The 115,343-nt window shown below is 43.4% G+C and carries 67 protein-coding genes and 3 tRNA genes (2 of these 70 only partly in view); 54 read left to right on the forward strand and 16 right to left on the reverse strand.

Features of this window, described 5'->3' with window-relative positions; all coding sequences use genetic code 11:
- The 4 genes from recG to H8B06_RS03820 all read right to left on the reverse strand — a co-directional run.
- Positions 1-1,910 carry the 5' portion of an ATP-dependent DNA helicase RecG gene (gene recG / locus H8B06_RS03805; RefSeq protein WP_190992971.1) on the reverse strand. It extends 196 nt beyond the left edge of the window, so 1,910 of the gene's 2,106 nt are visible here — the first part of the coding sequence; the start codon lies at positions 1,908-1,910; the stop codon falls past the left edge of the window.
- Positions 1,911-1,944: 34 nt separating this feature from the next.
- On the reverse strand, positions 1,945-2,361 hold the full coding sequence (locus H8B06_RS03810) for a hypothetical protein (protein ID WP_190992972.1): 417 nt from the start codon (positions 2,359-2,361) through the stop codon (positions 1,945-1,947).
- A 128-nt stretch (positions 2,362-2,489) separates the two neighbouring features.
- Entirely contained in the window at positions 2,490-3,410 is a 921-nt protein-coding gene (locus tag H8B06_RS03815; protein WP_317170844.1) for an EamA family transporter, read from the reverse strand.
- 3 nt (positions 3,411-3,413) lie between these two features.
- Positions 3,414-3,800, reverse strand: a complete 387-nt coding sequence (locus H8B06_RS03820; RefSeq protein WP_190992973.1) for a RidA family protein — start codon at positions 3,798-3,800, stop codon at positions 3,414-3,416.
- 37 nt (positions 3,801-3,837) lie between these two features.
- Here H8B06_RS03820 and H8B06_RS20575 point away from each other — a divergent pair, with 37 nt between their 5' ends.
- The 16 genes from H8B06_RS20575 to H8B06_RS03895 all read left to right on the forward strand — a co-directional run bounded on the left by H8B06_RS20575 (position 3,838) and on the right by H8B06_RS03895 (position 29,478).
- Positions 3,838-4,032 carry a hypothetical protein gene (locus tag H8B06_RS20575; RefSeq protein ID WP_223857457.1) on the forward strand — a complete coding sequence of 65 codons (195 nt, stop codon included), beginning with the start codon at positions 3,838-3,840 and terminating at the stop codon, positions 4,030-4,032.
- Between the two features lie 21 nt (positions 4,033-4,053).
- Positions 4,054-5,172: an N-acetylglucosamine-6-phosphate deacetylase gene (gene nagA / locus H8B06_RS03825; RefSeq protein WP_190992974.1), complete on the forward strand. Its 1,119-nt coding sequence runs from the start codon at positions 4,054-4,056 to the stop codon at positions 5,170-5,172.
- A gap of 62 nt (positions 5,173-5,234) precedes the next feature.
- Complete coding sequence (locus H8B06_RS03830) at positions 5,235-6,905, forward strand: glycoside hydrolase family 10 protein (protein WP_190992975.1); 1,671 nt, start codon at positions 5,235-5,237, stop codon at positions 6,903-6,905.
- A 120-nt stretch (positions 6,906-7,025) separates the two neighbouring features.
- On the forward strand, positions 7,026-8,252 hold the full coding sequence (locus H8B06_RS03835) for an exo-beta-N-acetylmuramidase NamZ family protein (RefSeq protein ID WP_190992976.1): 1,227 nt from the start codon (positions 7,026-7,028) through the stop codon (positions 8,250-8,252).
- 150 nt (positions 8,253-8,402) lie between these two features.
- Positions 8,403-11,726: a SusC/RagA family TonB-linked outer membrane protein gene (locus H8B06_RS03840; protein WP_190992977.1), complete on the forward strand. Its 3,324-nt coding sequence runs from the start codon at positions 8,403-8,405 to the stop codon at positions 11,724-11,726.
- Between the two features lie 2 nt (positions 11,727-11,728).
- Entirely contained in the window at positions 11,729-13,483 is a 1,755-nt protein-coding gene (locus H8B06_RS03845; protein ID WP_190992978.1) for a RagB/SusD family nutrient uptake outer membrane protein, read from the forward strand.
- A 234-nt stretch (positions 13,484-13,717) separates the two neighbouring features.
- Positions 13,718-17,182, forward strand: a complete 3,465-nt coding sequence (locus tag H8B06_RS03850) for a SusC/RagA family TonB-linked outer membrane protein (protein ID WP_190992979.1) — start codon at positions 13,718-13,720, stop codon at positions 17,180-17,182.
- A gap of 21 nt (positions 17,183-17,203) precedes the next feature.
- Positions 17,204-19,018, forward strand: a complete 1,815-nt coding sequence (locus H8B06_RS03855; RefSeq protein WP_190992980.1) for a RagB/SusD family nutrient uptake outer membrane protein — start codon at positions 17,204-17,206, stop codon at positions 19,016-19,018.
- Positions 19,019-19,050: 32 nt separating this feature from the next.
- Positions 19,051-20,481 (forward strand): DUF4623 domain-containing protein, encoded by a 1,431-nt coding sequence (locus H8B06_RS03860; protein WP_190992981.1) that lies wholly within the window; start codon positions 19,051-19,053, stop codon positions 20,479-20,481.
- Between the two features lie 67 nt (positions 20,482-20,548).
- Entirely contained in the window at positions 20,549-22,018 is a 1,470-nt protein-coding gene (locus H8B06_RS03865; RefSeq protein ID WP_190992982.1) for a glycoside hydrolase family 10 protein, read from the forward strand.
- An 18-nt stretch (positions 22,019-22,036) separates the two neighbouring features.
- Positions 22,037-23,902 (forward strand): outer membrane protein assembly factor BamB family protein, encoded by a 1,866-nt coding sequence (locus H8B06_RS03870; RefSeq protein ID WP_190992983.1) that lies wholly within the window; start codon positions 22,037-22,039, stop codon positions 23,900-23,902.
- A gap of 100 nt (positions 23,903-24,002) precedes the next feature.
- Positions 24,003-24,818, forward strand: a complete 816-nt coding sequence (murQ, locus tag H8B06_RS03875; RefSeq protein ID WP_190992984.1) for an N-acetylmuramic acid 6-phosphate etherase — start codon at positions 24,003-24,005, stop codon at positions 24,816-24,818.
- 16 nt (positions 24,819-24,834) lie between these two features.
- Entirely contained in the window at positions 24,835-26,325 is a 1,491-nt protein-coding gene (locus H8B06_RS03880) for a sodium:solute symporter (RefSeq protein ID WP_190992985.1), read from the forward strand.
- A 66-nt stretch (positions 26,326-26,391) separates the two neighbouring features.
- A tRNA-Val gene (locus H8B06_RS03885) sits at positions 26,392-26,466 on the forward strand.
- A 66-nt stretch (positions 26,467-26,532) separates the two neighbouring features.
- Entirely contained in the window at positions 26,533-27,348 is an 816-nt protein-coding gene (locus H8B06_RS03890) for a purine-nucleoside phosphorylase (RefSeq protein ID WP_190992986.1), read from the forward strand.
- A 129-nt stretch (positions 27,349-27,477) separates the two neighbouring features.
- Positions 27,478-29,478, forward strand: coding sequence for a putative porin (locus H8B06_RS03895; protein ID WP_190992987.1), 2,001 nt, complete (start codon positions 27,478-27,480; stop codon positions 29,476-29,478).
- Positions 29,479-29,503: 25 nt separating this feature from the next.
- Here H8B06_RS03895 and H8B06_RS03900 read toward each other — a convergent pair whose 3' ends face one another.
- The 6 genes from H8B06_RS03900 to H8B06_RS03925 form a co-directional block, all read right to left on the reverse strand.
- On the reverse strand, positions 29,504-30,637 hold the full coding sequence (locus H8B06_RS03900) for a cytochrome-c peroxidase (protein WP_190992988.1): 1,134 nt from the start codon (positions 30,635-30,637) through the stop codon (positions 29,504-29,506).
- 9 nt (positions 30,638-30,646) lie between these two features.
- Positions 30,647-31,318, reverse strand: a complete 672-nt coding sequence (locus tag H8B06_RS03905) for a hypothetical protein (protein ID WP_190992989.1) — start codon at positions 31,316-31,318, stop codon at positions 30,647-30,649.
- A gap of 52 nt (positions 31,319-31,370) precedes the next feature.
- Positions 31,371-32,747: a RagB/SusD family nutrient uptake outer membrane protein gene (locus H8B06_RS03910; RefSeq protein WP_190992990.1), complete on the reverse strand. Its 1,377-nt coding sequence runs from the start codon at positions 32,745-32,747 to the stop codon at positions 31,371-31,373.
- Between the two features lie 12 nt (positions 32,748-32,759).
- Positions 32,760-36,002 carry a SusC/RagA family TonB-linked outer membrane protein gene (locus H8B06_RS03915; protein ID WP_190992991.1) on the reverse strand — a complete coding sequence of 1,081 codons (3,243 nt, stop codon included), beginning with the start codon at positions 36,000-36,002 and terminating at the stop codon, positions 32,760-32,762.
- Positions 35,989-37,014: a FecR family protein gene (locus tag H8B06_RS03920; protein WP_190992992.1), complete on the reverse strand. Its 1,026-nt coding sequence runs from the start codon at positions 37,012-37,014 to the stop codon at positions 35,989-35,991. Before H8B06_RS03920 ends, H8B06_RS03915 begins: the two co-directional genes overlap by 14 nt.
- 64 nt (positions 37,015-37,078) lie before the next feature.
- Positions 37,079-37,606: an RNA polymerase sigma factor gene (locus H8B06_RS03925; RefSeq protein WP_190992993.1), complete on the reverse strand. Its 528-nt coding sequence runs from the start codon at positions 37,604-37,606 to the stop codon at positions 37,079-37,081.
- A gap of 191 nt (positions 37,607-37,797) precedes the next feature.
- Between H8B06_RS03925 and H8B06_RS03930 the strand changes: the two genes are divergently transcribed.
- The 19 genes from H8B06_RS03930 (at position 37,798) to H8B06_RS04020 (ending at position 65,959) form a co-directional block, all read left to right on the forward strand.
- Complete coding sequence (locus tag H8B06_RS03930) at positions 37,798-38,784, forward strand: helix-turn-helix transcriptional regulator (protein ID WP_190992994.1); 987 nt, start codon at positions 37,798-37,800, stop codon at positions 38,782-38,784.
- Between the two features lie 447 nt (positions 38,785-39,231).
- Positions 39,232-39,855, forward strand: coding sequence for a fibronectin type III domain-containing protein (locus tag H8B06_RS03935; protein ID WP_190992995.1), 624 nt, complete (start codon positions 39,232-39,234; stop codon positions 39,853-39,855).
- 99 nt (positions 39,856-39,954) lie between these two features.
- Complete coding sequence (locus tag H8B06_RS03940; protein ID WP_190992996.1) at positions 39,955-40,665, forward strand: hypothetical protein; 711 nt, start codon at positions 39,955-39,957, stop codon at positions 40,663-40,665.
- Between the two features lie 92 nt (positions 40,666-40,757).
- A tRNA-Val gene (locus H8B06_RS03945) sits at positions 40,758-40,832 on the forward strand.
- 16 nt (positions 40,833-40,848) lie between these two features.
- Positions 40,849-40,923 (forward strand) — tRNA-Val (locus H8B06_RS03950).
- Between the two features lie 264 nt (positions 40,924-41,187).
- On the forward strand, positions 41,188-41,484 hold the full coding sequence (locus H8B06_RS03955; RefSeq protein ID WP_148918666.1) for a type II toxin-antitoxin system TacA family antitoxin: 297 nt from the start codon (positions 41,188-41,190) through the stop codon (positions 41,482-41,484).
- The gene (locus tag H8B06_RS03960) at positions 41,481-41,978 is read left to right on the forward strand and encodes a GNAT family N-acetyltransferase (protein WP_190992997.1); all 498 of its coding nucleotides are present in this window, start codon (positions 41,481-41,483) and stop codon (positions 41,976-41,978) included. The genes H8B06_RS03955 and H8B06_RS03960 overlap by 4 nt, the downstream gene beginning before the upstream one ends.
- Positions 41,979-42,251: 273 nt before the next feature.
- Positions 42,252-43,274, forward strand: a complete 1,023-nt coding sequence (locus H8B06_RS03965; protein ID WP_190992998.1) for a GntR family transcriptional regulator — start codon at positions 42,252-42,254, stop codon at positions 43,272-43,274.
- Positions 43,275-43,282: 8 nt separating this feature from the next.
- Positions 43,283-44,884: a solute:sodium symporter family transporter gene (locus H8B06_RS03970; RefSeq protein ID WP_190992999.1), complete on the forward strand. Its 1,602-nt coding sequence runs from the start codon at positions 43,283-43,285 to the stop codon at positions 44,882-44,884.
- Between the two features lie 236 nt (positions 44,885-45,120).
- On the forward strand, positions 45,121-48,282 hold the full coding sequence (locus tag H8B06_RS03975; RefSeq protein WP_190993000.1) for a SusC/RagA family TonB-linked outer membrane protein: 3,162 nt from the start codon (positions 45,121-45,123) through the stop codon (positions 48,280-48,282).
- 12 nt (positions 48,283-48,294) lie between these two features.
- Positions 48,295-50,211 carry a RagB/SusD family nutrient uptake outer membrane protein gene (locus tag H8B06_RS03980; RefSeq protein ID WP_190993001.1) on the forward strand — a complete coding sequence of 639 codons (1,917 nt, stop codon included), beginning with the start codon at positions 48,295-48,297 and terminating at the stop codon, positions 50,209-50,211.
- 20 nt (positions 50,212-50,231) lie between these two features.
- Complete coding sequence (locus H8B06_RS03985; protein ID WP_190993002.1) at positions 50,232-51,476, forward strand: DUF5000 domain-containing lipoprotein; 1,245 nt, start codon at positions 50,232-50,234, stop codon at positions 51,474-51,476.
- Positions 51,477-51,527: 51 nt separating this feature from the next.
- Positions 51,528-52,763, forward strand: coding sequence for a DUF4998 domain-containing protein (locus H8B06_RS03990; protein WP_190993003.1), 1,236 nt, complete (start codon positions 51,528-51,530; stop codon positions 52,761-52,763).
- Positions 52,764-52,797: 34 nt separating this feature from the next.
- Entirely contained in the window at positions 52,798-55,089 is a 2,292-nt protein-coding gene (locus H8B06_RS03995; RefSeq protein ID WP_190993004.1) for a GH92 family glycosyl hydrolase, read from the forward strand.
- Between the two features lie 132 nt (positions 55,090-55,221).
- The gene (locus H8B06_RS04000) at positions 55,222-57,393 is read left to right on the forward strand and encodes a glycoside hydrolase family 95 protein (protein ID WP_190993005.1); all 2,172 of its coding nucleotides are present in this window, start codon (positions 55,222-55,224) and stop codon (positions 57,391-57,393) included.
- Positions 57,394-57,417: 24 nt separating this feature from the next.
- Complete coding sequence (locus H8B06_RS04005) at positions 57,418-59,748, forward strand: glycoside hydrolase family 95 protein (RefSeq protein ID WP_190993006.1); 2,331 nt, start codon at positions 57,418-57,420, stop codon at positions 59,746-59,748.
- The gene (locus H8B06_RS04010; protein WP_190993007.1) at positions 59,745-61,766 is read left to right on the forward strand and encodes an alpha-amylase family protein; all 2,022 of its coding nucleotides are present in this window, start codon (positions 59,745-59,747) and stop codon (positions 61,764-61,766) included. Before H8B06_RS04005 ends, H8B06_RS04010 begins: the two co-directional genes overlap by 4 nt.
- Before the next feature lie 29 nt (positions 61,767-61,795).
- Entirely contained in the window at positions 61,796-63,988 is a 2,193-nt protein-coding gene (locus tag H8B06_RS04015; protein ID WP_190993008.1) for an alpha-galactosidase, read from the forward strand.
- 3 nt (positions 63,989-63,991) lie between these two features.
- Entirely contained in the window at positions 63,992-65,959 is a 1,968-nt protein-coding gene (locus H8B06_RS04020) for a sialate O-acetylesterase (protein WP_190993009.1), read from the forward strand.
- Positions 65,960-65,979: 20 nt separating this feature from the next.
- On the opposite strand, the gene H8B06_RS04025 is transcribed toward H8B06_RS04020, so the two are convergent.
- A complete protein-coding gene (locus H8B06_RS04025; RefSeq protein ID WP_190993010.1) occupies positions 65,980-67,104 on the reverse strand; it encodes a tetratricopeptide repeat protein in 1,125 nt (374 codons plus the stop codon).
- 311 nt (positions 67,105-67,415) lie between these two features.
- Between H8B06_RS04025 and H8B06_RS04030 the strand changes: the two genes are divergently transcribed.
- The gene (locus H8B06_RS04030; protein WP_190993011.1) at positions 67,416-69,551 is read left to right on the forward strand and encodes a carboxy terminal-processing peptidase; all 2,136 of its coding nucleotides are present in this window, start codon (positions 67,416-67,418) and stop codon (positions 69,549-69,551) included.
- Positions 69,552-69,596: 45 nt separating this feature from the next.
- Here H8B06_RS04030 and H8B06_RS04035 read toward each other — a convergent pair whose 3' ends face one another.
- Complete coding sequence (locus H8B06_RS04035) at positions 69,597-70,193, reverse strand: ribonuclease HII (RefSeq protein ID WP_190993012.1); 597 nt, start codon at positions 70,191-70,193, stop codon at positions 69,597-69,599.
- Positions 70,194-70,442: 249 nt separating this feature from the next.
- Here H8B06_RS04035 and H8B06_RS04040 point away from each other — a divergent pair, with 249 nt between their 5' ends.
- From H8B06_RS04040 to fabD, 4 genes are read left to right on the forward strand one after another with little or no spacing between them, the layout of a single operon-like run.
- Entirely contained in the window at positions 70,443-71,174 is a 732-nt protein-coding gene (locus tag H8B06_RS04040; protein WP_190993013.1) for a hypothetical protein, read from the forward strand.
- An 18-nt stretch (positions 71,175-71,192) separates the two neighbouring features.
- Positions 71,193-74,015, forward strand: a complete 2,823-nt coding sequence (locus H8B06_RS04045) for an outer membrane beta-barrel protein (RefSeq protein WP_190993014.1) — start codon at positions 71,193-71,195, stop codon at positions 74,013-74,015.
- Between the two features lie 44 nt (positions 74,016-74,059).
- On the forward strand, positions 74,060-75,292 hold the full coding sequence (locus tag H8B06_RS04050) for a M16 family metallopeptidase (protein WP_190993015.1): 1,233 nt from the start codon (positions 74,060-74,062) through the stop codon (positions 75,290-75,292).
- Positions 75,293-75,324: 32 nt separating this feature from the next.
- Positions 75,325-76,215, forward strand: coding sequence for an ACP S-malonyltransferase (fabD, locus tag H8B06_RS04055; RefSeq protein WP_190993016.1), 891 nt, complete (start codon positions 75,325-75,327; stop codon positions 76,213-76,215).
- Positions 76,216-76,309: 94 nt separating this feature from the next.
- On the opposite strand, the gene H8B06_RS04060 is transcribed toward fabD, so the two are convergent.
- The gene (locus H8B06_RS04060; RefSeq protein ID WP_190993017.1) at positions 76,310-77,293 is read right to left on the reverse strand and encodes an aldo/keto reductase; all 984 of its coding nucleotides are present in this window, start codon (positions 77,291-77,293) and stop codon (positions 76,310-76,312) included.
- Between the two features lie 226 nt (positions 77,294-77,519).
- On the opposite strand from H8B06_RS04060, the gene H8B06_RS04065 reads away from it, so the two are divergent.
- The 7 genes from H8B06_RS04065 (at position 77,520) to H8B06_RS04095 (ending at position 93,086) form a co-directional block, all read left to right on the forward strand.
- Positions 77,520-78,566 carry a glycoside hydrolase family 18 protein gene (locus H8B06_RS04065; RefSeq protein WP_223857458.1) on the forward strand — a complete coding sequence of 349 codons (1,047 nt, stop codon included), beginning with the start codon at positions 77,520-77,522 and terminating at the stop codon, positions 78,564-78,566.
- A gap of 19 nt (positions 78,567-78,585) precedes the next feature.
- Positions 78,586-82,158 (forward strand): alginate lyase family protein, encoded by a 3,573-nt coding sequence (locus H8B06_RS20880; RefSeq protein WP_317170845.1) that lies wholly within the window; start codon positions 78,586-78,588, stop codon positions 82,156-82,158.
- 135 nt (positions 82,159-82,293) lie between these two features.
- A complete protein-coding gene (locus H8B06_RS04075; protein ID WP_223857459.1) occupies positions 82,294-85,419 on the forward strand; it encodes a SusC/RagA family TonB-linked outer membrane protein in 3,126 nt (1,041 codons plus the stop codon).
- Between the two features lie 11 nt (positions 85,420-85,430).
- Complete coding sequence (locus tag H8B06_RS04080) at positions 85,431-87,089, forward strand: RagB/SusD family nutrient uptake outer membrane protein (protein WP_190993019.1); 1,659 nt, start codon at positions 85,431-85,433, stop codon at positions 87,087-87,089.
- A 1-nt stretch (position 87,090) separates the two neighbouring features.
- Positions 87,091-87,633, forward strand: a complete 543-nt coding sequence (locus H8B06_RS04085) for a hypothetical protein (RefSeq protein WP_223857460.1) — start codon at positions 87,091-87,093, stop codon at positions 87,631-87,633.
- 1 nt (position 87,634) lies between these two features.
- Positions 87,635-88,801 carry a glycoside hydrolase family 88 protein gene (locus tag H8B06_RS04090; protein WP_190993020.1) on the forward strand — a complete coding sequence of 389 codons (1,167 nt, stop codon included), beginning with the start codon at positions 87,635-87,637 and terminating at the stop codon, positions 88,799-88,801.
- An 82-nt stretch (positions 88,802-88,883) separates the two neighbouring features.
- The gene (locus tag H8B06_RS04095) at positions 88,884-93,086 is read left to right on the forward strand and encodes a two-component regulator propeller domain-containing protein (RefSeq protein WP_190993021.1); all 4,203 of its coding nucleotides are present in this window, start codon (positions 88,884-88,886) and stop codon (positions 93,084-93,086) included.
- Positions 93,087-93,179: 93 nt separating this feature from the next.
- Here H8B06_RS04095 and H8B06_RS04100 read toward each other — a convergent pair whose 3' ends face one another.
- From H8B06_RS04100 to H8B06_RS04110, 3 genes are read right to left on the reverse strand one after another with little or no spacing between them, the layout of a single operon-like run.
- Entirely contained in the window at positions 93,180-95,243 is a 2,064-nt protein-coding gene (locus H8B06_RS04100; RefSeq protein ID WP_190993022.1) for a RagB/SusD family nutrient uptake outer membrane protein, read from the reverse strand.
- 11 nt (positions 95,244-95,254) lie between these two features.
- The gene (locus H8B06_RS04105) at positions 95,255-98,449 is read right to left on the reverse strand and encodes a SusC/RagA family TonB-linked outer membrane protein (protein WP_223857461.1); all 3,195 of its coding nucleotides are present in this window, start codon (positions 98,447-98,449) and stop codon (positions 95,255-95,257) included.
- Positions 98,450-98,466: 17 nt separating this feature from the next.
- Positions 98,467-99,879, reverse strand: coding sequence for a DUF5125 domain-containing protein (locus H8B06_RS04110; RefSeq protein ID WP_190993023.1), 1,413 nt, complete (start codon positions 99,877-99,879; stop codon positions 98,467-98,469).
- A gap of 729 nt (positions 99,880-100,608) precedes the next feature.
- On the opposite strand from H8B06_RS04110, the gene H8B06_RS04115 reads away from it, so the two are divergent.
- From H8B06_RS04115 to H8B06_RS04145, 7 genes are all read left to right on the forward strand, one after another.
- Positions 100,609-102,852: an alginate lyase family protein gene (locus H8B06_RS04115; RefSeq protein ID WP_223857462.1), complete on the forward strand. Its 2,244-nt coding sequence runs from the start codon at positions 100,609-100,611 to the stop codon at positions 102,850-102,852.
- The gene (locus H8B06_RS04120; protein WP_190993024.1) at positions 102,839-104,323 is read left to right on the forward strand and encodes a serine hydrolase domain-containing protein; all 1,485 of its coding nucleotides are present in this window, start codon (positions 102,839-102,841) and stop codon (positions 104,321-104,323) included. Before H8B06_RS04115 ends, H8B06_RS04120 begins: the two co-directional genes overlap by 14 nt.
- Before the next feature lie 12 nt (positions 104,324-104,335).
- Positions 104,336-105,202 (forward strand): polysaccharide lyase, encoded by an 867-nt coding sequence (locus tag H8B06_RS04125; RefSeq protein ID WP_190993025.1) that lies wholly within the window; start codon positions 104,336-104,338, stop codon positions 105,200-105,202.
- Between the two features lie 13 nt (positions 105,203-105,215).
- The gene (locus H8B06_RS04130; RefSeq protein ID WP_190993026.1) at positions 105,216-107,279 is read left to right on the forward strand and encodes a glycoside hydrolase family 16; all 2,064 of its coding nucleotides are present in this window, start codon (positions 105,216-105,218) and stop codon (positions 107,277-107,279) included.
- 149 nt (positions 107,280-107,428) lie between these two features.
- The gene (locus H8B06_RS04135) at positions 107,429-109,075 is read left to right on the forward strand and encodes a DUF6377 domain-containing protein (RefSeq protein WP_190993027.1); all 1,647 of its coding nucleotides are present in this window, start codon (positions 107,429-107,431) and stop codon (positions 109,073-109,075) included.
- A 79-nt stretch (positions 109,076-109,154) separates the two neighbouring features.
- Positions 109,155-113,210 (forward strand): hybrid sensor histidine kinase/response regulator transcription factor, encoded by a 4,056-nt coding sequence (locus H8B06_RS04140; protein WP_190993028.1) that lies wholly within the window; start codon positions 109,155-109,157, stop codon positions 113,208-113,210.
- A gap of 166 nt (positions 113,211-113,376) precedes the next feature.
- Positions 113,377-115,343, forward strand: partial view of a glycoside hydrolase family 31 protein gene (locus H8B06_RS04145; protein WP_190993029.1) — the 5' portion only. The gene runs 898 nt beyond the window's last position; only the first 1,967 of its 2,865 coding nucleotides appear in the window; its start codon is at positions 113,377-113,379; its stop codon lies beyond the right edge, outside the window.

Consider the following 115,343-nt stretch of genomic DNA (forward strand, 5'->3'; position numbering starts at 1 on the left):
GAAATGTCGCCCGGTCCACGGAGCTGTAAGTCGACTTCGGCAATCTCAAAGCCATCCGAAGTGCGTACCATGGTTTCCAGTCGGGTCTTCCCTTCTTTGCTCAGCTTATGTGTTGTCAACAAGATGCAGAAAGATTGCTCCGCACCCCGACCTACGCGACCACGGAGTTGATGTAGCTGCGATAATCCGAAACGCTCTGCATTTTCTATGATCATCACGGAGGCGTTCGGTACATTCACCCCGACCTCAATAACGGTCGTAGCAACCATAATTTGCGTTTCGCCTTTAACAAAGCGCTGCATCTCGAAATCCTTATCCTTGACGGGCATCTTACCATGTACGATACTGATTTTGTACTGTGGTAATGGAAACTCCCGTTGCAGGTTCTCCAAACCCGCTTCGAGGTATAGTAAATCCATTTTTTCACTTTCCTTAATTAACGGATAAACAACATAAATCTGTCGTCCTTTGGCAATTTCCTCCCGCATAAAGCCGAATACCCGCAAACGTTGATTTTCGTAGAAGTGTACCGTTTTTATAGGCTTACGTCCCGCTGGCAGTTCGTCGATAACCGAAATATCCAGATCGCCATACATGGTCATCGCCAGCGTACGCGGTATCGGGGTCGCCGTCATGACCAACATGTGTGGCGGCACAATATTCTTACGCCATAGTTTTGCGCGCTGCTCTACACCAAAACGATGTTGTTCGTCAATGACTACGAAACCGATGTTTTTAAACTTTACCTTATCTTCAATGAGTGCATGTGTTCCGATGAGGATATCCAACGTTCCCTCTTCCAGTTGTTCATGTATCAATCGTCTCTCCCTGATCGCTGTAGAGCCTGTTAACAACTTAACAGTACAAAGTTCGTCGCCCAGCAATGCACGAATTCCAGCGAAATGTTGCTGTGCCAGGATCTCGGTTGGTGCCATCATACAAGCTTGGTATCCGTTATCGATGGCGATCAGCATGGACATTAATGCCACAACCGTTTTACCGGAACCTACATCACCCTGTACAAGTCGGTTCATCTGTGCCCCCGTGTTCGTATCTTGTCGAATTTCCTTGATAACTCGTTTTTGGGCATTTGTTAGCGGAAAAGGAAGCCGCTCATTAAAAAAAGTATTGAATTTGTCACCTACTTTGTCAAAGCAATGACCTTTATATTTTTGCGTATTTAACTGCTTATTACGCAACAACCGAAGCTGAATAAAAAACAATTCCTCAAATTTCAGCCGCCGGATGGCTGCGTTTAAATCCGGCGTATTTTGGGGGAAATGGATCGCAAGCATCGCCCGGGCATAATCCATCAATTGGTGCTTTTCCAACAGATAGGAGGGGAGTGGCTCCTGCAATGTGCTGAAAACCGTTTCCAACGCCGTTTGTTGCAATCGCTGTATACCTCTGGTATCAAGATTAAATTTTTTGAGTTTTTCGGTCGATGAATATACAGGCTGCATGGTTAGGTTACCAATTTTCTTTTCCTGCACATGGAATAATTCCATCTCGGGGTGCGTGATAGAGATCTGACCGTTAAATTCGGAAGGTTTGCCATAGATGATATAAGCAGACCCTACTTTCAAGCTTTTTTTTAGCCAGGTGATGCTTTGAAACCACACCAGTTCGATGCCGCCGGTGTCGTCCCGGAATTGACCAACTAGTCTTCGTGCTCTTTTTTCTCCAATTTCCTGAATAGAAATAAGGCGTCCCAAAATCTGTGCACCGATCATATCGGGATGCAACTGACGAATTTTGTGAAACTGTGTGCGATCGATGTACCGAAAAGGGTAATGAGATAGTAAATCGCCAATAGTAAAAATCTGTAGCTCTTTTTTGAGTACGTCTGCCTTTTGCGGCCCCACACCTTTTAGGTATTCGATCGGGGTTATTACAGATAAATTAGCCATTCCTAAGAACGGCTAATTTACAAATAAATATTATTTATTTGGTTACGACTGGTGAGTTGGTTCCGATATTGAAAAACTCCGGTTTGCCATCCACACAACGAACCCCCGTAGGAGATGTTATATACATACAATCAGAAGCAACGTTATATTTCTTGTTGTATTCTCGCTCCAATTGTGTATATTTTTCAATCAAGTCCAGTAAATTGCCCGATTCATCAGCGGCCTCGGGATAAGGAATATATTCCTGCGGACCGCCGCATGCTTTGCTTCCCAATGCTTGAGGGCGCCAGTCTTCCGCATTTTCACATGGTACAGCATCTATTAAGTCTACTATTTCCTGTCGCATTTTGGCTAATCTTTCACGATCGGCCTCCTGATTACTGCCGACTTCTGATTTTTCACAAGCAAATACAATTCCGAGCGTCATTAATAACATTAAAAATCTTTTCATGGCATATAGTATTTAGTTTATCACATTATAAAAATGAACGTACATTTTATATGGAACGCTACGTTTGGTTCTGTGGTTTAATAAGTTAAACCAATTTTGTGCCATAACAGTTTGTTGTTTAGTTAGTTTTACCGCACTTTCGTTATAAATTCTTTTAATGTTTTCCAATTAAAAAGAACAATAGCAAATAAGATGAAGGCATAGGCCAGATATTTATGTGGTGCAACGGACTCCTGGAAATAGGTAATCGCCAAAGTGAATGCAATGAGTGGATTGACATAAAGAAGAACCCCCGTAGTAGAGGACGATATACGTGTTAGCGCATACATGCTGAAAAATAACGGGATGATTGTGAAAACGACGGCTATTGTCAGTATGCTAAACCAAAAAAAAGGCTCCTTAGGAACAGCATGTTGATTAATGAAAAGCTTAGGAATGACAAATAACGAACAGAGTGTTAGCTGGACGGCTAACATATTCAGCTTGTCAAACCCCTGCGAGGCGCGTTGAACGATTAAATAAAGGGCGTATAACGAAGCAATACTTATGGACCAGAGTACATCTGTAAGCGAACCGGTTGCCAATGTAATCGCGCTAATCAATGCAATGCCAAGAGCGGTCCTTTTTAAAGGTCCGAGTTGTTCTTTAAGAATGAAAAATGCCGCTATGGCGGTAATAAGCGGGCAGATGAGGTAAGCAAACGCCGCAGATTGTACGCTGATGTGATTAACGGCATAGATGTAGGTGAACCAATTTCCAAAAATCAGCACGGAAGCCGATATAGTGAGTCCAATCGTTTGGGTTTGCCGGTGGCTTGGTAACCGTTTAAAGACGGCTATATCTCGTTTTAAAAACTTGAATCGGAATAGAAAGATAAATAACCATAGTACGGTAAGTGCAGCCAGAATGCGATAGTATAAAATATCTTGTGCCGAATATTCCCTTACCCAACGTACCGGAATAGCCATAAACCCCCATATTAGGGGAGCCAAAAAAGCCGCAAGAAAATAATTCCTGCGACTTTCCGTTTTCGCTGGTTGTTGTTCCACGAGCTATGCTTTCCAGGCAATAACGGATATTTCTACGTTCACGTTTTTAGGAAGTGTCTTGACCGCTACCGTTTCACGCGCAGGCTGATTCTCGGTGAAATATTGCGAATATACCTCGTTGATGGTAGCGAAATCATCCATATTGGAGATGAAAATGCTCGCTTTTACGACATCGTTGAGCGTATACCCAGCATGTGTTAAGATAGCTTGTACATTTTTTAAAACCTGATGGGTTTCATCTGCTACACCGCTATTGATTAACTCCATCGTTTCGGGAATCAAAGGGATTTGTCCAGAAACATATAATGTGTTTCCCGCTTGAATAGCTTGATTATAAGGTCCGATAGCTGCCGGGGCCTTTTCGGTATTTAATATCTGTTTGTTTGACATGATGATAAGTTACTTTGAAAAAAATATTTTATAGATAATGGCCAAAATAAACACGGATATCGCAACGATATTCATGATGCGCATAGCTTTTCTGTTGAATCGGGATGATTCAGAAAGTTGTGGTTTCGTCTCCTTTGGCTCCATGGTGCTAATTTACAATGGAAAATCTAAAAAATCAAAAGTGGACGCATTAATCCGTTCTAAACTTTGCGTAAGTTTATATGTTCCATAACTTAGTACAAAAAATATTCAAATGAGAACAGGTAAAATTGCATTGATGAACGGCCATATTTTCAATGGAGATCATGTTTTTTCAGATCATGCCTTGGTTATGCAAGGAGAGAAGATTGTCGGAATATGTCCTGCATCTGCGGTCCCTGAAGAAGCAGAGCGGATCGATGCAAAGGGTGCTAATATCTGTCCGGGGCTTGTTGACTTACAGGTATATGGTGCCGGCGATGACCTTTTTTCAGCCGAATTGACAACGGAAAGCATTGTCCGGATTGAGCGCCGACTGCTAGCGCAAGGATGTACTTCTTTTGTCTTGACTTTAGCGACGAATACGATAGCCGTATTTAAAGAGGCTATACGCATATTTAATAACTATCAGCCTCAATCAGCTATAGGGTTGCATCTAGAAGGGCCCTTTCTCAATCCGCAAAAAAGAGGGGCGCATCCTGCGGAGCTCATTGTATCGCCATCTGTCGAACTCATTTCAGATTTATTGGAGGAAGATCGAGGTGCTGTTAAAATGATGACAATTGCTCCTGAACAAATCAATGCGGAGAGCCTGGACTTGCTTGTACAACGTTCCATATTGCTTAGTGCAGGGCATAGTGCTGCCAGTTTTGAACAGGGTATGCAGGGTTTCGATAAAGGCATAAAAGCAGCTACTCATCTATGGAATGCGATGTCATCTTTTCATCATCGTGATATTGGGCTCCCGGGAGCCGTATTTAGGCATCCCGGAGTTTCTGCATCGATTATCGTAGACGGTATACATGTGGATTTTCAAGCGGTAAAAATTGCAAAAGAGTTGATGGGAAGGCGTTTATTTCTGATTACCGATGCGGTTGCAACATGCCATAAAGGAATTTATCAGCATGTGCTCAATGACGATCATTATATCTTGCCTGACGGAACGCTGAGTGGTTCCGCACTTTCGTTACTGGGTGCCATGCGAAATTGTGTCGAATACGTAGGTATACCCTTGGAGGAGGCTGTTCGGATGGCGACCTGCTATCCGGCAAATTTAATTGGAAGATCCGATATTGGGAATCTCGATGCGGGATCACGGGCAAATGTATTGGTGTTTGATGCTGGCTTTAATGTTCATGCTGTGTATTGCCAAGGGGAAAAGGTTGTAGCTTAAATGGATCAGACTTCAATCAATTTAACATTTTCATATACATAAAAACATTAGTTTTGTACCCTATGAAATATCCATGGTTACAAAACGTAGTAATAGTTGCCTTGATTTTTTCCACAGTGTTGCTTTCTTGTGCTTCCCGCAAGAACAGGCGAGCTTCGAAGGAATTGAAGTCGCCCGCAGTAGAAATAGTAAAAGCGGAAAGTGAAGAGGCGAAGGCTATAAAAAGAGAAGAAGCAGCGGCTGCGTCGGCGGTTGAAAAATCGATTCCAGAAGAGAAACCCGTTGTCGAAGAAAAGAAACCCGTTGTGGAAGTTCCTTTACGCGTCGAATTACCCGACGTTAATCGAGAGTTTAGAGGTGCTTGGATTGCAACAGTTGCCAATATCAATTGGCCAAGTAAAGGAAATTACTCCACCGAAGCACAAAAACGAGAAGCCATACAGCTGTTGGACTTGTTAAAGGAGAATAATTTCAATGCAGTGATATTTCAAGTCAGGCCGTCAGCAGATGCCCTGTATGACAGTCCGCATGAGCCATGGTCTTATTTCTTGACAGGACAAATTGGCAAAAGCCCAAACCCTTACTATGATCCATTGACCTTTTGGGTAGAGGAAGCGCACAAACGTGGATTAGAGCTTCACGTATGGCTAAACCCTTATCGCGCGCATCATTCTACGGGTGGGGCGGTGACTAGTGAATCCATGGTGCGTAAAGCATCCGATATGGTTGTTCGACTCAAAAACGGCATGTATTGGTTTGAACCGGCTAATCCTAATACGCAAGATCATGCGGCGAGAGTAGTGCTGGATATTGTAAAACGATATGATATAGACGGCGTTCATTTTGATGATTATTTCTACCCCTATGCGAGTTATAACGGAGGGGCAGATTTTCCGGATGATGCTTCGTGGAATACCTATCGTAGAGCGGGAGGGACATTGTCGCGAGCAGACTGGCGCCGGGACAACGTGAACCGTTTTATAGAACGCGTATATAAGGAAATAAAAGCCGAAAAGAGTTTTGTAAAATTTGGGCTTAGTCCGTTTGGGATATGGAAACCTGGTTATCCATCAGGTGTAACAGGTTCTTCTCAGTACGATGAACTATATGCGGATGCCAAATTGTGGTTGAATAAAGGATGGATAGATTATTTTGCTCCCCAGTTATACTGGCCTATTGATCCGCCTCGGCAAAGTTTTACAGCCCTTTTGCGATGGTGGGAGTCGGAAAATACACACAAACGGCATCTTTGGCCAGGATTAAATACGGTAGAAGTACGAGCGCCAAACAGACCGCAGGAAATTGTCAGACAGATTGAAGAGACCCGGAAGCTGATCCCTAATAGTGTAGGCGCTATCCATTGGAGTATTGCTGGGTTAACGAACAGCCCCGGTATGGTGCAAGCCATGAAAACTGGCCCCTATAGCCACCAGGCATTAATTCCCCGATCACCTTGGTTACATGCAAATCCATTGTTGACACCCAGTTTGTTGCTGACAGAAGAAACCAGCAGCGTATTTGCAAAATGGCTGCATAAGCAGCCTGATCAAGTATTCCAATGGGTTGCCTATGCGCAATATGGCGATGTATGGGAATATGAAATATTGGATGGACAACAGACAGAAAAAAGTTATCCGAAAATAAAAAATGGAAAACCACTAAAAACGGTTGCTGTAAAAGCTATCGATCGGTTGAGCAACGAAAGCGATTATATTGCTAAAAAAGTGAAATAGACTTTATAAAACCGTATTATTAGGTTTAAAAAAGACGCTACATTATAAAAAAAGTAGCGTCTTTTTTCTTGTTTTAATTTTTCTTGTTTATGTTTGTTGTGAAATTAAAAACGCATAAATATGAAAAAATTCACCCATTTATTGCTTTTTTTAGCATTTTCTTTTGCGGCATGTGCTGATGGAAGTAAGCAAAATAGCGATAAAAACGCAGGAACCGATAAGCTTCAAATGAACGACCCAATAATTCCTGGTGCTGATCAGCTTTCTGCTTATTTGCCTTCACTAAAAGGAAAGAAAGTTGGTTTGATGGGTAATCAGACCTCTATAGTGGGAGAGGAGAAGGAGCATCTGGTAGATGTATTGTTACGGGAGAAGGTAGACTTAAGATTTGCCTTTGCACCAGAGCATGGATTTCGGGGAGATATTGAGCGTGGTGAAAAGGTGGATAATACGGTCGACAAAAAAACAGGCCTTACGTTGCACACGTTGTATGGTGAGAATGCGAAGGCAGATTCTATTGTAGGGTCGGTGGATGTTATGCTTTTCGATTTACAGGATGTAGGCGCTCGGTTTTATACGTATGTAGCCTCTATGCATCGGGTAATGCAGCTTTGTGCAAACCAAGGTAAAAAAATAATTGTGCTGGACCGACCGAATCCCAATGGGGATCAAGTGGATGGTCCGATACGAAAGGACGATAAGTTTAAAGCGAATATCAGCTATCATAAAATTGCGATGATCCATGGGCTAACGGTAGGTGAGTTGGCGAAAATGATTAATGGAGAAGGTTGGTTGGACGATGGTAAACAGTGTGATTTGGAAGTGATTCCCGTAAAGAACTGGGATCACAATATACCTTATGAGCTGCCCGTAGTTCCATCGCCTAGTTTGCCGAATTATGCCTCTGTAAGATTATACATGTCGCTCTGCCTTTTTGAGGGAACCGATATCAGTATAGGGCGTGGAACAGATTGGCCGTTTCAGGTAGTGGGTTATCCAGATCCCGTATTTGGCGAATTTACCTTTACACCGGGTACACGGCCGGGAATGGCCGCACACGTGGAGCAGCAGGATAATTTGTGCTATGGAATTGATTTGCGGAATGTGGATGCCGTCAATGAAAAATTCACGTTGAAATACTTGTTGGACTTTTATCATAAAATGCCGGATAAAAGCAAGTTTTTTGCTCGTCCGGAGTTTTTTGACAAACTCGCAGGAACCGATGAATTGCGGAAACAAATTCTTGCCGGTAAGACAGAAAATGAAATTCGTGACAGCTGGGCAGAAGAGCTAAAAGCTTACAAAGAAATGCGTGCGAAATATTTAATGTATGCTGATTTTGAGTAGAAAATCGGAAACACGCCTTGTGCGTGTTTTTTTATTCAAAAAAACCGTCGGGTATTCATAACATACGTTTTTACAAGAATTGTAAAACTAAAGCCGCAAAAATGAATCTTATTAGAAGTAATTGATACATTATAAATAAACTAACTTGCTATGCGAAAATCTTTACTATTTTCTGTTGCATTTGGGCTAACAACAGTATCGTTTGGTTCGTTGGCCTATGGGGGAGGGTACCCTATCGGCGAGGGTAAACCTCCGGTATCCGTTTCCGATATCAACATCCAAAATGCGGTTACGGGTCGGGTGACCGGTGCGGAGGGACCCCTTGCCGGTGTAACGGTAGCTGTAGTTGGCGGAACAACTTCCACCAGTACCGATGCAGAGGGGAGCTATTCTATCCAAGCACCAATGGGAGCGACATTACGCTTTACCTATTTAGGATACCACGCCAAAGATGTTGTCGTTTCTGGTAATACGCTGGATGTGAATTTGGAGGCCGAAGACACGACATTGGACGAAGTGGTCGTCGTGGGATACGGCTCGCAGCGACGTTCTAATATTACCGGAGCTGTGTCCACTGTGGATACGGAGAAGACCTTTGAAACGCGCCCGATTACCGATGTGGGGCGAGCTTTGCAAGGTGCTGTCTCCGGTTTATCCGTTTCGACGCCAAGCGGAGATTTGGGAGGCGACCCGACCATTCGGTTACGCGGTGTCAGCGGATCGTTGCAGACACAGGGCGGCGCGTCGCCATTGATACTGGTGGATGGGGTAGAAGTACCAAGTCTGTCCATGATCAACCCTACGGATATTGAAACCATGTCCGTCGTCAAAGATGCCTCGGCCGCCATTTATGGATCAAGAGCGGCATGGGGTGTTGTCTTGATCAAAACGAAATCAGGTAAAAGAAATACAAAGACATCCATCAACTATTCTAATAACATAGCCCTTCAGAAACCGACAACAACACCTGTTATTGCAGGAGGTGCAGAAGGAGCGAGAGCAGGGTTGCTCGCGCAACAGCGGACGAATCCCTCGCTAACGGGCTATAACAATTTAGGTACTCGTTACGATGACTATGCCATCGAGAAAATGGAAGAGTGGGAACGCCTATACGGAGGGCAAAATCTAGGTTTGGAGATGGTGGAAGGACGAGATTGGGAAGTGAAAGACGGATTTCTTTATTTCCACCGACCGTGGGATGCAGAAAGTATGTTTATGCGCGACTTTACACCGCAACAAAACCATAACCTGAGTATTACCGGCGGATCGGATAAAGTAAATTACAACGCCGGATTTGGATTGGTCTCCCAAACGGGTATATTGAAAGAAAACCCGGATAAATACAACCGATATAATTTTAATCTCGGCATAAATGCCGATCTCAATGACTGGCTGACAGGTTTTGCGAAAGTTTTGTATTCGGCTTCGGATGTTAGTAAGCCCTATTCCTTTAATGGCGACGTATTCGAGCCTATATTCTACATGTATCGTTGGCCGCGAAATTTTCCTTACGGAACGATCGACGGATTGCCCATGCGAAATGCGATAACAGATGTGCAGCAGGCAAACATGAATGTAAGAACGCTGAACATGACCCGTATTTCATTCGGGGGGCAGGCAACCATTATGGAGGGCCTAACCTTGGATGCCGACTACACCTATTCACAGTATCTCAACCGGTTTGATATCAATGGTGGTAGCGTAACGGGTTGGGATTTTTGGAACAAAACAGATTTTGATTATATGACGTACACCGGTGCGACGCACGACCGGGCGAGAAAAGAACGTAGCATGAGTACCCGGCATGTCGCGAATATATATGCGACCTACGATAAAAGCTTTGACGACGCACACAACTTTAAGTTTATGGCTGGGGCGAATGCCGAGCTAGCCGAATCGGACAACGTTTGGGGGCAACGGCTCGGGCTTCTTGACCAAAGTTATCCGCAGTTAGGTTTGGCCACGGGCGACCAGACGACAAGTTCGGGCGCATCGCATTGGTCTACACTCGGCTTTTTCGGGCGTATTAACTATGATTACCAAAACAAATATCTTTTCGAAGTACTGGCTCGGTATGATGGTTCCTCTCGATTCAATAAAGAAAACGTTTGGGGCTTTTTCCCGGCGATGTCTGCCGGATACGTGCTTTCTCAGGAAGAGTTTATGGACTGGACCAAACCTTATCTGGATTTCTTAAAAGTAAGAGCTTCCTGGGGTAGTGTCGGGAACCAAACGGTGCCTACTGGGCTATATCTGTCTACATTAAGCCAGGCCCCAACGAATTGGGTGATCGATGGGGTTAATCAGAATACGATGACGACGCCGACCATTGTTTCTCAAGATCTGACTTGGGAAACGGTAACAACACAAGAGATCGGAATAGATGCGGCATTTTTCCAGAATAAATTTAATGTGACGTTCAACCGTTTCAGAAGGACGATTTCGGATCTTATTACGGGGGGTGTGATATTGCCGTCTAGTTTTGGGGCACTCTCACCTTTGCGTAATTTTGGCGAGATGCAGACCAACGGTTGGGAATTGGAATTAGCTTATAATCATAGTTTCAGCAATGGTTTGAATATGCGATTGGCAGGTCAGCTGTCTGATTTCAAAGAAACGATCACCAAGTTCGATGGACAAGCTCAAGTAAATGTCAACGGTACCTCCACCAACTACGAAGGTAAGCTTATCGGCGAAATTTGGGGTTATGAGACTGATCGCCTTTTTCAAGTTGATGACTTCATTGCAAATCCAGATGGGACATATACGTTAAAAGAAGGGATTCCTTCACAGTCTTTTTATGAAACCCCAAATTTTAAATTTGGTCCGGGAGACATAAAATATAAAGATCTGAATGGAGACGGTGTGATCGGTATAGGGGATGGTACAGTGCAGAATCCCGGTGATCGAAGAATCATCGGTAATTCCAATCCAAGGTATCAGTATGGCTTCCGCGCAGATTTTGACTATAAGGGATTTGATTTAGGCTTCTTCCTGCAAGGAGTCGGCTCACGTGACATTTGGGCAGGAGGAGATTTTATCGTGCCGGGTTGGAGGCCTGCGGAAGCGTGGTATACACATCAAATGGACTATTGGACACCGGAGAATACGGGAGCGTTCTATTATCGGCCCACTGATCAGGGACAAAGTAATACCACGTTGAACCACATGCCGCAAACGAGATATCTGTTGGATATGTCTTATCTGCGGTTAAAAAATTTAACGTTTGGATATACGTTACCTTCATCGGTGATGGAAAAAGCTAAAATTTCGAAACTAAGGGTATTCTTCTCGGGCGAGAACCTGTTGGAATTTGATAATTTAGACGTTCCGGTCGATCCAGAAATAGATTACACCGTGGAAGGAAGAGATGATTCCAATGCTTTTGGTCGATCAGGCAATGATCTAAATACATTCGGTCGCTCCTACCCGTACCGCAGAACATTTTCATTAGGGCTTCAATTAACTTTTTAGAGATGAAACTACTTAAATATATAGCCATAGCAGGTATTTTATCGATGACATCCTGCTCTAAAGATTTTTTAGGCGATGATTTTCTGACCAAAGATCCGCTAGATCAATTGACGGATCCAGCATTCTGGTCGTCCGAAAACAACATCCGGACCTATACCTTTGGTTTTTATAACTCCTATTTCAAAGGATATGGCAGTGGTTTTGGTAGGGGAACTTTCTATGACGGGCAGTTTATCAACGATGATTTTATACCGATAAGCCCGAATGAAATCGTTGTGGACGAGTTTGTGATCAACGTGCCGACCTCGGGTGGAGGCTGGTCACCTACTTTGCCTGCAAGTCAAACACCAGCTGGTGTAACATCCTATTATTCCCGTATTCGAAAAGCCAATCACTTTATCAATAGTGTGCCGATTGCAGAACTCGCTGAAGAAGTTCAGAACCACTGGCTGGGTGTAGGGCGATTCTTCCGCGCTTTAGAATATGCAAATTTTGTGAATGCTTTCGGGGATGTGCCCTATATTGATCGAGTTTTAACGGAGGACGACCCCGACTTATACCGTCCACGTGACTCGCGCGTGTATGTCATGGACAAGGTATTGGAAGATTTCAGGTTTGCCGCCGAACATGTACGTGCCAGCGATGGACCGGCGCAACAAGCCGTCAACAAATATGTGGTGTTGGCCTATATGTCCCGGGTATTTCTATTTGAAGGAACCTGGTTGAAATACCATGGCGTCGATGAAGCGAAAGCAACGGAATATCTGGAGGCCGCGAAATGGGCGGCTGAGCAGGTGGTCACGAGTGGTGCTTTTTCGGTTTCCAATAACTATCGTGCTTTGTTTGCTTCGGAATCACTTAAAGGAAACTCCGAAGTTATCCTGTTTAAAGAATATGCGGAAGGCATTTTGTCGCACAGCGCGATGTCGTACAACAACCTGGAGCCGCAGGCCGGGATGTCCAAAAATGCACTAGATAGCTATCTATTGTCAGACGGACTGCCTATCGGTTTGTCGTCGCGTTACGAAAATGACCGGACGGTAGCCAATGCACTACGTGATCGTGATGGACGCTTAGTACAAACCATTGCACCGGAGCTCCGCATGATGAATGTGAGGAGCAACTTTGCCCTTTCAGGATACGCCGTACAGAAATTTCTGAACGAAAGCCTGCGGAATGAAACCGTGGGAACTGGCTCCTTGAATATTACCGACGCACCGATTATCCGTTATGGAGAAGTGCTCGTTAATTATGCGGAAGCCGTGGCCGAGTTGGGAACGCTGACACAAGGCGACCTTGATATAACGATCAACGTCCTTCGCAACAGAACCGGAGTTGGCCTGCCGAGATTAGAATTGGTAGGGAATCAACCTGCTGTAAACGGCGTTCCTTACGATGATCCGGCGCGGGATCAAACAGTGTCCAGCCTGATTTGGGAAATAAGACGCGAACGCCGGTCTGAACTGATGTTTGAAGGACTTCGGCTGAACGATTTGCGCCGATGGAAAAAGCTGGAGTATGCGGATACAGACAAAAATCCGACGAACAATAGAGGTGTTTATATCGTAAAAGCAGATTATACAGACGAACAATTGAACGGCATCACAATCGATGGTGCAAATGAAGGGTATATTATACCTTCAGCGTCTATTAAGAGGACGGTACAGGACAAGTTTTACCTCGATCCGATTCCTTTGGACCAGATTTCACTTTATGAAAGCAATGGCGTTGAGTTGAAGCAAAATCCAGAATGGTAAAGATAGTACAGGATCCAGTGTAAATACGGATTAATTTGATTTCTTAAAAAAAAACACGCGTTTATGCGTGTTTTTTTTGTTTTTGACAAAAACACTATATAAAATGCATAAAAATTTGTTTTTTAACTTTTGTTAACTATATTAGTGCAGGTTTTAGCGTTTTATGTTTTTGTTTTAATCAAAACATGCAGAATGTAACCTATTATACTAACAATCTAAATAAACTAACTAGCTATGCGAAAATCATTACTATTTTCTGTTGCTTTAGGGTTAATTGCTTCGGCGGGAACTGTGGCGGGAGCAGCATCTCCGACCGCACGCGCAGCCTCCTTGTTTCTGGATAATACAGTCCAGAACGTCATAAAGGGTAGGGTCACCGGCGCTGATGGAGCGATTGCTGGAGCTACCGTAAGTGTGGTAGAGGGGGCAACCTCTGTTTTTACGGACGACAACGGAAATTTCTCAATCAACGCGCCAATCGGTGCAACGCTACGTTTCAGCTATGTGGGGTATCAACCTAGGGACATTGTGGTGTCCAGCAATACTATTAATGTGGTACTGCAGGTGGAGGATAACCCGTTGGAAGAAGTGGTGGTGGTGGGGTACGGTCAGCAGAAGAAAGCCCATTTGACGGGTGCGGTTTCTTCCGTGGACGTGGAAAAAGCTATGGGCGGGCGACCGATTTCCGATGCCGGTCGTGGGCTACAGGGAGTTGTTCCCGGACTTTCGGTGGTTGTTCCCAGTGGTGAAGTTGGTTCCGACCCGATCATGAAAATCCGCGGGCAGGTCGGATCTCCTAACGGAGGAAGTAATCCGTTGATTTTGGTTGACAACGTAGAAGTGCCCAGCATCCAAATGATTAATCCCAGTGATATCGAAAGCATATCGGTCCTCAAAGATGCGGCTTCAGCCTCGATTTATGGAGCAAAAGCAGCATTTGGCGTCATCTTGATTACCATGAAGAAAGGTGCAAAAACCGATATGAATACCGTGACCTATTCCAATAATCTTTCTTGGCAGAAGCCCTTTAAGAATATCGAGATGGCCGGAATCGCCGGATTGGAATACACGGTCGATGCCCATGAAAACATGAACGCTGCCGGCGCAGCTGGCGGTTTTTGGCGTGTAGACCGCAACAGCCTCGAAAAAATCCGTGAATGGCAAACGAAATATGGCGGTGTCGTCGGTAATGAAGATCCGGTGGTTTACGGCAGAGACTGGTGGTGGGACGGTACGCAGAAATTCGGTTACCGAATCTATGACCCCGTGGCAGCAATGGTAAAAGATAATCCATTTTCCAATCTGCATAATCTGGGGTTGAACGGTAAAACCGGTAATACCAGCTATAATATCAACGTCGGTTATCTAGGACAGCAAGGAATGATGAAACCTGCTAATCACGACGATTTCAGGCGCTACAATGGTACACTAAATGTGTCCACTAAAGTAAATGAGGCGATCACGATGCGGGGCGGACTGATTTACTCCGATGGGACAAAGCGCTATCCAAATTCCAACAATTCGGCCGGTTTCGGTGCGGATCCTTGGTTATACCTGTACCGTTGGAGCCTATTGTTCCCGATCGGTGTGCAGCAAAATGGGCATGACATGATTGATCCAGCCTGGACGGCGAAAACATCCAAAGACGCCATTGATAATAAAAAGTATTTAAATCTCAATCTGGGAACGACCATTAATCTCACAAAGAACTGGGATATACAGGCTGATTATTCGCATAGTACTGAAAACTATGATTTTGAATCTGCAACTGTACCGCTTCAAGCTAGAACACATTGGTACGGTGTAAACGAAATGAAAGATGCTGATGGCAGGACGATCTATGTAGATGAGTCTGGAAATCCGGTCACTAATCCAGGCGATGGCATGATCGCTTATGAGTTCCCGATGACGGATTATGTGCTGCCGTCTGCCAGTTACTTTTATCAAAACTCTAATTTTCGCAGAAAACATACGCTGAATGCCTATTCTACCTATAATTTCGCGCTTCCGGAGGATCATCAGTTCAAGTTTATGGTGGGAACGAATCTAACCGCCTACAATTTCAAATCACATTGGTCTAACAAAACTGGTGTTTTTAACAGTGATAATCCGAACTTCACGTTTACCAACGGTGTAATGACGACAGGTGGAGACCGAGGATGGGACTCACAGATCGGTATGTTCGGTCGGGTAAATTATGCTTTTCGGGATAGATACCTACTGGAAGCCAATCTGCGCTATGATGCATCATCCCTATTTCCAGACTACATGCGCTGGAGTTGGTATCCCTCGTTCTCAGGTGGTTGGGTGTTGTCGCAAGAAGAGTTTATGCAATCACTTAATCCAATATTGAGTTTTGCGAAATTCAGGGCTTCCTGGGGCTCTATCGGTGATCAATCTATCAGCAACGGACTCTATATGCCGACGATGGTAGCCGGACAGTCAAACTGGCTTTCCAATGGGAATAAGGTAACTACGATTGGTACACCTCGTCTGGTGGGCAGTGGATTGACTTGGCAGCGTATTGAGCACCTGAATATAGGCGCGGATTTACGTTTTTTCAATAATAAGCTAGGAGTTACAGCAGAATGGTTCCAGCGGGCGACAAAGGACATGATTGTCGGGGGAGAGGTTCCACCTGCAACATTAGGCACAGGGGCACCATTAGGGAATTATGGTAACCTGCGTACCCGCGGCTGGGAATTGGAATTTGATTTCAATCATCGCTTTACAAACGGTATCGGGTTAAATGTCATGGCCAATATCTCGGATGCAATGACATTTACGACCAAAGGGGCGGATTGGAATACGCCTTGGGAGGACCGATCGTTGGGGACTACCTTTTCTACCGGCAGACGCTATGGCGATGTGTACGGTTTTGTGACCGACCGCTTATTTCAGGCCGAAGATTTCGTCTATGATGCAAACGGAGATTTTGTGCAGACCAATATCGTATACAATGGGACAGGAAAGATGACAAATATGTTAGCCGGCGATAATCCGGTATATCAGACTTATTTTGAGGATGGTAACCAGACCATGTTGATTAGTCCTGGCGATATCAAATTCGTGGATGTGAATGGCGATGGATATATCGATGCCGGAAAGAGTACGAATGGCGACCCCGGCGACAGAGTCGTAATCGGCAACATTACACCACGCTATCAGTATGGGTTCCGTGTCGGTGCCGACTGGCAAGGTTTTGATCTGGCGGTGTTCATGCAAGGTGTAGGGCAGCGGAAAATATGGGGAACTGGCCAATTAGCTGTTCCGGGATATTTTGCCAAAGAGGGTGCTATGCCAAAGGTAATTGCGGAAGATTACTGGCGGCCTGATCGTACGGAAGCGTTCTATCCGAGAGCCTGGAACCTCAACGGTGCTAATGAAGGATATGTGATGCGTGCACAATCCCGTTATATGCTGAATATGGCCTATTTCCGTATCAAAAATATCACTTTTGGTTATACGGTGCCGCAATCCTTTTTACAGAAAGCAAAGCTGTCCAATGTCCGGTTATTTATTTCGCTGGAAAACATGTTTACGTTCGATAAACTTCGAGGATTGCCAATCGATCCGGAAGCGATTTCCGGTGTTTCCATGCTTAAAGATGATGGTTTGAATACCTACAACTTAGGTCGGACGGGAACATCGAATCCAACGTTCAAATCGGCATCTTTCGGTGTTCAAATTGGTATTTAATGGTTTAAAATGATGAAAGTTATGAAAACGAAATATATAGTTGTATATGCTGTTCTGCTGTTATTATTCTCTAGTTGTGATAAGTTTTTAGACCGACCGCCTCTGACAGAGCTGGATGATAATACCAATGGCTGGACAAGTGAAGAGAAGATCCGTATGTATGCCGATAAATATTACGCTGATTTTTTTAATGGTTATGGTATCGCGTTCAATTACGGAACGGCTCCCATGGCGTCATCTACTAACACAGATGACGTGGTAAGTCTGGGGAATCAAGCCAATTTTACCAGATCCGTACCCAATTCGGGGATATGGAGCTACGCGAATATTCGATCTTTGAATATTATGTTGGATCGCATTGAAACCCGTATGGGTGATATCCTTAGCGAGGATGCAAAGGCACACTGGACAGCTGTCGGTAAGTTTTTCCGGGCCTTCCGTTATTGTGAACTGGTACAGAGCTATGGTGATGTGCCGTATTATGATTTTGAGCTGTTTGATGCCGATTTTGATGAACTGTACAAACCCCGGACACCGCGCAACGAAGTGATGAACCATGTTTATGACGATTGGCAATATGTGCTGGAAAATATCCGTACAAGCGATGGTGATGACCAGAAACTGAACAGGTATATCGCAGCGGGCTTCATCTCCAGGCTAGCATTAAATGAAGCCTCTTGGCAGAAGTATTATTACAACAACCCTACACAGGCAAAGAAATTCTATGAATTGGCGGTAGAAACGGCTCAAATAGATATCAGTAGTGGTAAATATGATATCGTGACCGATTATAAATCGTTATTTACGTCCAAAGATTTAAAAGGCAATAAAGATATGGTGCTATACAGAGGCTATGATGCTGCATTGGGTGTGACGCACGCTATTGCCTCTCAGTGCAACCTGTCGGAATCCACCAACAACGGACCGACGACGGATTTGCTGAAAGCCTATTTGTGTACCGATGGTCAGACATGGGGCAATTCTGCCGTAGCGAATGCGTCCGAATTTGATTTGACCAGTATGATCCAGTCGCGTGATCCTCGTTTTGAAGCCACGTTTTACAGCAAACCTAACCTGCTGAACAGGTCCGCACTGTTTTACGTGACTAAATATTTTTCCCGGGAGGCAGAAGAATCTGTTGCAACGGGCAAAGGTCTTCCTACGGAATTTACATCGAATAGGAACGAAACCGATGCACCGGTGTTGCGTTATGCAGAAGTGTTGCTGAACTGGATTGAGGCTAAAGCAGAGTTGGCTGGCATGGGTGGAGCTGCGGTGACACAAGATGATCTCGATAAATCCATCAACAAAATACGGAATCGTCCGTTGGCTGCTGAAGCGATAAGCCGAGGTGTGCAAAAACTGCCAGTATTGTCTCTCGGCGCGCTGCCGAATGACCCGGACAGGGACGTAAGCGTATCACCGTTGCTATGGGAAATACGTCGGGAGCGTCGTCTCGAATTTGTTTTTGAAACGAACCGTTTGGAAGATCTTCGCCGTTGGTCGAAGCTGGAATATATGGATAACGATCAGAATACCGACCTGTTGTCCGGCGGTTGGGTCAACTTTCCAACTGAACTTGCGGATGAGCTGGATCCAAAGAATATAGGTGTCTTGTCGGTGATAGATAAAGATGGTACGGAAACAATCTATGACGGTACCAATGATACGGATATGGAAGGGTTCTACAAACACCAGAGCAATAGACCACGTCTACCATTCCTAAACCAGGCAAATATGAATCCTTATTTAAGCCCTGTAGGTTTGGTGCAGATGGATGAATATGTGATAAGAGGATACGAACTGACACAGACGGAAGGCTGGCCACAGAACTAACAAAATAAGGTTAAACATTAAAAATATACCGCATGAAATCAGTATATAAAATAACAGCAATCGGGTCAATGTGTATCTTGTTGATGGGCATCCTGTTCTCTTGTGAGGATGATTTACCCGGCGGGATAGATACCACATCGCAGATGACCGTGCTGAAATCGATTAAAATCGTTAATGTCGGTGAGGCTGGCAATGGAGTGGTGGAGGGGACTATCAATGAGGAAACGAAAGAAGTTTCGTTCCCGAGATTGGATACGTTAACCGATTTTGAACACCTGCGTTTTGAAGCTTTACTTTCGGACGGCGCAAAACTGGATCAGGAAACGTATTCCGTTGTGTTCGAAGAAGGAAAAACGGAAAAGGTAATCGTGGTGAAAGTACAGAACGATCCCCGCTATCGCGAATACTTGGTGAAACTGCGTCTGAACGTGCCAGTATTTGGTGCAGAATTCAGCACGCCGATAATATACGATTATTCTTCAAATCCATTAGGAAATCCGATATATGCTACCTTTACGGGTCAGCTAACCCGGGGTACCGGCTTTGACGGAGAGCATGTGCTCATCGTCAGCAGATCGGCTTTCTCAGTCACCGATGCGCACCTGTTGAAAGTCAGTGATCTGAAAAATAATACCATTAACCGGATTAATCTGAATGTCGGGAATGTTGCTGCCGGTTCGCTTGTTGTTTCTGGAGGAGCGCAGATTAATGGTCATACATATGTAGCAAATATTTCTGGTGCGGCCGCTTCGCCATTGAAGATTTATCATTGGACAGATCCGACCCAATTACCGGAGGTAACGCAGATTAATATGGCTACCGTTTCGGGAGCAGGTACCAGACATGGGGACAATGTGTCATTCAATTTGGATCAGAACGGAAATGGCTATATTTTCTACATTAGTGACACCGGTCCAGTTTTACGGCTGAAAGTTTCTAATTATTCGCAGATTACAGAGCCGGCGGTACTTTCCGTCCCATTCACCTACGGACAATGGTCTTCTTATCTTCAAATAGGGAATACCGAGTCCTATCTCATTACGAGTAATACGCAGCCGGTTTCCGTGATCAGTTCGGGAGGTTCGATATCCTACTCCTTGGGAGCATCGTCTATTCCAAAAGGTTCGGATGCTCGTGTGATTGAGTTCAATGGCGAACGCTACTTGATGATGATATCTGTGGCGCGTGGCCCGGGTGATGTCTCCACGCTCTATCTATATAATATTACAAAAGGAAGCAGTGTCGCCGATGCATTGGCTAATTTTGAACAGACTGATAAGCAGCCCATATATCAGTACAACTTGTCGACGATTCCCAATGGCGCTCCGGCTTCGCAAACGGGCTTTAAAGTCGTCAAAGATGAAGAAGGGAATGATAGCGTACTGCAATTATTCGCAGGTGCTACAGACGCCGGCTTTGTGATTATAGAAGTGCCGAAAAAGCAATTGGAAGAGGAAGAATAGAAATATAGACAACGAAGCTTGCCTGCGGCAAAAGCAGATGAGCTTCGTTGTTATTAAAAATATACGAATGAAGAAGAAAAAGCTAATAAGTATTTTGTTTTTGAGCTTTGCACTGCTGTTGCATAGCTGTAACAAAGATCGTCCGGAGCCCTCAAAACCGACCCCCAAACCTGGTGATGAAGACGACAATCCGACAACGGAACTAATATTGCCAAAAAACGAAATGCGGGCAGTTTGGATTGCTACGGCATGGGGATTAGATTGGCCGATTGGTGTTTATGGAGAAGCCCAGCAGAAACAGGCTTACATTACCATGCTGGATAAATTTCAGGAACTAAAAGTAAACACCATATTCTTTCAGGTGAAAGCCATGGGCGATGCGTTTTATAATTCACCTTATGAACCTTGGGCAGCGTCTATCGCGGGTACACGCGGACAAGATCCCGGTTATGATGTCCTGAAATTTCTGATCGATGAAGCGCACAAACGCCGGATAGAATTTCATGCCTGGATGAACCCCTACCGTATCGCTACTAGGGCAAATGCCACCGCGAATTATCCGGCATTGCATAGTTCTGTCGAAGCAGACTGGGTTGTGAGCCACGAAAAAATCCAGATATATAACCCGGCTGTACCGGCAGTGCGGACACGCCTGGTGGATATTATCCGGGATATTTTGGCTAAATACGATGTTGACGGTATTCATTTTGATGATTACTTCTATCCAGATCCTACGAGTGCCGGCACAATGGTTTCGGATGCTGCCGACTATGCACAATATGGAGCGGAATACTCGTCTATAGAAGCTTTTCGCCGGGGCAATGTAGATAAGGCTATTCAGGCGGTACACGAGGCTATTGTTGCCACAAAGCCGACCGTTGTGTTTTCCGTTTCACCGGCCGCTAGCAAGAACTACAACTATAATACATTGTATGCGGATGTAGCAAAATGGTGTCAGCAAGGGTGGCTGGATCTGCTCATCCCACAGCTGTACCAAGAAATTGGAAACAGCTCAAACGACTTCAAGGCGAACCTGGCAGACTGGTCGCAGAATAGTTATGATGTAGCGTTGGTCATTGGCCACGCTATTTATAAATTCGGTGATGCTACACAATCAGCAGCTTTTCAGTCTGCCGACGAATTGGAACGGCAAGTTGAACTGAGCCGGAAAGATGCCAAAGCTGTGGGTAGTGTATTGTATAGTGCTAAGTCTGTGATGGAAAATAAAATTGGTATTACCAATAAGATAGCTTCTTTATACAGCAACCCTGCCGTGATGCCTTTTATGGGAAGGGGGGCTGCTTCAGATCCTGTGGTAGTTACCAATGTGAAGATAGAAGGCAATACATTGAAATGGGATAAAAATAATAATGAACGTTTTGTCGTTTACTATACGAACGACCTGAAGAAAACAGGTCAAGTGGTCGTTATCACTGATCAAAACAGTTTGACGCTGTCGATGAACGGTTATTATTGTGTCACCGCGTTGAATAAGGATAATAAAGAAAGCGCGGCATCTGAAACAGTGGAACATTAAGAAAGACAACATCCAACAATGAGGACGATAATCACTATGCTGGTTTGCATATTTGGGAGTGTATGCGGGCATTGCCTTGCCCAACAACCCTTCAAATTTGCCCAAGTAACCGATACCCACGTAGGTGGATCTACGGGAGCAGAAGATTTAAGACGCACCGTTCGGGATCTCAATCAGCAAAGCGATATCGATTTTGTTATCCTGTCGGGGGATGTAACCGAGTTTGGGTCCGATAAGGAACTTGCGTTGGCAAAACAGATTTTAGATAGCCTCTCTTTACCTTTATATGTATTACCCGGTAACCACGACAGCAATTGGTCAGAAAGCGGTGCGAACTCATTCCGAAAAGTATTTGGCGATGAAACGTTTTTCTTTCGTCATAAAGGCTATCTATTTATGGGAACGACATCGGGACCTAATATGCGCATGAGTCCGGGGCAAATACCGCGGGAGAATTTGGTGTGGATGGACTCCATATTTAAGGCAAATCCGGATACCGAGACCCCATTGGTCTTTATTAACCATTATCCGTTAGATTCCTCCTTGAATAACTGGTATGAAGCGATCGACCGTTTGAAACAAAGAAACGTGCAATTGGCGATGTGTGGGCATGGACATAACAACAACGTATATAACTGGGAAGGCATACCGGGCGTTATGGGACGTTCCAATTTGCGGGCAAAGGATTCCGTCGGCGGTTACAATATTATTTCTATCGAAAATGGAACGGCTACCTATAGCCTGCGTAGACCATTGTGGAAAACCGAGGCAAGCTGGACACAAGTGCCCTTGAAAAATCATCACTTTGATCAAGGGACTATTTCTTATAAACGGCCAGATTTTTCCGTAAATGATAAGTATGCAAGCCGGGTACAGGAAGTCTGGCGATTTCAAGATAATGCTGATTTGGGAGCAGGACTAGCAAGTCATCGGAATTTGATCTTGACAGGCAATACCGCCGGACAAGTTTTTGCGCTCGATGTAAACACCGGAAAGAAAGTGTGGGCGTACCAAACAGGAGGTAAGGTTTATGCTACACCAGCAGTCTGGAAAAACACCGTGGTTGTGGGCTCTTCGGATGGGACGATATACGGGCTGAACGCAAACAATGGCCAGTTACAATGGCAGATAAAAACAGAGAAAGCGGTGTTAGGTAGCGCGGTAATCGAAAAAGGGATTGCTTTTGTTGGTGGTTCTGATGGGACATTCCGCGCCATAGATGTGAGAGAAGGAAAAGTCAAATGGACATTCGATCAGCTCCAAGGATATGTTTCTGGAAAACCTACATTGTATAAAGATAACGTGGTATTTGGTGACTGGGGAAATGGGTTCTATGCATTGTCCAAGAAAACCGGCGAGTTACAGTGGTCTTGGGATAACGGGCATAAAAACCGTATGTTCTCGGCTGCGGCGTGCTATCCTGTAGCAACAAACAACCGTATTTTTATTGTCGCACCAGATCGTTATATGACTTGTTTGGACGCGGTGACGGGAGAGGAGATTTGGCGGGAAAAAAAAGACGCCATAGGTGTTCGCGAGTCCATGGGGCTTTCGGAAGATGGACGTTATGTATATGTAAAAACGATGGATGGAAACCTACTTGGTATATCCACTAAGGCGGATAGTATGGATATTGTCTGGCGTTCAACATTGCAGTTGCCCTACGAGCTAACGCCGTCTGCCATAGCAACCAACGGCCGGCAAGTGTTTGTACCAAGCCATTCGGGACTTCTTTCTGGCGTTGATGCGAAGACTGGAGAAGTTTTATGGCAGTATAAATGTTCAAATGCGATGATAAACCCTATATTTGTTTTGAGGTCTAACCAAATAGTTATCACCACGATGGATGGTATGATGATGAAATTTAACCTCGGCAAAGAATAACGCATGAAACCGGAAAATCTTTTTTTAAAGTATTTCTGCGTGTTTATGCATGTTTTAGATTAAAATTTGCATTTTTGTGTTGGAAGTAATAGAATTTTAAATGGTAAGAGTTACGGAAAAGGAGTCGAACTACCGAGACTTAGATAAAATGTCGGTCAACGAACTGTTGACCAATATGAATAAGGAGGATAAAACCGTGCCATTAGCTGTGGAGAAAGCGATTCCGCAACTGGAGGCGCTGGTGGAGGTTACCGTGGAGAAGATGAAAATGGGGGGGCGTTTATTTTATATAGGTGCCGGAACGAGTGGCCGTTTAGGTATTTTGGATGCTTCGGAATGTCCACCGACTTTTGGTGTGCCCTTTGACTGGGTCATCGGACTAATAGCCGGTGGTGATACCGCTATTCGTAAAGCTGTGGAATTCGCAGAAGATGATATGGAACAGGCCTGGAAAGATATGGAAGAGTATGATATCGATGAGAACGACGTCATCATCGGGATTGCAGCATCCGGAACTACACCCTATGTTATTGGGGGATTGAGACGAGCTAATGCGGAAGGATTGCTAACAGGATGTATCGTATGTAATAGTAATTCACCTATTGCGCAGGAAGCACAATATCCGGTAGAAGTTATAGTCGGTCCCGAATTTGTAACAGGTTCTACGCGGATGAAATCAGGTACAGCGCAAAAGCTGGTGCTCAATATGCTGAGCACTTCCGTCATGATCCAGCTCGGACGGGTAAAAGGCAATAAAATGGTCGATATGCAATTGTCGAATATAAAACTAGTTGCCCGCGGCGTGCGGATGGTTATGGAAGAGACAGGACTCGATCAAGAAGCAGCCTCGATACTGCTAGAGCGCTATGGTAATGTGCGGAAAGCTATAGAAAGTTATCAATCCTTAAAATCGTAATATTTTACTTTTAACTATGTCGCCAATTACCTTATTGATGTTCTTATTTGTATACTTCGGTATACTACTGGGCGTGTCTTATTTTACCTCCCGTAAAACTGCGGATAATGCGACGTTCTTTGTCGCAAACAAAAGTTCCAAATGGTATATGGTTGCGTTCGGGATGATTGGTGTAGCCCTGTCGGGGGTTACTTTTATCTCCGTTCCGGGAGCTGTAGGGGTTTCAAACTTTAGCTATTTTCAATTTGTTTTGGGGAACGCCCTTGGATTTCTGGTGATTGCCTACGTTTTGTTGCCACTTTATTATCGGATGAACCTCACATCCATTTATACCTATTTGGAGGAACGATTAGGGCATAAGAGCTATAAGACAGGGGCGATGATCTTCTTAGTGTCCCGAACAATCGGATCAGCCTTTCGGTTGTATTTGGTGGCTATTATTCTTCAAAAATTCATTTTTGACGCCTGGAATGTGCCTTTTGGAATTACGGTAGCCGGATGTTTATTTTTAATATGGTTATACACCAATAAAGGCGGACTGAAGACCATCATTATCACGGATATGTTCCAAACATTTTGTCTGGTACTAGCTGTTGTCTTGTCGATTTATTTTATGGCAGATGGGCTTGGTATCTCTGTTTTGGAGGCATTTGAGCGTGTGAAAGAAAGTTCTTATTCACAGATTGTGGTATGGGAAGATCTATTGGGAGATCGAAACCATTTCTGGAAACATATTGTTGGAGGAGCATTTGTAACGATTGCAATGACCGGTCTCGACCAAGATCTGATGCAGAAAAACTTGAGCATGAAGACCATTGGTGAAGCACAGAAAAACATGCTTACTTTTACGGGGATATTTGTTGTTATCAACTTATTTTTCTTGGCTGTTGGGGCATTGCTCTACATTTATGTGGCCGAAAAAGGGATTGATGTCAGCATGCTTCGTACACCAGATTATCTTTATCCCGAGATTGCACTGAACCATCTGTCTATAGCTGCGGGCGTGATCTTTATGATGGGATTGACGGCAGCGACCTTCGCGACGACCGATTCGGCACTCACGGCGTTGACGACATCGTATTGTGTGGATTTTCTCGACTTTAATAAGGCAAAGGATCCGAATGCGAAGGCCTTGGTGCGGAAGCGGAATATCGTGCATTTCGCCTTTAGCGTCGTGATGCTTGTCGTCATTCTGATATTTCGGTTGTTAAATGATGATTCGGTCGTGACGGCCATTTTTACCGCCGCAAGTTATACGTATGGGCCGCTGTTAGGTTTATTTGCCTTTGGTATATTAACACGAAAAAAGGTGAATGATCGTTTGGTGCCTTATTTCTGTATCCTTTCGCCCATTATATGGTATGTATTGAATACCTATTATATTATTCCCTATACCAGCTATCGTATTGGTTTTGAGTTGATTGTTTATAATGGGCTGACGACTTTCCTCCTGATGTGGGTGACTTCTCCGGGAAAGCTTCCGCGGGAGGAGCATAGCGTATCGTAATTCATTTTAGATAAATTTTAAATTTGATCGTACATTAACTATATTTGCAGCACGCAAGCGGCGATCGGGAAATTAGCTCAGCTGGTTTAGAGCACTACCTCGACAAGGTAGGGGTCACTGGTTCGAACCCAGTATTTCCCACAAAAAAGGAGACTTTACGAGTCTCTTTTTTCGTTTCTACAGTTTATTTTTTACTTTTAATCCAACATGTATCATTTAATAGAAGAAACCGTCGCCTCTATTCGTCGTAAAATAGGCGATTTCACACCGGAATTTGGTATTATTTTAGGCACAGGCCTGGGCAAATTGGTGGAGGAAATAGATATAGAATACAAGATGATGTATTCCAATATTCCCAATTTCCCCATATCAACGGTCGAATTTCATAGTGGAAAGCTGATTTTTGGTTTGTTGAACGGGCGCCGGGTCGTGGCCATGCAGGGACGCCTCCATTATTATGAGGGATATGATATGCAGGCGATCACGTTTCCGGTACGGGTGATGAAAGCCTTGGGTATCCAGAAGCTTTTTGTATCCAATGCCGCGGGATCGCTCAGTCCGAATATTTTGAAAGGCGACATGGGTATTATCGAGGATCATATCAATTTGCTTCCCGACAATCCGCTGCGGGGGCCAAACGACGATGATTTTGGTTCGCGTTTTCCCGACATGAATGAGCCCTATAACAAGGAAATGATTCAGCAAGCGTTGGAGATTGCCGATCGCTTCAAATACAGAGCGCATAAAGTCGTGTATGTTTCCACGCAAGGGCCGAATCTGGAAACAAAGGCCGAGTATCGTTATATGCGTATCATTGGGGGCGATATTGTCGGCATGAGTACCGTACCTGAAGTGATTGTGGCCAATCATATGGGGTTACCGGTATTTGCGATTTCGGTGGTAACCGATGAAGGATTTCATGCCGAATTAAAACCTGTTTCTTTTGCAGAGATCATACAAGTGGCTACCGAAGCAGAGCCAAAAATGACAAAGATTCTAAAAGAATTGATAGCATTGCAATAAATGCACCCATCATGGTTTATCCAAGCCGAACGTAGTGCGTTCATGAATGTTAATGAAAAACAAACATTTAATGAATAAACCATATTTTAGCCTTATTTTTGGCATAAAATTTAGAACAAATTGGTATTGATGAACAGGCACTTGAAGCAACTCCTACTTTTTTTTGTGTTTATCTTCGTAGGTACGACGTATGTTTCTGCGCAAGTGGAAGAGGAATTTAGCAGTGCCCTGGATTCGGCAAGAGCCAAAGAGGATAATAGGCAGGACTCTGTTGTTTTTACGGCAAAGTATGTGCGCTATACCACGTTGGATATGCTCAAACAGAGCACGCGTACGGTACAGATTGATACCACACACGTCAATTTCCAATACTACAATAAACAAAACGTTCCGTGGAACCCGACCATTAATTTGGGATCTTATGGTTTAGCTTCGCGAGATCTATTGTTCAATCCGAATAAGACGATTGGCTTTCAGCCTGGATTCCATGCCTTGGAAAGATATCTAATACAATCCGATTCTATCCAATATTTCCGTGCAAGAGCACGTTATTCCGAATTATATGCGGTAGGGTTCTTTTTCAATGATCAGGTTTTTCGGGCCCGACTGGCACAAAATATTAATCCGCAGCTCAATATAGGCGCTGAATACTACGCCACCAATACCGATGGTTATTATGTGAATCAGGATTATAATGATCGAAAGGCAGCGGTTTTTACCTGGTACGAATCAAAGAGTTTACGCTACAACTTGCTGATGAATTTAACGGTCAACAGTTTAAATTCTCCCGAAAATGGCTCGGTTGTAGACCGGAACGTGTACATGCAGGACGTGTTTAGAGATACCTCCAGTATGTCCAATATGGGGTATCCGGTCAGGCTGACCGGGCGACAAGCCAATCGTCCTAACCATAAATGGAAAGACAACGGTGTCTTTTTGCGACAGTCTTATTATTTGGGTAGGTTAGACACGATAAATCGGGGGACACCAGAAATGGAGATACGTCCCACCAATACCGTTGCACACAATTCCTCGCTGCGTCAGCGGAGATTTACTTTTTTTAAGAATGAAGAAGATCTGGAAGGTGCGTTCCCCTATGGTGATTTCGCACGTGTAGAAGATACCACAACCATTACGAACATTACCAACGAATTTACCTATAGTTTTTATTTACGGGGTAAGGGTGTGTTTAAAAATGAAGCCAAACTGGATCTGGGCTTTCAGAACGACCTGATCTGGTATAAGGATAGTCTGACGAACGAATTCTTCCAAAACAGTATGCTAAAGGGTACGCTAGGTTATCAATTTAGCGACCGTGTTCAGTTACAGGGAAATGTAAACCAGATTGTTGTAGGGCGTCATGCAGGAGACTTTCTGTATGAAGCGAACGCCGATATTTTGTTGAGCGAAAATGCGGGTAGGGTGCGGATCGGTGCGTATTCGCAAAATAAATCACCGGAAATGGTATTTAATCTGATGAACTACACGTATCATCAGTGGGATCATAGTTGGGAAAAAACGAAGACACAGAACCTTTCTTTCGCGTATACCAACAATAAAATCGGATTTTCAGGTAAAGCGGAATACTTTTTAATGGATAAGTATCTCTATTTTCGCGAAATCGATAACCCAGATAATGATGAGTTATATATGCGGCAGATCACCCCGGAGCAATCCGGCAATATGAATTTATTGAAAGTCTCCGTCAGTCAGAAATTTCGTTTGGGGCGTTTCCATTTTGATAATATGGGTGTATACCAGAAAACGGACGCTCAAAATATATTGGCCGTCCCCGAGCTGTATACTTGGCATAGCTTTTACTACGCCAATAAATTATACAACGTGATGGATTTCCGATTGGGAACGGATGTGCGCTTCAATACGCCGTTCCGTTCGCCTTCCTACGCCATTAACGTTGGGCAATTTTACAACGATAATGTGGGGATAGAATACTCCACCTATCCGATCGTGGATTTATGGTTTACCGGTAATATAGACCGCGTGAATTTATTTATCTCCTATAATTTTGTTAATCAGTTTGTTTATCCGAAAGGGTACTATACCGTGCGGCGTTATCCTATGCAGGACGCGAACCTACGGTTCGGCGTGTCCTGGAAGTTTTATGATTAGGCGGGCTACGCCACGCGCTACCGTCTTAGGGTAGCTTAGGGCTGTTTACCCTAGCCTGTACACCACTGCTGATTGCGCCCAGAAAGCTAATAATGGCGTGAACTTCATCATCACTTAGTTCTAGCTTCCGTAACAATGGGGATGGAATAGGTACTTTTGTAGAATCTATTTGAACATGCCGCTGTATAGGCGCTGGATTCCCTAAATTATAGTACACCACAACATCAAACAACGTCGGGAAATTACCGTGATGCATCCAGGGGCCGGTCAAGGTGATGTTCCGCAACGAAGGCGTACGAAAAGCCCCAACATCGATCTGTTTGCCGCTAATATGGTAATGGCCTAGATCTTCTTGACGGCTGCCGTATAAGGCCTGCCCGTCGTTATGAAAGAGATTGTCCGAAAATAAGGGTGTGTTATGGCAATTGATGCATCGAGCTTTTGTGCGGAAGAGGTGCATTCCCCAGATTTCCTGGTCGCTTAATGCTTTTTCGTCCCCCTTGACAAATCGGTCAAATCTGCTCGGCAGACTCTTAATTCCCCTTTCAAACGTCGCGATGGCGTATTGTATACGTTCCAGATTGACCGTTCCATCGCCAAAGGCAGCCTCAAAATAGGGCGCATAGCCCGCGATCTCCGAAATGTGCTGTACGACGATGTCCAGCGGATTGTTCATCTCTACACTGTCTATCAACGGGAAATCCACCTGCTCTTCCAGCGATTTTGCCCGGCCATCCCAAAAGAAAGATGTAAAATACCCCATATTATATAAACTCATGGCATTTCTTTTCCCGACCTTTCGGTCATGTCCGTGCGAAAGACTTTTGCCATCCCCCCATCCGAGCTGCGGATCATGGCAACTTGCGCAGGCAATTTGTTTACTGGCGGATAAGCGGGGATCGAAAAATAGCATCTTCCCCAACGCGGCTTTTTCGGTGCTGAAGGGATTATATTCCGGGTAAGACACCGGGGGGAGAGCGCCGATATCTTCAAAATTGGGTGCAACGGTTGAATCAATATTGGCTTTGGGCCATTGCATAACATCTCCAGAAGCGTATAGACGGCGTAAAATAGCTATATCAGGAATTTCCTTTTCCTGGACGAAACCGACCAGAAAAAGGAAAATTCCCAATGAGGTAAGGACAGCTGTTTTCTTCATTAAAAAAAACTAAAAGATAAGCGCCTCTTTACTGATCTTATATTGACGCACAACATCCTCTTGTCCGCCTATCTCGCGCTCATCAAAATGAACCTCGAGGTCAATAACACCGGTTTTCAGGTCATAAGTTCCTGTACCGCTGATACCAATTTCAAAGAAATCAACCAATCCTGATTTTCTGATTTTAACTTTTTGGCTGACCACTTCGACCTCCCCTTTAGCATAAGTCAGGTCGTTGTCCTCTTCCTTACCGATCAATTCCGAGCTTTCGTCGGGTACAAAGCCCAAAACCTTCTCCACATTGATGCCGGCCGTCTTGACGTTAGTGGAGCCGATATGTTCGGCATACAAGGTCACCATATGGAATAAGTTGACCCCGCTGTCTTCCACATACGGTTGGGTATAGCCGATGTATGTCGGGCTGCTTTCGGAAATGGTCGAGAAATGTGCGCCAATCCGTTTGCTCCATGCAGCTGTCTCGGTGTCATACCGATAGACGTACGGTTGGTAATACGCTTCATCCTCGTGGAAATACGCGATGGTGCGGGTAATGGCAAGCTCCTTAGGAAGGGTCTCTTCTTCCGGTTCCGGTTCTGGCTCCGGTTGCGGCTCCTCCGAGCTTTTGCTACAGGAAAGTAGGAATAAAACGATCAAGACGAATAATGTACTTTGTGTTTTCATTTTTTGGATAATATAAAATATGTGATAAATAATGTGTAATAAACGTTTATTGTTAATAACCGGGATTTTGCTCCATATGGTTATTGCTGTTTACGGATTGCTGAGGAATGGGCAAGACGAATCTGTCTGAAGGGTAGCTCATATTACAATTTGTGCCCTCACAATCGCTCCGCTCTACCGATAAGCCGCGCCGCATCAGATCAAAAAATAGAAATCCCTCGAGGCAGAGCTCCCGCCGGCGTTCGTTCAGTATTTCATCGATCAGCGCTTGTTTGTTCTGCGTCGCCAAAGGTTCCAGCTCCGGGTCTGCACGTAATCGGATCCGGTTCAGGTCCGCAAGAGCTTCCGCTGTTTTCCCCATTTCTGCCAAAGCCTCGGCACGGATCAGGTACATTTCAGATAACCGGATGATTTTGACACTCGTGGCCTCGAAATTATAGGAATTATATTTAAAGGTGCCACCGGCGGATCGAATATCATGCTCGCTAAATAGTTCGAGCAGGTCTTGGGATGGCGCAAACTGGAAATAAGAATTGGCACTCTCGTTAACATAATAATTCCCGAGTGAGGTTCCGCCGTGACCGGTAGGCAGGGCAACCTCCAGGATGGTTTCTTTCGCTGCTGCCGTTTTCCACGAAGGGAGGTATTCCTCCCGGCTATACAAGGTGAAGTTTTCGGCGATCACTTGGCTACTATAGAGGGAAGCCCCTTCCCAGTCCTGTTTATGTAGGCACAGCCGTGCATACAATGCCTTTAACGCTGAAGTATTCATATATTGAACGCGGTTGCCCGTAAATACCCGTTTGCTGTCGGCAAATAAATCGGTTGCCATCTGTAGGTCGGACGCGATCTGGTCGTACACCTCGGCTACCGTGGCCCGCCTGCGTTGTGCATTTCCGACAAGAATAGGTTCATTGGCAAGGACAACCCCCAGATGGCTGGCGTCTGGCGTATAGCGGTAGGGTTGGGCAAAAAGCTGCACCAGATCCAAATGGATCAATGCCCGTATACCATAAGCCTGCGCCAGAATATCGTTGCGCTCGGCCACTGTTCCGTCTGCCAGATCGGGTACACGCGTCAGGATATTGTTGATGTTGTTCAACATACTATAGAGGTGCGAATAGGTGTTATTCATACTACTGCTATCGGCAGCAGCACTGAAATGGAAGAGATCCAGCAGACTTGTTCGCGTAGGATAGGCATGCCGCAGGTTTCCGCCCGTAAGCTCGGGGTAAACCATCCGTGGACCATTAAAATAGCTCGTGCTGAACATATCCAGATAAACGCCGGTAAGAGCTGCCTTTGCACCGGGCAGATCGGCGAAAATTTCCTCTATCGAAACCTTATTCTCCGGCTCTTTGTCCAGAAACTTATCGCAGCTGAGCGATAACAGGGAAACGACTAGAATAATAATGAATTTTATCTTCATGGTTTAAGACATTTAAAGGGTCATTTGTACGCCTACGGAAAAATTCCGTGTTTCGGGATAATTAAAACGAAGTTCGCGGATGCCATTTCTGCCTTCCGGACTCTTATCCTTATACCAATAAAGGAGGTTGTTGACATTGAAACTGGCCGATAGATTGGGCAGTCGCAGGCGTTGTGCCAGCTCCTTGTTCAGCGTGTAACTGAACGATAGGTTGGACAGTTTGATATGGGTCATATCATAGAGATACCGGGACGAATTGGTAATGGCCGAAGGCGGAAGCCTACTTAGTTTTGGTACGCTGGTGATATCGCCGGGTTTCTGCCAGCGATCCAATATATTAACAGCCATATTGGAGTGATCTAGATTTAAGCCATCCTGAAGACGGGTGGTTGCTACAAGACGATCGCCGCCAAACTGATATTGGATGTTGAAGGATAGCGTCATGTTTTTCCAGGATAACGTGTTGACCACCCCACCTTGGATAGCCGGTAGGGAGTTTCCCAATGGAACATAGGCGCTGGTACGTAAGGCGCGGATGCCGACCCGGTTTACCGTTTCCCCCGAGGGCGTGTAAAAGAGTTCCTCTCCGGTATCCGGATCTACACCTGCCCATCGTACACCCCAGATGGTATTGGTGCTATAGCCTACCCGATGTGCATTTCCTACCTCATCTGTATTCGTTCCTGCATATTGGTCAGCGAGCGGGTTGTTGAAGGAAAGCACTTTATTTTTGTTCCAGCCGGCGATAAAGGAAGAACGCCAAGTGACTGGCTTTTCTTTAAACCAATCCACCGCCAGGCTGAGGTCCATACCCCGGTTTCGCATATTGCCTGTGTTGACAGGAATACTGCCGTAGCCTGTCTCTAACGGGATCCTAACCTGTGCAATTAAGTCACGGACATCATTTTGATAAAATTCCGCCGTGAAATGAAGCCGGTCTAATACAGATATATCGACGCCGATATTTGTTTTGTAATTGGTTTCCCAGCCTAAATCCGGATTGGGTGCTGCTAGAGAAGACGGGCGGGCACCCACTTGTCCGAGATAATCACTGCCGATATCGTACATTCCACGGGAGGCATATGATCCGATGCGGGAGTTTCCGGTGCTACCGAAACTCGTCCGCAGGCGTAAAAAGTCGATGATATCGGATTCGGCAAGAAAATCTTCATTGGAGATATTCCAGCCTAGACCCACCGCAACGTTGACGGCCATTTGTTTGTCGCCACCAAAAAGAGAAGATTGATCCGCGCGTCCACTTAACGTGACGTAATATTTACTTCGGAAATCATAGTTCATCTGCGTATAGTAAGATACCGTTGCATCAGAAATCTTAGACGATGCTGACAACTTATTGGTTGCCAGGCTCAACTCACGGATTTTATCGTACGAAAAGCCGCTCCCGCTTCCGAAAAGCAGGGAAGAATATTGATCGCGTAATTCCGTTCCGAGAATAACGAGCATCTTATGGTCGTCGGAGAAGTTTGGCCGATAACCAACCTGTAGGAAAGAGGTGTAGTTGTAATTCTGTCGGTTGTAGATACGGAGTCGTCCACCAATCGTATTCGTTGGGGGAACCTGCCCTGATTGGTAAATCTCCTGTTTGGACTGAAAGATATTACCACCCAACGCACTTCGTATATACAACGAAGGCGTAATATCATACTGCAGGTCGAAATGGGCGTTGGCCGTGAAGGTCTGGCTCTCGTCACTGTTGTAAGCGAGGACGGCTAATGGATTAGGGGTATTACTGAATGTCGCGAAACTACCATCCACATTATAAGGCGCTATATTCGGTGGGATATAGGCGTTGTTCGCAAAATTATCGAGCCCTTTCCGTTGCATGAAAGTAGGCGTGAACGTGCTGGTCAGACGAAGTTTTTCGGATATTTTGTTTTGGTACCGGAACTGCCCGGTGTACTGCTTCAGGCCATTTCCCGGACTGGCATTTTGCTGGTCGCGGTAACCTACGGAGAGAAAGTAGTTGTTGCCCTCCTTACCACCGGAAACCGAGGCATGTATGTTGGTGTAATTGGCATTCCGGGATGTCAAGGCAAACCAATCCGTATCGATCGTGCTGCTTCCGGCGAGATTTTTTGCTGTGCTCTCCGACATGCCTCCGTTCATATAGGTTTCTTTGAGTACTTCATAATACTCGGGCCCGGATAACAATTGAATGCGATTGATAAAAGTCGATACACCGGCATGGAAGGAGGCTTGCACCCGTGGAGAACCGCTTCTGCCCGATTTTGTCGTGATCAATATAACGCCGTTGGCCGCGTTGGCACCATAAATCGTCGTTGCAGCGGCATCTTTCAGGACCGTAACCGATTCAATGTCCATTGGGTTTATTCCCGCTAGTGGATTTAGCAGGGTTTCCTGATTGAAATTGGAGCCGGCATCACCCTTTTCCTGCTCTTGCATCGGAACACCGTCAATGACAAATAAGGGTTGGGAGGACGTCGTCCGGGAGGAAGCACTCATAGCAGATAATGTCCCCTGGCCACGGATGTTTATCTTGACGGGCGTGCCTAACGCGGTGTTTGTCTCCACGTATAAGCCCGGAACAAGTCCTTCCAGCATTTTGTCAATACTTTCCAGCGGTCGGCTTGTCTGCAGTTCCTTTGCGTTGAGGGAAAAGACACTCCCCACGGTTTCTTCGCGTAGCTTAGGGCCTTCATAGGTATTGGTAATGATGACTTCTTCCATGCTTTGGTCTGCGGATGTCATCCATACTTCCTGATAGGTAGTGTTGACAATAATTTCAGCCCGGTTATAACCGACATAGCTGATCTGCATTTTTTCGCCGATGTACGTATCCGGCACGTAAAAGGTGTATTCTCCTTGCTGGTTCGACCGGAACTGTGTTTTTCCCGATTGTAGGTAGATTGTTGCTCCGCGCAGTACGGATCCGGATAACGAATCCCTTACGACACCAGCTACCCGGATGGTTCTGTCGGCCTTGGTAACGGCAATGACTTTCCGGCCCATTTTACGAAAATTAAGCTGGTGGTTCAACGTAAGGTACTGCAGGTGGTCGTCCAGCGTGGTTATATTTTTTGGTAACTGTATATATTGCTCCGGCTGGATGGCGTTATCATAAGAAAAAGAAACCTGAAAGCGTTGTTCCAGCGTGGAAAGTGCTGAACGTAACGTAACCTTTTGTGCCTCCTGGGCAAAGAGAGCAGGGGATATGCAAAGCATAAGCAGGAATAGAACGGAACCCCAAATCCGTTGATAACTAATAGAGTACATAGTGGTTGTCTGCTGTTTTTCTGTATTTTTTACCTTTGATATGGCAAATGGTGTTTAGGACATCTTCTGCTGTCATGTTTTCATACCGCCCTGTTAACTCCCAGTTTTGGACAGTGCCTTCATGACCCAGTATGATGCCGTAATAGCGTTTGAATTTGAGCTGTACTTCTTCAAAATCAGCCTTGTCGAAGGCGAGCACGCCTTTTGCAAAATCGGAGCTGTATAGGTTCGAAAAAGAAGATACGGTAATTTTTCCCGAACGATGGACAATGGCTTTATCCCCCGGGGAGAGTATGGTGCGATCTGCCGAATGTGGATGGGATAGGCTGATTTTTCCGGAAAATAAGCTGATTTGATGCTGGGCATCCCCTTTTTCTTCCACCAGGAAGTTTGTTCCCAATACCTGGATATCGGTAAACGCGGTACGCACCGTGAAAAGGCGCTCTATGTTACGTTGGATGGCGAAATGCCCTTCTCCTTGGAGTTCCACGACCACCGAATCTTTTCGGAATACCTGTGGGTACCGAAGCGTGCTGCCTCCTGCCAGGACAACCGAACTGCCGTCCGGGAAGTTGATTTTTTTAAGTTTACCGAATTCTACATGGACCTCCTGCCATGCAGAAACCTGTTTTTGGGCAGCTATATCGTTATCTGTACCTACGCCGTCAACGGATTTTATCGTATAGGCAATAAAAAATCCCAAGACCAAAATGATAGAAGCGGCGGCAGTCCAGCTCCACCAGCGATAACGGAATCTGGTTGTTTTGGTCGATACCGTGTGGTACAGCGATTGCTTAAACCTATGCTGTTCTTCTAAAAATTCTGCCTCAGGCAAATGGACACGAAAGCCATCCAACATCCGGATAGCTTCTTCTATCTTTTCGATTTGATCAGGGTTTTCGCGGCTAAATTCTGACCAATAGCGAATTGCCGAAGGATCCGTTTTCTCATAAAAAGCAAGGAAGCTGTCATCGCAGATCAGCTCTTCTACTGTGCATTGTTTTTTATCCATTTATAGGCGTATATCACGATGTGTAATTTGTTCTTTATTCTATAGAGGGGAGGAACAACCGTTTTTACCGATTATTTTTTACTTTTTTTTTCAGGACTTTCAAAGCCTCGGAAACGAGGTTATAGATGGTGCGGACGTTGTTCTGGGTTCGATCGGCTATTTCGTCATACGATAGCTTGTCAAAATAACGTAGTTGGATGGCTTGCTTTTGTTTGGGTGTGAGCTGCTCCATCCCGAGAAGGAGTTGTTGCCATGTTTCCCGGGCTAACTCCGCACGGATCATGATATCTTCTTGTGAGTCTGCAGACGCTTCCAGGTGGGGAGCTATCGGGAATATAGTTTGACGGTCTTTCTTTTCGTTCAGTATGCGGCGTAACCAGGTGAAAAGATAGGGTTTGACAGATGATACCTGGGGGAGGCGATCCCGCTTTTCCCAAATAGAAAGGAAAAGGTACTGTATACCGTCTTTTACTGCTTCACGTGGATGCCCTAACATCACGCCGTAAGCAAATAAATCGTGGTAAGTACTTGCATATAAGCTCTCCAAGGCATCGGGAGAGCCGGTTAATACTCCTTTCCAATCGTCCAACATACTATAAATTCCGGCAAAGCTACGTATAGTTTAGAATGATTCCAAATTGTTTGCAACAACTACATACACGAATGATATTTTCCTAGACCAACTTTGTGGAAGGAACTCGCGGAAGTTTGATGATGAAGTAGCTGTTTTTCTTTTTGTCGAAATGTTGTATCTTTAGGAACGAAACCAACATAGATACTAACATGCTCCAATCTAATTTCTTCTGTTTTCAACAGCGTGCTGTCCCGTCGACAAGAACCATTGAGGGCGGATACCTTTCTTTTTTGCCTTTAAACCACCATTATCGTGTAGGTAATAACCTAGAAGCCATTTTTATGGAACTGGAAGAATGTATTCTTCTGGAATTAAAGGGAACTATTGATCCGAATGGATTTCGCATTGACCCGGCTATGGGCGAGATTAGTTTCTGGCAATTGTACCAGTTTATGAATACATCCCAGCTTTATTTACCCCACAGCCTGCCTTTGAGCGATAACCGTTGTATCTCATTTTCTACAGCGGCACAAAAAGTTCCGTTATTGCTGAATCAGGGAAAGCAATGGGCTGTTCTCATCGGCTATAAAACTGATACCGTAGCCGATTTGCTCAAAGAGTTTCCGATGTTGGCGAGCTTAGCCTACGGGAACGAATCGCCTAAAACCAACGCTTATTGGGAACCGGATATCAGTATCAACCATAGTCTACGGGATGCGTGGAATCGTCTCTGCAGACCGGAATATCTTCCTTTCCGTGGTAAGGGCGAACTCTTGTTGGACGTTTGTCGGTTGCTGGAAGAATACTGCCGGCAATTGGATCGTCAGGCAGACCAAAACGAACGAAGCCGGCTGGCGTTGTACCATAAGGCATTGGCCTATATCAATGACAACATATTGGATTCCATTAATAAGGAAACGGTTGTTAAAGGGTTGGGAGTGAATGCTCGGACGTTGGAGCGCGCATTTCAAGATAGACCGGTTAAGATAGCGGAGTATATCCAACGGATAAAACTTAATCATGCAAAAAGCCTATTATACGAAGGTGAGATGACCCTGGACCAGGTTTCTAACCTGTTGAACTATCCAAACCGGAAATACTTTAGCCGGGAATTTAAAAAATATTTTTTCCAAACCCCGAGTTCCTTTCAGAAAGAAATGGGTGAATTTCGGAAAGGTAACGAAGAAGAGGAATAAGTGCGCGTAATGGAACTTGTTTTACGGGGAATATATGTTATGTTGGCGCATCATAGCTATATTCCTGTATTTTAATCTTATTTATCGTGCAATAGCGTTGTTTTCTGGGAGAAAGTAGTTTTTTAGGGAGCGAGAAGTTTTGTTGGCGCATGACGTTTGTATTGTTGGAATACGATATGGTTTTGGGAATTTAGGCTTTTATTTCGGTGAAATAAGAAGATTTTCTGGGAAAAAGTAATTTTTTTGGTTGGATAAAATGTGCATTTCCAAGCTGTAAACGCATAAAATAACTGTTTTTGATGGGATAGGGGGTCAAATTGCGACAAAATTTTCAGCAAATCGCGATGAAAATGTCGCAATTTGACCCCCTGTTTCGTGACCCTCTATGTTATGTTTGTATCGTTGATCAACAAAAGGTTTAATTTTTAATACCCAAAAAAAACTATCATGAGTAAAGTAACATTAAAAACTGGGGGAACCAGTAACGGAGAAGCACAGTTTGTTAGATTCGTTGAAAACATCATTGTTAAATTAACAGAAAATGCAGATTTGTTTACGGACGCAGATCCGAGTATTGCCGATCTGGAACAGGCACTGGCTAAAGTCAAGCAGGCGCAGGCTGATGCAGCCTATCGGGACAAGCGTTTTGTCGTGCTCAAAAACCAGGCTTTTGCGGCGTTGAAGGCGATGGTTTATCATCTGTCGCTCTATGTAGAGCGTCAGGCAAATGGCGATGCAGCGGTCATTTTAGCAGCAGGTTTTAACCCGTCTGCACGAGGTGGCATCGGCATAGAGCCGGCACCACGACCGAAATTCCTATCGGTAGAGGTCAATGCCCGTATACCGGGGATAACCACGCTGAAGACGAGTTATTGGAAGGGTAACGTGGCCTATCGGTTTGAATACCGAAAGAAAAACAGCGACGTCGACTGGACAGTGGTCACAAGTACCCGATCTAATGTCACGATCACGGGACTGGAATCGGTACAGGAATATGAGTTCCGGGTCGCTTATGTCGGAAGGCATCCACAGATCACGTATAGCGATGTTGTGAGTTCGTACGTGTTTTAAACGTTAATCGTGTAATTTTGGCTATCCCCGCATCACGGAATATGATGCCCTCTTCGGAGTGGGATAGCCACTTTTTAAAAAAATAAATAGACAAAATATATGAAGACGATCGTTCGCCCACATCCACTAAAAGATATTATCCTGGAATTTGATGAATCCAAGGAGCAGCCAGACTACGAAAAAGAAGCTTTAGAACGTTACTACATGGCGCATGATGTGGTGTGGGATTTGAGACAACGGCTGGAATATTTGGCAAAAGGTCTGTTGGCTATACAGGAGCATACGCGTGAAAGCGAGATGGAAGCCCTCCGCTTGGATCAAAGCCTGGTCTTTGTGGAAGATAGCCTGGGCTTGTCTGACGGCAAGAACCTGCCGGAAATAAAGGATGAATTTACCATTGATGTGACCGGTTTATTTCAGGATTTGGAAGAGCACAATAGAGCGGTGCAGGATTTATATGTGCTCGTGGATGATATGACTCAACGCTACAACTATGAAATAGATCTGATTGATCCGGCCGACGAGTACCAAGAACATTGGCCGGTACATGGTCGGCATTTCGGCATATTCGACGAGGTGTATCCGCGTTATGAGGAGCTCTCGGTCAATATCGTTTCCCTGGACGATGATGAACAAACCTTTTTGGAGATTTACGGGGAGATGTTTGAGGTGTACCGGGAGAACTTAGATTTTGCGGAGAAAGTCTTTGAGGCTTATCGACGGTTGATCGAACTGGTTGACCCGATATATAAACGGGCATCGATTGCGATGGTGATCATGAATCAGAAGATGGGAAACCTTCCTAATTAAGGGGTTGCTCTTTCGCGCTTAAAAAAATCAAAAAATAATTTTGCAAATCAGATTTTACCCCTATATTTGCACACGCAATAACCGAAAGGCTTGGAGAATTAGCTCAGCTGGTTCAGAGCACCTGCCTTACAAGCAGGGGGTCACTGGTTCGAACCCAGTATTCTCCACATCATATAGAACCTTGGGAGATTAGCTCAGCTGGTTCAGAGCACCTGCCTTACAAGCAGGGGGTCACTGGTTCGAACCCAGTATCTCCCACAACACAAAAAAGTCCTTTTTTGATAGAAAAAAGGGCTTTTTTTATGCAGTATCACATAACCAACGTCCATTCAATTTCCTGTTTGTGTTCTGGAATTCTGTTCCATTGTTCCGAAATTTCGTCAAAATAAGTTCGTCTGTTAAAACTATACTAAAGAAGAACGATTGTAATCAATAAAATGCTGGGAAATAAAAAATGATACAAAAAGTGTTTTTGTCGTACGGAATATTTCCGTATATTTGCATCAATAAATTTATTTTATTATGGAGAAGCAATTGACATTATCAAAAAAAGCAAGATTTGATGCTAAGATCCCAAAGGTTCAGAAGGAGCTTTTTGAACATGCTGCCAGTTTGGGAGGGTTTCGTACCCTTACAGATTTTGTAATCAATGCTGTACAGGAGAAAGCGACTGCCATTATTCAAGAACATAATACCATTCTTGCATCTGAAAAAGACCGTGAAATATTTTTTAACGCTTTAACCAACCCTGTAGGTCCAAACAAAAGATTGCAGGATGCAGCAGAGCAATATAAAAAATTCATACAAGAGAATAAATGAGCATCAGAATAGAGCCACTTAACTCCTCCTTAAACAAGAAGGCCTTTAATTGTGGTAAGGAAATGCTCGACAACTATTTTCATTTTCAGGCTAGCCAGGATGTCAAACGCAAATTATGCGTTGTGTTTGCCATGTTTGAAGATACGACTGTGAAAGGTTATTATACGCTTTCAAATGCTTCCATTCCGGCAGAGATGATGCCCGAATCCATCAAAAAAAAGATGCCTAAATCCTATGAGGCACTTCCTGTAACCTTACTCGGCAGACTAGCCATTGATACAAAATTTAAAGGTCAAGGTTTGGGTAGCATTATATTAATTGATGCACTTAAGCGGAGTTATGATGCCAGCAAAAGTTTGGGATCCATAGGAGTCGTCGTTGACCCATTAGATAGCGACGCCGTTGCATTCTATAACAAATTTGGTTTTATTCTTTTGCCCGATAGTGGGAAGATGTTTTTGCCGATGGCAGATATCGCTCGGCTGGGATTTTAATTCTTTACACCTTATCTTTTCAAATTTGTATATGGTAGGTGTTATTGACCATAACAAAGATGCAATACCATGGGCTTGTAATAGGATATCCGGTGCTTTTTCCTTTTATAAATCTTCTTAGAAGATAAGAATATTAGACCCCAATGTTGTACCTTTATCGATTATTCTTAGTCCAAATGCAAATTTATGGTTATTGACACCGAGAAAATGGAATTGATTGCGATTCCTTTTTTACGACATAAGGTGTGACAGCTTGACGACATATCAATATATATGGAAGAATGTACTATATTTAATGAGATAAAGAAATTAGCACAATTTGCGCACTACTCCAAACGTGAACAAATCGTTCAAGGCGTAATTAACGCCTTAGAACAAAATCTTATTCGACGGGGGGATACGATGCCTTCTGTCAATAAAATGATTCAAAAACTGGGATTTGCCCGACAAACTATTGTCAATGCCTATCAAGAACTTATCGAAAGAGGTATCTTGGAATCCAAAAACCGTCTGGGATATTTCGTCGCCTCGGATGAGAGCCACCAACAATTGAAAGTTTGTTTGATCATTTATGCCTTCGATACTTTCCAGGAAACTTTTTATGAGACTTTTCGGAAGAGTTTGGGAGAGCATGTAAAAGTAGATGTGTTTTTTCATCATAACAATTTTGAGGTTTTTCAGCAAACCATCAATACGGTAAATGCTAAATACGGTGTATATGTTGTCGCGCCTATAGAGCGTCCGGAAACAGCTCCATTGCTGGAACAGCTCCCTCCGCAGAAAACCTTAATTGTAGACAGACACATTTCGTTGGATCCCTCTTACTCCTATATTGCACAGGAATTCAAGAACTCTTCTTATCAGGTGTTTGTCAGTTTGCTGGACGATATCCGACGATTTGATGAATTTATTTTCTTATTCAAGCCTTTTTCTGCTGAACCCAATGATGTGCTGCTTTCTTTCCAACAGTTTATAGCAGATTACCAAGTCAACGGGGTAATTAAAAACGAATATGAATCCGGAAGTATAGAAAAGAATAAAGTATATTTCACGATCCATAACCTGGAACTGTGGGAGATGTTGAAAGACGTTAAAAATAAAGGGTTTAAGTTAGGTGTTGACGTAGGGATACTTTCCCATAATGATGACCATGTGAAGGAAATCATTTTTGATGGAATAACTACTTTTTCCATCGATTTTGCTGAAATGGGTGTATTAGCGGCCGAATTCGTCAAACACAGAAAACCCATTAAGTATATCATGCCTACAAAGCTGTTTAAACGAAATTCGCTTTAGCTTGCATCATGTTAGCTCTTTCTGCCATAAGTTTCATTTTTTTCATTCTGGCGGCGTTAATCTTATCCATTTACCTCAGTCGGAAAAGAAAAGGAAGTCAGACTGTCGCCGGGTTCTTTTTAGCTAACCGTGCAAATGGGTTTATTTTAGTAGGCGCGTCGTTGTATTTGAGCAACTTAAGTGCTAACCAACTGATTGGAGAGAACGAATCCGTATACATCAACAATATGTCTGTTATCGGATGGGGTGTTTCTTCTGTTTTTGCCATGTTGCTCGTGGCAGAATACTTTATTCCTATTTATCTAAAATCAGGCATCAATACGGTTCCGGAATTTTTAGAAAAACGCTATGACAGCGGCACGAAGAATTTGGTCTCGCTTGTTTTTCTATTGGGATATCTACTGAATTTGCTCCCCACGACACTTTATGGAGGCGCTCTTGCTCTTGATAGCCTCTTCGACATTTCTGGATATATCCAGATAGATTACTGGCAAACGATTTGGATATTGGTTTGGTTTATCGGTTTGGTTGGGGTTATTTTTACCGTTCTCGGCGGATTAAGTGCCATTACGATATCCGACACCATATTGAGCGTCGGGCTGCTGATCCTCATGGTAGCTATTCCGTACTTTGGACTTAAATATCTGGGAGAGGATTCGGTATATCAAGGTCTTAAAACCGTGCTATCAAACAAAAAAGAACATCTCAATGCTATTGGTGGGCCACAAGATGCTATTCCTTTCTCTGCACTATTTACGGGTGTATTTATTGCCAACCTTTATTATTGGGGAATGGAGCAATATATTGTCCAGCAAATTATTGCCGGAAAGAGCCTTGCGGAGAGCCAAAAAGGGGTAGCTTTAACCTGTTTCTTGAAATTGCTCAGCCCATTATTGATTAATATCCCAGGATTAATTGCGGTTAATTTATATGTTGACTTACCGCACACGGCGAGTGTATTTCCGTTATTGGCTAGAGATGTATTACCTGCGGCAATGAGTGGATTGACGGCCGCGATATTGCTAGGGGCAGCCATTAATACATTCAATGTAGGATTGAACGGTGCGAGTTCACTGTTTATTTTTAATATTTACAAACCTATTTTCGCCAAAAAGCATAAAGAAGAGGTGTCGGAAAAACGAATATTGAGGACCGGTAAACTGTTCCAGATTGGGATATCACTTTTTGCGATGAGCATCGCCCCGTTTATCATTTACAGTGACAAAGGCTTCTATTTTTATATCCAGAAAGTTAGTGGCATATTCAGTGTACCCATTTTTACGATTCTATTCCTAGGTTTTTTCAAGACTAAGATTCCGCCCATTGCCGCAAAAGCAGGTATTTTCTTTTATATTGTCTGCTACATTTTTACCCAGTTTATTTTAAATACTTCTCTTCATTTCCTGCATTGGATGGGTATTTTGTTCGTGGCTACAGCCCTTCTTATGTTTGTCATCGGACGGCTTTATCCCATGGCACAGCCGTTTCAACTTATACAAGAGAATAAAGTAGAAATAGTGCCTTGGAGAAATCGGGGCTACTATTACGTACTGCTCCTTGGTTTAATGATCTTGGTGTATTGGATATTTTCTCCATTAGGCATTGCATAAACACGGTCTGTTTCATTCAAATTAATTTTTGAAATTTTTTTTAACAAATTATTTGTCCAATAAATGTATTTGTATTACCTTTGACATAGTATAGTATAGAACAGATGATTAATTGTCTATATTTTACAGTATTATAAACAGTATTATTATAAACCTATAGTTACTAATTAATAATTATTATGAATAATGGAAATACTCATTTTTTAATCAGCGGGTTAAAACTGTGTTTATTCCTGATGTGTTTAGCCACGATGGAGGGCGTTTTTGCTCAAGAACAAACCAAAACTATTGCGGGGACGGTAACCGACTCGTTAGGGGTAGGATTGCCAGGTATCAGTATTTCTGCGCAGGACAATCCTAGGATTGGGACGCGGACGGACGTAAACGGGAAATATGTATTAGACGTTCGAGCAGGAACCATTCTCCGTTTTTCAAATGTCGGTTTTGTAGATCGTTTGGTTACTGTACAGGCAGATCAAGACATCGTTAACGTGATGTTGGAGGAATCGAATACCGGCATCGATGAAGTCGTGGTCACGGCATTAGGACAACGACAACGGAGGGAAGCTATTGTCGGATCCGTAAGTACAGTTCAACCCGGTAATCTCAAAATTCCGGCCAGTAACTTGACGAATGCCCTTGCGGGGCAAGTCGCGGGTGTCATAGGCTATCAACGTAGTGGTCAGCCAGGACAAGACAATTCTAACTTTTTTATTCGCGGAGTAACAACTTTCGGTTATAAGAAAGATCCATTGATTCTAATTGATAATGTGGAGATGGGTGCGTCTGACCTCGCTCGTTTACAGGTAGATGATATTGAAAGTTTTTCGATCCTAAAAGATGCCAGTGCTACCGCTTTATATGGTGCAAGGGGGGGGAATGGTGTAATACTTATTAGTACCAAATCCGGAAAGGAGGGTACTGCACGCATTGGAGTTAGGTTAGAACAATCAAGCTCCCGGTCAGCATTTATGCCAAAAGTTGCGGATCCAATTACCTATATGCGTCTCTATAATCAGGCCTCTATAGGTAGAGAACCGCTTAACGGCGAACCTTTTAGTGAGAATAAAATTTACGAAACACAAGCGACCTTGGACGGAGCGCCTGGAAGCAATCCATATGTATATCCTGCTGTAGATTGGCTGGGCCTTCTATTTAAAGATGCAACCTCTACCCAACGTGCAAATCTGAATGTAAGCGGTGGTGGCGGAGTTGCCCGTTATTACGTGGCAGCATCTTATAACTTAGACAATGGAATTATGCGGCAGGATTCTAGAAATGTCGGCCAGACCAATGTAAAGTTCCAGAATTACCAATTGCGTGCAAATGTCAATATCGATCTTTCAAAAAATACAGAATTGGTGGTGCGTCTATCGGGCAATTTTAATGATTACCATGGACCGCGCGCAGCGGATGGTGGATTTTCAACGGATCTTTATAATGTTGCCATCCATACAAGTCCCGTTTTATTCCCTGCTTATTATGAACCGGATGAGGCAAATAAGGATGTGCAACATATCCTTTTTGGAAACGTTGGCGGTACCGGAAACAACAGTATCCTTTATAATAACCCCTATGCACAACTTTTAATGGGACATAAAAATTCCGTAGAGTCGCGATTGTCTGCGCAACTTGAATTGAATCAGAAATTAAATTTTCTGACGCAGGGCTTGAATTTCAGAAGTATATTTAATACAAATCGTTATGCTTATTTTGACTCGCAACGCCAGTATTCTCCTTATTATTACAACGTAGGTTCATACGACAAGCCTAGTGACACATACGTATTGAATTGGCTTAATTCATACCCAACTGGCAATAATGTGGCCCGAGAATATCTGGACTACAATCCAGGTCGTTCGGATCAGAACTCTTTCTTTTATTTCCAGGCCAGTTTAGATTACAATAGAAGCTTTGATAAAAACAATATCAGTGCTACGTTAATTGGTACGGCACAGGAAAACCGCTACTCTAACGCCAACAGCTTGTTTAATTCACTTCCCTATAGAAATATGGGTTTGGCAGGCCGTCTAACCTATAACTACGACAACCGATATTTTATCGAAACAAACTTTGGTTATAATGGCTCAGAGCGTTTTTCGAGAAACAATCGTTTCGGTTTTTTCCCGACCATCGGAGCCTCATGGGTGATCTCCAATGAAGATTTTTGGTCGCCCATCGCAGAAGTCGTAAACAAAATGAAGTTGCGTGCCAGCTACGGATTGGTAGGTAATGATGCGATCAGCGATCGACGATTTTTCTATCTTTCTGATGTGAATCTTAATGGCGGAGGTAACTATGCCAGCTTTGGTACGAACAACTATACAAGGAATGGCGTGTTTATTAACAATTATGAAAATTTAGATGTCACTTGGGAAACATCACGACAGGCAAATTTTGGTGTAGAATTTTCATTATTTAACAGGCTAGATGTAATTGCTGAATATTATAACAATTTTAAATATAACATATTAATGAATCGTGCTTCGGTTCCCAGTACATTGGGGTTGGAGTCTGGTATTTCTGCAAACTTAGGTGAGGTTCGTTCACAAGGTGTAGATCTTTCCTTGGATTATCGACACAATTTTGGAAATGGTTTCTCTGCGGCAGTTCGGTCAAACTTTACTTTTGCTAACAATAAATATGTCAAGTATGAAGAACCAGAATGGCCATTTTCTTACCAACGCTTAACGGGTCAAGGTCTTGGTCGTCGGGTAGGTTACATCGCTGAGCGTCTTTTTGTTGATGATGAAGAAGCTAGAAACTCGCCACAACAAATCTTTTCTACAAATGGATATGCACCTAGAGGAGGTGACATCAAGTACCGTGATCTGAACGGCGACGGCAGGATAGACGGTGACGATAGAACATCCATCGGTTTTTCGCAGGATCCCGAGATCGTTTATGGATTTGGGCTATCGACGAGCTATAAGAATTTTGATCTTTCTGGTTTTTTTCAAGGACAGGCACGAGCTTCTTTCTTTATGGATCCTGAACGTGTGAGTCCATTTGTTCCGAGCCCCGATCCATATATAGGCGGCCATACACAACTGCTTGAAGCTTTTGCAAATGACCACTGGTCAGAAGAAAATCAAAACTTATACGCTACCTATCCAAGGATGTCCGTGACGCACGCACAACTGGAAAATAATAGGCAGATAAGTACGTGGTGGATGCGTGATGGACGTTTTATACGATTGAAATCTTTAGAATTTGGGTACACCTTAAACCCAAATTTTAGTCGACGTCTGTATTTGAGTAACGCGCGTATATATCTCAATGGATTAAACCTCTTTACGTGGGCGCCTTTTAAAATATGGGATCCGGAATTGGGAGGACAGGGGTTCAATTATCCAATTCAAAAAGTGTTTAATGTCGGTGTAAATGTTACATTTTAATTACGTAATAAAATGAAAAAATTAGTCGTAAAAATCGGCGTGTTTTGCTGTGTGTTGAATATGTTATCCTGCAATGATTTTTTAGCGGTGACACCTGACAACGTGGGCACAATAGACCACGCCTTTCGCAATAGAAATGAAGCGGAAAATTACCTTTTTTCGTGTTACGCATATCTCCAGCGGGCCGCAAATCTGGCAACCGATCCGGCTTTTACTACATCTGGAGAACTAATCTACCCAAATAATCTGATTGACTATTTAGGTTTTAATAGGGGGGGATTCAATGTGCTTAGAGGATTTCAATCTGCAGCTAGTCCCGCTCTAAATACTTGGAACGGAGAAAACGGCAGCTATAACTTCTTCCGTTCCATCCGTCTCTGTAACAATCTGATGGACAATATCGATAAACCCATAGACTTAACTGAAGCGGAAAAGCGACGCTGGATAGCAGAAGCCAAATTCTTAAAGGCCTATTATCATTTCTATTTAATGCGTATGTATGGCCCCATACCGTTAATGAAAGAAAATCTTCCGATTAATAGTACAACTGAAGAAGTTCGTGTCTATCGCAATTCAGTCGACGAAGTAGTCGAATATATTGTAGAGCTTTTGGAAGAAGCCATTCCTGATTTACCCGAATCTATTCAGAACATCAATAGTGAATTGGGAAGGGCAACTAAAGTAATTGCATTGGGATTAAAAGCAGATGTGTTAATGACGGCAGCTAGTCCGCTTTTCAATGGAAATCCAGATTATGCACAAATAACGGATAACACAGGGAAATTCCTCTTTTCACAAGTATTTGACAATGAAAAATGGAAGATTGCAGCAGACGCTTGTTTGGCTGCAATACAGGAAAGCGAACAGCTACAACTGCGGTTATATACATTTGTTAATCCGCCTAATATTGGGACGTTATCCGATTCGTTACGTACCGTATTGAGTATACAAAATTCTGTGACAGAACGCTGGGATCAGAACCCGGAATTTATTTGGCCGAACGCACCTAGCTCTGGATACCAAGGTTTTGCTACGCCCCGCTTGACGGCTTTAGCGGTTAATAACGCGTGGTCTAATCCAGGAACGTTCTCTGCACCGATTAGTATGCAGGAATTGTTTTATTCAGATAAGGGTGTTCCTATTAACGAAGATAGAACTTGGGACTATGGTGGAAGGTACAGTCTCAAAACTGCTGAGGCAGAAGATCGATTCTTCGTTAAGGAAGGGTATACGACAGTTAAAGCACATTTTGGACGGGAAGCTAGATTTTATGCAAGCCTCGCCTTTGATGGAGGTGTCTGGTTTGGCAATGACGTATACAATCAGGAAAATGCTTATTTCGTGCAAGCCCGCGGAACCGCTGCATTTGCCGGGCCAAAAGATATGGTTCGTTTAAATATAACGGGATATTGGCCAAAAAAATTGGTGCATTACCAATCGGTTTACGACGATGGTTTTAGACAGGTTGAATTCCATTTACCCATTATCCGTCTGGCTGGACTTTATTTGTGGTATGCGGAAGCGCTGAATGAGTATTATGGTCCCACTAACGAGGAAATATTCCTCTATTTGGATGCGGTAAGAGAGCGTGCCGGATTAGAAGGGGTAAGGGAAGCTTGGACAAAATATTCTCGAATTCCTAATAAACCCAATACTAAGGAAGGTTTGAGAAGTATCATTCATCAAGAACGTCGTATTGAGCTTTGTTTCGAAGCTCGTGCAGGTTGGGATTTAAGGCGCTGGAAAGAAATGCAAGAGGCTCTTAGTGAACCTTTTCAGGGATGGAGCATTTATCAAGGTCAAGCGGAAAATTATTATAGGCCAGTTACCCAGTTTATGCCAATTTTTGGGCTGAAAGATTATTTATGGCCCATTAAAAGCTATGATTTAATACAAAATCCTAATCTTGTACAAAACCCATATTGGTAGGACTTAAAAACTTAAAAGAAATGGAATTTATATTATATAATAAAATAAAAAGCATTTATCTGCTTGCTTTCATCTGTTTAATCAATTTTCAGGGGTGCGAAGAAATAACAAATTACAACGAGATTATTTCAGCTGATAAGACGAAACCAGAGAACGTAAAGGATGTACGTGTTGAAAATTTTAACGGAGGCAGTCGTATTCTTTATACGTTGCCAAATTCTGATAATATCCTGTATGTTCAGGCAAAATATACCATTCGAGATGGCGTTAACAGAGAGACAAAATCAAGTTATTATACCGATACTGTTATCGTAGACGGTTTTGCCGAAAGTAAAGAATATGACGTAACCCTCACGGTAGTATCGCGCGCCAACGTATCTTCAGATCCTCTTACCGTAAAAGTACATCCCGATGAACCTTATTATAAATTAATAAAAAGAGAACTTACAACACGCGAAGACTTCGGGGGGATAAATATTCGGACGCTTAATCCCGACAGGCAGTCTATCGGCATTATATTGCTGGCGTTGGATTCTAACACAAATTCGCTGGCGATAAATGATCAGCATTTTAGCAAAGACGATATTATATCTTACTCCGTTAGGGGCCTTTCAGCAACTCCAAAAAGTTTGGGGGTTTATGTACAAGATAGATTTGGCAACCGTTCTGATACGACCTTACTTACGATAACCCCATTGCCAGAATTCTTGATGGATAAGTCAAAGTTCTTTACCTATCGCCTAGCTTCTGACGCAGATCTTTACACCGATGGAGGCTGGAATGTAGACCGGCTGTGGGATAATAATACCGGTGAACCCGGATGGCATACGGAAGCATCGGCCAAAGGAATGCCTATTTTGGTGACCTTTGGTATGGGGGTAAAAGCTAAGCTAAGCAGGTTCGTCCTATGGAATAGACCAGGACAATATTCATATAGCCATGGTAATCCGAGAATATTTTCTTTGTGGGGTTCGGATAAAGATTCGCCTCAGGATATTAAGTTGCCCATATCGGCTCCAGAAGGAGCGCAAGTAGGCGATTGGATCAATTTAGGGAACTTTAATTATCCCAATCCACCATCGGGCGCAGCGCCGACAGCTGTAACTGATTCGGACCGAGCTTTCGTAGCAGCAGGAGTAAATTTTGATGTGCCGATTTCAAGTCCTGCAATTCGTTATCTGAGATTGAATATTGCTGAAACGTGGTCTGGAGGCGAATTTGCTCATAGCCAGGAGATTTCAGTATATGGCACGGTTGAACAATAAAAGCACAGAAGTGGATGTAAGAATAACGGTATGTTAATAAAATTTAAAAACATGAAATGCAAAACTAATATAGTTCGGTTACTGACGTTGCTGCTAGTGTTATACACATTGTCCTGTGATAATAAAGATACCGATTTTAGAGACTTTTTCGGGGATAAGGAAATTGTTTATCCTGGAGTCGCAACAAAAATCATCAGCAAGAGCGGGAAAAACCGAGTCGCTATTGAATTTACACCAAGTCCCGATCCGTCGATTACTAAATATTTGGTTTTTTGGAACAATAAGAGAGATTCTTTGGTTTTTCCTGCAGTCGAACCAGATGCCGAAAACCGGATGACCTTATATGTTCCCAATTTGGACGAGTATACCTATTCATTTATGATTTACTCTGTTGATGATAAAGGTAATCGGTCAATACCGCTTGAAATCAATAATGTTAAAGTATTCGGAGGAATATATGAGAGAGGTTTGCTTAACCGTGCCTATAATGTAGATAATCCGTACACGTATGATTATGAAAACCATTTGGTTACTTTGAATTTTTTGCCTACGGACACCTTGGATGGTTTTAATGTAGGAACGATGATACGTTATCAGACAAACCAGGGACACACAATAGAAAAAGAACTGTCTTCTAATCAGAACAATATTGTATTACCTGATTTTAAGCATGGCACAGAAATAACTTATCGTTCTTCTTATATTCCTGAAAGAAATGCGCTGGATACTTTCGCTGTTGTAGAATATGATACTTATGCCGCGATATACGCCTTATTTGAATGTGATAAAAGCATTTTTGCAGAAGTAAATTTACCTTTTGATGTGGGAATCTATAACGGCGATCAATGTCCAGTAAGCAAGTTATGGGATGGAAGTGTCGGACCGCAAGGCTATCCTAATATTTTTCACTCTGCTGACGGAAGTAAAATGCCGCAGGCTATCACCCTGGATCTAGGTAGAGTGTATACCAATCTTGCAGTGCTGGAAGAAACAGGAAGAGATTGTTGTGGTAATCCACTGCGCTTTGAGGTATGGGGAATCGATGATATTACCGACGCAGCCCCCACAGTTGATCCCGCTGATGCGGCGTGGGCGCAACAATCTATAGACAAAGGCTGGACACTACTGAGGGACGTGATCCGTACAGATAATGGCAGTGCTGCCATGCGGTTTGATCTGATGGAGAATCCTCCGCCTGTACGCTATATTCGTATTCGAATTAAACAGGTAGATGGTGGTGGAAATACCAGCAATATGAGTGAACTGACATTTTGGAATAAGGAATAGAAGCAGATAATAATTTTTGAACATTAACATGATAATGAGAATCAGTTTAGTTTTAATTTGTATAGGATGGTTGGTAATCGTAAAGGCGTATGGCCAACAAGAAAAAGAGGTGCGTTTGACATCCTATGTTAATCCTTTTATTGGTACTGGGCCTGTCGACGGTAATAGTCTTTCAGGTAATAATTATCCTGGCGCAACTGTTCCATTTGGTATGGTGCAGCTGAGTCCTGATACGAAAGATATCCCCGATTGGAATGCGGCGTCAGGGTATGACTATAACGACCCTACGATTGCCGGATTCAGTCATACACATCTGAGTGGTACAGGCGTTGCGGAATTCTTTGATCTACTTGTCATGCCAATGACAGGAGAGCGACATACCCAAGCAGGTGATGTAAATGATTCATCAACAGGATATCGTTCGAAATTCTCGCATGATAAAGAACAGGCAAAGCCGGGATATTATAAAGTTCAGCTTTTGGATTATGATATTACTGCCGAATTAACGGCAACGACACGGGCTGGTTTTCATCGATATACCTTTCCGGAACAGACACATGAAGGGTATATCTTGCTAGATCTCAATCACACCCTTAATAAAGGCGCATGGGGTACCAAAATTATCCAGTCACAGATTCGTGTGTTAAATGACCATACTATTGAGGGATTTAGAGTACTAACTGGCTGGGCGAAGATGAGAAAGGTCTATTTTCGGGCTGAGTTCTCTAAGCCTATTGTTAGGAATCTAATCATAGATGGTGAATATGAATATGAGAACGAACGTGTCGTAAACGGGAATAATTTACGTGCCATATTTGATTTTGACGTAACGGATGGGCAACCGGTACTAATGAAAATTGGTTTATCTCCCGTCAGTACAGCTAACGCACAGGAAAACCTGAGTTCCGAGATAGCAGATTGGAATTTTGATGGCATCGTAGCCGCGGCGGATGCACTTTGGGAAAAAGAATTACGCAAAATTGTGGTCGAAGGATCTGAAAAAAAGAAAACGGTATTCTATACGAGTCTTTATCATGCTTTTCTTCAGCCAAATTTGATGTCAGATGCAAACGGTGATTACGTAGCAACCGATTATGTAACCAGAAATAATAAGGAAGCTCCGTTTTATTCTACGTTTTCGCTATGGGACACCTATAGAGCAGCGCATCCTCTTTACACCATCGTGCAGCAGAGACGAAGTACTGATTTCGTAAATAGTTTGCTGTCTCAGTATGATGCTTATGGTTATCTGCCTATTTGGCAATTGTGGGGTCAGGAGAACTATTGCATGATCGGTAATCATGCTATACCGGTTATAGTCGATGCAATCTTTAAAGGTCTACCAGGTATTGATATTGAAAGAGCTTATGAGGCGGTTAAAAATTCTTCGGTGACTACACACTTAAATTCACCATTTAAGTTATGGGACCAATACCAATATATGCCAGAAGATTTACAGACGCAATCGGTGTCAATTACATTGGAAATGGCATATGACGACTGGTGTGTGGCACAGTTAGCAAAGAAATTGGGAAAGACGTCAGATTATGAATATTTTACGAAACGTTCCTTATATTATAAAAATATCTATGATACAAAAAGTGCCTTTTTTAGAGGAAAGAACTCCGATGGAAAATGGCTTGAGCCTTTTGATCCACTTGAATATGGAGCAAATGGAGGAAACCCCTTTACGGAAGGCAATGCCTGGCAATATTTTTGGTATGTGCCGCATGACATTGAAGGGTTAATTGAATTAACAGGAGGGAAAAGCAACTTTAGCCAAAAATTAGATACCTTTTTTACGTTGGAGACAGCAGCCGATGCGACTAATCATAACGCCTCTGGGTTTATAGGCCAATATGCGCATGGTAATGAACCTAGTCATCATGTAAGTTATCTGTATAATTATGTTGGGCAACCATGGAAGACGCAACATTATGTTTCGGAGATTGTAAATCGCTTGTATACTGATAATCATGCTGGCTATCCCGGAAATGAAGATTGTGGACAGATGTCCTCCTGGTACGTGTTCAGTGCATTAGGTTTCTATCCAGTGAATCCCGCGGATGGCGTTTACGCCATCGGATCTCCCTTTTTTAGCGAGGCAACAATACAGTTGGAGAATGGAAATAGATTCCGTATTAAAACTAAGAAAAAGTCTGAGGAAGATATTTATATTCAGTCTGCGAAATTGAATGGTAAACCACTTAATGTTCCTTTTTTAAAGCATGAGAATATCATAAAAGGAGGCGAACTTGAATTTATATTAGGGAAATCCCCCAATAAGAAATGGGGTACTTCACCTATAACAAGAAGTTTATATTAAAATTTAAAAAAATAACTTTTTACGTGTTTTTTGGATGAGGAATAGTACAGCGCAGTATACTTTAACGCCATTGGGAAACACTTATAAATTTAAAGTAATTATTTTGAACAAATACTAGAGCGTTCGTATATCATGAAAATAAAAAAAATAGCTATCCTTTTAATTTTTTTGTGGACCTGCACGACAACTGCACAACCTTTTAATGCATTAACACTTTGGGATGACAAACCTGCTAAGGATTGGATGACACAATATTATCCTATCGGTAACGGACGATTAGGTGCCATGTTATCTGGTGGAGTGACGCAAGACCATATTCAATTTAATGAACAATCTTTATGGACAGGCGACGAACAGGAAACAGGTGCCTATCAAGCTTTTGGTGATGTTTTTATAGATTTTGATGAACAATCTTCCGACGGGCAAGGTTACCGACGATCATTGAACCTTCGGGAGGCAAGTCACCATGTAAAATACCAGTCGAATGGCCAGACCTTTCAACGCTGCGGTTTTGCTAATCATCCTGATAATGTATTGGTGTTCACGTATAAAGCTAATGCCAAAGGCGCCTATTCCGGACGCATCCGATTAATCGATGCCCACGGAGCTATCATCTCAGGCGATCACGATGCATTACACTTTAGCGGCCAGTTGGAAAATAAGCTCCGCTACGGAGCCTCGTTAAAAATAAAGCATGTCGGTGGAACGGTCGGGTTTCAAAAAGACGAAAATAACACGGTGAGTCTGGAATTTAAAGCTGTAGATTCCTTCACACTCTATCTCGTTGCGGCCACTGATTATAGTCCATTACGAAGTAACAATTGGAGAGCTGGAGATCCAGTTATCAAAAATAAACGAACACTGGATAACATCCTTAAAAAATCGGATGAACAGCTTTTTAAAGCGCATGTAGCGGATTATCAAGCCCTTTTTAACCGGTTTAGTCTATCTATTGGCAAACGGAACAAGAAAAATAATATCAAAACCACCGTACAACGCATTATCGACTATAAAAAGGAGACCGACCCAAGTTTAGAGACACTGCTCCTACAATATGGGCGATACTTATTGATCAGCTCATCCAGAAAAGGCGGACTACCGGCCAACTTACAGGGTTTATGGAACAATAGTAATACACCACCATGGCGATCGGATTATCATTCCAACATCAATGTACAAATGAATTACTGGCCGGCAGAAGTAAGCAACCTTGCTGAATGTCACGTTCCTTATCTGGAGTATATCCAATCCATGCGCGAAGTAAAGAAACAAAATACACAGGTGGAATTCCCAGGTGTACGGGGTTGGACAGTGCGCACCGAAAATAACATTTTTGGCGGAGAAAGCTTTAGTTGGAACGCCCCAGGCAGTGCATGGTTTGCACAGGCGCTATGGGAACACTATGCTTTTAATCAGAATAAGGATTATCTTAAAAATTTTGCGTATCCCATCCTAAAAGAAATTTGCGAATTCTGGGACGACCACCTCAAGCGTCGTGACGACGGTACGGTAGTAGCTCCCAATGGTTGGTCGCCAGAGCATGGTCCTACGGAAGATGGCGTGAGCCACGATCAGCAAATTATCTATGACTTATTCACCAATTATGTAGAGGCTTGCGATTCTTTACGGATTGATCCCGAATATCGAAACCACATTGCAACGCTACGAGATCAGCTATTGAAGCCTAAGATCGGCAGATGGGGGCAATTGCAGGAGTGGGAAACAGACCGCGACGATCCGGAAGATAAGCATAGACATGTATCCCACCTTTTTGCACTACATCCCGGAAGACAGATTTCGGTTAACAATACACCTGAGCTTGCAGAGGCCGCCCGCGTCAGCCTTACGGCAAGAGGCGATGAGTCTACCGGCTGGTCCATGGCTTGGAAAATGAATTTTTGGGCAAGGCTTCAAGATGGTAACCATGCATACACCATTCTACATAACTTTATTACGTTGGCTGCTAGCGAAGGTGTCGATTATGATAGCGGAGGAGGTGTATATGAAAATTTGCTTTGTGCACATCCGCCTTTCCAGATCGATGGCAACTTGGGTTACGTGGCAGGCGTGTGTGAAATGCTGGTACAAAGTCAAGAAGGCTTTATCGATCTTCTTCCTGCCGTTCCCGATCAATGGAAATCCGAGGGAAAAGTATCCGGTCTCCGGGCTCGTGGTGATATCACTGTGGATATGACATGGAAAGATGGAAAAGTCGTGTCCTACCGATTGACTTCTTCCAACAAAAAGAACGTAAAGATCAAAATCAATGGCCATTTTAAAGACGTGATTGTTAGCCAACTGTAGTTTTTTATATTTAGTATATCTCATATGACCTGTAATCGTAACCTCTATTTATTTTCTGCATTATGCCTGTTTGTTTTACCACTTCACGCTCAACAGCATTTAAAATTGTGGTATCATGAACCTGCCGAAACTTGGGAAGAAACGCTACCTCTTGGAAACGGGCGCCTTGGCATGACGCCAGACGGAAATGCAACGCATGAAACGATTGTCTTAAACGATATTACGTTGTGGTCTGGCGCTGTACAGGATGCCAATAACTACGATGCCCATAAAAGTTTGCCAAAAATCCGACAATTGATACTGGAAGGAAAAAACGATGAAGCACAAGATCTGGTGAATACCAATTTTGTATGTTTAGGGCCGGGATCCGGTGGCGCGCAATGGGGTAAGTTCCAAACTTTAGGAAGCCTTCATCTGGATCAGTATTATGGCGAAAATACCGCAATAGAAATCAAGAATTACAAACGTACACTGGATTTGCAGGAAGCTATCGCAACATCGAGTTATACAGTAAACGACGTTCATTATCAAAAAGAGTATTTTTCCAGTTTTGATGATGACGTGAATGTGATTCGTTTAACTGCTGACCAACCACGGATGTTAAACCTACAGATCGCCCTACGCAGGCCTGAAAAGTTTACGGTAAAAACGACCGATCAGGAATTGTTTATGTATGGACAGCTGGATAATGGAACCGATGGAAAGGGGATGCAGTATGAAGCAAGAGTTCGTGTCCAATTAAAGGATGGTATGCTCGCTAACACGGACACCTCGCTGGTGATCCAAAATGCATCCGAGGTCATACTATTTCTCGCTGCTGCTACCGACTTCCGACAACGTGACCACAAACGAGAAGTACGCGAAGTACTTGACGCGGCCTATCAGAAACCCTATGCGCTGCAAAAGAAAAAACATACGCAAAACTTCAGCAAATTATTTGGACGGGTGAAGCTGGATTTAGGGAAAGGAAGAGAAACGGAATGGTCTACCCGTCAACGATTGGATAATTATTATGAGGGTTATGCAGATGATGTATCCTTACCTGCATTATTTTTTCAGTTTGGGCGATACTTGAGCATCAGCAGTACACGCATTGGATTATTACCGCCAAATTTACAAGGGCTCTGGGCTAAGGAGATCAATACACCCTGGAATGGGGACTATCATCTCGATGTAAATGTCCAGATGAATCACTGGCCATTGGGTGTGGCGAATCTATCCGAGTTGAATTTGCCGTTGGTCGATCTGGTGAAAGGGTTAGTTGAGCCGGGTAAAAAAACAGCCAAAGCATATTATAATGCTCAAGGGTGGATTGCGCATGTGATCACTAATGTATGGGGCTTTACCGAGCCAGGAGAGAGTGCCAACTGGGGGGCATCTAATGCGGGTTCGGGCTGGCTGTGCAATAACTTATGGGAACATTACGAATATACCCAAGATATGGATTATCTAAAAGATATCTATCCGGTACTCAAAGGATCAGCTTTATTCTACAACGATGCCCTCGTGAAGGATCCAAAAACGGGATGGGTGGTCACTTCGCCATCGGTATCCCCGGAAAATTCATTTTATTTACCGAACGGTAATCAAGCTAGTATCTCTATGGGGCCAACGATTGATAACCAGATTGTCCGTGAATTATTCAGCAATGTCATCACAGCATCGAAACTGCTGGGCATTGATCATGATTTTAGAAGCGTATTGGAAGAAAAATTACCGATGGTCCCACCCCCGGGCGTCGTGAGTAAAGATGGTCGGATCCAAGAATGGCTTGAAGACTATAAGGAGGTAGATCCAGAACATCGGCATATTTCGCATTTATATGGGTTATACCCGGCAGCATTGATTACACCGTATAAAACACCGGAACTGGCTGAGGCATCTAAAAAGACACTCGAGGTACGCGGTGATGATGGGCCGAGCTGGGCAATTGCCTATAAGCAGTTGTTTTGGGCGCGACTGCATGATGGAAACCGTGCCTTCAAGCTCTTTAAAGAAATATTAAAGCCCACCCTGCGTACCGATATTAATTACGGTGCCGGAGGCGGGGTATATTATAATATGTTCGCTGCCGGCCCTCCTTTTCAAATCGATGGAAACTTTGGTGCGACAGCAGGGATTGGTGAAATGTTGCTACAGAGCCATGACGGCTTTATTGATCTGCTGCCGGCATTACCCGATGCATGGAAAAGTTATGGAAACGTACAGGGTCTAAAAGCTAAGGGAAATGTAACGGTCGACCTGAAATGGAAGAACGGAAAGGTCGTGCACTATAAACTTCGATCTCCTGATACCAAGACCGTGCAGGTAAAGGTGAATGGTAAATTAAAGAAAATAAAAACACAGAAAATATGATGAAAAAAAACGTATGGTTTATCTTCCTAGTCGTTTTAGCTGGTTTACAAACCGCCTATGCAATCGACATTCCCTTCGGTAATGGAGGAAAGGTCCTTTACGATATGAAAACCGGAACCTTTGACATACTGTCCCTAGAGGGGGTATGGCTAAAAAGAGGATTTTCAACGGCGAAAAATGGCGAGGCCTTCTTAAACACCAAGCAATATACACAACGGGAATATACGAAAGGCTCTTTTGAAGATGGGTATGGAGTAGGAACGAAACACACCATCACGTCTAGCCAGCGGGGTCTTCCAGATTTCAAGCAGATATTTTACACCTATGACGGCAAAGACTATATCGTCGTGGAAGTGGAAATCTATGATAAAACGCGTAAGTTGATCACGAATGGCTTCGTTCCTATCGAGGGAACCCTTGTCCCCGATCATACAGACCAATTACAATCTCTTTTTGCGCCGTTCGACAACGATACGTTCATCAGTTATGATAGTAAATCTTTAAAAGATACAGACGAGTTATACAGTGCCGAAGTAGGCGTTTTGTACCATGAACAAAACCGTTTGGGACATATCATTGGATCTATTGATCAGCAAATTTGGAAAACCGGTGTCCGTACCGTCAAAAATCAGGATCAATCGATAACGGTACAGGCGCTCGTTGGCTTTACCGCCAAAGATATTAATCGGGACGATATGCCGCACGGCTCGCTGGAAGGGAATAGCATTCATTCTGCAAAGGTGATGGTAGGCCAGTTCTCGGATTGGCGCACAGGTATGGATACGTATGCCGCACACATCCAAGCACTCCAACGTCGTGTCGTGCATGAATGGAAAGAGCATACGCCGGTAGCATGGAACAGCTGGGGTGCTATGCAGCAAGACATCAATTACGACAGACTTCTGAAAGTAACTGATTTTTTTGCGCACGACGTCCAGCAGTTGGCATCGGGACAATCTATTTATATCGATTTGGATTCTTATTGGGATAATATGTTGAAAGGGGGATTAGAAGGTGATTATTCCCAGTTAAAGAAATTTGCCGACTACGTGAAATCCAAAGGACTAAAACCGGGAGCCTATTGGGCACCATTTGTAGATTGGGGTTTTGACGGGGGGGCAAATCGCCGTGTGGAGGGAACCAACTATACCTATGGCGATATCTGGACAAAGGTAAAAAATGGTTATCATGATCTGGATGGAACCCGAGCTCTGGACCCTACCCACCCCGGGACACAGCAACGTTTAGCCCTTGTCATCGGCAAACTCAAAGAATGCGGTTTTGACATGATTAAAATTGACTTTTTAGGGCACGCGGCGATTGAATCTACAAAATTTGCTGACCCTATGGTAAAGACCGGTATGCAAGCCTACCATCGGGGAATGGAATATCTGGTAGAACAGTTGGATGACCAAATGTTAATTTATGCTGCTATTTCGCCAAACATCGCTACAGCACCTTACGTACATATGCGCCGCATCGCTTGCGATGCTTTCAGCTCCATTAAGGACACCCGTTATACACTCAATGCATTAACGTTTGGTTGGTGGCAAACCCATCTCTATGATTATATGGATGCTGATCATATCGTCTTCAAAAACGCAAGCGAATCGGAAAATACAGCTCGATTCCTATCCTCAGTTATTACAGGAAGTGTCGTTTTAGGCGATGACTTTTCCCAACCCGGCAGATGGCATAAAACGACACAACAGCTTTTTGAAAATCATCAGATCTGGCAAGTTATAGAAGACGGAAAATCGTTTATACCGGTGGAAACTGACCAATATGTTTCCCGAATTTTTGTAAAACAGAGTGACTCAGAGGCCTATATTGCACTATTTAATTATGACGAAGAGGAATTGCATTTGACCTTATCAAACGAAAAACTTGGCTTTGATAACAACACAAGATACAAAATGATTAATCTAACGGACAACAGTATACATTATTTGTCGCCCGAAAAACCTATTCGTTTAGAAGCTAAACATGCAAAACTATTTAAAATACAGAAAATCTAATTCTAACTATTAACAACAACATGCAATCCATGCTACAGAAATTTTTTACCGTAAGTGCCGTATTTCTTTTTATTGCCAGCTACCTACCCTTATGTGCACAGGAACAGCGCATCCCAATTGAAACACAATCCAACGCGTTGGTGCTACATAATGATAGCACCAATAATCTTACCGTTATCTACTATGGAAAGAAACTATCCGATGAAAGGGAATATGTATTGGTACCCGCTTCTTACAAGCAATCCGAAGATTATACGGGTTTATCCAATTCTGCCTACACCTCTTCGGGATCGAAAAACATCCTGGAACCAGCTATTAGCGTCGTCCATGCTGATGGAAATAAATCGTTGGACCTCCGATATGTAACGCATAAACTAGATCAGATAGAAGATAATGTTTCGCTGTTAGAAGTGGAATTGAAGGATCCTGTGTATGACTTTACCGTCCGCTTGTTTTATAAATCCTATTTTGCAGAGGATGTCATAGAGCAGTGGTCCGTGATCGAACACAACGAAAAGGGAACCGTGCTCCTCGAAAAGTTTGCTTCCGCAAACTTGACCCTGAAATCGAACAGTTACTGGCTGCGCCAATATCATGGCGACTGGGCTAAAGAAATGCAACCGGAAGATTCCAAAATTACACATGGAATTAAGACGATAGACAGTAAATTGGGAACACGTGCGAACTTGTTTCAACCCTCCTCTTTTATGGTCTCTCTGGATAAGCCCGCACTAGAAGATGAGGGAACGGTATTGTTTGGCACATTGGGGTATAGCGGTAATTTCAAAGTCGATATGGAGTTGGATTATCTAAATAACCTACGCATCATCGCGGGCATAAATAACTATGCTTCCAATTATACGCTAAAACCCCAAGAGAAATTCACTACACCAAAATTCATCTATACGCTTTCCACTACCGGTAAAGGAAAGGCATCACGCAATTTGCATAACTGGGCGAGAAAATATAAACTATTGGATGGTCAAGGCGACCGACTAACGTTGCTTAATAACTGGGAGGCAACTTATTTTGATTTCAATGAAAGCAAGCTGAAGGAATTGCTTAAAGATACCAAGAAGTTAGGTGTCGATCTTTTCCTGCTAGATGATGGTTGGTTTGCCAATAAATATCCTCGAAATAATGACGACACGGGGCTTGGTGACTGGCAAGTAAATAAGAAAAAACTACCGAACGGAATTACTTCTTTGGTAAAAGAAGCCGCTCGGCAAGATGTAAAATTTGGTATCTGGGTAGAACCAGAGATGGTCAGTCCAAAATCAGAACTCTATGAGCAACATCCGGACTGGGTCATTAAACAATCCGCGCGAGCAGAACATTATTTTAGAAATCAATTGGTATTAGATTTATCCAATCCTGCCGTTCAAGATTTTGTATTTAGTGTTCTTGATGAACTGTTTATCGAAAATCCGGAATTGGCCTACATCAAATGGGATTGCAATGCCATTATTTATAACGCATATTCTGCGCATTTGAAAAATCAGGAGCATTTCTATATCGAATATATGCGGGGTCTCTATCATGTATTGGAGCGTATCCGTGCCAAGTATCCAAAAGTTCCGATGATGCTCTGCTCCGGTGGTGGTGGTCGTGTAGACTATGCTGCTTTACAATATTTTACCGAGTTTTGGCCATCAGATAACACGGACCCGATGGAACGGATCTTTATGCAATACGAATATTCTTATTTCTATCCGGCTATCAGTACAGCAAACCATGTTACAGATTGGGGGAAGCAGCCAATCAAATTCAGAACAGATGTAGCTATGATGGGGAAGCTAGGTTTTGATATTGTGGTCAGTGAACTGAATGAAAAAGATCTTAAGTTCTGTCAGGATGCCGTCCAGGTATATAATAATATGAAGGACATTATATGGCATGGTGATCAATATCGTTTGGCAGATCCGAGGGAAGGAAATTTCGCGGCCATTCAGTATATAGATACCAATCGATCTGCAGGCGTTATTTTTAACTATCTAGTAAATAACCGATACGATCAGGGCAGTCATTTCCCTGTACTTTTGAAGGGATTAGACGTGAATAAAAAATATAAAATAACAGAAATCAATCTGTATCCTGGAACATCTTCATCCATAAATAATAAACAGGTATATTCGGGGGAATTCTTAATGAAGATCGGTATTAATCCTGATTTACACAAAGATCGCACGAGCGTAATATTGGAAATTAAAGCTATCGACTAAAAAATGACAAAAAAGATTATAAGCATCGCTTCGCTTCTGTTGGTTATTCTCTTTGTGGAAGCAGAGGTGAAATTGCCAGCCGTATTTAGTGACAATATGGTCTTACAACAAAAAAGTAAGGTCAAAATATGGGGCACTTCTTCCAATCAGGAGGTGGTCACCGTAAGCCCTTCGTGGAGCAAGAAGAAATACGTAGTGCCTGTGCAGGACGATGGACATTGGTCTGCAGATGTCTCCACTCCTTCTTTTGGCGGTCCCTATGATATACAGATCGATGACGGACAACAATTGGTTTTGAAAAACATATTGATTGGTGAGGTATGGGTTTGTTCAGGTCAATCCAACATGGAGATGCCCTTAGCGGGCTGGGGAAATATCAACAACTTTAAGGAAGAGATTGCAGCGGCAAATTTTCCAGACATCCGCTTTCTACAGGTACAACAGAAAACCAGTAACCGACCTCTGCAGAATGTGGAGGTCCAATACGGCGGCTGGGTAGCAGTTACACCTCAAACGATTGCTGAATTTTCTGCTACTGCCTACTTTTTTGCGCGCGAATTGTATGAAAAGACCGGTATACCGATAGGATTAATACATACCTCTTGGGGAGGTACGGTAGCCGAGGCATGGACAAGTACAGAAACGCTGAACAAAATTCCGGATTTCCAATCGGCCATACAACGGGTAACGAGTGCCGATGCGCAAGCGGAATACGAGCAAGAATTATACGCCTGGAACCAAATTATGGCTCGACATGATGAAGGACAACAAGATGGGAAATTTGGTTGGCTCTCCCACAAAACAGCAGATAGCGACTGGCCTGTCATGCAATTACCCACGCTTTGGGACACAGACATTTTACCGAATTTTGATGGTGTAGTATATTTCCGAAAAGAAATACAACTACCAAAACACTGGATAGGAGAAAAACTTTCTCTTCAATTGGGAATGGTCGATGACGAGGATGTTACCTATTGGAATGGGAAACAGGTGGGTGCCACACAAGGTTATAACCAAAATAGAGTATATGAAATACCCGCTTCATTGGTGCAGTCTACCGATGTAACCATAGCCGTCAGAGTCTTCGATGGCGGTGGTGGTGGTGGAATATATGGCGAGGCCGCACAGTTCAATTTAGTGGGGCCGAATGGCGAATATCTTTCCCTGGCATCCGATTGGAAATATAAAATCGGTGTAGACTTAGCGAAATTACCCCAGATGCCTGCCTCCAATGAAGGACCAAATCGTCCTACAGTGCTATACAATGCCATGATACATCCATTTACGCCTTTTAAAATACGTGGTGCAATATGGTATCAGGGAGAGAGCAACGCGGATCGAGCCCATCAATACCGTAAGCTATTTCCAGATTTGATTCGGGATTGGCGTACGCACTGGAATCAAGGAGATTTTCCTTTCTATTATGTACAATTGGCGAATTTTATGCGCAAAGAACCTCAACCGATAGCTTCAGCATGGGCCGAATTGCGGGATGCGCAAAAGGGTGCGCTACAATTGCCCAATACGGGTATGGCCGTTATCGCTGATATCGGCGACGCAGACGATATACATCCTAAAAACAAACAGGAAGTAGGGAGACGTCTGGCACTTATCGCATTGAAAAAGACGTATAAAAAAACGATTGTTTTTTCGGGACCTATCCTTCGGTCTTTTGTGGAAAAAGACGGAGAGATTCATCTTACATTCGATCCGGTAGGCAAGCGCTTAATCAACCGAAATGATGAGCCTCGATTAACAGGCTTTACTATCGCTGGTGAAGATCAGGTGTTTTACAACGCTGAGGCAGTACTGCGTAGGGATAAAGTTATCGTAAAAGCATCACAGGTTAGCAAACCTGTTGCGGTTCGATACGGCTGGACAAATAATCCCGATTTGTCTCTGTATAACGATGCAGGTTTGCCTGCCTCGCCATTTAAAACGGATAATTGGAAAGATAGTACGGACAGGTAGGTCGTCGATTACTCACCCTTTTATCTAGGTATTTCTCCAAAGATTTCCGTCCGTAAATCCTGATAGTTATGCAAAGTGGATTCGGCATTATTGAAATCCCGTTGCGTCATATATATCTGCCCCAGCTTGTCTGCAATAGCCAGCTGGAGCAGTTTATTATCCGCTGATTTAGCCAGTTCGTCTGCTTGAAGAAATTCCTTTTTTGCAACATTATAATTCTTTTGGACAAATTTGGAGGACGCGAGCATATATTCGATTTCCGCAAGCTCTCCGCTGAAGTTTTTGCTATTTGCCAGATCGCGTGCCTGAATCAGAAACCACTGGGCTTCCGTATGTTTATTTTGTAATTGGTAAATCCGGGCTAAGGTTTGCCAAGCGATGATTTTTTGTTCATAGGCTTTCGCTCGGTTTAGCAATGGAATAGCCTTACGGATGATATTGTTTTCTGCAGAACGGTAATCTTTGTCGTGCGCTTGGATAAGCGCTATTTTCAGAAGAGAGTTAGCCTGATCGACAATACTCTTCTGCTGCACAGCTGTTTTATAGTAAGCTTCTTGAAAAGAACCTGCCTGTTGAATATTCCTATCGTATAAATAAATGTTGGCCAGATTATATTGAATAACAGCCACATCGGAGGTGTTTGCTGTTTTCTGTGCATGTTGAAGGGCACTTTGCAGCAAGCCTAGCGTTTGGGCGATAGTTCCTTCTTTTAAGGATAACGATGCATAAGTATGTAGTAAGCCGTAGGCTGCGTTATAATTGCCACGCTCAACTTCCCGTTCTACCAATTCATTCCACGCCAAAGCAGTATTGGGTATAGGCGACAGTAAGTGCTGCACGTTCATTTCAGCGCGCGTGGTTTTAAAATCCACAATCAATTCTTGAAAATCAAGTGCTCTATCGATGCTGTCTTGAAAGGCTGTTTTTTCGTTGTAGGAATCCGTCAGTAACTCCTCACGAGTCCGTGGAGCTGGAAGTACGTATACCCGCGGGCCCATCCCGTCAAAATCAGTATCATACTTATTAACATAGCCTGCGGGATCCAACGCGACGTCGGCCTCCTGTGCTTGGATATGGGGTACGCTCAGTCCGAAAGCGAATAGCCCTGATGTAATATAAAAAAGACTCTTTTTATCGAGTGTCATACGCGTTCCTTTCCTGTTTTATCAAAAGTAGCGTCTAAATCGCATATTCACAAATTGTTCTATTTTCTCTTCTTTCACAGACCCAACACTTAACATTTAATGTCGCATCAAAATTATTACACAATATCTCGCCGTTTATTCAGTTATTTACAGGTGTATGATTGTTTGGCGGAAGTAACTTCTTGCGTTAATTTTTGCGACCTTGTTATTTTGTGCTTTGTTTTCAGTATTTTTATGGCAAACAAAATTTTATTGCAAGTTTTGAATACTGAAAAGGATTATTGCAAATGCATTTAAAAAAAATAGCTTATATGTTTAAGAATATTGTATTTGGTCTGGCTTTAATTTCATTTATCGCATGTGGATCAAAACCTAGGGTGAGTTTGGATGAAGAGGCGTTACAGTTAAAACCTTCGGCACAGCATGAAGTTATTGCTGCCGAGGTAGCCAATCTGTTGGAAAACTATAGCTATAAAAAGGTTCCGATGACGGATTCCTTGTCACGGATCGTTTTTGCCAATTTGTTAAAGTCGATGGATCAAGGGCGTAATTACCTGCTACAGTCTGATATTGATGATTTCAAGCAATTTGAAAATACCATTAGCCAAGACTTTAGAAAAGGCGACTTATCTGCCCCATTCTATATTTTCAATCTATATTCACAGCGTTATTTGGAGGCGATGGAATACGCGCTGACACAAGTAGATGTGCCGCATGATTTTGATACGGATGAAAATTATGTGGCTTATCGGGAGAAACTTCCTTATTTCAAGGACGAGACGGAACTGAAAGACCAATGGCGTAAGCGCGTGAAATATGACCTGTTGAATTTACGGTTGACCAGTACAGATAAAGATTCTGTGGATGTAGAAAAACACAAAGAGACATTACGCAAGCGGTATAAAAATTTGGTCAGTCAGGCAAAACAAACCAATTCCAATGACGCATTTCAGCTCGTTATGACGGCGTTGACAGATGCTGTTGATCCGCATACGACCTACTATAACCCGTCGTTCGCGCAAGCATTTAACGAAAGTATGTCCAATACATTTGAAGGTATCGGTGCACGTTTATCTATGGAGAATGAGATGGTTACCATCAAAGAAATTATTGCAGGAGGACCTGCTTTTAAAGATAAAAGCTTAAACGTAGATGATAGAATTATCGGTGTAGCACAGGGAGAAGGTGAGTTTGAAGATATTATCGGCTGGCGTTTAGATGCGGCAGTAGCTAAAATTAAAGGACCAAAGAATACGGTCGTGCGGCTGAAAGTTATTCCCGCTGGACAAGAGCTTACTGCACAGCCAAAAGTGGTCGCACTGAAGAGGGACAAAATTGTTATTGAAGAAGAATCTGCGCAGAAAGAAATAAAGCAAGTTAAGGGAGACGATGGTAAAACCTATAAAATAGGGCTTATCAAGTTGCCTAAATTCTATATTGAATTTGAAGCTTATCGTCGAGGTGATCCGAATTACAAGAGTACAACGCGAGATGTTCGTCTGATTTTGGATACGCTGCGTCAAGAAAATGTAGATGCAGTTGTATTAGATTTGAGAAACAACGGTGGCGGTTCCTTGCAGGAAGCTATTGAATTGACCGGACTGTTTATTGACAAAGGGCCGGTTGTTCAAGTACGTGACGTACGTAATCGAGTAGATGTCGAAAGTGATAAAGATGCGGGAGTGGCTTGGGATGGCCCGTTTGGGGTACTGATTAATCGTTTTTCGGCATCGGCTTCCGAGATTTTCGCCGGCGCTATTCAAGACTACGGCAGGGGAGTGGTGCTGGGAACGCAGTCGTATGGAAAAGGAACCGTACAATCGGCTATTGATATGTCACGTTTTATAAGCGCAACCAATAAATTGTTGTTAAAAGCCAAAGGATTAGACAAAGATCCGGATACACCGAATGGCGCTCCAGAGTTCGGTCAGATCAATATCACCATGGGTAAATTTTACCGTGTAACGGGAAGTAGCACGCAACATAAGGGCGTGGTGCCGGATATTACGTTTCCGACACAGTATACGGCAGAGAAATTTGGGGAAAGCTCGGAGCCTTCGGCGCTGCCGTGGGATCAAATCAAGTCATCTAGCTTTACGGCTGTGGCGGATCTGACGAATTTAAAAGATCAGTTGAAAGAAATTCACGAATCGCGGATGGAAAAATCTCCCGAGTATGCCTATCTGCTGGAAGATATCGAAGAATTCCAGAAGCTAGATTCTATTCAAGAGATTAGCTTAAATCAAAATAAGTTAAAAGAGGAGCGGGCGGAGACCAGAGAGAAAAATAGGGCGCGTATTAACAAAGGATTAGAACTGCGTGGCCTGCCTTTATGGAAAGAAGGGGAGCCACAGCCAAAAACGGATTTTGATTTTATCTTAGACGAAAGTCTGTCGGTGATGACCGATTATATACGGCTTGGACAGACTAAGTTGGCAAAGAAATAAAATTTAATAGAGACGCTAAACGGCGTCTCTACTTGTTTTATATCATCAAAACAACTTCAATTGGGGGTCAGTAATCCGAAATGATTTTCTATGGTGTGGGCTGATACCATATTGTAGGATTGCATTTCGGTGCTTAATCGTCGGATACCCTTTATTGGAAAGCCAATCATAATAGGGGAATTCACTTGCCAGATTATGCATGTATTCGTCCCGATAGGTCTTTGCCAAAATCGATGCAGCAGCGATAGATAGGTATTTTCCATCTCCCTTTACAATACACTGATGGGGGATGTCTTGATATGTGCTGAATCTATTGCCATCTACAATAATATAAGCCGCCTTTGTTTTCAGCTGATCCAACGCACGGTGCATCGCCAAATAAGAAGCATTTAAAATATTGATATGGTCGATTTCTTCTGCGGAGACACTCGCTACCGCGAAATCTAAAGCTTCTTCCTCAATAATGGGACGCAAAGCCATCCTTTTCTTTTCCGAAAGTTGCTTGGAGTCATTAAGCAGTACATTGCAGTAATCCGGTGGAAAGATAACGGCAGCAGCAAATACGGGACCCGCTAAGCACCCTCTTCCCGCTTCATCACAACCCGCTTCCACAAAATCTTGCTGAAAAGTTGATAATAACATTTTGCTAAAATACGAAACCGAGATGTAAATAAGCATTAACACACAAAGAAATGATTATCTGCGATGAGCTCAGCTCGCAAGCTCGGTTATTTACTTGAGCTCTCATCGGCCATAAAAAAGAAATAAATAGAGGAAAAGAGCGGGACTGTATGTAACATGTGTGTGATATTCGATAAAAAAGCATTTCTTCTTTTTACTTTGCCGTGATATAGGAGTCTATAGGTAAAGCATTAACGTAGCAAAGTAATCATGAAGAACAACGTCCTTCTGGGTATATTATTTATAATGGCAACGATTCCATCTTTTGCACAAAAAAAACAAAAGATAGTGATTCAGTCCTTATCGGATGTAACGGTCAATGCAGATTTAGCAGAATGGGATACGTTAAACAACGTTGCAGAAGAAGGCTCGTGGTTCTATCAGCTAGCACAGGATGCCTCCAACCTCTACGTTGCCATTCGTATAGAAAACCCGATGATACAGCATTTGGCAGCCAGAAACGGTATTTTGCTGACTGTTCAATCTACTAAAAAAAACAAAGACGATATTCAATTTCTATTTCCTTATCCTGATAGCGAGGTGAAGCGTGCGATGACGGGAGAAGATCATGATTCTGATGGGGCTTATAAAGCCGGGTTGATCAACCGGTCGCGAGGATATTTTGTCTACGGATTCCCGACGGTGCCGAACGGATTACTGTCTTTACAAAATGGTTACGGATTGCAAGCGAAGGCTCGCATAGATGATGGGAAGTTGTATTATGAAGCGGTTTTACCAAAATCATTGCTGGATTATACTATTCCTGTCACAACGTTCAAGCTAAGCATTTATGATGGTTTTACATCATTAATTTCGTCCAGGAAAGTGACAGCTAGCCGCTCAAGTGGGATGTACGGCCCTTATCGGGGAAGACCTGCACCTCGGTCTAAGTCTAAAGATCAACTAACACTAACCGTACTTTTAGAGGCAACATTAGATTAGCATACGATTTAAAAATATATGAAAAGTTTTTTGACAATAATTTGTGGTTTGGCGGGTTGGTTATTCGCTTTCAATGCTGTAGCACAAACAGGTAAAACGGTGCAGGGCATGTTACGGGACAATGAGTCTAGGGTGGTAGCTGGGGCTTCTGTGCAATTGGAAGGCGATATGGATACATTGGGAACGAGTGCCTCTCCAGCGGGTATATTTACATTTAAGAATGTGAGATCGGAAACCTTTACCATCAAAGTGAGTAGTTTAGGCTTTGAACCTTTTGCCCGACAGTTTAGCTTTTCACCAGGGCAGGATAAAATGGTGATCCCATCGTTTCAACTACAAGGAATAGCGAATATGTTGGAAGAAGTGGTGGTGGATGGCGTTATTACGGTGCAGGTGAAAGGAGATACGGTCGAATATGCTACAAAGGACTTGAAACTACGGGAAGGTGCGTTAGCAGAGGATGCCTTAAAAAGATTACAGGGAGTGGAAGTAGATAAGGATGGGAATGTAACAGCGCAAGGCGAACAGATTACCCGTGTCCGTATTAATGGTAAAGACTTTTTTGGTGGCGATGTGAAAACGGCTACGCAAAACCTCCCCGCCAATATCATTGAAAAGATGCAGGTGATCGATGATTATGGAGATATGGCAAACTTGACAGGTAATAGAACCGGAGATTCGGAAAAGGTTTTAAATATTCAGATCGATCCGGAATATAATAAAGGGCAGATGTCTACCGTGCGCGTAGGTTATGGAACGGAAGAAAGATTCCAGACCACGGGTATGTGGATGGGCTTGACGGATAAAACACAGGTCTCTGTATTGGGAAACTTGAATAATATGAATGCCAACTTATTCGACTTTAATACCATGGGAGGCGGTGCACGTCAACGTATGGGCGGCGGCGGTGGCCGCGGAGGCGGAGGCGCATGGGGTGGTTCCGATGGTATCACCAAGGTAGGATCAATTGGTTTGAATGTCCGTCATGATTTTAGTGATAAGTTGAAGGTGTATGGTTCGTATTCGTTTGGTAGGGATGATAATAATACACAAACACAATCATTTACCGAATATATTGGGCAGAATATGGGCGTCGATAGTGATCAGGATAATAACAGCATCCGTACGAATCATCGTATGGAAGCCAATGTGGAATGGAATATTTCAGAAAAAGACTATTTGAAATTGACACCACAATTTGGCTTTAATAAGAATGATGCGGATAATCTCGATAATTCTATATTTTATTTGGACAATGTGCTGGACTATACACAAGTGCAGACCCAATTGAACGGCAGCAATGCGCCACGCTACGGGATCAGTGGATTATACAACAGACGGTTGAACGACAAGGGAAGAAATTTCTTTATCAATTTTAATTACGACAATGCTGTTACAGAAAACGATTATAACCAGATTTTGGATCGCCTTATCTATGATCCGAACAACCAGAATCAAACGATAGGGGAGATCTATGAACAAACTATACGGGAAGCGCAAAACAAAAGTTGGAATGCCGGAACATCTGTTTCTTACACGGAACCTCTTGGAGAAAATAGTCGGATGGAACTGACATACGACTTTAATATAAACGATTATGATAATTTCGACAGGCAAAATGGATTTGATAGAGCCGGCAATCCTGTAGCTAACGGGGTAGATGCTGCGGCCGTGCTGAACTATTCATATGATTATGACTACGCATTTACTTCCCACCGGATGGGGGCAAACTATTCATATGACAACGATAAAATTAAGTATAGTATAGGGGCTGCGGTACAGCCTACTGTTTTGAGTGGAAACGCATATAATGCATCGGAATCTGCCGTTATTAGCCGGAATAACTTTAATGTCATTCCGATTGCTCGCTTTGAATATCGATTTTCTAGACAATCCAATATTACATTTAATTATTCTGCTCGAGCTTCTGAACCGGGGGTTTCGCAGATATTGCCTTTCGAAGTGAGTACAAACCGTACGAGTACGACGATTGGGAATCCTAATCTCGACCCTGAATTTCAACACAGTGGACGAATTCGTTTCCGTAGTGGCGATTTCCAAAAAGGAAAGACATTTTTTGCCACCGTTAACGCGAATTTGACCAATGACAAAATCGTTTCTTTTAATAAGCGCTATCCTGTTGAGGGAGATGGTATTTACCAGGAAGTACGTTACTTAAACGAATCCGAGCCTGTTTATTCCGTTAATTCATTTTACCATCTGGGACGTTCGCTGAAAGATAAGACATATAATATTATGTATATGGGTAGTGTCAATTATAATAAGAATATCGCCTATATAGCAGAAGATCCAGATGCATTGGAAGGGAATAAGAACGTAACCAATAACACGGTTTTGATGCAAGGATTGTTCTTTCGGTATACACCATCAGAGAATCTGGAAATTAATCCGGGGGCACGATATTCCTATAATATCACTAAATCTTCTTTGCCTCAGTATTCGCAAGGAAATGTGTCATCGTTTTCGCCAACGTTGATCGGTTCTGTAAATATTACGCCGACAACTATTTTCGGGGCAGATGTTTCCAAGACATTTAATAAAGGCTACCGAGCAACGGAAAATCCATTCATTATCAATACCTATATTGAACAACGTATGTTGAAAGGACAGCGAGGCACGATACGGTTACAGGCTTTTGACTTATTAGATCAGCAGATCAATATCAATAGAACGGTTGGCGATATACTAACAGACTCTCGTACTAATCGTTTAGGAAGATATTTTATGTTAACCTTTACCTTTAGGTTTCAGAAATTTTCGGGCATGAATCCTTTTCAGGAAGAAAGTGGACCAGGGGGGATGAGACGGCCAAGGATGTAAATGTCCTTTTTTATTTCTACTTTTGTGGTTTGACTTTGATAAATATGGAATATGAAATTATCCGCTTGGATAACGGTATCCGTGCGGTATTTCACCGTCAGACTTCTCCTATTACCCACACGTGTTTGGTTGTAAATGCTGGTTCTCGCGATGAAGAAGAAGGCAAATATGGTGTAGCACATTTTATCGAGCATTTGCTGTTCAAGCAAACGGAACGACGGTCTATGCAACAGATCCTTAATCATTTGGAAGCTGTCGGGGGAGACTTAAATGCATACACCACGAAAGAATATACGTGTGTACACGCTTCCATTCTCAAACCACACTTACATAAAGCGTTGGATCTATTTGAGGACATTATCTTCCATTCTACGTTTCCGGCGGATGAAATGGAAAAGGAAAAAGGGGTTATCGTAGACGAAATGGCATCTTATCGGGATAATCCCGAAGAATCGATTATGGATGACTACGAGGACCTGATTTTTAAACGTTCGGGATTAGGACACAACATTCTAGGTTTAGAAAAGGATCTTCTAGCGTTTACAAAAGCGGATGTTCAGCAATTTATCCATCAAAACTATCAAACCAACGATATCGTTATTGGTATTACGGGTGATTATACGTTAAAAACGGTAGAGAAGATGTTAATACGCTACTTTGAACCGGTCAAGGAGAATAAGCTAGTACGCTCTCGTCAGGAGGCATCATTTGTGAACGGATCGGAACACATCGAACTAAAGAAGCCTATCAATCAGGTGCATTTTATGTTGGGAGCACCAGCGTATAGTATTCATGACGATCGGAAAACAGACTTGCTGCTACTTAACAACATGTTGGGAGGCTTTGGTATGACGTCGATACTCAATCTTGCTGTGCGGGAAAAATATGGAATTGCGTATACCATCGAGTCCAATTATACGCTGTTTACGGATACGGGATTGTTTACTATTTATCTCGGCACGGATGAAGAAAAGATCAAGCGGGCAAAAAAGATTGTGTTTCGCGAATTGGATAAATTGAAAACTAAAGAGGTCTCCGAAAGTCAATTGCAAAAAGCAAAAAATAAGTTTAAAGGACAAATTGCGCTCGCGGAGGAGAATAGAATGAGTATGATTATAGCCGAGGCAAAAAATGTCATGGATTATGATCGGGTTATAACATTGCAGGAAGTCTTTGAAAAGATAGATGCGGTATCTGCGAGTGACTTATTATCGATTTCGCAGGATGTTTTTGATGATAAAAGGCTAACCTCTTTGGCCTTTATTCCGGAAACCTAGATAAAACGAAAGAATTATAGAAAAATAAATATATGAAGACAGCTTATATTTTTCCAGGTCAAGGTGCTCAGTTCGTAGGAATGGGGCAGGATTTATACAATCTTAATGAAGAGACGAAGACTCTTTTTGAACAAGCAAATGATATTTTGGGTTTCCGTATTACCGATATTATGTTTTCGGGAACGGATGACGATTTGAAACAGACAAAAGTAACACAACCAGCTATTTTTCTACACTCGGTGATCTTGGCAAAAGCTTTAGGCGATAGTTTTCAACCGGCGATGGTAGCAGGACATTCGTTAGGTGAATTCTCCGCGTTGGTAGCAGCAGGTGCGTTATCTTTTGAAGATGGTCTCAAATTGGTAGCGAAGCGTGCCAACGCGATGCAGAAAGCATGCGAAGCACAACCGTCGACAATGGCAGCGATTTTAGGGTTAGACGATGAAACGGTAGAGAAAATTTGTGCGCAAGTAGAAGACGTGGTGGTAGCGGCAAATTACAATTGTCCCGGACAATTGGTTATTTCTGGCACAATAGAGGGGGTAGATAAAGCCTGTGTTTTGTTGACGGAAGCTGGCGCTAAACGTGCCTTAAAGTTAAATGTCGGAGGGGCATTCCATTCTCCTTTGATGGAGCCCGCTAAAGTGGAATTGCAGGAGGCGATTGAAGAAACGGAAATCAAATCACCTATTTGTCCTATTGTTCAAAATGTGGATGCCAAACCTTATACCGATCCGGCACAAATCAAAGCAAATCTAATCGCACAATTAACTGGAGCTGTTCGTTGGACACAAACGGTACAACAAATGTTGGCGGATGGGATAGAAGCGTTTGTAGAAGTTGGCCCCGGAAACGTCCTTCAAGGTTTGGTTAAAAAGGTAGATCGTTCGGTACAAACTTCGGCAGCAGCGATCAGTGAATAGGAATGCTGGTAACAACTGCTAGAATAGCGCAAAAAAGCCACTTCTTGTGGCTTTTTGTTTGAAATAATGTCGCTTTAGAGCGACGCATTGCATATTAATACTTCCCCCGGATTTCTTGACGAATCCGCCCGGTATAGAGTCTTTTAAGCTTTTGGAGGGTATCCTCATCTAGATCCGGTTGTTTTGCGGCTGCGATATTCGACTGTACCTGTTCCACTTTGCTTGCTCCGGGAATGACGGTTGTGATTGCTGGATGCTGCAATATCCACTTGATACTTTGTTGTGCCAAATTTCCGTCAGGGAGGATGCGCTTGATTTCCTCCAATAATTCGATGCCGTTTTCAAACGCAATCCCGCTAAAGGTTTCGCCTACATTAAAAGCATTGCCGTTGGCGTTATAATGGCGGTGATCGTTATTGTCAAAGGTTGTCGACTGGTTGAATTTTCCACTAAGGAGACCACTCGCCAAGGGTATCCGGGCGATAAGCGCTGTACCTTGCGCGCTGGCTTTGTCAAAAAAATCATCTGCTAGATGCTGACGGAACAGATTGAATATAATCTGTAGAGCAGCCACGTCCTGATGCTCGAGACAGATAAGCGCTTCTTCAACCGTCTCGACACTGACACCGAAATGTTGGATAAGACCCTCTTCTTGTATACGGCGAAGGTGGTCAAAAACCTCTCCTTTACGAAGAACTTCAGTCGGAATGCAGTGTAGCTGCTCCAGATACAGTTGGTCCAATCCAAGATGTGTCAGCGAATCCTCTACATGTCGTCGTATAGCGTCATAACTGAAGTTTTGTGGCCATCCGTTTGGTGCGTCGTCCCGCCTGCCCAATTTCGTTGCGACATAAACCTTCTTGTCGGTCTGTTTTAGGAATTTTCCAATCAGACGTTCGCTGGTTCCCATGCCATAAACGTCGGCTGTATCGATAAAATTACCGCCTGCTTCTACATAAGTGTTCAGGATGTCCAATGCATTGGCTTCGTCTATTTGCCCCCAATCGGCGCTCCCCAACTGCCAAGTTCCCAATCCTATTGCTGCAATTTGGTCACCTTTAAAAATTCTATAATTCATTTCTTTTCTCTGTTAAATGCCAATTCTATTTTCCTGCGATGTTGTTCAGAACTATCATAGAATAATGTAATGCCTTTTAGGCAAGTTCGAATATAGGGGATTTTAAGAAATTCTTCGCCTCCTACGCCAAATTATACACCTTTTTGAACAATAACTCCTCCTGTGAGAGGCGTCATTATACGCATCTTGCGCTTAATAAACTGAAAAGTTAAATAAATCTATAATCATGCTATATGTAATGGTGTCTTGTAAACGAAGACCTGTTTTTCGTTTTTTCTGCGTTTTGCTGTTCGTGTTAGTCTTATGGCTTCCACAACCTACTTTGGCCTTAAAAAAGCCGAACAAAGTTATCATAGCCTATGTGACATCTTGGACTTCCGTCACGCCTGACCCTACGTATATTACGCACGTCAACTATGCCTTTGGACACGTCAACGATAGCTTTAATGGGGTCAAGGTCGATAATCCGGATCGTTTACAGGCCTTGGTAGCACTTAAAAAAGAGCACCCGCACCTAAATGTTCTGTTGTCTATAGGCGGCTGGGGAAGCGGTCGATTCAGTGAGATGGCGAGATCTGCCGTCAGTCGTGAGGAATTTGCCAAAGATTGTCTGCGTATCGTGGAACAATTCAAACTGGATGGTATTGATATCGATTGGGAATATCCTACCAGTTCCGTAGGAGGAATTTCCTCCTCTCCTGCCGATACAGAGAACTTTACTTTATTGATGTGTGCTATCCGAAAAGCTATCGGAAAAGAGAAATTATTGACCCTCGCTTCTGTGGCAAATGGGAAGTATATTGACTTCGGAGATATCGTCCATACGATCGATTTTGTTAACATCATGACCTACGATTCGGGAAACCCACCGTATCACCATGCCAGCTTATACCGTTCACCGTTGTCAGGAGGGACTACCTGTGAAGAGGCGGTAGCAGCACATGTTAATGCAGGTATGCCTATAGAAAAGCTTGTTTTGGGAATTCCATTCTATGGACGGGGAAATAAAAAAGAGGTGAAAAATTTCATCGATTATAAAGACCTATTGAAATTGGAGGGATTCGAAAAAAAATGGGACGACGAAGCGAAAGCCAATTACATGATAAATAAGGATGGGGAATTTGTTCTGACCTATGAAACGCCTGAATCCATCGCGTTTAAATGTGTTTATGTGCGCGATCAAGGGCTGTTGGGTGCAATGTATTGGGAATATGCCGGCGACACGTCGGAAGGAATACTGCGCCAGGCAGTGTATAATGGGATTATGAAATAGAAAATAAGACGAGATGATTATGGTTAGAAAATTCTTATGGTTATTTGTTTTAATTGGGATGGTGCTGGGATTAAAGGTGGTTGCGCAAGAGAAGCATCGCCTATTGCATGGATGGGAGTTTGTCCAAGGGGATTTGGGTGACGTTTGGGAGGGCGTGCGACCAGTAGCTAATGGCGCACCGGAAACCTTACCTATTTGGGAAAACGTAGTACTGCCACACAGTTATAATGCGACAGATGCGGTGCATCCCGAAGAAAATTATTATCAAGGTCCGGCCTGGTATAGAACATATTTGGATATCGAAAATCCTTATATCGGCGGTAGGACTATCTTGCATTTTGAAGGTGCCGGACAGAAGAGCGAGGTGTATGTTTACCAAGAAAAAGTAGGGGAGCATGTTGGCGGATATGATGAATGGTATGTCGATATTACCGATGCAGTGAAACGTTTCTATAAAAACAACGCAATGAAGCGTTTCAAAGGGCGTGTTCCAATCTTGATCCGTACAGATAATTCGCGGGATGTGGAGATGATTCCCTCGGATTTGTCTGATTTTAATGTCTATGGTGGTTTATATCGTTATGTTAACCTATGCTACGTGCCGACACTTTCCACCCGTCATCTTTTTGCTGATGCGAAGTTGAATGATAACGGTAAGGAAGGAATGGTCACTTTGCGGGCGCAATTTTGGAATCCAAACGGCATATCCTCTGCCGACGTGCATACCACTATCAAAGACCAATCCGGAAAAATAGTCGCTCAGCGGCATACTACGGTGAAATTGCAGCCAACATCAGCGATACAGGCGCTGGGCGATATCGGGGTGCCAAGACCCAATATCTGGTCGCCCGATGCGCCCTTTCTATATACCGTAGAAGTTGCGGTGATTCATGGCGCTGATACGGCCGTGACTGCCGAGCGCATTGGATTCCGAAGTTTTGAGTTTGTACGATCAGGACCATTTAAATTAAATGGAAAGCGGTTATTATTACGTGGTACCCACCGGCATGAAGATCATGCCGGCGTAGGGCCGGCGATGACCGAAGAGCAGATATGGGAGGAAATGCGGATGATGAAGGATATGGGGGTCAATTTTATCCGTTTAGGTCATTATCAGCAATCGCGTATTGTCCTGGATGCCTGCGATTCGCTGGGTATTTTGGTCTGGGAAGAGATTCCGTGGTGCCGTGGGGGATTAGGGGGGGCTGTCTATCAGCAACAGGCGAAAAGGATGTTGACGAATATGATTCAGCAACATTTTAACCATCCATCCATTATCATCTGGGGCTTAGGTAATGAGAATGACTGGCCGGGCGATTTTGATGAGTTTGACCAAGAGAAAATAAGGGCATTTATGAAAGAATTACACGACTTGTCGCATCAGCTGGACGATAGCCGTAAAACGGCTATTCGACGGTGCGACTTCTGTAAGGATATTGTAGATGTGTATTCACCGTCAATATGGGCTGGTTGGTATCGTGGTGTATATACCGATTATAAAACGGCGAGTAGGAATGAATTTGAAAGGATAGATCATTTTCTGCATGTGGAATGGGGAGGTGACAGTCATGCCGGTCGACATTCGGAAACACCAGATGCTGGGTTATCCGAAGTGATGGGTAGTACTACTGCTGATGAACGCGCAGGTGATGCATCCTTGTATGGCGGACCGTCGCGGGTTTCGAAGGACGGCGATTGGAGCGAAAGTTATATGGTGAACTTGATAGATTGGCACTTGAAAGAACAGGAAACCATGCCTTGGCTCACCGGTACAGCTTATTGGCCTTTCAAAGACTTCTCTACCCCGATACGTCCTGAAAATCCTGTTCCTTATATGAATCAAAAGGGCGTCGTGGCGCGTGATTTTAAGAAGAAAGAATCCTACTATGTCTTTCAATCCTACTGGGCAGAGAAGCCGATGATTCATATCTATGGACACAGCTGGCCGGTTCGCTGGGGCGATGAGGGACAAGAGCGGATGATAAAAGTCTATTCCAACTGCCAAGAGGTAGAATTGTTCCTTAATGGAGAAAGCTTGGGTAAACGAAAACGCGACAGCCAGGATTTCCCAGCAGCAGGTTTACGCTGGATGGTGAAATTTAAAACTGGTGAAAATAAGCTGGAAGCGATTGGGTATAAAAACGGACAGACCATCCATGACATGCTGGTACAGGAATATCAGATTGAACGTTGGGGCAAGCCAGTGCGGGTCGCACTAGAGGTCTTGGAAGAACAGGAGGATACCCTTTTGCTAAAGGCACAGCTCTTTGATGAAAATGGTGTGCGCTGTCTCGATGCAAGTAACTATATTAACTTCGAGGCGGTAGGCGAAGGGAAACTGTTAGTGGATCAGGGAACGTCTGATGGCAGCCGACGTCTGCAAGCCTATAACGGGAGGGCTATCGTACGCTTAGTACGTGCAGGAAAGAACGTGGTGGTCACGGCTCATGCTGATAGCTTGAATACCTTTATATTGGATCTGTCGCGGACAGTCGCCGATGTAAAAGTACAGGTGTCAAAGCGCATCAAAGTACACGTATTAAAGGCGGCGGAAGAAGCGCTAAGCTTATCGCCGTTAACGATTACCAGCAGCGTTTGTCCGCGCAGCGCTGGTGGAAAGCATGACTTTTACTCGGAAGGGGATTATTGGTGGCCTGATCCGAAGAATCCTGAAGGACCTTACATCCGGAAAGATGGTTTGAGCAATCCCGACAATTTTGTAGATCACCGAAATCTTGTTATGCGCCTGGGGGACATCCTCGGAACTTTGGTTTCGGCTTGGGAACTAACCCGCGACGTACGCTATTTAGACGCCTCTTTGAAACATGTGGAAGCTTGGTTTATCAATTCAGAAACAAGGATGAACCCTGCCATGGAATATGCACAGGCTATAAAAGGGATAGCCACTGGACGTGGCATCGGTATTATTGATGGTATTCACCTCGTTGAAGTGGCGCGTGCACTGCAAGTGTTACATGATGCACACAAGCTTCCATTAGAAATCTATACGGGTACGAAATCTTGGTTCTCAGCCTACTTAGGCTGGATTACCACACATCCTTATGGCTTACAGGAAAGAGATACAAAAAATAACCATGCCGCCTGCTGGGTGCTGCAGGTAGCTGCTTTTGCACAGTACGTCGGTGATGAAGGTCTTCTCGATTTTGCAGCTGTGCGGTATAAAACGGTTTTATTACCTGATCAGATGGCAGATAATGGAAGTTTTCCGCTCGAATTAGAACGAACCAAACCCTATGGTTATTCCTTGTTTAACCTTGATGTATTTTCGGGTATAAATTATATTTTAAAAGAGCACGAACCTAACCTGCCTTCCGTACATATCGGCGAGAAAAGTTTGAAAAAGGGTATACAGTTTATGGTCCCCTATGTAGAGGACAAAACCTTGTGGCACTATGGCGAGGACGTGATGTACTGGAATAATTGGCCCATTGCACATCCGTTTCTGCTTTTAGGGTGCGTAATGTTCGAGCAGCCACAGTGGCTGCATCTATGGGGACGACTACCCTTAGACTACAGTGAGCAAGAAGTAAGACGTAACTCCCCAATTCGTCATCCCTTACTGTGGATGTAACAAAACAACGATGGAGAGCGATTTATCCACTTAAATAAACAATTTCTCTCCTCCAAAGTAAGTAGGAAAGTGGAATTTTGAATGGAGATAGACCTCAAATTAGGGACGTAGAAGTCCAAGTTAAACCAACATGTTATGATAAAAATTTTAAATCGAATGAGCAGACAATTGCTAATAATGAGCTATCTGCTTTTAACATTAAATCTTATTTTCGCGCAATCAGCGCAAACCATACGGGGAGAAGTCCGTTTTGAGAATGGAACACCAGCCTCCAACGTCACGGTTAAAATCAAAGATCGTTCGCAGACAGTAGTCACGGATGAGCGTGGTGTTTACGAAATTCAAGCGGGGGAATCAGCAATATTATTATTCAGTTTGGTAGGATTCCAAACACAGGAGGTGTCGGTGGGCGCACGAACCACGGTCAATGTGGTAATGCAGGATCAAGACGCTCTGGAAGAAGTTGTGGTCGTTGGATATGGTACCCAAAAGAAGGTAAACCTCAGTGGCGCAGTCTCACAAATTGGTGGTGACGAGCTTGTTGACAGGCCGGTGGCCAACTTGACAGGTGCCTTACAAGGCACATTGCCGGGGGTCGCCGTAACGCGTGGGAGTGGTAAACCGGGAAACGAAGGTTATGGCATTCGTATTCGGGGGTTCAGTTCTGCGAATGCCATGTCGGCATTGGTACTTGTGGATGGTATACAAATGGATCTGAACCTGATTAATCCGGAAGATGTCGAATCTATATCTGTATTGAAAGATGCATCAGCATCGGCTATATATGGTGCGAGAGCAGCTGGGGGTGTTATTCTGGTGACGACAAAAAAAGGAAAACAAGGCAAGCCCGTTATCAATTACAATAACTATTATGGTGTAAACGTGGCCGCTCGCAGACCAGAACGTTTAAACTCTTGGGATGAACAGATTCTAATTAATGAGTCTCGGCTAAATGCGACTGGAAATCCGGAATTTACCGAAGAGCAAATAGAATGGTTGAAAAATCCAAATTTCTCCGTCCGTCCCAATCCAACGCAGGATAGGTGGGAATACTTCGGAAATAATAATTGGGTAACCGAAGGGATGAATAAATATAGTGGGATGCATAATCATAATGTATCTGTCAGCGGTGGAGGAGAAAAAACTGTTTATAATATCTCAACCGGTTATTATCGTCGTGACGGAGTATTACGATACGGGCCGGATGATAATTCCCGTTATACACTACGTACCAACCTCAGCACCGAAGTTAACAAATACATCAACTTGGATATTTCCGCTAATTACGTAGGATCTGAAGTGAATGAAAATGCATACGGTACGGATCAGATTATCAATCGTTTGTATCGAAGCCGTACGCGCCAAAGTTTATATGTCCCGGAGGAAGATGTGACAGGGCAACCCTATAACGGAGATTTGCAGATAAATGCCGTGGATATTCAAAAAAACGGCGGCGAGTGGAGACGTTTATACGAGTCTTTTACGGGTCGGGCTAATTTGAAAATTAAGGACCTGTTGAAGGGTTTAACGGTAGATTTGAGTGGATCGCGTAATCAGGATTATTTTTCGTCTGTTCGTAACCGGCGTACCTTGATGTGGTACGGACGTTCTACAAATACCACACGCTTCTCTATCCATAATCCAAACAGTACGGAAAATACAAAAAATAGGGGCTATCTCAATAACCTCCAAGCGGTAGCTACCTATAATTTCGATGTGTTAGACGACCACCATTTTACTCTCTTGGGTGGAACTTCTTATGAGGAATACCGTAAGGACGAACTTACGGCCGGAGCGCAGTCTATGATCACCAACGACTTTTTTAGCTTGAACTACGGTGATCCGTTAACCAAGACCAATGGTGATTTGGTCGAGACATGGGCAATTGCGTCGTATTTCGGTCGTTTGAATTATAATTTTCAAGAGAAATACTTGTTTGAAGCTTCCGTCCGCTATGACGGTAGTTCGCGTCTGGCTCCCGAAAATAGATGGAAGTTATTTCCGTCTTTTTCAGCCGCATGGCGTTTGGATCAGGAAGATTTTTTGCGTGATAATGGTATTTTTGATCAGCTGAAATTGCGGGGTTCCTGGGGTCAATTGGGAAATGGCTCCTCTTTAGGGTTTTACGACTATATTCCGCTATTAACGAGTGGATTGAATGTGCCGACAAGCGAAGAAGATCGATTGGTGTTTAACAACTTACGGACACAGTTTTTGTACCAAAGAGAGTTAGCTTCTGCACAGAAAACATGGGAAGTTGTTGAGCAAAGTAACGTTGGTTTGGACATGACATTCCTAGAGAACCGATTGTCATTTACTGGAGATTACTACGTCAAGCGTAATAAAAATATGCTAGCAACATTAAATTTACCTTCTATTATCGGAATTAATGTGCCCCGTTTTAATGTTGGGGAGCTGAAAAGTTGGGGCTGGGAGTTTGACCTGAAATGGCGTGATAAAGTAAACGATTTCAGCTATTCTATCGGACTCAACCTATCGGATAATCAAAATGAACTGGTGAAGTTTGATGGTCGAAATATCATCAACGAGGGACATGTAGATCTACTGGAAGGGTATCCGATGAATACAGTGTGGGGGTATAAGACAGACGGTTACTTCCAGACCCAAGAGGAATATGATCAATATAAACAAATGGTGTCTACACCTTTTTTTCCGAACAATGCGGGGGCAGGAGATGTTAAATACCTGGATTTAAATGGAGATGGGGTAATTACCGCTGGTGGGGGTACACCAGAGGAGCCTGGAGATTTGATAAACTATGGAACGACTAACGGACGTTATTTTTATGGACTCAATTTAGACTTTCAATGGAAGGGCTTCGACGCCAGCATCTTTTTTCAAGGGGTCGCTAAACGTGTATTCTTGATCAATGAAGGTACACTGTCGCCTATGCTGGGTACGGCGGATTTACCATGGACCATTCATATGGACCGCTGGACACCAGATAATCCAGAGGCTTTTTTCCCTCGAATGTACCAAACAAGTGCGCATAATTACCGACCATCGGATAGATATATTCAGAATGGTGCTTATGTTCGTCTTAAAAATCTGCAGCTAGGGTATACAGTTCCTCTTCGTACACCTGCTATCCGAAAGCTTCGAGTATTTTTCTCTGGACAAGATTTGTGGGAATACACGGATGTGTTGAATGTATTCGACCCTGAAGTTCCGAACAATGTGTCGGCGACGACCTATCCGTTCTTCCGCTCTATTTCTTTTGGTCTAAACGTAACCTTTTAAAAGACAAAACTATGAAAGTAATAAACATCTCTATAAAAGCAGTTATGCTAGCTACGTTAATTATCTTTTCGGGTAGTTGTAGCTTAGATCGTTTCCCTGAAACGGAGTTTTCCGATCAGGATTTTTGGAACACGGAGAACGATCTTAAATTTGCAGCCAACCGTTTGTATCAGCAATTGGATGGGGTGCAGTTGGATTCCCGCGCGGACGACAATGTGAATCAAACGGTAAACCTGACGAGCAATGGCGCCCGGAGTATTCCGAGCGAAAGCGAAGATTGGTCCAATCCTTATGACGTCATTTTCACGGCAAACAATATACTGGAGAAAGGGGGGCGTGCATCAATTACTGATGAAGTAAGAAACCGATATTTGGCTGAGGCACGTTTCTTTAGAGCGTACGCTTATCTCCAATTAGTGCAGCGATATGGAGATGTACCGCTTGTGACGACGACACTGGATATAGATTCGGAAGAGTTGGAGATGCCGCGTACATCCAAAGCCGAGGTGGCAACAAAAATTTATGAAGACCTAGATTTTGCAGCAATCTGGTTGCCTGATTTTGGGGCATTGCCTTCTGCCGATTATGGTCGCGTAACGAAGAGCTCGGCGCAGGCGCTGAAAGCAAGGGTCGGATTATTTCTCGGCACATTTGGCAAATATCATGGTGAAAGCGGTTACGAAGAGCACTTACAGCAGGCGGTAGAAGCGGCATTATTCGTGATGAACCAAGGCCACGCGCTGTTTGCAGATTATGGGAAGTTATTTGTGAATGAGGGTGATGGGCCGGCAAATAAAGAGAATATTTTTGTTAAAACTTATGGCGAGAATTCATCAAATCTGATTCTTGGACATAATTACTCGCGCGATTTGGAGAACGGACGTGTGGCCGTTACGCGCAACTTGATTCGTCAATACTTGTATGAAGACGGACTTCCGGCGTATAATGAGCGTAATGAACTGAAAGTGAATAGATCATCATTCTATGTACAAGAGGGAGATGAGGAAAGTTATAATAGTATATTCGATCACCGTGATCCCCGTTTAAGCTATACGCTTTTCCGCGCGGGCGAGCAGGCGTATAAAGGGCCATGGGTACCGACTACAACTTTAGGCTCTCGCACAGGATATGCAACGAAAAAAGGATTTAGTGCAGAAGATTGGCAAATTAATAGTGCTGGAACGACGGATAAAATTCTGATCCGTTATGGGGAAGTCTTATTAATATATGCCGAGGCAAAATATGAGTTGGACGGTGCGATATCCGATAGTGATCTTAACCGTACCATCAATGCGTTGCGGAGCCGGGTGGGAATGAACGTAGAATTGACAAATGCGTTTGTGGTCGACCACAAACTGGATATGTTGGAAGAGATACGTCGCGAGCGCACTGTAGAACTTGCCTTAGAGGGTTTTAGGTATACAGATATTATACGTTGGAAGTTAGCGGAAATCGTTTTAACGCAGCATATACTGGGTGCGAAATACAATCAAACAGATTGGGAAGGTGCGGACGTTTCCAATTTAAATTTGAATGCCGATGAGATTGTGGTAGTCGAAGCGGCTTCTACACGACGCTTTGATGCTACAAAAGATTATCTTTATCCTGTACCGCTGAACGAAATCTCACTAAGTGGTGGAAATGTTATACAAAACCCTAATTGGAAATAATATGAAGACGATAATAAATAAAGTAATACTGGACCGTTTTGTTTTCACGGCTTGTATATTGATAATGCTTTTTGTTGGTTGTGAGGATCGGAACTATCCCGCAGGCTTATCGGAATATGAACACCATTATTATATTGTTTATGTTCCGAACAATAACAGTATGGTGACGGTGAGTAGAGAGCGGACGACGCTATTGGAACTACCGGTACAGTTCTATTCAGAATTTGAGCGTGATTATAATGCGGTCGCGAATTATGAAGTCAGCACGGGAGATTTAGCTGAAACTGCAGTTCCTGCAGTCCGGGGAGAAGACTTTGAAATCGTCGACCAAACCGGACAAGTGCTTAATCCTGTGGATGGGAAATATCAAATGATCTTTCCCAACGCCAAGAAGGCACAAGCTAAGATTTATGTCAAGCTTTTAAATAATGCAGCGGCTACTGGAAGGCGGTCTGTTAATATTAATTTGGTGGATAATATCCAGGAGCAGTTCCGTGTCGATATTTTTTCTACCGCATTTAGACGTACTATTCAAATCGATTAATATGAACAGGTATATATGGTGTCTTGTATTTGTCTGCTATACTATATCGGGATGGGGACAATCGCTGCAGGATGAGAAGATCGTAGCAGATGCGACGGAGCAGCTCCGCTATTTGGTAGAATATACGGAACAATTGGTGCAAGATTCTACACGGGTCTCACCACGCACGTTGGAAAACGGTGAACTGGAATTGGTGCGGAGGGGCGACTGGACCAGTGGTTTTTATCCGGGCATCTTATGGCAAATGTTTGACTTAACGAGGGACGAACAGTGGAAAGATTGGGCACAAACGGCTACGGCGAGAATAGAAAGAGAAAAAGAGAATGGACGAACGCATGATATGGGCTTTAAGGTGTATAATAGCTTTGGTAAAGGTTATCAGTTGACAGGTGATAGTCATTATCGAGAGGTCATTGTGCATGCCGCGAAGACACTATCTTCGCGATTCAATCCCACCGTAGGCTGTATCCGTTCTTGGGATCATAATGCGGATAAATGGCAGTTTCCGGTGATCATTGATAATATGTTGAACTTAGAACTGTTGTTTGCAACGACGAAGCTAACAGGGGATTCGACCTATTATCAGATGGCCGTATCACATGCCGGCAAAACCCTTGAAAATCATTTTCGAAAAGATGGAGGCAGTTATCATGTTGTTGATTACGATCCTAAGACGGGTGAGGTGAAGCATCGGCACACTCATCAAGGCCATGCGCATGAGTCGACTTGGGCTCGTGGGCAAGCTTGGGCAATATATGGTTTTACCATGTGTTATCGTGAAACTGGAGAAGAACGCTTTTTGAAGAAAGCGTTGGCTCTTTTTTCTTGGTTGTCAGAAAGGCTACCGGAAGATGGTGTAGCCTATTGGGATTTTGATGTGCCTACTATTCCTAAGGAGCCGCGAGATGCGTCTGCGGCCGCTGTTATGGCATCCGCATTATACGAACTGGATTATCTGGTTCCCCATAAACCTGCATTGCGGGAATTAGCCGATCGTATCATGACTTCTTTGACAGATAGCTATCGAAACGAAAAGGGAACTAGTAGTGGGTTTCTTCTGGGACATAGTACAGGATCCAAACCGCATCATTCAGAAGTGGATGTACCGTTGATCTATGCCGACTATTATTATTTAGAAGCACTGTTGCGTAAAAATGGAAAATTTTGAGTAATTTAACGCCTTGGCGTTATCCTGCCATGAGCTAACGATGAAGATAATCCTGAAAATACTGCTGTTATGCCTCGGTTTGATGAGTAAGTTTTTACTTGCACAGCCTTTTGCTGATCAAGTAAAGTTTGTTCATGTTTCGACAAAAGATGGGCTGTCCCAGAGTACCATTTTTGCAATAACGCAGGATCATCTGGACCTCATGTGGATTGGAACACGGGACGGGTTAAACAGATATGACGCTCATCGGTTTGTTACATATAGAAATGTACTTTCTGATAGTACTTCATTGTCCGATAATTATGTAACAGCTGTTTATGAGGACAGTGATAATAGGCTTTGGATAGGTACAGGACAAGGTATTAATTTGTATGATCGGAAATCTGATCGATTTGTGCGAGTGCCGCTTGTCGGGGGAGGAGCGCCCCAACCCTTTATCTACGCTATCGATCAGGACCGTAATGGTAATGTCTGGTTTTGTTCCAGTGCAGGCTTGTTTTTATTAAAATCCAACCCAGAAAATCAACTACAATGTTTCCTGATCTTCAATGGTAGAAACATTGCTGGGCAAACTTTTCCTCCAGGATCGGGAAACGTCCAGCAGATTTATCAGGATAGCCGAGGCCGACATTGGCTGAGCACGACAAACGGCGTATATGTATTCGAAGGACTTTCTAGACAGTCAAATCCCAAACTTATCTATAATATCCAGCAGCGGAATGGAATATTAAACAGTGCTGATGTCCGTTTTGTCTACGAGATGAAACCTGGAATATTTTGGATGGGCACAAAAGAAGGAGGAATTAATGTGTATGAGGAGGAGAAAGATACGTTTTGTTACATCACAAATGACGGGCTTGCGGGAAACCGGCAGATTACATTGAGTAGTAACGACGTGCGGAGTTTAGTTCGCGATAGGCAAGGTGGATACTGGATCGGAACGATCAATGGATTAAACTATTACGATGAAAAGCTCGGTTTTGTTACCTTCTTTAAAAATGAGCATGATACGTATTCATTAGCAGATAATTCAATCCGTCCTATCTTTCAGGATCGACGAGGCTCGATATGGGTAGGGACATATTACGGCGGAATTAGTATTTTCGATCGGGATCTGGCAAAATTCCGACATTATGGGAAAAACGGACAAGATGACCATTTGTCTTACAGTGTTGTGAGTGGTATTGTACAGGATCGTCAAGGTGGATTTTGGATTGGCTATGAAGGTGGTGGGTTGGATTACATGACGATTGACAGACGGGTGAAACGACATTATAAACATAAACGAGAAGACCAGCGCTCCTTGACGAATAACCATGTGAAACATATTTATCTGGATAGCGAGGATAATCTATGGGTGGGAACGTACACCGGTGGTTTAAATTTGCTCAAGAAAGACGCGCAGGGCTTTGTGCATTATAAACATGATCCAGACGATATATCCTCCTTATCTAATAATAACGTTTATTCAATTACGGAGGATAAATCAGGAAATCTCTGGATAGGAACTTATGGTGGCGGATTGAACGTAAAGAAAGCGGGAACGGAAGGGTATTTTGAAAGTTATCGATCTACCGGTAAGGAGCAATATCGCTTAGGTTCTGATCTGATTAGAATCGTTTATCTAGACAGCCGCGAAAACTTATGGGTAGGAACGGAAGATGGATTATATGTCAAATGGGCAGGAACAGATCGTTTTGACGTCTTTCATCCCCAAGCGGATAATCCCCATAGCATCAGCGGAAATGTTATATTGAGTGTCTATGAAGATGAAAAGGGGAGGCTATGGATAGGCACATCTATGGACGGTTTGAATGAATTTCGATATGCCACGAAAGATTTCAGAAGAATAGGAACCGCGAACGGGCTTCCGGGAAATAATGTCGTTGGAATAGCGGAAGAAGAAGGTATATTATGGTTGAGTACGAACAACGGTATTTGTGCTTTCGATCCGTCGACAGACGAGATTGTATCGTATAATTTAAAGGATGGACTGCACGGAAATGAATTCTCTGTTGGAGCAGTATGCCATAGTCGGGAAGGTGAGCTTTTGTTGGGCGGTACACATGGGATTACGGCTTTTTACCCAGGTAAAATCTCCCGTAGTCGTTTTCGCCCCAAAATGATTTTTTCTGAAGTGCGGGTACACAATAAAGTGCTGCTCCCTGAAAGTAGTCAGCTATCGAATCAGCATATTTCGATGGCAAAAGAAGTTCTATTATCACATCGGGATAACAATGTGAGTATAGACTTTGCCACACTCAATTATATTACGCCAGAGAAGAACAAATATGCTTATCGGTTGGACGGACTGGAAGAGGATTGGAATTATGTGAATGTGCCAACAGCTACGTATACAAACTTGCATCCGGGAACATACGTTCTAGAGGTGAAGGGAACGACAAATGACGGTGTGTGGTCGGAAGAGGTCGGAAAACTCCGACTCGTTGTTTTGCCGCCTTGGTGGGCTACGTGGTGGGCATATACGGCCTATATTGGAACCTTTTTGGTACTGCTGCTTATGGTTTGGCGGTTTTTCCATACCCGGAGAGAACTGAAGTATCAGTTGCGTTTAAAACAACTAGAGGCCGCCAACGAGAAAAAGATGGCGAATATAAAAGCAAATTTTTATACCCACATATCTCACGAATTGAGGACGCCTTTAACATTGATTCTAGGACCGGTGCATCAAATGCTTTCGGAAACGCCAGAAAATGATTCCCGTCGGTCAACGTTACAAGTGGTACGGCAAAACGCGCAGCGGCTCTTGCGTTTGGTCAACGAGCTGTTGGACAGCCGTAAAAATGAATTGAATCTGGTACGGTTAAATGTTGGTGAATATCCGTTACTTGATCTTGTTCAAGAGGTGTTAGCTTCTTTTCAGGAAGAGATTCGAGCGAAGCGTGTTGCTATCGAATTGAAGTATAATGAGCCGGTTCCGGTTGTTTGGCTGGACTATACGCAAATGGAAAAAGTCTTCTTTAATCTCTTGGGTAATGCATTGCGCTTCGTGCCACAAGGAGGCCGGATTTGGATCCATCTATCGGTGGCAGCCGAAATATCAGGAAAAGGAATTGTACGTGTGGAGATTGGCGACAATGGCCCAGGCATTATGGAAGAAGACTTGCCTTTTATTTTTGAGCTCTTTTACCAAAGTAAAAGCTCATTAGCGACTAAGAATCGGTATGGTAGCGGCTTAGGCCTGGCACTCACACGAGATATCATCCACCTACACGGTGGAAAAATTAAGGCGAGGAGCCAGCACGAGGAATCAGCAACGGAATCATTTACGGTCTTTACAGTAGAGATACCTGTTGGAAAGATACATTTCGATGGCGATAAAGTTGATTTTATCGATACGGTGAAGAAGGAAGCCAATATGGAGCTGCCGGAAAAGGCTCCTATGGATTTTCTGACCAATGGAATAGTAACTGACGAGCCGAGTGTTGAAAAAGAAACAGCTCCGGCATTGGTACTTGTGGTAGACGATAACGAAGATATTCTGCAATTCTTGCAACAGGAACTGGCCAAGGAATACAAGGTCGTCACTGCGTGTGACGGCGAACAAGCTTGGGATATTGTACGTGAGAGACTACCTGATGTGGTGATCTCCGACGTCATGATGCCTAACATGGATGGTGCTTGTCTGACGAATTTGATAAAGAGCAACGAAATGACAGCTCACATTCCAGTCATACTGCTCACGGCATTGAGCTCGGAGGAGGATATGCTAGTAGGAATGGGCGCTGGATCGGATGACTACCTAACCAAACCTATACACCTGGACTTATTGATGATCAAAATCCAAAACATTCTCTATACGAAGAAGAGTGCTAGGCGTTGGTTTATCCGTAAATATATGCTAGCTACGGAGGATAAAAGGAGTGAGAAGCCAAATGAAGAACAGTTGTTCTTAAATCGCATTATCAACATTATTGAAAGTCGGTTGTCTAGTGAAGATCTCAATGTAATGCAATTGTCGTCTGAGTTGGGTATGAGTAGACCTGTACTGTATAAAAAGATTAAACAACTTACAGGGATGAGTATCATAGAACTGATCAATATGCTACGTTTGAGGCGGGCGACAGAGCTTTTCGATCGCGAATCATTAGGAATAAGTGACATTGCTTACCAAGTAGGTTATTCGGATCCGAAATGGTTTAGTAAAACCTTTAAATCGTATTATGGTATTACGCCGAAGAGATTTGCGGAAATGGCGCCGGCGGAAAAAGCGCGGATTATCGACGAACACAACCTATTTCATATTTTTCATAACCGTAACTAGAGAAATTATCTAGATGGAGTCTGTAAATTATAAAATAAATAAGCCTCGAAGCAATCGCTTCGAGGCTTTTACATAAAACTAATAAAGATAGTGCTACTCTGCAGCAACGACTGCAGGCCATAGTGGATTCTGAACGAGTAGCTGGCCTTTACTTTTGTTGATCTCGTTTTGGGGAACAGGATACCAATAATACTGCTTCAACCAACGACGCTCTTCCAGGCGGGTACGACGATAATAGGAATCTGACGAACCGAGATCACGTATCGGGGTTGTTTCATTACCGATAGTCATGGGGACGTTGTCGAATCCGTTCATATTCATGCCGTGCATACGCGTAATATCACCGTCTACGCCGCCCTTTTCCGGCTGATTGGAAATCTCTGGATCAGCGATCATCCAACGACGTATATCAAACCACCGCTGTCCTTCGCCGACCAGCTCCGCACGTCTTTCCTGTACAATGGCCTTAAACTGCGCTTCTTTGTTTCCGATGACCCCGGTTTTTGATCCGTTTATTTGCATCTCCTGATAACCGGGTATGCCCGCTCGCTCCCTTACTCTATCAATATATTCGATGATTCGGGCATCTCCCGGATTAGTTTCGTTCAATACCTCCGCATAATATAGATAGAAGTCTGCCAGACGTAATAATATCGAAGGTCTTGACCAGGAAGTATATACCGTGTAGTTCGTTCCGTTTACCGTGATAGATGTCCGTCCTTGGGCAATGCGCCGATGCTTGAATTTGTAGAATAAGTAACCCGCGCGAGGCCAGTTTTCACCACCGGAAATACCAGAAGGTTTCCCACGTCCGTACCATTGACGGTAAACCCCGTTAGGATTATTGTGCTCATTAGCGTGGATATGCCAGCTTTTGCCGTTGTATCCTACAGCAGCATAGAGCCGCGGTTCCCGGTTGGCATACATATTGAAAACATTAGCATCCGCATGATTGTTGACATGGGTCGGATTATTAACGGTCGTAAAACCATCTTCGCGGTAACCCGACCCGTTGTCATAAATCGACAGTCCATTGTTCATAAAGAATGCATCGACCGACTCCTGGGAGATACCGATATTCGCAAAGTTGGTTGGGTTTGCATATAAATCTACTGGATTGGAACGACGTTCCTGTGCGTTGGGATTACTGTATTCATTATATGCTGTCGCCCAGATGATCTCGTCATTGTATTTCTGGAATACCTCATAAACGGATTCGTGCGGATTGATGTCGCGGACACCCGGATTACCCGGATCCTCGGGATAATATTCGATGTGCAATTTATGGCCAAGACCATGTGCATAATCGAGGAACTCCTCTAAGCGGATTTTAGCCGTCTGCCATTTTTCCGGATTATAATCCGGAAACAAACGCGTGCCGTCTGTATTCGTGACGGCTAGGCTTTCTTGGAAACCACCGTTGAATAATTTGGAGGCGGCATAGGTCCACAGTTTGGCACGTAAAGCGTAGGCCAACACCAGGGTGGGGCGTACCATTTCTCCGGTGTTATAGGTAGCATTTGCTCCTTTGATGGTACTTGGTAGATTACCTGCCGAGATCACCTCGGCTAACAAGCCGTCAATATAATTGATAACATCGTTCATAGGAGCACGTGCATAATCGATACCTTGATCTTCAGGATCGGCAAGCTCGGTCACAAGCGGTACCGGACCGTACAACTCCAGTAGAGTAAAATAAGAATACGCGAGCAGGAACCGGGCTTCGTCTTTCATACGGGCCAGCTCATCTTCCGGAAGGGAGGTGCTTCCTGAACCAGCAATAGGTTGTGCTCTTTCCAGAAAAATTAATGCCTGACGAATATAGGTGTATTGCGTAGCCCAACGGTGAAAACCGGCATTACCGGCAGTATAGCCAGATACCATAATGTTGCGGGCAAAGTTACAGGCTAGCTCGCCTGAAATAGCTGACCAGGGGTTACTCATCGCATCAGCTGTTGAGGCATTTTTAGAATATTCGATGATACAATTGAAGATGTTGCCATGCCAACGTTTGGCATAGGCAGCATTCTCGAAAACTTCGTCGATTGTCAGATTTTCTGTCAACTCGGAAGCGACGTCCAGATATTTTTTACAAGACGTAGAGAGGGTTGCAGTGGCAACCGCTGTGCAAATAACAATCTTTTTTATTATGTTCATAATGCTCTGTTTTAAAAAGTTACGTTCAAGCCAAATGTCCAGGTAGAACTGATCGGATAGCGGGCTCCCGAACGGGCGGTCACTTCCGGATCCCAGAACTTAACTTTATCCCAGGTATGTAAGTTCTCGCCTTGTGCATACAGCCGTATACTGCTTAGATGCATCCGCTCCACCCAATCCGATTTGAAGGTATAGCCAAATTCAATGTTTTTCAGACGTATATAGGAAGCATCGCGATACCACCAAGTACTGGTGCGCGTATTGTTTCCGTTATTTGCTGTCCTCAGCCTCGGAAACAGAACGTCCTGGTTATAGGGATCCGTGGCTGTCCAACGGTTCATCGCTTCGTCACGTAATGCCGCATCAGTAATAGAGCGTTGGAAAGGATAGAAGTTTTCCGTTTTGCCTAACAGGTTGGTAGAAAACTGCCCTGCTCCCTGAAAGAATAAGCCTGCGCTAAATCCGCGCCATTCAGCGGCCAATCCAAAGCCATAAACAATGCCGGGTGTGATATTGGAAAAGAACCCATGTGTGTACGTTTGATCGTAGTTGTCAATCTGTCCGTCTCCGTTTAAATCGGCATAACGGATATCGCCTGGTGCCACAGCAAAACCGGGGTCGGGGAGTTCAGGCCTGAGCTGGTAGTTCTGTGCTCCAGTAGACGGGTTTTGCGTAATGAGAAAGTCATCCGGGGTGTATAGGCCTTCTGCCAAGTAAATGAAAGGCTGTCCGATACTTTGTCCGGTGTAAGCTTGATAGTGAAAAGGTTGCGGGACCTCGTCGTATTCGAGGATCTTGTTTCGCGTAAAGGTATAGTTCAGCCGTCCGCTGAGAGTAAGCTCGTTAATGCGTTGTGTGCCTGTTACGTTCATATCGAAGCCTCTGTTTTGTGTCCGCCCGAAATTCTGCATAGGGCTAACGCGGAGACCTGCTGCGGTAGGTAGTGTATTGCGACGCATTAGGATATCATGACGTTCGTTAAAGAAGAAGTCTACCGTGGCATCAATCCGGTTGTTAAATAAACCCACGTCGATACCGGCGTTAAATTTGTTTTCCTCTTCCCATTTCAATAAGGGCGTGGCATAGTCCATTTCGACAATACCTGCGCCTGGGCTGCCGGAACCTTGTCCGTTATTGGATACACCAGCACCGCCGGTCCAGGCGAAATTATAGCCGGAACTGCTTTCGTTTAGCTGTTCGCGGTAGGGGAAGCGTGAAAGATCGTTGGCCAGCACATCGTTGCCCGTCTTTCCGTAGGACGCCCGGAATTTAAGTTTGTTCACGGTTTGTTCCAATGGTGCCCAAAAATCTTCACGACTGAGCCACCAGGCAACACCGACGGAAGGGAAAACGCCCCAACGGTATCCTGCCGCAAAATTTTCACTCCCTGTCATCCCCATGCTGGCTTCCAGCAAGTATTTTCCGTCGTAACCATACGTACCACGCGCCACCATACTTTGCTTACGATAAGGCAACATTTCGATGCCATTGTTCCTGTTTTGGAATTGTCTTTCCTTTTGATAATAGAGTACCATCCCGGTCACATCATGCTTATCAAACGTACGTTTATAATCTAGGGCCGTTTCCAGGTATATATTACGTTCACCGGAGCTGCCTGCGGCAAACGGATTGGAGAGGGCTGCGCCTCCCCGTATTTGCCGAAGTACCAGATTCCCTTCTGCATCACGAGAGTCCGCGAAATAAGAAATAGCCTCTTTCGTCCGGTTTGTTCTTCCTTGCGAAAGGTTGTCAAATCCTACGATGCCGCGCCAGGATAGCCCGGGCGTAAAGTAATCAAGCTGTTGGGCTAAATGGATCTTGGACTGTAATGTAACTTCCTGATTCCGGCTATAACCCATATTGTTGAGTAAGTTGTAGGGATTGGCGCGTTCGGCAGTACCTACTGAACCCGCGGAATACACGGGGTGTTCGGAAAAACTTCCGTCTGAATACATCATCGGGAACAGATATCGTGGCGCTAAGGAAATGATACTCCACAGTTGATCTGCCGTCTGTATTGGCGCATTTTGTTTCACGAAGAAACCAGAGAGATCTACAGACAATTTGGTTGTTGATGTTAAATCCATATCAATATTGGAGCGTAGGTTGAAACGCTCGTATTTCAGATTGGCATTATAATCCTCAACGGTATTGCTATTATATAGTCCATCTTCTGTATAGTAAGCACCCGAGGTGAAAAATCGCATGCGATCTCCCCCGCCACGAAAATTGATCGTATAGCGGGACACATTGGTGTTTGGTTTCAACAATGTAAGCCAGTCCGTATTCGGATACAGATCTGGGTCTGCCCCGGTCAGATACTTTTCTAAAGTGATATCATCGTATGTCGGTAGCCAGCCTGCTGTCGGATTGCCGTCTTCATTCCAGGTGGCTTCGTTATAGAGGCTTAGGGTTCTGTAAGCATCTAAAGAGATAGGCAGACGGAGGGGTGTCCGTACAGAATGCCGCGCATCCAGGGAGATGGTTGTTTTCTGGGGTGTTCCGCGCTTGGTGGTGACCAATACAACTCCGTTGGCACCTTCCGCACCATAAACGGCGGTGGCGGCGGCATCTTTGAGTACCGAAAAGCTCTCAATATCTTCCACGGGAATATTGTTCATGTCGCTTTGGCTGCGCGGTATGCCGTCGATGATGATCAAAGGATTGGTCCCGCCCGCAAAAGAACTCACGCCACGAATCCAGAAATTGGAATCATCGTATCCTGGCTCACCGGAAGGCTGTATGGCCACAATCCCGGGCAACTGCCCCGCAATAGAGTTGGAAAGTCCTCGTCCAGTTACCGCAAGCTCTTTAGCCGTAACCGTACTGATCGAAGCGACTACACTCTCCTTTTTTTGTTGTCCGAAGCCTATAACCACAACTTCATCGATGTCTTCTGCACTTTCAGTCAACCGAATGTTGACGGTAGTTTCATCGTCTTTGAGCACATGCTCTTCCGTAACGTAGCCCACAAAGGCAAATGTTAGTTTAGCACCCGGTGTAGCGAGGGCCCTATACCGGCCCAGATTGTCTGTATTTGTTGTTTGTGTGGTTTCGCCTATTACCGTTACCGTAACACCGACAACTGGGTTTCCTTGTCCATCCGTCACAAGACCGGATATGGTTTTCTGTTGCGCTAGCAAGTTACAAGGCAGTAAGCTTAGCACGAACAGAAATAAGATATATATTTTTTCTTTCATCTTCATGATAGCATGATTTTGGTTTATTGAACGCTGATTGATACGGCTACCGGAGAAACATTCGTGTTTAAGGTAAAGACGAATGTTCTTACGCCGAGATTTCGGTTACTTCCCGTGACAATCATATTGCCATTACTTTGATTGTTGCCACTGTGAAGCATGAAACGGTCTGAGCCACCGTCAGGTGTCAGGGACATGCCAGCACCATAGAGTGTTTGTACCAGCGCCATAGGTAATACATTATCTAACGAACGGCTGTTCTGGTAAAAGGAGAAACCAGCGGTACTGCCGGATGAATTGCTCTGGAACAGATTTATGCCTGTCCTGAGCTTGAGCTCATAGATGCCATCGCCCATTGGAGCCATGGCGAAGTTGTGGTTCGGATTCCATAATGCTGGATTGCTAGTCATCGACGGTATGCCCAAGCGTGCGTCCGGTATCGAACCACCCTGATCGCCGATACCACCGTTCACCCAGATCCCACCGGTCTTGGTGACGGGGTCAAAGTCCGCAAGTGCCTCGCCGCTCATAGGTTCTATCTTGAAATATTTAAGATTTTGATCAGCGGTGATGCGGTATTTTCCCGTGATAGCCCGGAAAGTATAGGTGCCCCCGTTATCATCGAGGAAGGTCGGATCGATCCACCAGTCGCCAATATCTAATATCCCATCGAATGCTATCGTTTGACCTTGAGTAAGTTCTGTTTCAATGGTGGTCAGATTGTTTTCATAAGCGGGGAACTCCATGCCCCCGAACGATGGCGTAAGAAAGGGGCGCCCCACAAAACTGCGTATGTCGAAAGATACCGTATAGGGTGTGCCAGGGTCTCTGGCAATCTGAAACGGAATGGAATCTTGGTCTGTCGCATAAGCACTGATATTGGTGCCTCCGAATAGCATAATATTCCCGTTCTCGCCATAGGCCGGTGCCTCAATGAGTGCATTCAGCTTGGTGACGGGAAAATTATCGGTCACAGCATAGAGGTACTCTTCGCCGGAAACCGGTTCCATACGGTAATTTCCATACGCTGTTTTCAGCGTAAGGTAAGGGAATTTCGGACGATTTACCTGGATGGGGATGAGTGTTGTGGCATAGTTGAAATTTTTATTCCTGACCATTAGCTGTATTTCTGCAGAGCCGTTTTCAATATCCTTTACAAAAGGTACGGGTAATTTTCTTTGGTAAGTCCCTCCCTGATTAATGGGAATGATACTTTCTGCAATCAGCTCATCGTTACGATAAAATGATGCCTTAATTTGGTTTAGAGGATGTTGTCCGTCGACCGTGATATTAACGGGAATGCTATCGCCCATATAGGCAACGTCAACGATCTGATACGATGTGAGGCTGGGGGTGTCTATCTGGGTCTCTTCCTTACAGGAATAAAACCCTAAAATTATCCCCAACATCAGCAAAAGGTTGTTTTTCCTTTTCATATGACATTTGTTTATAAGATTAGTTGTTTTTTAGGTTTCTACTTCGGTTGAAAGCTGCGACAATATAATATCTTGCTTTCTTTTTGTGATGATAGTATGCGTTAAGTCATAGCAATAGCTGATTAGAAGTTTACATTAATTTTTTGGTTACTTGATAGTTGTAGCTAGCTGTATTTATCACCTCGTCATAACCGACGCAATGACAACGATACAAAACTAGAGAATTAGGAAATGTAAAAACAGCGTGTAGGAGAAAAGTGAGATTTGATTAGCCGTTATTAAGTAGTAACATTCTTTTTCACAGTTCTTTATGTGTTTAGTCGGTTCGGGAAAAAGTGGAGGGCAGATCGATTTGTCCACCTTTTAGATCGAATTGACACCAACGTGAAAATAGAGGGTGTATAAGGAACTTCCGGGTATTTAGGCTACTTTTTTAAGAATTTGTTTTTTTACAATAGGCTTATATATAGATTGTTGTGATTAGATGTTTTGTCGTTTGTTCTCATTTTTTTTTCAAGGTCAAATTTCATGTGTTCTTAAAGGATAAATTTGTTTGTATCAGGTTACACAGTGTTGTGTCGCCTCAACCTTATAAGAAACCCAAATATGATACGCAAAATTTTTATGCAACCTCTATGTTTTTTTTGTTTTTATAGATGTATTCTCATCTTGTTATTATCCGTGTTGACGCTGAACGTGAAAGGACAATGGTTATGGGAGGTTACTCACATGCACACGATAAAAGAACAGTTGACTTCCCTAAGCTATAACGCGGCTTATCAAAGGCTGTTACAACAAGCGGACCGAGCAATGGTTAAACCAATTTATTCCGTAACACAAAAAGAAGGAATAGCACCTAGTGGTAACCGACATGATTATGTTAGTCTGAGCCGCTATTGGTGGCCTAATCCCAAAACAGCGAATAAGTTGCCCTATATTTATAAGGATGGTCGGTCGAATCCTGAGTTGGAACAATATGATCGTAATAGATTGGGCGACATGTGTGCTGCGGTAAATACATTATCGCTGGCTTATTTTTATAGTGGAGAGGAAAAATATGCCGAAAAGGCTGTAATGCATATACGGGGTTGGTTTATGGACGTCGATACCCGGATGAATCCAAATTTGAATTATTCCCAATTTATTCCGGGGAGGAACGGTTCGAAAGGTCGGCCTGAAGGACTTATCGATAGCTACTCATTTGTAAGTATGCTTAGCAGTATACAGCTGCTTCAGGGATCGCGGAGTTATACAAAACAAGATGAAATAGGATTGAAGCAATGGTTTAAGGAATTTGCACAATGGCTTCAGACGAGTGAGCAGGGGCGGGCAGAAAATGTGGCTAAAAATAACCATGCTACGGCTTACGATGTCCAGTTGGCAACCTATCTGTTGTTTGCCGGAGATGTAGAAGCTGCGCAGAAAATTATTCACGATTTTCCGAAGAAGCGAATCTTTGCACAGATAGAGCCGGATGGAAAACAACCCCATGAGCTATGGCGTACGCTCGCTTACCATTACTCACAATATAACCTAAGCCATATGTTGGATTTGTGTGCTACCGCAAAATCCTTGGGTATTGACCTGCTCAACCAGGAATCTGCAGACGGCAGGTCGATCAGCGTAGCGATGGACTACTTGGTAAGCTTTTTGGGAAAAGACGTGGACAGCTGGCCCTATAAACAGATCAGTGGTTGGGAACAAAAACAGCGAGACGTATGTGCGGATCTGATTCGTGTATTGACGTTGGATACTTCCAAAACGCACTATCGGGAAGTATACCGCCAATATGCGGAAGAGGATATTACTGACCGTCAGCGTCTGTTGTATGGTGCGGAAGATATGGTTACTGATTTTTTATCTTTTGCTTCCTCTCAGTTACAATATGCCATGGAACGCACAGACAGTGTTTATAGCGCTTCCGATAATAAGCGAGCGATCATACCGCGATCGGTGGACAAACAAGGGAAATTAGTGCTGGTAGGTCCGCGGGATTGGTGCTCGGGTTTTTTTCCCGGGACTTTATGGTTCATGTATAAGCTTACAGGCGATACGAAGTGGCAAAAGGATGCAGATCGTTATACGCGATTTTTGGAAGGAGAAAAAGATGATCGTACTTCACACGATGTAGGGTTTAAGATAAACTGTTCGTATGGCAATGGTTATTTTCTGACCAGAGATCCAGATTATCGAACTACTATGTTACAAGCTGCAGCTACGCTCTCTAAAAGATATCATAAGCAAGTTGGCGCAATACGTTCTTGGGACTTTAATCGGGACATATGGCAATTTCCGGTTATTATCGATAACATGATGAACCTCGAGCTCTTGTTTGAAGTAGCAAGACTCTCAGGTAATGAACACTACTATCAAATAGCAGATGCACACGCCAGTACAACCTTAGCACATCATTTTCGACCCGATTATTCGTCGTATCATGTCGTAGATTACGATACTATTAGCACTGCGATAAGACAAAAACACACGCATCAGGGGTTTGCGGATGAATCTGCTTGGGCGCGAGGTCAGGCCTGGGCGCTCTACGGCTATACGATGTCTTACCGCTATACACGGAACACAGACTATTTAGAACAGGCGGAAGGGATAGCAGGTTTTATATTTAACAACAAGAATTTACCCGATGATCTGATTCCATATTGGGATTACGATGATCCGACTATTCCTAACGCTCCCCGAGATGCCTCGGCAGCTTGCATCACGGCATCCGCACTATATGAACTCGCGTCTTATAGTATAACGCATCGTCGCAAATATACTGGCTGGGCAGACCTAATATTAACTAATCTTATGCGAAAATACCGCGCTAAGCAAGGTGGAGATGAAGGTTTTTTATTGTTACATTCTACGGGGCATTATCCCCACGATAGTGAAATAGATGTACCCATTAGTTATGCCGATTATTATTTTATGGAAGCATTAGCCCGTAGAAAGGATTTGTATGCAAATCAGTAGTGCATTTTTTTTGACGATAGGGTTATTGCTGGCCGCCTGTAGACCATCTCCGCACCAAGATATAGATTTTTCTACATTCCGTAAGCACAGCCTGGACACCTTTATGCACGAAATTTGTAAGCAATACCGTATTCCCGGGATGACGTATGTTGTGATACATGGTGACTCGTTGCACAGTAACGCGGTGGGTATAAAAAACGCAAAGCAGGATGCGATGACTATACATACGCCGATTAACGCAGGAGCACTCTCCGAGCCGTTGCTAGCCTATATCGTGCTCGCCTTGGAGCGATCGGGGAATCTCAATTTGACAAACAAGATAATCGATTATCTTCCTTATTTTAAAATGGGAGGAAATGGCTATCGAAATATTACCATAGAGCATTTGTTAACACATACCTCTGGCATCGATGATTATGCGCTATTCTATGATACGCCTCGATCTGATTCGATAGCGCTAGAGATCACGACCAGAAGTATAGCGACACAATTGCCGAGATGGGAAATGCCTTATATAGAGATTCTCCGTTCGGCATATAACTATGATATTCTGGCCGATTTGTTGGAAAAATCAATCGGCAAGCCCTTTGAAGGAGAAATGCAGGAGCGAATGTTTCAACCTCTAGGTATGTTACACAGTAGCTTTACTAAGCCCGACGATGTTGCACAGCCCTTCGTGACTGAAAACTATCTAGATTATCGTTTTGTCCCCAGCGACAGCTACCCCTATACCCGAGCACATAGTGGGAGCCGAGGGTTACATACTTCAGCGCATGATATGGGACGTTGGATGTTTCACATATTACATAACGATAGATTTGCCAACCGTTTTCTGCAAGTGCGATATAGAAGTGCAAAAGAGAGGGGGATAGGTTATGGCTGGGATATCGTTACCGATGAAAACGGGATCGATAATTATTTTAAGACAACGGAATCTGGGGGTTTTAGCAATCAGATGCTCGTAATCCCGGCTAAAAATATCGGTGTTCTCATCATGAGCAATATGAGTGGTGATTTTAACCCATCGAAAATAGCCAATATGGTAGCTTGCTGGCTAGATGGCCGAACAGCATTGCATCTGCGGATACCTATCCATATTCCTATGGGAATAAAACTAAAGGAAACCGGACGGATCGAAGATGCGCTGCAGATATATGACGACTGTAAAGAAAAGCAATCAAAAGTTTATGATTTTTCCGAAAAATCATTGTTGCTGCTGGGCCAGAACGTGCTGAAGTATGAAAATAATGCTGCACTGGCTATTGATCTGTTCAAATTTTGTACAGCTATGCACCCTCATTCGGCTATGGCTTACCTTAACCTGGCGGAAGCTTATTTGTATGATAAGCAACTGGATGCGTGTCGGCAACAGATAGCAAAGGCCAATAAGGCTATCGGACAAGCTGCCAACAGTGAACATTTTGTGCGTTATCTGGAGGAAAGAATGGAAATTTTAGAAGAAATAAAGTGAAAAATTATAGAGATGAAAAAGAACGATAGAAACAGGTTTTATACTATAATGTTGGTATTGTCTGTTGTTTTTGCCGGATGTGGTAAAGATAGTGGGGACAACTCCTTTGTGCCCGATCATGATATTAAAAAACCCTCGGATAATGCCGACAATCCGGATAGCAGGACGGTGGATTTCAATAGACTGGACGGTGCCTATACAAAGGAACACGCGATCATGGATTTTGGTGCAGATATCGTTATGACCTGGAGGAATATGGATATTATTAGTAATCAGGCGAGAGTGCGCTTGCCGGCAAATACACTGTCACAAGGTAATATTGTGAATATCGATATACCTGACGGCACGGAGTATGAGCTCTCGTTCAAGGTGCGTTTTGGGGCAGGTTTCGATTGGAGCCGTGGCGGAAAAGTAGGGTTCGGATTTCATATAGGGAATGGTTATACCGGCTGTAATAAAGCGGATAACGGGTTAGGGGGTACGGCACGACTGATGTGGTACAATGCAGTCGGAACAAAAACAAACAGAGTGACCACAGGAACCTACTTCCGACCCTATGTATATTATAGGGATATGCCTGAAAATTGCGGAAACTCTTTTGGCCGGCAAAGTAAACAACTGGCCGCGGATACATGGTATACGGTTAAGATTAAGGTGAAAAGTAATACAGGGTCTAATACCGATGGGTTGGTATCGTACGAAGTGGATGGTGAGAATCTGTTGACGCAGACATTACGCTGGACCACTAACGACAATTACGCAAAGATCAAATATATAACCTTTCATTCCTTTAGGGGAGGAAGTCAGGAGTATTGGCAATCGACAACAGATGGATATATTTATTACGATGATCTGGTATATACGCGCATAGCGAATTAAAGAAAAAAAATAGATGGAAAATATAATATACGAAATGATACACAAATGGTGGAAGTTAGGGATATATATAACTGCCTTTAGCTTGAATAGTCATGCACAAGAAGGAAGTGTACGCTTTGAGAATAATAATTTGGAACTGGACTTTAGTCGAGTGGTATCTGGAGAAAAGTATGACGGACCATATACGATAAAAAAAGCAAAAGGTCGTTTCGGAGAATATAAGACCATTGGAAAAATATCGACAACCTCTTTTGTAGATAAGGATGTGGAGGGAAATGCTTACGACTACTATTATACTATCGTAAGAGAAGATAGTTCGGTGGCGCTTCTAGGGTTAGAAATCGACCTGTTTGGCGAATATACCTTTATCTATAGCCCGACCGATAATAAATTGCAGGTAGGACAGGAAATCAATAATGTGCATGATCATATGTTCGGACAAGAGTTTAGCCCGTACCGTTATGCTGTTTTATTTAAACCGGGCGACTATAGAGACGCAGGTTTATTAAATATCCCATTTTATGTACAAATTGCTGGTTTGGGGAAGATACCTTATGATGTGCAGCTTTCGAATATACATACACCTCCTCATTTACCTAATGGGAATGGAACTTGTACTTTTTGGCGCTCGGCGGAGAACTTTTCTGTTATTGGACCAGAGAACTATATGGAGGAAGAAACGTTTAAGTGGGCTGTCTCACAAGCGGCTCCGTTACGACGGATCTATTCAACACGTGTTGTGCGCCACCAATGGGGTAATGGCTGGGTGAGTGGAGGCTATACTGCAGATTGTTATTTCGAAAGTGCAGCTGGATCCCGACATCAACAACAGTGGTATACACGTAATTCGCATCTCAACAAAGGTCGGGGTGATTTTGAGGAAATAAAATATAACTATTGTTTTCAGGGGGTCTCTCTTGGACCAACGGTAGATCGGGGCGGCTATCAGAACAATTGGGACGGTGGAGGGAATGTGACCGTTATTCCGACAACACCTGTTATTCGTGAAAAACCATTTTTGTTTATCGACACCGACGGCCGGTATAAGGTGTTTCGACCTGCACTGCAACATAACAGCGTAGGAGTGTCCTATACCAGAAAAGATATGGGTGAAGGGGAGTTGTTTGATGTATTGGACGACTTCTTTGTCGTAAAACCTGGAGTGGATGTGCAAACAATCAATCATCAATTGCAAAAAGGAAAACATATTCTTTTTACGCCCGGTATGTACGAGCTCGAAGCACCCATACAGGTAAATCGTCCCAATACGATCCTTTTAGGGCTTGGATTAGCCACCTTGATTCCTGCCGAAACAAATACAGTCTCTGCGATCGTTATTGGTGATGTAGATGGGGTAACCGTCGCATCATTGATGTTTGATGCGCATTATAGCTCGCATAGCTTGCTTCAGGTAGGATATACAAAAACAACTGTCAGACATAAAGAGAATCCGGTTGTACTAGCGGATTTGTTTTTCCGGATTGGAGGTTTCCGCGCAGGGAAGGTGCATGTGGACCAGACGGTTATTATTAATAGCAATGATGTGATTGGTGATCATTTTTGGATATGGCGCGCTGATCATGGCGTGAAAGGTAGCGTAGGTTGGTATATCAACACGACAGCAAACGGATTGGTCGTACATGGAGATCATGTTACAATGTATGCGCTGTTTAATGAGCATTTTCAGGAATACCAAACGTTATGGAATGGAGAGTTTGGACGTACTTATTTTTTTCAGTGTGAAACACCGTACGATGCACCAAATCAAGATGCTTATAGGAGTGAAGAAGGAACGAAAGAGGGATATGCGGCTTATAAAGTTGCTGATGATGTCAACTATCATGAAGCCTACGCTTTTGGAATATACGATGTGCTGATCAACGAGATTGCGATAGAAAGTTCGGTGGAAGTACCAAAAGGGAAATCCAGTATTGTACTTCGGCATATTTGTAACAACAGCTTGTCTAATGGACCAAAACGTGGGTTTAGATATGTCATCAATCGTATACGGAAGAGTACGTTTGACACTTGGCGGGATAATCGGACTTTTGTTGTTGATTTTAAATCTAGTGATTGAAAAGCTAATACTTTGCAGCAATTGGTGTTTTCTCTTTGGCCGTAGTAGATGTCTATAGGATTAAAAAAATAGCTATATTTAGTTGCTCAAATAAATCGTATGCATGTCTCCGCATTAAGCGGAACGCGTGTTGTAAGATGACTAACTAAATGAAAAAAAATATCTTAACAATCGTGTCTTTGAACATTGCTGTTGTGTTTGGAAATAACGAGCTGGATTCGACATTAAACGTGCTCGATAGTGAGATAAAGCAGGCAGCTGTTTATTTCGACGCGAAAGAACGAAGGATAGAAACGCTAAGAGTACAGCGGAACGAATTAAGTCGTATTCCAGAACAGACCTATCTATTAAACGCGGAACTGTACAATGAATACAAGGATTATATCTCCGATTCCGCAGTACATTATTTGAATCTGAATTTAGATATTGCTCGTATATTAGACGATTCAGGGAAAATTTACGAAACTCGTATTGCATTAGCTTATCTTTTTGTACGACTGGGAATGTATAAAGAAGCATCCGACTTGTTGGAAAGGGTGGATAGGTCTTCTCTTGATAAACGCCAACTTCCAAATTATTATATTGCGTATCGCGAACTCTATTTGGGCTTAGGACAATATAGCCAGAATACGATAGGACGTAGTCAATATTGGGCACAAGCAAAAATGTTCAATGATAGTGTGCGGAACACCATGCCGGAAACTTCAGAAGAATACCTACAGATTCTGGAAAAATCATTACGGTTAGATAGTGCCTATCAAGAGGCTCTTTTAATTAATAATCAACGATTGAAACTAGTAACATCGGCTATGCCTGGCTATGCTTTAGTGACGTTCCACCGCTCCTTGCTTTATCGTAAGATGGGGGATATAGAAAACGAAAAGAAATACCTTACGCTTTCGGCTATCTCTGATATACGACTCGCAATAAGAGATAATGCTTCTATCCCCATATTGGCCAACCTCCTAATGGAGGAAGGGGATATCAACCGTGCTTATTTGTATATCCGTTCGTCACTAGATAACATACAAAAATATAATACACGTATCCGGAGTTCTGAAATCTTGAATATCCAGATGATTATAGACGAAGAATATAAGCGTAGGAATGAAGAGAAAAGTCTTCAGCTAAAGAGTTTGTTAGTAGTTGCCTGTTTATTGTCTGTGCTGTTAATCATGTCTGTTATATATCTGTATAAATATCTAAGAAGATACAGACAATCCGCGCGGAAATTAAAAGAAAGTAATGAGGAATTAGCGTCTTTTAATCAAAAGCTTCGGGAGATGAATAGAGAGCTAAAGAGCAGTAATCTGGAAGTTGCCGAAGCGAATCATATAAAGGAAGAATATATTGCTTATTTCCTCAATGTGTGTTCAAAATATATCATCAAGTTGGATGACTACCGAAAAATGGTTCGTAAGAAGTTATTAGGAAGAAATTATGAAGAGCTATATAAGATAACACAGGATAACACTTTGGTGGAAGACGAAATGCGAGATCTGTTCGCCAACTTCGATACCATGTTTATCAATTTGTTTCCAGATTTTTTAAAGGAGTTTAACGCACTGTTGATGGATGACGAACAGATTTCTGTTAAAAAGGGAGAAGTATTGAATACAGAGTTGCGCATTTACGCCCTCATACGACTCGGTATTACAGACAGCTCAAAAATAGCTGATTTTCTAGGATATTCCGTAAATACAATATATAACTATCGTACAAAAATGAAAAATAAATCTAAAGTATCCCGCGAGGAATTTGAACTCTTTGTCAAGAAAATAGATGCTTTCAATTAAGGAGAATTTATACGAGCTCTGCTTGTTTCGTAGCACAGATTGACTATCTTTAGCGTTCTAAAGTTATCGAAGCGTACCAATGATAAGCAGAATAACATTTTTTTATGTTTCGCTGTGCCTGTGCTTTTATTGTTATGGACAGGAGACGGTTAACTTTAAGCACCTGACTGTAGGCGAAGGCCTGGTAAGCAATCATATTAATACCATCCTAAAAGATGAAGTTGGATTTTTATGGTTTGGCACCAATACAGGGCTAAGCCGTTACGATGGATATCGTTTTAAATCCTACTCCAATAAACCGAACGATGTATCTTCCTTGATCAATAATGCGATTATCGATTTGTTCATTGGCTTTGATCAAAAGCTTTGGGTAAGAACGAATAAGGGTAACTGTATATATGAACATACCAATGACTCTTTTAGCTGGAACGTCGATAGCATACTGGTTGATAAAAGGTTTGTGGCCGGCGATGTTCGTAAGATAATTATTGCGGAAAGGAGTTCTTATGTGCTGTATGAAAACGGTGATTTGTATTATTCAAGGGAAAGCCGGGGGAAGCAGGAGGTCGCACGTTGTGAAGCTGATATGTCGGGTAAGATTACGGATATCCGTTTAGACTCCATTCGCCACGTATTGTTGTTGGTATCGGATCACGGCGAAGTTATGTCCCTGGATACCCAAAATTTGCAACCTCAACAGCATATCACATTTACGTTTGAACGTTTGGTGGAAAAGCCGAATTTTCAGCTATTTATAGACGATTTTTCTGGTGTTTGGGTGTACGCCAAAAATTTTCCTTTCGGTACACTGTATTATAAAACGTTAAGTTCAAAAGCTGCGGTTTTCAGACAGTTAGAAGGAACGTATCCCGTCAATAATAATACGATCAGCAACATACAGCAGTTGGATCACACGGTTTGGCTTGCAACGGATCATGGAGGCATCAACGTATTCGACCTCCACACCGAAAAAGTTGAATATCTCGTTCATGATCGAGCCAATATATCCTCACTTCCCTACAATAGTACGACAGCGATGTACAAGGATAACGACGGTATCATGTGGGTAGGGACATACAAGGGAGGGGTTAGTTACTATCATCCTGATTTAAATTATTTTAGTCTGTACCAACATCAGGCAGGTTATCCAGAGAGTTTACCTTTCAATGATATCAATTGTTTTGTCGAAGATAAAAAGGGTATAATCTGGATCGGAACAAATGGTGGTGGACTGTTGCGGTTTGATCCGAAAGGTCAGACTTTTCGATCCTATATGCATGATAATCAGGATAATAATTCGTTGGGGAGTAATGTGGTGGTTAGTTTGTACATTGATGAAGAGGAAAACTTATGGGTGGGTACGTACCACGGCGGGCTTAATAAATTTGAAGAAGGGAGTTTTAGACGCTTTTTGCACGCTTCGGACAGTTCGACAACGATAAATGATAATTGTGTGTGGAGTGTTTTTCAGGATTCTAAAGCACGTTTTTGGGTAGGATTGTTGTCGGGAGGTATTGATTTATTGGATAAAGCTACGGGACGTTTCCAACGTTTCAAATCCGTCTTCTCCACTGATTTTAGCTCATCATGTAATGCTAAGTTTATTGAAGATCGACGCGGAAATATTTGGGTCGGAAGCTCGAATGGAGTCGCCAAGATTTCTCCCGAGGGTGCGATCATGGTTTATGATGAAGGATCGAAAAATAGAACATTGACTAATAATGTTGTTTCGGATTTACTAGAAGATCGCACAGGTAATATTTGGGTAGCGACGCAGACGGGAATTAATATTATATCCGAAACCAAGATCACTTATCTATCTACTGCTCAAGGATTGATTGACAATGTTATCGTCGGATTGGTTATGGACGATTTCGGTGATATATGGGCCACGGCTCCAACAGGAATATCCCGCATGCAATATATTCGGGAATCGGATAATTATACCATACAACGTTATGACCGATCTGATGGCCTGCAATCCTCCAATTTCAATGAACGGGCAATCTTTAAGATGAAGGATGGTAGATTACTTTTTGGTGGTTCGGAGGGCTTTAATATATATACGCCTCAGCCTATCCGACATACCAATTGGCACCCACCTTCTATAGTTGATTTTCGCATATTGGGAGGAAGAATGTCACCAAGCAACGTACAGAAACTTGTTAAGGATTGGCTGTATGCAATAGACGGTAAGCAGGCTATTCGTGTACCTCATCAGCTACATACCTTCACGCTTTTATTGGCAGATCTCGACTTTATTGGACGGAGCGAATCAAAAATACAGTATATGCTCAAGGGATTGAGCAATGATTGGCTTGATATCGAGAATATGGAAATTACACTCGCCAATCTTGGAGCAGGTAATTACAACCTGTTGATCCGAGGGGTGGATCATAATGGTGCTTATGCTTCGCCTGTGTCGTTGATAGAAATAACGATGCTGGCACCTTGGTGGCGTACCAATTGGGCGTATTTTATATACATACTGATGGTGGTAGGCGTACTGCTGTTTTTTAGGAAAATGGAGAAAATGAGAGCGCGGACGAGATTCAATTTGATCCAAGCAGAAGAAAAAGCGAGACATGCAAAAGAAATGGAAGCATTGCGGACTCGTTTTTTTACTAACGTGAGCCATGAATTCAGAACACCAATTAGTCTGATTATATCGCCGGTACAAAAGTTGAAGGTTACGGAAAAAAATGATGGAAAAGCAAAATACTTAGATATCATCGAACGCAATGCATCATCGCTGTTAAACTTGGTTAACCAGCTATTGGACTTCAATAGTATAGAGAATAACGAACATACGATGAAGAAAACATACGGTGATGTCGCCGTGTTTATCCAACATATAGGAGAGCAATTTGAAAGTATCGCGCAACATAAAAATATTCAGTATGTGGTGAATGTACCTCTTACACCTTTAGAAGTTTACCTAGACTTTGTCAAGCTGGAACGTGTGGTATTAAACCTTTTATCGAATGCCTTTAAATTTACCGATGCAGGTGGACGTATTTATCTGAACTGTTGTGTAGAATCACAAACGGATGAAATACGATTGGAGGTCGCTGACACAGGCATCGGTGTTCCAAAAGCAATGCAGCATAAGGTGTTTGAACGTTATTTCCAAGTTCAGGATAAGCGGAACATAGGAGAAAAGGGAAGTGGCCTGGGTTTGGCAATCGTGAAAGAATTTGTGCATTTGATGGCTGGACGTATACTGTTTACGAGTGAAGAAGAAGAGGGGACAATCGTGAAGGTGTGGTTACCTCGATTGGTATTGCCGGATACCATAGCACATGTGAAAGAAGAAGAGCATAGAATAGGGAAAAGCAATGAGGCCAGAATGAGAAAAGACCTTGACAGTGGTATGAAAAGCGGCCATCTGTTAAAAGTGATGGTGGTGGAAGACCATGCTGATTTCGCGTTTTATTTACAAGACAACCTGGGGGATTATTTTCAAGTTGATGTTTACAATACGGTGGAAGAAGCATGGAAGTCTATGTATCCTTATAGTCCGGATATTATTGTATCAGATCTTCACTTGCCCGGAAAATCAGGAATAGATTTTTGTAAGGAAATACGTTCGAATGGACGAACGAGACATATTCCGTTTGTATTAATTACCGCCGTCGGTACGGAGGAAAAAGAGATTGAGGCATTACAGCATGGTGCAACAGACTTTATCAGTAAGCCGTTTAACTTCGATGTTTTTCTGTCTAAAATAAAAGGATTTGTCGAACAACAAGAAGTAATGGAGAAGCACTACAAACGGCAGATTGATGTAAAAGTTGCCAAAGCGGAGGTCGTTGATGAGGATGAGCGCTTCGTACTGAAGATGACGCATATTATAGAAGATCATTTGCAATGTGAGCGCTTCTCGGTAGAAGTACTGGCCTCGCAGATGAATATGACCCGTGTAGGACTTTATAAGAAAATATTGTCGATGACGGGATTCACACCCATTGAGTTCATCCGTAACATTCGATTAAATAAAGCATTGGATTTGCTCAAAAATACGCAAATGACCGTTAGTGAAATTTCTTACGAAGTAGGTTTCGGAACACCAAAACAATTTAGCAAATACTTTAAAAATTTTTACGGCGAAGTTCCTTCTGCCTATCGGAAGTGACCAGAAACACCTATAATGAGGGGTTTGTTAACATTTTAACCCATAAAAGTTAACAAAATGACCCTCTGGTGCAGCAGAATACCCCCTATGTTTGCTGTAGAAGTAATAATTATAAACTGGAAATGCCGCATAGGCTTTCTCTAAATTTCGTAAACCTATAATGATAATGTGTAAACTTTACTTTACTTTTTTATGCAGTCTGCTGTTTACCGTTCTACAGGCAATTGGACAATCTGCAGATCGAGCAAGCTATCAAAAGACAGATCATGGCGTAAAGATTAGCTTCGCTGGATTACCGACGTCTGTGGATCAGGATATTTATCTAGATGCGATCCGCGATGATATTGTTCGTGTGACGGTATTACCGATCGATGTTCCCTTTCCTACACGTGAAAGCCTTATCGTTGTGGACTCCCTGCATCGTCTGGTTCATACGCTGGCTGTTGAAAGAGAACAAGACACGTTATATCTGCGTACAGAGAGCTTGGTCGTGGCTACTTGCTTACGTACTGGCCAGATCGTTTTTAAGGACAAAAATGGACAGACCATACTGGGTGAACGAAAAAGAGGAAATAACAGTTTCCGGCCTGATTCATACAATGGAGATTCTTTTTATGCGTTGGAACAGGGGTTTGAAATTGAGGAAAATGAAGGATTATATGGTTTAGGACAGCACCAAAATGCTGTAATGAACTACAATCATGGTAGACGTATTACTTTGCTCCAATATAATACGGAGATCGGTGTGCCGTTTTTACTGTCCACCAAGAATTATGGACTCTTATGGCACAATTATGCTATTACGACCGCCGGAGATGTACGCCCGTTACACCCATTAAATGCTTTTAAACTCACTTCCAAAGAAGGAATGGAGGGTTGGTTGACCGCTACTTATACGCATCGGGACTACCCGGATAGCGTATGGTTGAGCAGGCCAGAGTCTATTATTGATTATTCGTATCTGACCGATCAACATAAGCTACCTAAGGACATTGCGTTAGCGAAGGCGAAAGTGCGGTATGAAGGACAAATAACCTCTCCTTATTCTGGCTTGCACCGGTTGCATTTCAAGTATTCGGGGTATATGAAAGTGTGGATAGATGGAGAGCTACAGGAAGATAGGTGGCGAGAATCATGGAATGCGGGAACGTTCGAGATCGCTAAGGAAATGAAGGCGGACGAACCACACAACATCCGTATCGAATGGCTTCCGGATGGTAGCGAATCGTACTTTACCCTCAATTGGCAAAGCCCTTTACCAGAGGAGTTAAAGCATACTTTTTCCTTTGCTTCGGAGGCGGGCGATGCAATAGACTATTATTTTATCTATGGCAAAGATATGGATGAAGTTATATCGGGTTACCGTAAGCTGTCGGGCAAAGCACCGATTATGCCTTTGTGGAGTTTCGGTTTTTGGCAAAGTCGCGAGCGTTATAAAACACAACAAGAGATTGAGGAGGTAGCCCAAGAATTTCGGAAGCGTCGTATCCCGATCGATAATATCGTTCAAGACTGGTCGTATTGGGCGGAACACGACTGGGGTAGCCATAATTTTGACATGACCCGTTTCCCGAATCCCGACGGGATGATCCAAGGCTTACACGACAAAGATATACGGATTATGATCTCGGTATGGCCTAAAATTAATGAGGAATCATCTGTTTATCCAGATTTCAACAGTAAGGGTTGGTTATACCCGCGCAATATATACGATGGTAGAAAAGACTGGATTGGCAAGGGGTACACGTCAACATTTTATGATCCTTTTCAACAGGAAGCACGTCAGGGTTTTTGGGATCTGATGAATGAGAAACTGTATAAAAAAGGAATTGATGCGTGGTGGATGGACGCCAGTGAACCTGATGTGCATTCCAATATCAGCCTAGAGGAACGGAAAGCTGTTTTTCAGCCTGCTTTAGGCTCTTCGGTGCGTTATTATAATACGTTTCCGCTGATGAACGCAAAGGGAATATACGAAGGACAACGCCAAACGGATCCTAACAACAGGGTGTTTATCTTGACCCGTTCTTATTTTGCTGGTCAACAGCGTTACAGTGCGGCTGCGTGGAGTGGTGATATTGCATCCCGTTGGCACGATATGAAAGATCAGATCGCGGCAGGCATTAATTTCTC

The organism is Sphingobacterium micropteri (genome assembly GCF_014692515.1).
Taxonomy (GTDB): Bacteria; Bacteroidota; Bacteroidia; order Sphingobacteriales; family Sphingobacteriaceae; genus Sphingobacterium; species Sphingobacterium micropteri.

Coding starts and splice junctions, on each gene's coding strand:
- H8B06_RS04025 (WP_190993010.1), bottom strand. CDS start 67,104: ATGACACTCGATAAAAAGAGTCTTTTTTATATTACATCAGGGCTATTC.
- H8B06_RS04085 (WP_223857460.1), top strand. CDS start 87,091: ATGAAGACGATAATAAATAAAGTAATACTGGACCGTTTTGTTTTCACG.
- H8B06_RS03975 (WP_190993000.1), top strand. CDS start 45,121: ATGTGTTTAGCCACGATGGAGGGCGTTTTTGCTCAAGAACAAACCAAA.
- H8B06_RS04060 (WP_190993017.1), bottom strand. CDS start 77,293: ATGAATTATAGAATTTTTAAAGGTGACCAAATTGCAGCAATAGGATTG.
- H8B06_RS04045 (WP_190993014.1), top strand. CDS start 71,193: ATGAAAAGTTTTTTGACAATAATTTGTGGTTTGGCGGGTTGGTTATTC.
- H8B06_RS03970 (WP_190992999.1), top strand. CDS start 43,283: ATGTTAGCTCTTTCTGCCATAAGTTTCATTTTTTTCATTCTGGCGGCG.
- H8B06_RS03995 (WP_190993004.1), top strand. CDS start 52,798: ATGAGAATCAGTTTAGTTTTAATTTGTATAGGATGGTTGGTAATCGTA.
- H8B06_RS03940 (WP_190992996.1), top strand. CDS start 39,955: ATGAAGACGATCGTTCGCCCACATCCACTAAAAGATATTATCCTGGAA.
- H8B06_RS03840 (WP_190992977.1), top strand. CDS start 8,403: ATGCGAAAATCTTTACTATTTTCTGTTGCATTTGGGCTAACAACAGTA.
- H8B06_RS03870 (WP_190992983.1), top strand. CDS start 22,037: ATGAGGACGATAATCACTATGCTGGTTTGCATATTTGGGAGTGTATGC.
- H8B06_RS04030 (WP_190993011.1), top strand. CDS start 67,416: ATGTTTAAGAATATTGTATTTGGTCTGGCTTTAATTTCATTTATCGCA.
- H8B06_RS03965 (WP_190992998.1), top strand. CDS start 42,252: ATGGAAGAATGTACTATATTTAATGAGATAAAGAAATTAGCACAATTT.
- H8B06_RS03895 (WP_190992987.1), top strand. CDS start 27,478: ATGAACAGGCACTTGAAGCAACTCCTACTTTTTTTTGTGTTTATCTTC.
- H8B06_RS03900 (WP_190992988.1), bottom strand. CDS start 30,637: ATGAAGAAAACAGCTGTCCTTACCTCATTGGGAATTTTCCTTTTTCTG.
- H8B06_RS20575 (WP_223857457.1), top strand. CDS start 3,838: ATGGCCAAAATAAACACGGATATCGCAACGATATTCATGATGCGCATA.
- fabD (WP_190993016.1), top strand. CDS start 75,325: ATGAAGACAGCTTATATTTTTCCAGGTCAAGGTGCTCAGTTCGTAGGA.
- H8B06_RS04050 (WP_190993015.1), top strand. CDS start 74,060: ATGGAATATGAAATTATCCGCTTGGATAACGGTATCCGTGCGGTATTT.
- murQ (WP_190992984.1), top strand. CDS start 24,003: ATGGTAAGAGTTACGGAAAAGGAGTCGAACTACCGAGACTTAGATAAA.
- H8B06_RS03850 (WP_190992979.1), top strand. CDS start 13,718: ATGCGAAAATCATTACTATTTTCTGTTGCTTTAGGGTTAATTGCTTCG.
- nagA (WP_190992974.1), top strand. CDS start 4,054: ATGAGAACAGGTAAAATTGCATTGATGAACGGCCATATTTTCAATGGA.
- H8B06_RS03920 (WP_190992992.1), bottom strand. CDS start 37,014: ATGGATAAAAAACAATGCACAGTAGAAGAGCTGATCTGCGATGACAGC.
- H8B06_RS04095 (WP_190993021.1), top strand. CDS start 88,884: ATGAGTAAGTTTTTACTTGCACAGCCTTTTGCTGATCAAGTAAAGTTT.
- H8B06_RS03865 (WP_190992982.1), top strand. CDS start 20,549: ATGAAGAAGAAAAAGCTAATAAGTATTTTGTTTTTGAGCTTTGCACTG.
- H8B06_RS03910 (WP_190992990.1), bottom strand. CDS start 32,747: ATGAAGATAAAATTCATTATTATTCTAGTCGTTTCCCTGTTATCGCTC.
- H8B06_RS03980 (WP_190993001.1), top strand. CDS start 48,295: ATGAAAAAATTAGTCGTAAAAATCGGCGTGTTTTGCTGTGTGTTGAAT.
- H8B06_RS03835 (WP_190992976.1), top strand. CDS start 7,026: ATGAAAAAATTCACCCATTTATTGCTTTTTTTAGCATTTTCTTTTGCG.
- H8B06_RS03985 (WP_190993002.1), top strand. CDS start 50,232: ATGGAATTTATATTATATAATAAAATAAAAAGCATTTATCTGCTTGCT.
- H8B06_RS04130 (WP_190993026.1), top strand. CDS start 105,216: ATGGAAAATATAATATACGAAATGATACACAAATGGTGGAAGTTAGGG.
- H8B06_RS03860 (WP_190992981.1), top strand. CDS start 19,051: ATGAAATCAGTATATAAAATAACAGCAATCGGGTCAATGTGTATCTTG.
- H8B06_RS03880 (WP_190992985.1), top strand. CDS start 24,835: ATGTCGCCAATTACCTTATTGATGTTCTTATTTGTATACTTCGGTATA.
- H8B06_RS04040 (WP_190993013.1), top strand. CDS start 70,443: ATGAAGAACAACGTCCTTCTGGGTATATTATTTATAATGGCAACGATT.
- H8B06_RS04125 (WP_190993025.1), top strand. CDS start 104,336: ATGAAAAAGAACGATAGAAACAGGTTTTATACTATAATGTTGGTATTG.
- H8B06_RS03890 (WP_190992986.1), top strand. CDS start 26,533: ATGTATCATTTAATAGAAGAAACCGTCGCCTCTATTCGTCGTAAAATA.
- H8B06_RS04015 (WP_190993008.1), top strand. CDS start 61,796: ATGCTACAGAAATTTTTTACCGTAAGTGCCGTATTTCTTTTTATTGCC.
- H8B06_RS04035 (WP_190993012.1), bottom strand. CDS start 70,193: ATGTTATTATCAACTTTTCAGCAAGATTTTGTGGAAGCGGGTTGTGAT.
- H8B06_RS03930 (WP_190992994.1), top strand. CDS start 37,798: ATGCTCCAATCTAATTTCTTCTGTTTTCAACAGCGTGCTGTCCCGTCG.
- H8B06_RS04110 (WP_190993023.1), bottom strand. CDS start 99,879: ATGAAAAGGAAAAACAACCTTTTGCTGATGTTGGGGATAATTTTAGGG.
- H8B06_RS04080 (WP_190993019.1), top strand. CDS start 85,431: ATGAAAGTAATAAACATCTCTATAAAAGCAGTTATGCTAGCTACGTTA.
- H8B06_RS04075 (WP_223857459.1), top strand. CDS start 82,294: ATGATAAAAATTTTAAATCGAATGAGCAGACAATTGCTAATAATGAGC.
- H8B06_RS20880 (WP_317170845.1), top strand. CDS start 78,586: ATGGTTAGAAAATTCTTATGGTTATTTGTTTTAATTGGGATGGTGCTG.
- H8B06_RS04010 (WP_190993007.1), top strand. CDS start 59,745: ATGATGAAAAAAAACGTATGGTTTATCTTCCTAGTCGTTTTAGCTGGT.
- H8B06_RS04140 (WP_190993028.1), top strand. CDS start 109,155: ATGATAAGCAGAATAACATTTTTTTATGTTTCGCTGTGCCTGTGCTTT.
- H8B06_RS03820 (WP_190992973.1), bottom strand. CDS start 3,800: ATGTCAAACAAACAGATATTAAATACCGAAAAGGCCCCGGCAGCTATC.
- H8B06_RS03955 (WP_148918666.1), top strand. CDS start 41,188: ATGGAGAAGCAATTGACATTATCAAAAAAAGCAAGATTTGATGCTAAG.
- H8B06_RS04020 (WP_190993009.1), top strand. CDS start 63,992: ATGACAAAAAAGATTATAAGCATCGCTTCGCTTCTGTTGGTTATTCTC.
- H8B06_RS03845 (WP_190992978.1), top strand. CDS start 11,729: ATGAAACTACTTAAATATATAGCCATAGCAGGTATTTTATCGATGACA.
- H8B06_RS04100 (WP_190993022.1), bottom strand. CDS start 95,243: ATGAACATAATAAAAAAGATTGTTATTTGCACAGCGGTTGCCACTGCA.
- H8B06_RS03830 (WP_190992975.1), top strand. CDS start 5,235: ATGAAATATCCATGGTTACAAAACGTAGTAATAGTTGCCTTGATTTTT.
- H8B06_RS04000 (WP_190993005.1), top strand. CDS start 55,222: ATGAAAATAAAAAAAATAGCTATCCTTTTAATTTTTTTGTGGACCTGC.
- H8B06_RS04065 (WP_223857458.1), top strand. CDS start 77,520: ATGCTATATGTAATGGTGTCTTGTAAACGAAGACCTGTTTTTCGTTTT.
- H8B06_RS04005 (WP_190993006.1), top strand. CDS start 57,418: ATGACCTGTAATCGTAACCTCTATTTATTTTCTGCATTATGCCTGTTT.
- H8B06_RS04135 (WP_190993027.1), top strand. CDS start 107,429: ATGAAAAAAAATATCTTAACAATCGTGTCTTTGAACATTGCTGTTGTG.
- H8B06_RS03855 (WP_190992980.1), top strand. CDS start 17,204: ATGAAAACGAAATATATAGTTGTATATGCTGTTCTGCTGTTATTATTC.
- H8B06_RS04105 (WP_223857461.1), bottom strand. CDS start 98,449: ATGAAGATGAAAGAAAAAATATATATCTTATTTCTGTTCGTGCTAAGC.
- H8B06_RS03960 (WP_190992997.1), top strand. CDS start 41,481: ATGAGCATCAGAATAGAGCCACTTAACTCCTCCTTAAACAAGAAGGCC.
- H8B06_RS03810 (WP_190992972.1), bottom strand. CDS start 2,361: ATGAAAAGATTTTTAATGTTATTAATGACGCTCGGAATTGTATTTGCT.
- H8B06_RS03905 (WP_190992989.1), bottom strand. CDS start 31,318: ATGAAAACACAAAGTACATTATTCGTCTTGATCGTTTTATTCCTACTT.
- H8B06_RS03915 (WP_190992991.1), bottom strand. CDS start 36,002: ATGTACTCTATTAGTTATCAACGGATTTGGGGTTCCGTTCTATTCCTG.
- H8B06_RS04090 (WP_190993020.1), top strand. CDS start 87,635: ATGAACAGGTATATATGGTGTCTTGTATTTGTCTGCTATACTATATCG.
- H8B06_RS03925 (WP_190992993.1), bottom strand. CDS start 37,606: ATGTTGGACGATTGGAAAGGAGTATTAACCGGCTCTCCCGATGCCTTG.
- H8B06_RS03935 (WP_190992995.1), top strand. CDS start 39,232: ATGAGTAAAGTAACATTAAAAACTGGGGGAACCAGTAACGGAGAAGCA.
- H8B06_RS04115 (WP_223857462.1), top strand. CDS start 100,609: ATGCACACGATAAAAGAACAGTTGACTTCCCTAAGCTATAACGCGGCT.
- H8B06_RS03990 (WP_190993003.1), top strand. CDS start 51,528: ATGAAATGCAAAACTAATATAGTTCGGTTACTGACGTTGCTGCTAGTG.
- H8B06_RS04120 (WP_190993024.1), top strand. CDS start 102,839: ATGCAAATCAGTAGTGCATTTTTTTTGACGATAGGGTTATTGCTGGCC.